This is a genomic window from Streptomyces sp. NPDC028289 (assembly GCF_055565975.1).
The window spans coordinates 1-113,113 of the sequence record NZ_JBVHTI010000008.1; the positions used below are offsets into that span (position 1 = coordinate 1).

Consider the following 113,113-nt stretch of genomic DNA (forward strand, 5'->3'; position numbering starts at 1 on the left):
AAACGCCCGGTTACATTCCGAACCCGGAAGCTAAGCCTCACAGCGCCGATGGTACTGCAGGGGGGACCCTGTGGGAGAGTAGGACACCGCCGAACTCCTTTTAGAGCTCTGGCTCTTGGGCGACAAGCCCAAGAGCCAGAGCTTTTTTGCGTTGAGGTAGGGTCAGGGAGCAAAGTTGGCTCGTTTCCCACCACAGGAGGCCCCCGGGTGGAGGTCCAGGAGACGCGTGTCCAGACGGATCGCGTCCTCACCATCCCGAACATCCTCAGCATGGCGCGCCTGGTCGGCGTACCCGTCTTCCTGTGGTTGATCCTCAGGCCCGAGTTCGGCGGGCCCAAGAGCGACGGCTGGGCCCTGCTGGTGCTGCTCTTCAGCGGCGTCAGCGACTACCTGGACGGCAAGCTCGCCCGGCGCTGGAACCAAATCAGCAGCCTCGGCCGGCTGCTGGACCCGGCCGCGGACCGGCTTTACGTCCTCTCGACGCTGCTGGGGCTCACCTGGCGCGAGATCCTGCCGCTCTGGCTGACGGCCGTGCTGCTGCTGCGTGAGCTGGTTCTGCTGGTGATGGTGGGGATCCTCCGCCGGCACGGCTATCCGCCACCCCAGGTGAACTTCCTGGGCAAGGCCGCGACCTTCAATCTGATGTACGCGTTCCCGCTCCTGCTGCTGAGTGACGGAAGCGGCTGGATCTCGTCACTCGCTGCTATTTTCGGATGGGCGTTCGCAGGGTGGGGTACAACGCTCTACTGGTGGGCAGGAGTGCTCTACGTGGTGCAAGTCCGCCGCCTCGTCCGCGCGGACGCCACAGCCGATTGAGCTCGGCGATTGTCCGGACTTAGTGGCCCCTCGATTGCTCTCGATGGCCCGCGGCGGAAAAGTGCGGGACAATCTGGACGGGTGAAGTCGGCTAGACCGTCATCTCTTAGAGGAGGACGCTTCCGACATGAAGGCCGTCGTGATGGCCGGTGGTGAAGGCACACGCCTTCGCCCCATGACCTCCAGCATGCCCAAGCCACTCCTTCCGGTCGTCAACCGGCCGATCATGGAGCATGTGCTACGGCTGCTCAAAAGGCATGGGCTCACCGAGACCGTCGTCACTGTGCAGTTCCTGGCATCGCTGGTCAAGAACTACTTCGGGGACGGCGAGGAGCTCGGTATGGAGCTCACCTATGCCAACGAGGAGAAGCCACTCGGTACCGCCGGAAGCGTCAAGAACGCCGAAGAGGCGTTGAAGGACGATGCTTTCCTCGTCATCTCCGGCGATGCGCTGACCGACTTCGACCTCACCGAACTGATCAACTTCCACAAGGCGAAGGGGGCGCTCGTCACGGTCTGTCTGACGCGTGTCCCCAATCCACTGGAATTCGGCATCACCATCGTCGACGAAGAGGGCAAGGTCGAGCGCTTCCTCGAGAAGCCGACCTGGGGCCAGGTCTTCTCCGACACGGTGAACACGGGCATCTACGTCATGGAGCCCGAGGTATTCGACTACGTCGAGGCCGACGTTCCCGTCGACTGGTCCGGCGATGTCTTCCCTCAGCTGATGAAGGAAGGCAAGCCGGTCTACGGCTATATCGCCGAGGGTTACTGGGAGGACGTCGGTACCCACGAGTCGTACGTGAAGGCGCAGGCCGATGTCCTGGAGGGCAAGGTCGACGTCGACATCGACGGCTTCGAGATATCCCCGGGCGTATGGGTCGCCGAGGGCGCCGAGGTGCACCCGGACGCCGAGCTGCGCGGGCCGCTGTACATCGGCGACTACGCCAAGGTCGAAGCCGGCGCGGAAATCCGCGAGCACACCGTCGTAGGGTCCAACGTCGTCGTGAAGAGCGGCGCCTTCCTGCATAGGGCCGTCGTCCACGACAACGTGTACGTCGGGCAGCACAGCAATCTGCGGGGCTGTGTCGTCGGGAAGAACACCGACATCATGCGGGCCGCGCGGATCGAGGACGGGGCGGTCATCGGTGACGAGTGCCTGATCGGTGAAGAATCGATCGTTCAGGGCAATGTCCGGGTCTATCCCTTCAAGACCATCGAGGCCGGCGCCTTCGTCAACACGTCGGTGATCTGGGAGTCCCGGGGACAGGCTCATCTGTTCGGTGCCCGGGGCGTTTCCGGGATCCTGAACGTCGAGATCACGCCGGAACTGGCCGTACGGCTGGCCGGTGCGTACGCGACCACCCTGAAGAAGGGGTCCACCGTCACCACGGCCCGCGACCACTCGCGTGGTGCCCGTGCGCTCAAGCGGGCGGTGATCTCCGCGCTCCAGGCCAGTGCCATCGACGTACGCGACCTGGAGAACGTGCCGTTGCCCGTGGCCCGGCAGCAGACCGGGCGGGGCAGCGCCGGCGGGATCATGATCCGGACCTCGCCCGGGGTGCCGGACTCCGTCGACATCATGTTCTTCGACGGGCAGGGCGCCGACCTCTCCCAGGCCAGCCAGCGCAAGCTGGACCGGATCTTCGCGCGGCAGGAGTACCGGCGCGCGTTCCCCGGTGAGATCGGCGACCTCTATTTCCCGGCCAGTGTCTTCGACTCGTACACCGGGTCGCTGCTGCGGAACGTCGACACGACCGGGGTCGCCGAATCGGGCCTCAAGGTCGTCGTGGACGCCTCCAACGGCAGTGCCGGGCTCGTGCTGCCGAGCCTGCTCGGCAAGCTCGGTGTGGACTCGCTGACCATCAACCCCGGCCTGAACGAGGCGAGGCCCACGGAGACCGCCGACCAGCGGCGGGCCGGGCTGGTGCGGCTCGGCGAGATCGTGGCGTCCTCCGGGGCCGCGTTCGGTGTGCGGTTCGACCCGGTCGGCGAGCGGCTGTCCCTGGTGGACGAGAAGGGCCGCATCATCGAGGACGACCGTGCGCTGCTGGTGATGCTCGACCTCGTCGCCGCCGAGCGGCGCAGCGGCCGGGTGGCACTTCCGGTCACCACGACCCGGATCGCCGAGCAGGTGGCCGCGTACCACGGCACCCAGGTCGAGTGGACGACCACCTCTCCCGACGACCTCACGCGTGTGGGGCGCGAGGAGGGCACCATCTTCGGCGGTGACGGCAAGGGCGGGTTCATCGTTCCGGAGTTCAGCAGCGTCTACGACGGCACGGCCGCGTTCGTACGCCTGATCGGCCTGGTGGCGCGGACGCAGCTCACGCTCAGCCAGATCGACGCCCGGATCCCCAAGGCGCACGTTCTCAAGCGGGACCTGGCCACACCGTGGGCTGTCAAGGGACTGGTCATGCGGCGTGTCGTCGAGGCGGCCGGTGATCGTTTCGTCGACACGACCGACGGGGTGCGGGTCGTCGAGACCGACGGGCGCTGGGTGATGGTGCTGCCCGACCCGGCGGAGGCGGTCACCCACCTGTGGGCCGAAGGGCCCGACGACGCGTCCGCGCAGGCTCTGTTGGACGAGTGGTCGGCGACGGTGGACAGCGCCGGACGGTAAAACCGCTGCACGCGTGCGTGCCGGACAGGTGTCCCCACGGGGGCCGGTCCGGCACGCCGGTGGGGCCGTTCGGAGGTACTGGTCGCGACGTGCGACGATGTGCGGCATGCCGCAGCAACCCCCCGTTCGGAGCAGCGCCGCCCGGCCGTCGCGCCCGGACGCCTCCATGTCGTTGATCACCAATGTCATGGACCACAGCCTCGACGACGGGTACGCCGAGGCGGCCGCGCGGAAGCGGGCTCAGGGGGAGAGCGGCGGCATGCCGAAAACCCTCCGGGCCAGGCTGGGGCTCGCCGGCGGTCTGGTGCTGGCGGCCCTCGTGGTGACCGTGGGAGCGGCGCAGGCGCGCGTGACGGCGCCGGTGGTGGCCAAGGAGCGCCAGGAGCTCATCGACAGGGTCGACCGGGAGACGGCGGCCGCCGACAAGCTGGAGACCAGTGTCGACAAGCTGCGGGACGACGTCAGCGCCCGCCAGCGTGCCGCGCTGCAGGAGAGCGGCGGCAGCGGGCAGGCGGACCTGGTGGACGTCCTGTCGGGCGCCACGGCGGTGCACGGCCCCGGCGTGAAGCTGGTGGTGAACGACGCCAAGGAGGCCTCCTCGGGCGGCGACGCCGGCAATCCCCGGGAGACCTCCGGTTTCTCCGACACCGGCCGGGTACGGGACCATGACATGCAGCGCGTCGTGAACGGGCTGTGGGCCGCGGGTGCCGAGGCGGTCTCGATCAACGGGCAGCGGCTGACGGCCCTGTCCGCGATCAGGGCCGCGGGGGACGCGATACTTGTCGACAACAGGCCGCTGGTACCGCCGTACACGGTGCTGGCGGTGGGGGACGGGGAGAAACTCGGCTCCAGGTTCCAGGACAGCCCCGACGGGCTGTACCTGCATGCCCTGGAGGAGAACTTCGACATCCGGGCGGCCCTCTCCACGGAGAGTGACGTCCGGTTGCCCGCCGCGCCCAGTGTGATCGTACGTACAGCACAGCCGTACACCGAGAAGACGGAGAAGGGCACATCGTGATCGCCGTACTTGGCCTCGTCGTGGGCGTCGTGGCCGGACTGTTGGTCCGGCCTGAGGTTCCGGCGGTCGTCGAGCCGTATCTGCCGATCGCCGTCGTCGCGGCGCTCGACGCCGTCTTCGGTGGTCTGCGGGCCATGCTCGACGGGATCTTCGACGACAAGGTCTTCGTGGTGTCGTTCCTGTCCAACGTGGTGGTGGCCGCGCTGATCGTCTTCCTCGGCGACAAGTTGGGTGTGGGCTCGCAGCTGTCCACGGGGGTCGTGGTGGTCCTCGGTATCCGCATCTTCTCCAACGCCGCGGCGATCCGGCGGCACGTCTTCCGGGCGTGAGCGGCATGGGCGAGCACGAGAAGGAGCCGGAGCACCGGCTGCGCAGAGAACTCCCGGCCGAGGTGCCCGCCACGGCGCCGGAGGCAGGGTCCGCCGCCGAGCCGAAGCCGGAGGCCAAGCTGACCGGCCGCGAGAGGCTGGTCCAGGGGCTGTGGCCGCCGCGGGTGAGCCGGGCCCAACTGATCGTCGCCGTGCTGCTGTTCGGGCTCGGGTTCGGGCTCGCCGTGCAGGTGGCGTCGAACAGCGACAGCGACAGCGCGCTGCGCGGGGCCCGTCAGGAAGATCTTGTCCGCATCCTCGATGAACTGGACGACCGTACTCAGCGTCTTGAGGACGAGAAGACAGGACTCGAGAAGCAGCGCCAGGAGTTGCAGAGCAGCTCCGACCAGGCGGCGGAGGCCCGCAGGCAGACGGCCGAGAAGGAGCGGCAACTCGGTATCCTCGCGGGCACCGTGGCGGCGCAGGGTCCTGGCATCACGATGACGGTCGACGACCCGAAGGGGACGGTGCAGGCGGACATGCTGCTCGACGCGATCCAGGAGTTGCGCGCGGCCGGCGCGGAGGCGATCCAGGTCGACGGGGTCCGGGTGATCGCCGGCACCTACCTCACCGACTCCGGGAAGAGTGTGAGCGTCGACGGGAACAAGATCACCCAGCCCTACGTTTTCAAGGTGATCGGCAAGCCGCAGGACCTCGAACCGGCCCTCAACATCCCCGGAGGCGTGGTGCAGACCCTCGAGAAGGAACAGGCGACTGTGACCGTCGAGCGATCGGCCAAGATCGTCGTGGATGCCTTGCGACCGGCGAAGCAGCCTGACTACGCTCGGTCGTCCTCACAGTGAACCGGTGGTGCATGGGGGACGTCCGGCGAGGGCATGAGGATGCGGGGGGTCGGCGCACCGGGGAACCGGAGCGTGGTGGAAACTGTCTGGTGGATACGGACGTTGTGTGGTTGTCCGGGTCTGCCGGTTTATTCAGTCAGGGTTCGTCCTGCCCCACGGGCGGGTCTGTTTCGGTCAAGGGGAATCGCCCGTGAAGTTGTTTGCGAAGTTGTTCGGCAAGAGCGCGCGAGAGGGTAGCGACAACGCGACCGCGCGCCATCGGGCACAGCCCGACGCGGAGGGCCAGCGCCCGCTGTTCCGGGACCAGGTGGCTGGTCCGGGGGGTGACATTTCGGGAGGTCAGGGCGCGCCGTCAGTTGACCCGTCCCAGTCCGGCGGCATAGGTTTCCGGCAACCGTCAACCTCAGGTACGGGTGGAGGGTTCGCCTCCGGCCCGTACGCGTCCAACGCCCCGGCGGGGCAGCCGCGGCAGGAGGATCCGTCCATGTCGGCCCTGGTTTGTACGAGGTGCGGTAACCGCAACGCGGAGAACGCCCGCTTCTGTTCCAACTGCGGAGCCCCGTTGCGCGCGGGCGCCGTCCCCGAGCGTGCGTCGGAGACGACGTCCACGATCTCGATCTCCGGCCTTGAGGCCTACGACGCCGAGGTCACTGGCCAGACCCAGATGCCGTCGCTCTCTCCGGAGGCGCAGGCGGCGGTCGACGCGCTGCCGCTCGGCTCCGCGCTGCTGGTCGTGCGCCGGGGCCCGAACTCGGGCAGCCGGTTCCTGCTGGACAGCGACCTGACCACGGCCGGCCGCCACCCGCAGAGCGACATCTTCCTGGACGACGTGACGGTCTCGCGTCGGCACGTGGAGTTCCGCCGTCAGCCGGACGGCTCTTTCACGGTGGCCGACGTCGGCAGCCTCAACGGCACGTACGTCAACCGGGAGCGCATCGACCAGGTTGCTCTGTCGAACGGTGACGAGGTCCAGATCGGCAAGTACCGGCTGGTCTTCTATGCGAGCCGGCAGGGCATCTGACCCTCCGGAGCTCGCCTGGAGGACCCAGGGAAGAAGGTCCATGCTGCACACACCGAGCGGCGGTACCGGTCACGGCACCGCCGCCACGGAACCCGGGCTGATGAGCATCGGCACGGTGCTGAACGTGCTGCGCGACGAGTTCCCCGAAGTCACCATCTCCAAGATCCGTTTTCTGGAGTCGGAGGGGCTCATCGAGCCGCGCCGTACTCCTTCCGGGTACCGGAAGTTCAGTGCCGGGGACGTGGAGCGTCTCGGGCACGTCCTGCGGATGCAGCGGGACCACTATCTGCCGCTCAAGGTCATCCGGGAGTACCTGGAGGCCATGGAGCGCGGCGAGGCGGTACAGCCGCCCGTGCTGGGGCGGCAGCGGGACGGTGAGGCCGTGCCGGTGGTCTCCGAGGCGCCCACGGTGGCGCGGATCGGCCGGGACGAGCTGCTCGCGGCCGCCGACATCGACGAGAACTGCCTCGCGGAGTGGGAGTCGTACGGGCTGATCGCTCCGCTGGAGGACGGCGTGTACGACGCCGAAACGGTCACTGTGGCCTCTCTCGTGGCCGAGCTGGGCCGGTTCGGGATCGAGCCACGCCATCTGCGGGCGATGAAGGCCGCCGCCGACCGGGAGGCGGGCCTGGTGGACCAGGTGGTGGCGCCGCTCAAGCGCCACCGCAACCCGCAGACCAGGGCCCATGCGGAGGCCCGTACGAAGGAGCTGGCGGCGCTCACGGTGAAACTGCATGCCGCGCTGATGCAGACGGCGCTGGGGGTGCGGCTGCCGTGAGTACCACGACAGGACCCGGGCGGAGGCCGGATCGGGCGCGCGTTCCCGGCCCGACTACCCAAACGTCCCGGGCACGGCCTAGGGTTGCTGTGTGAACGAGCTCGATGTCGTAGGTGTCCGGGTGGAAATGCCCTCCAACCAACCGATCGTGCTCCTGCGCGAAGTGGGAGGCGACCGTTACCTCCCCATCTGGATCGGGCCGGGGGAGGCAACGGCGATCGCGTTCGCCCAGCAGGGCATGGCGCCTGCCAGGCCGCTGACGCACGACCTGTTCAAGGACGTGCTGGAGGCCGTCGGCCAGGAGCTCACCGAAGTGCGCATCACGGACCTGCGTGAGGGCGTCTTCTACGCGGAGCTGGTCTTCGCCAGCGGGGTCGAGGTGAGCGCCCGTCCGTCCGACGCCATAGCGCTGGCGCTGCGCACCGGAACGCCGATCTACGGCAGTGACACGGTGCTGGACGACGCGGGCATCGCGATCCCGGACGAGCAGGAGGACGAGGTGGAGAAGTTCCGCGAGTTCCTCGACCAGATCTCGCCCGAGGACTTCGGCACCAGCAGCCAGTGAGGGACCGGATCGGCCCGTCATCCACCAGGAGGTCGGTGACCGGGCCGGTTCGTGACAGAAGGCCCGTGACGGGCCGGTTCGGGGCTGGTCACAGCCGAAACTCATGGGCAATTGCCAGCGGCCATTGAGAGCGTCCTACGGCCTCCCGCCAGAGCATTCGGCTAGCCTTTCCCCGCGGTGGGGCACGGGAAACCACTCCTAGGGTGATTATCACTCGGCGTGCCGAGTGTGGCGATCGTTGACGCACCCCTGGTGACTGCCTACCGTCGAGAAGGCAGGTCAAGGACGGAGGTCGGCGTGAGAAGCAGCGGCGACGGTATGGCTGGGGGTGCCCCCGGACGCGGTTTCGGGGAGAGCGGTCCGTCCCCGCTTCACAGCAGCATTGCCGGTCACGCCCCGCAGCGGCCGACCGCAGTGCCGAGCGGCGGAGGGGCGGCGTCCATGGCCACCGAGGAGATCGGCTACCGCGGGCCCACGGCCTGCGCGGCGGCCGGCATCACCTACCGGCAGCTCGACTACTGGGCCCGCACCGGCCTGGTCGAGCCCAGCGTGCGGCCCGCCTACGGGTCGGGCACCCAGCGTCTCTACAGCTTCCGGGACGTCGTCGTCCTGAAGATCGTCAAGCGGTTCCTGGACACCGGGGTCTCACTCCAGAACATCCGCACCGCCGTCCAGCACCTGAGGGAACGCGGTTTCCGCGATCTGGAGCGCATGACCCTGATGAGCGACGGTGCCACGGTCTACGAGTGCACCTCGCCCGACGAGGTGCACGCCCTGCTCCAGGGCGGTCAGGGCATCTTCGGGATCGCGGTCGGCGTGGTGTGGCGGGACGTGGAAAGCGCTCTCTCCCAGCTGCACGGCGAGCGCGTCGACACCGGGGAGACGCTCGTCGGCCACAACCCGGCCGACGAACTGGCGCGGCGGCGCAACCGCGCGGTCTGAAGGCCTCATGTGACGCCCCGGCACGGGAAACCGTGCCGGGGCATTGTCAGTGGTGTGGTGCAGCATCGGAGATGTGAGAAACGCGCCCACGATCCTGCATCTCGACATGGATGCCTTCTTCGCCTCGGTGGAGCAGGCGTCCAAGCCGAGCCTGCGCGGGAAGGCCGTGGTCGTGGGCGGGCTCGGACCGCGCGGTGTGGTGGCCACCGCGTCGTACGAGGCCCGGGTCTTCGGGGTGCACTCCGCGATGCCGATGGGGCAGGCGCGGCGGCTGGCGCCGAACGCCGCGTATCTGGTGCCGCGCTTCGGGCTGTACCGGTCGATCAGCGAGCAGGTGATGGGGCTGCTGCGGGGGCTCTCCCCGCTGGTGGAGCCGCTCAGCCTGGACGAGGCCTTCGTGGATCTGGAGGCCGGTGGGGTGGCCTGGGACGCCACGTCGGCGCGGCTGGTCGGGGAGAGGCTGCGCGCCGACATACGGGCCGCCACGGGGCTCTCCGGGTCCGTCGGGCTCGCCGCCTCCAAGATGCTCGCGAAGATCGCCTCCGAACAGGCCAAGCCGGACGGACTGGTGCTGATCGAGCCGGGCACGGAGCGGGCGATGCTCGGGCCGATGACGGTGCGGACCCTGCCGGGGGTGGGGCCGGCGACGGGGGACCATCTGCGGCGGGCCGGGATCACCACGGTCGACGAGATCGCCGAGGCGGGGGAGGACGAGCTGGTACGGCTGCTCGGCAAGGCGCACGGGCACGCGCTGTACGCGATGGCGCTCGCGCACGACGAGCGGCCCGTGGTGGCCGAACGGGAGACGAAGTCGGTGTCGGTCGAGGACACCTACGACGTGGACATCCACGACCGGCTGCGGGTGGGCCTGGAGGTGCAGCGGCTGGCCGACCGGTGCGTGCGGCGGCTGCGGGGGGCCGGGCTGTCCGGGCGGACCATCGTGCTGAAGGTGCGGCGGTACGACTTCTCGACGCTCACCCGGTCCGAGACGCTCAGAGGGCCGACCGACGACCCGACGGTGGTGCGGGAGGCGGCCGCGCGGTTGCTGGACTCGGTGGACACGACGGGGGGCGTGCGGTTGCTGGGGGTGGGGGTGTCGGGGCTGGCCGACTACACGCAGGAGGACCTGTTCGCGCAGGCGGCGGCAGGGGAGGGGGCGGCGGAGTTCGCGGCGGAGGAGGACGTGGCGGAGCCGGTCGCTGAGGAGCAGGTGGTTGCCGAGCGGCGGTGGCCCGCGGGGCACGACGTGCGGCATGCCGAGTACGGGCACGGATGGGTGCAGGGGAGCGGGCTCGGGCGGGTGACGGTGCGGTTCGAGACGCCGGGGTCCATGGGGCCGGGGAGAGTGCGGACGTTCCGGGTCGAGGACCCTGAGCTGGAGCCGGCGGAGCCGCTGCCGTTGGCACCGGGGGTTTCGGCGGACGGCGTGCGTACGTGACCGTGGGTCGGCGCTGGGGGGCTCACCGGCGCTGGCAGGGTGGCGCTGCGCCCACCCGTGCCGCCCCAGCGGCACGACTGCCCGCGGCTGAAGAAACCTGAAGGGGCGCGGGGAACTGCGCGATCAGCCCTCACCGGCCCGCGGCCAAACCACGACCGTACCCGGCGTCGGCGTCACGCCCCCGCGTCCTCCGTCCCCGCCAGCTTGCCGAAGTCGTGGTCCGGATGGTCGTGGGGCGGGGGAGCCGTGTCCAGGCCGTAGTGGTGGTAGAGCTGGAGTTCCTGTTCCGGGGAGAGGTGGCGGCCCACGCCGAAGTCGGGGGCGTCTTTGATCAGGGCGCGGTCGAAGGGGACCTGCAGGGTGCCCTCGACCAGTTCGCTGGGCTCCAGGGGCACGAAGGCGTCCCGGGAGAACAGGCCGGTGCGTATGGCCGCCCACTCCGGCACGCCCGTCGCGTCGTCGAGGTACACCTCGTCGATCGTGCCGATCTTCGTGCCGTTGCGGTCGAACGCCTTGCGGCCGATCAGGTTGCGCGGATCGATGTCGGTCTGCACGGGCCCTCCACTTGGTCGCAACTCATCCGTAAGCACTACAAAAGAGCACATTGAAGGAGGCGGCCACTCGAAGACTCCGGTGTTGCCCCCGCTGGTAGGCTGGCAGGCGGCTGCTGACCCCGTGCGGGAGAGTCCTCCGGGAAACCGGAGGCGCCGAAGGAGCAAATCCTCCCCGGAATCTCTCAGGCTCACGTACCGCACGGACGAGGTCACTCTGGAAAGCAGGGCGGATGCCGACGGTGTCCGCTCTCACCGACGGTGAAAGCCGGTGGTCCACAAGGGCGCACCGGCGAAGCTCTCAGGTCAGATGACAGAGGGGGAGGCCGTCGGGGTACCCGTGCCGGGGTACCCCTCGAAGGTCGCGTCAGACCAGGAGGCCTCCGCAATGACCGCCCAGCGCATTCCGCTCTCCGAGCTTGAGCAGGGTATTCCCTTCGAGCAGCGCCATATCGGCCCCGACCACGAGGCTCGGGCCAAGATGCTCGCCCAGGTCGGGTACGGCTCGCTCGACGACCTGACCGCGGCCGCCGTGCCGGACGTGATCAAGAACGCCGACCGGCTCGAGCTGCCGGCCGCCCGGACCGAGGCCGAGGTGCTGGCCGAGCTGCGGTCGCTGGCCGACCGTAACCAGGTGCTCGACTCGATGATCGGCCTGGGGTACTACGGGACCTTCACGCCGCCCGTGATCCTGCGCAACGTGATGGAGAACCCCGCCTGGTACACGGCCTACACGCCGTACCAGCCGGAGATCTCCCAGGGCCGGCTGGAAGCGCTGCTGAACTTCCAGACCGTGGTCGCCGACCTCACCGGGCTGCCCACCTCCGGTGCCTCGCTGCTCGACGAGGGCACGGCCGCCGCCGAGGCCATGGCCCTGTCGCTGCGCATGGGCAAGAACAAGAAGGGCGTCTTCGTCGTCGACGCGGACGCGCTGCCGCAGACCATCGCCGTGATCCGGACCCGGGCCGAGCCGACGGGCGTGGAGGTCGTGGTCGCCGACCTCCACGACGGTATTCCGGCTGACCTCGCCGGGCGTGAGATCAACGGGGTCCTCGTCCAGTACCCCGGTGCCTCCGGTGCCGTACGCGACATCAAGGCCGTCGTCGAGCAGGCGCACGCAGTGGGCGCGCTCGTCACCGTCGCCGCCGACCTGCTCGCGCTGACCCTGCTGACCTCGCCGGGCGAGCTCGGGGCCGACATCGCCGTCGGCACCACCCAGCGGTTCGGTGTGCCGATGGGCTTCGGCGGGCCGCACGCCGGTTACATGGCGGTCCGGGAGAAGTTCGCGCGCAGCCTGCCCGGACGGCTCGTGGGCGTCTCCGTGGACGCCGACGGGAACAAGGCTTACCGGCTGGCGCTGCAGACCCGCGAGCAGCACATCCGGCGGGAGAAGGCCACCAGCAACATCTGCACCGCGCAGGTGCTGCTCGCCGTGATGGCCGGTATGTACGCCGTCTACCACGGTTCCGAGGGGCTCAAGGCCATCGCGCAGCGGACGCACCGCTACGCCACGATCCTCGCCGCGGGACTCACGGCCGGCGGTGTCGAGATCGTGCACGGCGCCTACTTCGACACCCTCACCGCGCGCGTGCCCGGCAAGGCCGCCGAGATCGTCGCCGCCGCCCGCCAGGGCGGTGTCAACCTGCGGCTCGTCGACTCCGACCACGTCTCCATGGCCTGCGACGAGACCACCACCCGCGCCCAGCTGGGCGCCGTGTGGACGGCCTTCGGCGTCGAGGGCGACGTCGAGGCGCTGGACGCCGTCACTGAGGACACGCTGCCCGAGGCGCTGCTGCGCACCGACGGCTACCTCGCCCACCCCGTCTTCCGGCAGCACCGCTCCGAGACCGCGATGCTCCGCTACCTGCGCAGGCTCGCCGACCGGGACTACGCGCTGGACCGCGGCATGATCCCGCTGGGCTCCTGCACCATGAAGCTCAACGCGACCACCGAGATGGAACCGGTCACCTGGTCCGAGTTCGGCCAGCTGCACCCGTTCGCGCCCGCCGAGCAGGCGCAGGGCTACCTGACCCTCATCCGGGAGCTGGAGGAGCGGCTCGCCGAGGTCACCGGGTACGACAAGGTGTCGCTGCAGCCCAACGCCGGATCGCAGGGCGAGTTCGCCGGGCTGCTCGCCGTACGCGCGTACCACCGCGCCAACGGCGACGCACAGCGGACCGTCTGCCTGATCCCGTCCTCCGCGCACGGCACCAACGCCGCCAGCGCCGTCATGGCGGGCATGAAGGTCGTCGTCGTGAAGACCGCCGAGGACGGCGAGATCGACGTCGAGGACCTGCGGGCGAAGATCGAACAGCACCGTGACGAGCTCGCGGTCCTGATGATCACCTATCCCTCCACGCACGGGGTGTTCGAGGAGCACGTCGCGGACATCTGCGCGCAGGTGCACGAGGCCGGCGGACAGGTGTACGTCGACGGCGCCAACCTCAACGCCCTGGTCGGACTGGCCAAGCCCGGGCACTTCGGCGGGGACGTCTCCCACCTCAACCTGCACAAGACCTTCTGCATCCCGCACGGCGGCGGCGGTCCGGGCGTCGGTCCGGTGGCCGTACGGGCCCACCTGGCGCCGTACCTGCCGAACCACCCGCTCCAGCCCGCCGCCGGGCCGGAGACCGGCGTCGGGCCGATCTCGGCCGCGCCGTGGGGATCCGCGGGGATCCTGCCGATCTCGTGGGCGTACGTCCGGCTCATGGGCGGCGAGGGGCTGAAGCGGGCCACGCAGGTGGCCGTGCTCAGCGCCAACTACGTCGCCAAGCGGCTGGAGCCGCACTACCCCGTGCTCTACACCGGGCCCGGCGGGCTGGTCGCGCACGAGTGCATCATCGACCTGCGGCCGCTGACCAAGGCGACCGGAGTGAGCGTCGACGACGTCGCGAAGCGGCTCATCGACTACGGCTTCCACGCGCCGACGATGTCCTTCCCGGTGGCCGGCACGCTGATGATCGAGCCGACCGAGTCCGAGGACCTCGGTGAGCTGGACCGGTTCTGCGAGGCGATGATCGCCATCCGGGCGGAGATCGACAAGGTCGGGGCGGGGGAGTGGCCCGCCGAGGACAACCCGCTGCGCGGGGCTCCGCACACCGCGGCCGCGCTCGGTGGGGAGTGGAAGCACGAGTACAGCCGCACGGAGGCCGTCTTCCCAGGCGGCGTGTCCGCCGCCGACAAGTACTGGCCGCCGGTGCGCCGGATCGACCAGGCCTTCGGCGACCGGAACCTGGTGTGCTCGTGTCCGCCGCTGGACGCGTACGAGGACTGACGCACAGGGTGTGAGGGAGGCCCCGCTTCGGCGGGGCCTCCCGCTTTCACGCCGGGTAGGCGTGTGTCTGGGTCGCCTTCACCGTCGCCCAGACCGTGGCGCCCGGGTGCAGGTCCAGTTCCGCGGCGGCGACCGTGGTGAGGTCGGCGGCGAGGGCGAGTTCCCCGGTCAGGTCGGCGCGGATCTGGTCGCCGTGGGTCTCCAGGCCGGCGACCTCGCAGCGCCAGAGGTTGCGGGCGCTGGCGCCCGTGGGGCGGTCCCGGAAGAGGGTGACTGCGCTCGGCGGGAACGCGACGAAGACGTCACCGGCGAGGACTTCGGTGGTGGTGATGGTGGTGCTGTTCGAGGGTGCCGTGTCCAGTTCGACCGTGTGACCCTCGGCCCGGCCCCGGTAGAGGTTGAGGCCGACCAGGTGGGCGATGTAGTCCGTGCGCGGGTGGCGGGCGATGTCGGCGGGCGTGCCCTCCTGGACGACCCGGCCGTGTTCGATGACGACCAGGCGGTCGGCCAGCACCATGGCGTCCAGCGGGTCGTGCGTGACCAGGACCGCGACCGCCTCGAACTCGGCCAGATGACGGCGGAGTTGAGAACGCACGTCGAGGCGGGTGCGGGCGTCCAGGGCGGCGAGGGGTTCGTCGAGGAGGAGGAGACGGGGGCGGGTGGCCAGCGCGCGGGCCAGTGCGACGCGCTGGGCCTGACCGCCGGAGAGTCGGCGGGGTTTGACGCCGGCGTGCGCGGTGAGGCCCATGCGGTCCAGCCAGGCGGTCGCCTGGGCGCGGGCCTCGGCCTTTGTCGCGCCCTGGCAGCGGGGGCCGAAGGCGACGTTGTCGAGGGCCGTGAGGTGGGGGAAGAGGAGGTAGTCCTGGAAGACGACGCCCACCGGGCGGGATTCGGGGGGCGTGCGGTCCAACTCCGTGCCGTCCAGGTGGAGATGGCCGGCGGTGAGGGGGGTGAGGCCGGCCAGGGCGCGGAGGGCGGTGGTCTTGCCCGCGCCGTTGGGGCCGAGGAGGGCGACGACCTCGCCGGGGGCGGCGGTGAGGGTGATGTCGAGGTGGAAGGTGGGGCGGGTGACGACGAGGTGGGCGTGGAGGCCGGGCGTCGCCGGGTGCAGGTGGGTGGGGGGTGCCGCCCGGCCTTCGGCCGGGATGGGGTTCCCACCCGCACCACTCGTGTGGGTATCAGTGTCGGGTGCGGATGGCCCCTGCGGGGGCTGAGCGCCGTCGGCGGCCGCGGGGTGTCGGTGTGTCATCGGGGCGTCGTCCACCAGGTCGTCCTCAAGATGCCGTCATCCAACGATCGCGCAGTGCCGCCAGTACCGCGATCGACACCGTCAGCAGCACCAGGCTGAGGGCGATCGCCGCGTCAGGGTCGTTCTGCAGGGCCAGGTAGACGGCGAGCGGCATGGTCTGGGTGCGGCCGGGGAAGTTGCCGGCGAAGGTGATCGTCGCTCCGAACTCGCCCAGTGCACGGGCCCAGGCCAGGACCGCGCCGGCCGCGATGCCGGGGGCGATGAGGGGGAGCGTGACCCGGCGGAACGCGGTGAAACGGGAGGCGCCCAGGGTGGTGGCGGCCTCCTCGTAGCGGGGGTCGGCGGCCCGCAGCGTGCCCTCGACGCTGATCACCAGGAACGGCATGGCCACGAAGGACTCGGCGACCACCACACCGGCCGTGGTGAACGGGAGCGTGATGCCGAACCAGGCGTCCAGCCACTGGCCCACCACTCCGTTGCGGCCGAGGGCCAGGAGCAGGGCCACACCGCCCACCACCGGGGGGAGGACGAGGGGAAGGGTGACCAGCGCCCGTACGAAGCCCCGGCCGGGGAACTCCGTGCGGGCCAGCAGCCAGGCCAGCGGTACGCCCAGGACCAGGCTCACGGCCGTCGCCGCCGTCGCGCAGACCAGGGAGAGCTGGAGGGCCTGCCACACCTCGGTACTGGTCAGCAGCGACGGCAGGCTGCGCCAGGGGGCCCGCACCAGCAGGGCGACCAACGGCAGGAGCAGGAAGACCAGAGCTACCGCTCCGGGGAGGAGGAGCGGTAGCGGCACGGCCGACCGGACGCGCCGGCGCCGCGGACCGCCCGTGAGGGTGCCGGCCGCGGCGCCGGACTCGTCGGCCTTCGTCACGGCTTGAGGAACCCGGCGTCGTTCAGCACCTTCTGGCCCTCGGCGGACTGCACCAGGGCGATGAACGCCTTGGCCACCGTCGGGTTCGGGGCGTTCTTCAGGAGGGCGATCGGGTAGTCGTTGATCGCGTTTGCGGACTCGGGGAACTCCACGCCCTCGACCTTGCTGCCGGCGGCCTTGACGTCGGTCTTGTAGACGACCGCCGCGTCGGCCTCCTTCAGCACCACCTTGTTGAGGGCGGACTTCACGTCCTCCTCGTAGGAGACGGGGGTGAGCTTCAGCTTGCCGGCGTCCAGGGCCTTCTGCGCGGCGGCACCGCACGGCACCGTCTTGTCGCAGAGGACGACCTTGAGCGAGGGCTTGGTGAGGTCCTTCAGGGAGGAGATCTTGTCGGGGTTGCCCGGCAGGGTGGCGATCTCCAGCTGGTTGCGGACGAAGGTGGCCGGCGTGGTGGCGGTGTCCTTCTTGTCCGTCACGATCGCCATGGTCTTGGCGCTCGCGGCGGCGAAGACGTCGGCCGGCGCACCGCTCGTGATCTGCGCGGCGAGGGTGTCACTGCCGCCGAAGCTGAAGTTGACCTTGGTGCCCGGGTGGGCCTTCTCGAAGTCGGCCTTCAGGGTCGTGAAGCTCTCCTGGAGCGAGGCCGCCGCGAACACGGTGATCGAGCCCGACAGTTTGGGCGTCGCCGCCGCCGACGTGTCCGACTTCGTCGTCGCGGACGAGTCGTCGTCGGAGGAGGAGGAGGAACAGGCGCTCAGGGCCAGCAGGGCCGCGACCGAGGCACCGGCCACCTGGAGCGTCCGCCGGGTCCGGCGAACGGAACGGGTCATCACGAGTGAACTCCTCTGGATTCCATGAACAATCTGTCGCGCCCTGCCGCGAACCGTCTATCGGCCGCCTGGCGATGATACTGCCGCAATTGCCAGGCGTAAGTCTTCTGTCACATCGCATGAGCTGCATACATGGCGATTGAAGCTGGCATGTGCGTTTGTACGGTGACGCGCTGCGGGTACCGTCATCCGGGAGGTGGCCGCACATGACGCTCGCCGAATTCGTCCTCACCGGAGACCTCGCACGACCGGCCCGGCTGACCGTGCCCGACCTCCTGCGCTGGCCCCAGCACCGGGTGCGGGTCAGCTTCGAGTGCGCCACCAGCGGCATCCAGCACCACGGCTTCACCGGACCGCGGCTGTACGACGTCCTCACCGCGGCCGGACCCGAATTCGACCCCGGCCGCCGCAAGGACCGGCTGCGCTTCCTCATCGCGGTCTCCGGCGCCGACGGGCACCACGCGCTGCTCTCCTGGACCGAGATCGACCCCGACTTCGCCCACGCCCCGGTTCTGCTCGGCGTCAGCATCGACGACAGCCCGCTGGACGGGGCGGGACCCCAACTGGTGCTGCCCCAGGACCGTTGCGGGGCCAGGCACATCAGCGGCATCAGGGGGATCCGGGTGGACGGGGGGTACGGCGGCTGGCATCCAGAGTCCGCCACACCCGGTCGCGTGTCAGCGGCGACTTCGTGAACCGCACGCCCGTCGCGTCCCGCACCGCGTTGGCCAGGGCGGGGGCGACCGGGTTGAACGGGCTGTCCCGGTTGGGCGACCGGCTGGACCTGTGGGCCGCCCTGCTGTGCAGGTGAACGGGCGAACGTAGGGCGGTACGGCCGTACCGGCCGGGTGAGCCGTCAGACGCGGTCGATGTGCACGTTCGTGGACTTCACCCGGGCGGTGGCCTCCATGCCGACCTCCAGGCCGAGTTCCTCGACCGCCTCCCGGGTCAGGAGGGAGACCAGCCGGTGCGGGCCGGCCTGGATCTCGACCTGGGCGGCGACGTCGCCGAGTTTGATCGCGGTGACGATGCCGGGGAAGGCGTTGCGGACCGAGGTGTAGGAGGCGTCCTCCTCGGCGGTGCCGGCCTTGGCCAGTTCGACGGAGAACGCCGCGAGGTCCGTGCCGTCGATGAGCCGCCGGCCGCCCTCGTCCCGGTGGGTGGCCATCCGGCCCGCGTCGGCCCAGCGGCGGGCGGTGTCCGGGCTGACGCCGAGCAGCCGTGCCGCCTGGCCGATCGTGTAGGAGGGCATGCGCTCACCATAGGGCCGGGTGGCGGGGTGCGCGGACGTGGGGTCGCCGGTCAGGTGAGGCCGGACGCCTCGAGAACCGCGCGTGCGTTCGTGTCGTCGATCTCGTGGCCGAGCCGTGCCAGCACCTCGGTGCCCCGGCGCAGGGTGCCGCGTTCCAGGGAGCGGCGGACGCCGGTGTCCAGTTCGTGCCAGAGCAGGGGGTTGGCGTGCAGGACACCCGGGTCGAGCTCCAGCCGGTTGCCCCGGGTGTCGCGCAGGACCAGATGCGCGGCGACGTCCCCGTACTGGCCGACGTACACGAGGGAGTCGGTGCGGACGGTACGGCGGCGGAGCGGGCCATGGACGGCCAGCCAGCCGGGGCCCGCCGTGACGCGGGCCGGCAGCAGCATGAGGAGGATCGCGGCCGACAGGAGCACCCAGAGCAGGGCGCGGGCCGGGGTGAGCGTGCCGGCGTCCCAGTCCACCGCGAACGTCAGCCCCCCGAAGCCGAGGGCAGAGCCGACGGCCAGACGCGCGCTGCCGCGCCAGGTTCGGTCACCGGCCGCCCGGCCCCCGGGTCTTCTGTCCTCCATGAGGCCGACGGTAGGGGGTCGGTGGCCGCGGGGGAGTGACCGCTGACAGGGTTCTTATGCGGACCGAGCGGTTCTTGACGGGATTCTTACGGCCTGTGCCCCCTGTGCCCTGTGCCCGTGCCCCGTGTGCCCCCGTGTGCCCCCGTGTCCGGCCTGCGGCCCTCAGCCCGTGTGGACGCGCGGCCGCCGGGCGCGGTCCGGCTCAGCCTCGCGCAGCACCTCGCGGGTGACCGGGGCGACCTCGCCCTGGCCGAAGAGGAAGAAGCGCAGGAAGTTGGCGAACGGGCTGCCCTCGGTCCACTCGAAGTAGATGTGCGGGATGCAGCCGGTCTCGTCCCGGACGTGCAGCAACAGCGCGGCCAGGGCGTTGGGGATGGAGGCCGACTCCAGGGTCAGCACGCGGTAGCGGTTGTGCAGGACCTCGCCGCGGACGGTCAGACCCGCCTCGAACTCGGAGGGGTCGGTGACCGTCACCTCGACGAAGACGAAGTCCTCCTGCTCGGGCATCTCGTTGTCGGCCCGGATCTGCTCGATCTTGTCGCGGTACTCGGCCTTGTCGCGCCGGTCCGGCTCGTTGGCGATGAACCGCATCTTGCGGCTGGCCATATCGCGGATGAATCGTTCCGCCATGTCGTCGAGGGCCACGCTCGTCACGCGCAGCTCGAAGGCGCGGGCGAGGCGGGAGAGCAGCGAGACCAGGATGATGCCGACGATGAAGCAGGCACCGATCTTCACACCGTCGGGCCGCTCGATGACGTTCACGACGGTCGTGTAGAGGAAGACCGCCGAGATGACCCCGAACCCGATCGTCCACTTGCGCTGCCCGGCCTTGCGGGCGGCGATGGTCACCGCGACCGCCGCGGAGCTGATCAGCACCAGCACACCGGTGGCGTAGGCGCCGCCCTGCGCGTCGACGGAGGCGTCGAAGATCCAGGTGACCAGGAAGGCGATCAGGGTGAAGACGATGACCATCGGGCGGACGGCGCGGGCCCAGTGCGGGGCCATGCCGTAGCGGGGCAGGTAGCGGGGCATGAGGTTGAGCAGGCCGGCCATCGCGGAGGCGCCGGCGAACCACAGGATGGCGATGGTCGAGACGTCGTAGACCGTGCCGAAGGCGTTGCCGAGGTACTCGTGCGCCAGGTAGGCGAGGGCGCGGCCGTTGGCGTCGCCGCCGGGCTTGAACTCGTTCTCCGGGATCAGCAGCGTGGTGATGAAGCTGGTCGCGATCAGGAAGCAGCTCATGATCAGGGCGGCCGTGGTGAGGAGCTTCTTGGTGTCCCGGATCCGCCCGGTGGGTTGCTGCTCGGTGTCGCCCGGCTCGCCCTTGACGTGCGGCATGACGGCGACGCCGGTCTCGAAGCCGGACAAACCCAGGGCGAGTTTCGGGAAGACGATCAGGGCGACGCCGATCATGACGAATACGTTGCCGTGTTCCGCTGTGAGGCCGCTGGTCCAGTCGGTGACGACGTGCTCGGCGGTGATGACGTGGTAGAAGCCGACGATCACGACGACGACGTTCAGTGCGAGGTAGATGCCGACCAGGGCGACCGCGACGCCGATCGCCTCCAGGAAGCCCTTGAGGAAGACCGCGCCCAGCAGAGCCACCAGGAACAGCGTGATGATCATCTGCTTGCCGTGCAGGAAGTCGGTCAGGTGCGGGTTCTCCACCAGGTGGGTGGAGGCGTCCGCGGCCGACAGGGTGATGGTGATCAGGAAGTCGGTGGCGGCGAAGCCGAGCAGGGTCAGCACGAAGAGCTTGCCCTGCCAGAAGGAGAGCAGCCGCTCCAGCATGGCGATGGAGCCCTCGCCGTGCGGGCTCTCCTCGGCGACGCGGCGGTAGACCGGCAGGGCGCCGGCCAGGGTGACTATGACGAGCACGATGGTCGCGATCGGCGACAGCAGACCGGCCGCCAGGGCGGCGATGCCGGGCTGGTAGCCGAGGGTGGAGAAGTAGTCGACACCGGTCAGGCACATCACCCGCCACCAGCGCTGGCCCTGGTGCGCGGGTTCGGGCTGCGCGTGGGGACCGGTGTGCCCGCCGCCCTTGCCCATGTCGGACAGCCCCTCCAGCATCCAGGCGCGCAGGCGACTGGGAGGGGGGTGTTCGGTCGTGGCCATGGGGTCGGCTCCTGGTGTCCGGCGCGGTGTGGTGGGGCGCAGTTCGATTCCGGCCATCACGCGGACGGCGGCACCAGCGTAAGCAGAGAGTGACGCGTGGGCCCACGGATCGGAGGGCGCTGGGCGTCAAGCTTGCGTTAAGAATGCCCTGACAGGCGGTGGTCGGCCATCAGGAAAGGGTGGCTCGGAGGCCGCGGAGGGACGTTGGGCTGTACGGGGGACGGCGGGTGGGCGCCGGGTTCCGGACACCGAGCGTTATCCCGTACGCCGGCTTGCGGGCGCGGGACCGGGGACACGGAGGAGCACTTCACTCGGCGAGTGAGCGCGTCGGAGCCGATGCCCGACCGGAGGAGGGCGGCTGCGGGGCCTCGTGACACGCCCGGCAAGGGTGCGTCACGATGATCACCATGACCGACGGAATCGCATGGCTTGCTGCTCCCCAGTCGATCGCCTTCGGCGGCTACAGCGTCGTGCTCGCCCGGGGGCTGGACGCCGAGGAGCTGGTATCGCGGCTGACCGCCACGGTGTTCGGGCCGAGACGCACGGCGCGTGGTCTGGGCCGCCTCACCGGCAAGGACCTGATCGATGTCGTGGAGGGCGGTCCCTGGGAGCCCCATCCCCCGATAGGTCTGCGTTACGGGGAGACCGGCGAATGGGCCTTCGTGGTCAAGTACGGCGGCTGGCAGGCGGAGTTCGGCCCGGAGCCGCCTGTGTCCCGGGGTGGTGCACACGTCTTCCAGCTGGAATTCGAAGAGGAGAACGGCAAGCCGGTACCACCTCAGTTCTCCTACCTCCATGACGAGCGTCTCGTGTGTGCGTTCAATCTCCACCTGGACGGTTCATGGGGATACGACGGCGTGAGTGGTGACCGCGAGGTGGCGGTACGCGTCGAGGAGATGCTGGCTGCCGCCGGGCTGCCGGACCCCGACGTGCCTCGCCGTGAAGTGCACCGCACCGCACTGGAGATCATCGAACGGCATTTCGGGCTCTCGCTGCCACGCAGGCAGGTCCTGGAGGCCGCGCTTCCCGCCGTGATCCTGGAGATCGCGTCGCCGGCGGATCCCCCCGCCTGAAGCGGTTGGTCGCATCGAGCTGGTCACCTCGCTGAACGTGCCTGCTCGGCCCGGAGCCGAACCCGCCTGGAGGGGCGTCAGGAGCGCATCAAGACCGATCGTTCATGGCCGGACGCGGTCGCAGGCTGACCGGTACGGGGGCGGGCGACCGTCCGTGGCGGGTACCTGGGAGGGGACCGTGACCATCACGGCCGGCACAGCGCACAGACCTCCGGCGGAGGCTGTCGAGGAGTCACGGCCGGTCACGGTGGCAGCGCCGCCGCCCGTACCCGCCCCGGGGCCGCGCGAGGCGCGCCCGGGGGAGCGGACCGTGGCCGCGCGGGCCGCTCCGCGTCGCCGTCTCCGCTCGACCGGCCCGGCTGCGTCTCCTGCGCGCGGCCACGGTCCTGCTCGCCGTCGCCCTGGGGATGCGTGGGCTGGGCGGCGGGCACGCCGAACGCGCACTTCGGCGCGTGGACGGCCGATCTGGACCAGGTGACGGGCATCAACCGCACCCGCCTCGACGAGTCGGTGGCCGCGGGCGTGGCGAGCTGACCGGCCACCTGTCATGGGCCTGCGGGATGGTGCTGCTCGCCATGGCGCTGACCGGGCTGGGGCTCAGGCCCCGGCCCCGGCCGGCGGAGTTCCGCTGAGAAGCCGGGAAACGGCTCCTGCCGCGGCGCGCTACGCGTCCGCCAGCCTCGCCTCCTCCAGGTCCAGCGACCGCTGGAGCCGCCTTCGTGTCGTGTCGCTGATCGTGTGCTCGTCGTACAGCCGCCGCAGCTCCGCCGCCTCCACCGCTATCAGGTCGCGGCGCAGCTGGCGGTAGACCAGGTCGGCCGACTCTGCCGTGCTGTCGGCGAGGCGGTCGCGGGCGTCGTCGAGGCGCGCGTGGAGGCCGCGCCGGAGCCGGTCGAGGACCACGTCCGGTACGGCCTCCAGCTCGGACAGCTCCTCCAGCCGCCGGATGCCCGCGTCGGCCAGCCGGCAGCGGGCGGCGGCCTCCTCGCGCTCGGTGTGGTCCGGTTCCAGGGCGATGCCGGACCGGCGCACCACCGAGGCCAGGGAGAAGCCCTGTACGACCAGGGTGACGACCACGACCGACGTGGTGAGGACCAGTACCAGCGGGCGTTCGGTCAGCGCCGAGCCGTCCTTCGCCGTCACCGGGATCGACAGCGCGGCTGCGAGTGGCACCACACCCCGGGTGCCGGCCCAGGTCAGCACCACCGGCACCCGCCAGTTCGGCCGCTGTATGCCGCCCTTGCGCTGCACCACCGCCGACAGCGGCGCCAGCCACAGCAGCCGTACCGCGATCAGGGTGCCGGCCACCGCCAGCGCGTACAGCGGCCAGGCCCGGTCGCCGTCGGACAGGGCCCGTACCTGGGCGGGCAGCGCGAGCCCTATCAGGCTGAAGACCACGCTCTCCAGCAGGAAGACCACCGTGCCGTAGACGGCGTGCAGCTGGAGCCTTATCCGGGCGTTGGTGAGCCGGTCGCCGCGACCGCCCAGGACCACGCCCGCCACGACCACCGACGTGACCCCGGAGGTGTGGGCCGCCTCCGCGAGGACGTACGCCGCGTACGGGGTGACCAGGGAGATCACCGTCTCCAGGACCGGGTCCTCGGTGCGTCGCCTGATCACCGTGACGACCGCGGCGACCAGCGCTCCGATCAGCGTGCCGCCGCCCGCGAGCAGCAGGAACTCGCCGCCCGCCGCCCCCCAGTCCGCCGCCGCCGAGGCCACCGCGACGCTCACCGCGACCCGGTAGAGGACCAGGGAGGTCGCGTCGTTGAAGAGGCTCTCGGCCTGGACCAGCATCTGCACTCTGGGCGGCAGGGCGAGCCGGCGGCCGAGCGCGGTCACCGCGACCGGGTCGGTGCTGGCCAGGATCGCGCCGAGCACCAGCGCCATCTGCCAGGACAGCGGGGTGACCAGGGAGGCGACCGCGCCGACGGCCGCGGCGGAGGCCAGTACCAGGCCGACCGCGAGCACGCTCACCGGCTTCCACACCACGCGCAGCTCGCGCCAGGAGAGTTCCTCCGCGCTGGCGTAGAGCAGCGGCGGGAGGACGACGAGGCCGATGACCTCCGGGCTGACCCGGATCGTCGGGGTGCCCGGCAGCAGGGCCACGGCGAGGCCCGCGACGACGAGGAGGGAGGGGGCGGGAATCCGCCACCGGCGGGCGAAGGTCGCCACCACCGTGGCCAGTACCACGAGTGCGAGAACCGTACCCACGCCGCGCATGCCGTCCCCCTGGGGCCCATCGGAAGCCACGGTGACTCCCGGCCGACCAGACTTCCCGGCACACCGCCTTCACCCTATCCGGCCAGGGGCCGTCAAGACAGTGTCAACGTCCTCGTCAGCGGCGCCAGAGACGCGTCAAGAGGCCGGACCCGGGGCCCCGCGGCGCGCTTGTCTTCGAGGTGATGAACGACGTACCGCGCGGACGACTGAAGGTCTACCTCGGGGCCGCCCCAGGGGTCGGCAAGACCTACCGCATGCTCGACGAGGCCCGGCGCCGTGCGTCCCGGGGCGCGGACGTGGTGGTGGGGTTCGTGGAGTGCCACGGGCGGCCCCTGACCGAGGCGATGACCGAGGGCCTGGAGGTCGTGGCACGGCTGCGCTGCGGATACCGGGGCGGCGAGTTCGAGGAGACGGACGTCGCCGCCGTGCTGGCGCGCCGCCCTGAGGTCGCGATCGTCGACGAGTTCGCGCACACCAACATCCCCGGCGACGGCCGGCGGCCCAAGCGCTGGCAGGACGTCGAGGTCCTGCTCGCGGCCGGCATCGACGTGATCACCGCCGTCAACATCCAGCACCTCGAGTCACTCAAGGACGTCGTCGAGAAGATCACCGGGGTGCCGCAGCACGAGACGGTGCCCGACGACGTGGTCCGCAAGGCGGAGCAGATCGAGTTCGTCGACATCCCGCCCGAGGGCCTGCGCCGCCGGATGGCGCACGGCAACATCTACGCCCCGGAGAAGATCGACGCGGCCCTCGCCAACTACTTCCGCCCCGGCAACCTCACCGCGCTGCGCCAGCTGGCCCTGCTCTGGGTCGCCGACCGGGTCGACGAGGCCCTCCAGTCCTACCGCGCCGAGCACGCCATCGGCGGGGTGTGGGAGACCCGCGAGCGGGTGGTGGTCGCGCTGACCGGCGGCCCGGAGGGCGACACCCTGGTACGACGGGCCGCACGCATCGCCGACCGGTCCTCGGGCGGCGACCTGCTCGCCGTGCACGTGGCCCGCAGCGACGGCCTGGCCGCCGGCGTCTCGCACGCCTCGCTGGCCCGGCAGCGCCGGCTGGTCGAGGACCTCGGCGGCAGCTACCACTCGGTGGTCGGCGACGACGTGGCCACCGCCCTGGTGGACTTCGCGCGGGCCGAGAACGCCACCCAGCTGGTCCTCGGCACCAGCCGCCGGGGTCGCCTGGAACGCTTCCTCACCGGACCGGGCACGGGGGAGACCGTCACCGCGCTCTCCGGTGACATCGACGTCCACCGGGTCACCCACGAGCGCGCCGGCCGCGGCACCCTGCTGCCCTCCCGCCGCCGCACCCTCTCCACCGGCCGCCTGATCGCCGGGCCGGTCGCCGGGCTGGTGCTCCCGGTCCTGCTGACCGTCGCCCTCGCCCAGGTGCGCGGCACCGTCAACCTCACCAGCGAGGCCCTGCTCTTCCTGCTCGCGGTGGTCGGCGTGGCCTGCATAGGCGGGGTGACCTCCGCAGTGATCGCCTCCGTCACCGCGTCCCTGCTGCTGAACTACTGGTTCATCCCGCCCATCGGCCGGTTCACCCTCGACGACCCCAACGCCCTGCTGGCACTGGGGGTGTTCGCGGTCGTGGCCGCCACCGTCGCCGCGGTCGTCGACCGCTCGCTGCGGCTGTCGAGGCGCGCGGCGCGGGCCACCGCCGAGGCGGAGACCATGTCGTCGCTGGCCGGCAGCATCGTGCGCGGCGGCCAGACCATCCCGGCGCTCCTGGAACGCACCCGCGAGACCTTCGGCATGGACTCCGCCGCACTCGTCGACGAGCCGCCGGACGGCGCCGACGTCACCGCCGTTCCCGCGGGTCCCGGCAACTACCTGGTCCTGCGCGGCCGTACGCCCTCCTCGTCCGAGCGGCGGGTGCTCGCCGCGTTCGCCGCGCACGTCGGGTCGGCGGTGGAGCGGGCCCGGCTCGCCCAGGCCGCCGCCGAGGTCGAACCGGTGCGCGCCGCCGACCGGATGCGCACCGCGCTGCTGCGGGCCGTCGGCCACGACCTGCGCACCCCGCTCGCGGCCGGCTGGGCGGCGGTCACCTCGCTGCGCAGCCGGGAGGTGGAGTTCTCCCCGGAGGACCGCGACGAACTCCTCGCCGCCGCCGAGGAGTCCATGGCCCGGCTCAGCCGCCTCGTCGACAACCTCCTCGACCTCAGCCGTCTGGAGGCCGGCGTCCTCACCCTCAACCTGCGGGCCACCGCCCTGGAGGAGGTGCTCCCGACGGCCCTGGCGGACACTCCGACGGCCGAGGTGCACGGCGAACCGGAGAACATGCCCCCGCTGCTGGCCGACCCGCCGCTGCTGGAGCGCGTGATCGCCAACCTGGTCGGCAACGCGGCCCGCTACAGCCCGCCCGGCAAGCGGGTGCTGGTGACGGCGAGCGCGCTGGCCGGGCGCGCCGAACTCCGGATCATCGACCGGGGCCCCGGTCTGCCCGCGGGCGGCCGCGACCGTCTCTTCGAGCCCTTCCAGCGGCTCGGCGACACCGACAACACCACCGGCCTCGGCCTCGGACTCGCCCTCGCCCGCGGGCTCACCGAGGCGATGGACGGCACCCTGACCCCCGAGGACACCCCGGGCGGCGGACTGACCATGGTCGTCTCGCTGCCCCTGGCCGACCGGGCCCAGCCCTTCCGCGCACCACAGGGCATCGGAGGTGCCGCCGCGGGACCGACGGGCGCGGGCTGACCCGTGGGCCGGCGGTCGGCCCACCGTCCCGCGCCCGCTCCCGCTTCTTGACATGTTCTTGGCGGAGTTTTGAACGGCGGGCGGCGGTCCGGCCGGAACCGGTGTCACGGCCGGTGCCGTTCAGGCTGATGTGACGTCAACTGTGCTCGTACCAGCGGCATCCGGAGAGAGAACCGGCCACATGGTGATCTGCGGCGACGACGGCCTCGCGCACCGGCTCGCCGTCGAACTGGACGCCGTGTGCGGCGAGGTCGTCACCGTGGTCCTGCCGTCCGCCGACGACGAGCACGGTGCCCGGGTCGCCGCCCTGCACCGCGACCCGGCGTCCGCCGTCCACCTGCACATCTCCGCCCGCCCGGACGAGGCCACCCTGCGCGCGGCCGGCGTGGCCCGGGCCGCCGCGCTCGCCCTGACCTACCGCGACGACCAGGTCAACGTCACCGCGGCCCTGCTCGCCCGCGCCGTCAACCCCTCCGTGCGGCTGGTCGTGCGGATGTTCAACCGGGAGCGCGGCAGCCACCTGGAACGGCTGCTCGACCGGGCGGCGGGCCTGTGCGACGCCCCCGCACCGGACGCCTCCACCACCGTGCTGTCCGATGCCGACACCGCCGTACCGGAACTGGTCGCGGCGGCCGCCCTGGGGCACGGGCACACCCTCCAGGTCGAGGGCAAGGTCTTCCGCGGTGTCGTACGGCCCGCGGGCACCCCGACGCACGCCACCGACCTGGCCACCCTCGCCGTGCTCTCCGGCGCGCACGAGGACGACCCGGCCAGCCAGGACAGCGCCGAGACGGCCGGCGAGGACGGCACCCTGCTGCTGCCGGACGACCGGACGGCGTACCACCGGCAGTTCACGCACGGGCGGCTGACGCTGGAGGAGGTCGTCCACCTCGACACGGCCGAACCGGCCCGCCGCGCCTGGCGGTTCCGGCCGGTGCACTGGCTGCGGGCCCGGTTCGCCCACCTGCCGTGGCGGGTCTTCCGCTCCCGGCAACTGGCGGCCGTCTACGGCTCGTTGGCTGCGGTTGTGGTCGCGCTGTCCACCGCCACCGCGCTGTTCGCGGACGAGCACCCCTGGTGGAAGAACTTCTACCTGCCCCTGCTGGACATCTTCACGATGGGGGATCCGGCGACCGAGGAGTCGCCCGCCCGCCGCATACTCCAGCTCCTCGCCGGCTTCGTCGGGCTGGCGGTGCTGCCGCTCGTGGTCGCCGCGACCATGAACGCGACCGAGGCGTTCCGCACCGCTTCCGTGAACCATCCGCCCGACGACGACGTCGGCGGCCACATCGTCCTGGTCGGCCTCGGGATGGTCGGCACCCGGGTGCTGGACCGGCTGCGCAGCACCGGCCACCAGGTCGTGGCCATCGAGCGCGACCCGCGTGCGAGGGGGGTCGCGCTCGCCCGGGAACTCGGCGTCCCGCTGGTCCTGGAGGACGCCACCGCCCCCGGCGTCCTCGACCTCGCCCGGGTTCGCCAGTGCGGCTCCCTGCTCGTGCTCACCCGCGACGACGGACAGAACCTCGACATCGTCATGGCCGTCCGGGAGGCCAACCCCGCGGTACGGGTGGTCACACGGCTGTACGACGACGCCTTCGCCGCGACCGTCCAGCGCACGCTGCGGGCGTCCTACCCGGATGCGCTCACCCGGAGCAGAAGCGTTTCGGCGCTGGCCGCGCCGTCGTTCGCCGCCGCGATGATGGGGCGCCATGTGCTGGGGGTGATGCCTGTGGAGCGGGGGTCGCTGCTGTTCACCTGCGTGGACGTGGCCGGGCATCCGGAGCTGGAGGGACGCTCGGTGCACCAGGCGTTCCGGCGACGGGAGTGGCGGGTGCTGGCGGTGGGGCCGGCCGGTGGGGGTGCCCCGGGACAGCCCGCCTTCGACTGGCGGCCGGCGCAGGGGCGGGTGCTGGAGGCGGGGGACCGGGTGGTGATGGCCACGACGCGGCGGGGCCTCGACGTGCTGATGACGGGGGTGGGTGCCAATGGCGCTAATCCAGGCCCGACGCCTTGAAGACGCCCAACGCGTTCTCGCGCTCGACCTGTTCAGCGAGGCGGCTCAGGGCGATCGAGCCGCAGCGCAGGGTGCCGGCCTCGACGGCCTTGCGGGCGCCCGCGTCGACGCGCAGCCACAGGTCGGGGTTGTCGACGAGGACCCGGGGGTCGATCTCCAGCCGGTCGCCGAAGGCGTCGCGGAGCAGCAGGCGGGGGGAGATGCCGTCCAGGCGGCGGACCGAGACCAGGCGGTCGGTGCGGACCCTGCGGGTGCGCAGCAGCCGGCGTGAGGTGAGCCAGCCGTCGCCGGCGCGGACCCTGGCGGGGCACAGGACGCCGAAGAGGAGCAGGGCGAGGGTGGTCCAGAGGGTGCCGCGCCACCAGGTGAACGTCCCTGATCCCCAGTCGACCAGGAGGAGCAGGGCGAGGAGGGCGCCTGCGCAACGGGCCGATGCGTAGACGTCTTTGGACCAGCGGTGGTCCTCGGAGTGTGGCATGGGGTGAAGGTAGGGAGTGGTGGGGCGCGGCGTCTGCAGGTGGGGCATGTCTTTGATGGGACTCTGACGGTTGTGGGTCCGCGCGGGCCGGTGGGGGCCGAGCGTGCAGTTCCCCGCGCCCCTGCGGTGCGCTGCGGTCACCCCCGTCAAGAAGTCATCAAAGTCGGACCCCCTCGCGCGAAGAACGCGCAATGGGTTGTCGGAGGTGGCCGGGGCGGGACAGAACCTGGTCGGATCGCGCGCGGTACTCCGTGCGCGAGACGTATGTCCCGTTCGTCAAGGAGCACCCTCCCATGTCCGTACTGACCGTCGAACCGGGGGCCGTGCCCGCCGGTGAGGAGCCGCCCGATACCGGGGAACGGCATCGCCTCACCGCGGTGACCGGCCTCGCCGCGCTGTCGCTGGACGCGATGGCGTCGGTGGCGTACGGGCCGGAGGCCATCGTGCTGGTGCTGGCCGGCCGCCGGCGCGCACGGGCTCGGCTGCACGCTGCCCGTCACGCTCGCCATCGCGGCCCTGCTGGCGGTGCTCGTCGCCTCGTACCGGCAGGTCATCGCGGCCTTCCCGGACGGCGGCGGCTCCTACGCCGTGGCCCGGACCCACCTCGGGGTGCGGGCCAGCCTGGTCGCCGCCGCCTCCCTGGTCCTCGACTACGTGCTGAACGTCGCCGTCGCCGTCACCGCCGGGGTCGCCGCCCTCACCTCCGCCTTCCCGGCGCTGTACCCGCACCGGCTGGTGCTGTGCCCGGCCGTGCTGGTGCTGGTCACCGGGGTGAACCTGCGGGGGATCGCGGAGTCGGCGAAGGCGTTCATCGTGCCGACGGTGGTGTTCGTCGGGTCGATCTTCGTGCTGATCGTGGTGGGGCTCTTCCGGTCCTCGCCGGCCAGCACGGTCACCGCCGCCGGTCATGCCTCCGTGCTCGCCGACAACGCCTCCGGCGTGGGCGCCCTGCTCCTGCTGAAAGCCTTCGCCTCCGGCTGTGCCGCCCTCACCGGCGTCGAGGCGATCGCCAACGCCGTGCCCTCCTTCCGGGTGCCCCGCGTCAGGCGGGCCCAGCACGCCGAGGTGGCTCTGGGGGCGGTGCTGGGCGCGATGCTGATCGGGCTCTCGGTGCTGATCTCCCGGTTCCATCTGCAGCCGGTCGCGGGCGTGACCGTCCTGGCCCAGCTCGCCGACGCCTCCCTCGGCCACAACGGGTGCTTCTACGTCGTCCAGTTCGCCACGATGATCCTGCTGGCGCTGTCCGCGAACACCAGCTTCGGCGGGCTGCCGGTGCTGCTGAAACTGCTCGCCCGGGACAACTACCTGCCGCACGTCTTCGCGCTGAAGGCCGACCGGCAGGTGCACCGGCACGGTGTGCTCGCCCTGGCCGTGGTCTCGGCCGCGCTGCTGGTGTTCTCCGGCGGCGACACCAACACGCTGGTGCCGATGTTCGCCATCGGGGTCTTCGTCGGCTTCACCGTCGCCCAGGTGGGGATGGTGAAGCACTGGCTGCTGGAGCGGGGGACCGGCTGGCGGGGGAAGGCGCTGCTCAACGGGTTCGGGGCGGTCCTGACCGGCGTCGCGACCGTCGTGGTGACAGCGAGCAGGTTCACCGAGGGCGCCTGGCTGGTCGTGGTCGTGCTGCCGCTGCTCGTCGCCGCCTTCGTCGCCGTGCACCGTGCCTACGGGCGGATCGGGGAGCGGCTCGGGCTCGGGCGGGTCCCGGAGCCGCCGCACCGGGAGCGGTCGGTCGTGATCGTGCCGGTGTCGTCGCTGTCCCGGCTCACCTCCCAGGCGCTGTCGGCGGCCGCCTCCCTGGGCGACGAGGTGCGGGCCGTCACCGTCTGCCACCCCGACCCCGAGGACCGGGCCCAGCTGCACGCCCTGGAGCGCGCATGGGCGGAGTGGGACCCCGGGGTGCCACTGGTCCGGCTGAGCTGCGAGCGGCGCACCCTGGGCCGTCCCGTCGCCGCCTACGTCCGTGAGGTGACCGCGGCCGAGCCGGCCACCCGGGTGACCGTGCTGATCCCGGAGACCGAACCGGAGCGGCTCTGGCTGGGGTCCCCCGCGCGGAGCGTGGGGGAGACTGCTCCAGAACCAGCGCGGTGCCGTCGTCGCCCATGCCGTGCGCAAGGAGACCGACGCGGTGATCTGCCGGCTCCGGTTCCGCCTGTCCTGACCGGCCCGATGCGCCTGAGGCCGACGTTTCCCCAGTTCAGCAGGGTTTCCGCCGCCGAACGGCGGCCTCCGGTCGCGGGTCCGCCGGGGCCGCGTAAGAGTCCCGTCAAAGGCGTGAACACCGCCGTAAGGGACCCGTCAACGGCGGCTGAATCCGACTGGAAAGGCGCTTTCCTCTAACAGTCCAAGTCCGTCCCGAACCTCATCCAGGAGTTCACGATGGCCGATCTGGCCTTCGTCGTCACCGTGCTCGCGGGTTTCGCGCTGGTGGCCCTCGTCGCCAAGGGGGTGACCAAGCTGTGACCGCCGAGAACATCGTCGGCCTCGTCGTGGCCGTCGCCCTGCTGGGCTATCTCGTCCTCGCCCTGATCTTCCCGGAGAGGTTCTGAGACACCCATGGGTCCCGTAACCGCCGCCGTGCTCCAGCTCGTCGCGCTCATAGGCGCGCTGGCGCTCTGCTACCTCCCCTTCGGCAACTACATGGCCAAGGTCTACACCTCCGACCAGCACTGGCGGGTCGAGAAGTGGATCTACAAGGGCATCGGCGCCAACCCCGACACCGAGATGCGCTGGCCCGCCTATCTGCGCGGGGTCCTCGCCTTCTCCCTGGTCGGCGTCCTCTTCCTCTACCTGCTGCAGCGGCTGCAGGGCATCCTCCCCGGCTCGCTCGGCTTCTCCTCGGTCAACCCGGCACAGTCGTTCAACACGGCCGTCTCCTTCGTGACCAACACGAACTGGCAGTCGTACTACGGCGAGCAGACCATGGGCCACGTCGTGCAGACCGCCGGTCTGGCCGTGCAGAACTTCGTCTCCGCCGCCGTCGGCATCGCCGTCGCCGTGGCGCTGGTGCGCGGGTTCGCGCGCTCGCGCACCGGTGAGATCGGCAACTTCTGGGCCGACCTGGTGCGGGGCGTCATCCGCATCCTGGTGCCGTTCGCCGCTCTGGCGGCGGTCGTCCTGGTCGCCTGCGGTGCCATCCAGAACTTCTCCGGCATTCATGAAGTCGGCCAGTTCATGGGCGGTTCGCAGCAGTGGAACGGCGGGGCCGTCGCCTCGCAGGAGGCCATCAAGGAGCTGGGCACGAACGGTGGCGGCTACTTCAACGCCAACTCCGCCCACCCCTTCGAGAACCCGACGCCCTTCACCAACCTCTTCGAGATCTTCCTGATCCTGATCATCCCGTTCGCGCTGACCCGCACCTTCGGTGTGATGGTCGGTTCGGTGAAGCAGGGTTACGCGATCCTCGCCACGATGTTCACCATCTGGCTGGGCTTCGTCGCCCTGATGATGTGGACCGAGTTCGCCCACCACGAGGGCGCGCTGCAGATCGCGGGCGGCGCGACGGAGGGCAAGGAGGTCCGCTTCGGGGTCGGCTCCTCGTCGATCTTCGCGGTGTCGACCACGCTCACCTCGACCGGTGCGGTGGACTCCTTCCACTCCTCCTTCACCGGCCTCGGTGGCGGCATCACCATGCTCAGCATGATGCTGGGCGAGATCGCGCCCGGCGGCACCGGCTCCGGCCTCTACGGCATCCTGATCATGGCGGTCATCGCGGTGTTCATCGCCGGTCTGATGGTCGGCCGTACGCCCGAGTACCTGGGCAAGAAGATCGGCGCCCGCGAGATCAAGCTGTCGGCGATCTACATCCTGATCACCCCGGCGCTCGCGCTCGTCTTCACCGCGGCCTCCATGGCCCTGCCGACCCCGCCGCACTCCATGCTCAACCCGGGTGCGCACGGGTTCTCCGAGGTGCTGTACGCCTTCACCTCGGCGGCCAACAACAACGGCTCGGCCTTCGCCGGCCTGAACGCGAACACCGACTGGTACAACACCATGACCGGACTCGCGATGCTGTTCGGCCGCTTCCTGCCGATGGTGTTCGTGCTGGCCCTGGCCGGCTCGCTCGCCGAGCAGAAGCCCGTCCCGGCCACGGCCGGCACCCTGCGCACCGAGAAGCCGCTCTTCACCGGCCTGCTCGTCGGCGCGATCCTGATCATCACCGGTCTGACCTACTTCCCGGCCCTGGCGCTGGGTCCGCTGGCCGAGGGGCTGGCGTCGTGACCACCCGAACGGAAGCCCACGAGGACACCATGTCCACTCCCACCCTCGCGCCCCACCAGGACGCGCCCACCGGGCACAAGCCCGCCGAAGGACGTGTCGGCGCGGGCCTGTTCGACCCCAAGCAGCTGATCAGGTCCCTCCCCGAGGCCTGCCGCAAGCTCGACCCGCGGGTGATGGTCAAGTCGCCCGTGATGTTCGTGGTGTGGGTGGGCTCGATCCTGACCACCGTCTTCTCCTTCAAGGACCCGGGCGACTGGTTCGGCTGGACCATCAGCGCCTGGCTGTGGCTGACCGTGATCTTCGCCAACCTCGCGGAGGCGGTCGCCGAGGGCCGCGGCAAGGCCCAGGCCGACACCCTGCGCAAGGCCAAGACCGACACCGTCGCCCGGCGGCTGACCGGCTCCACCGAGGAGCAGGTGCCCGGCACCGAGCTGAGGATCGGCGACCTGGTCGTCTGCGAGGCCGGCGACATCATCCCCGGTGACGGTGACGTCATCGAGGGCGTCGCCTCCGTCGACGAGTCGGCGATCACCGGCGAGTCGGCCCCGGTCATCCGCGAGTCCGGCGGCGACCGCAGCGCGGTGACCGGCGGTACGAAGGTGCTGTCCGACCGGATCGTCATCAAGATCACGACGAAGCCGGGCGAGACCTTCATCGACCGGATGATCAGCCTCGTCGAGGGCGCGGCCCGGCAGAAGACGCCGAACGAGATCGCGCTGAACATCCTGCTCGCCTCGCTGACCATCGTCTTCCTGCTGGCCGTCGCCACCCTGCCGCCGTTCGCGGACTACGCGGGCACCCACCTGACGATGGTCGTGCTGGTCGCCCTGCTGGTCTGTCTGATCCCGACCACCATCGGCGCGCTGCTCTCCGCGATCGGCATCGCCGGCATGGACCGCCTGGTGCAGCGCAACGTGCTCGCCATGTCCGGCCGCGCGGTCGAGGCCGCCGGTGACGTCTCCACCCTGCTGCTCGACAAGACCGGCACCATCACGCTCGGCAACCGCCAGGCCTCCGAGTTCGTGCCGGTGGGCGGGGTCACCGAGGCCGAGGTCGCCGACGCGGCCCAGCTGTCGTCGCTGGCCGACGAGACCCCCGAGGGCCGCTCCATCGTCGTCCTGGCGAAGGAGAAGTACGGGCTGCGCGAGCGGCACCAGGGCGAGCTGGCGCACGCCGAGTGGATCGCCTTCACCGCCCAGACCCGCATGTCGGGTGTGGACGTGGACGGCCGGAAGATCCGCAAGGGCGCGGCCGGTTCGGTCATCGCCTGGGTCCGCGAGCAGGGCGGCACCGTCGCCGAGGACGCGGACACCCTCGCCGACACCATCTCCGAGTCCGGCGGCACCCCGCTGCTCGTCGCGGTCGACGACGCCGGGGGCGCCCGGGTCCTGGGCGTCATCCACCTCAAGGACGTCGTCAAGGAGGGCATGCGCGAGCGGTTCGAGGAACTGCGCCGCATGGGCATCAAGACCGTCATGATCACGGGTGACAACCCGCTGACCGCTCGCGCCATCGCCGAGGAGGCGGGCGTCGACGACTTCCTCGCCGAGGCCACCCCCGAGGACAAGATGGCCCTCATCAAGCGGGAGCAGGCCGGCGGCAAGCTGGTCGCGATGACCGGTGACGGCACGAACGACGCGCCGGCGCTCGCGCAGGCCGACGTCGGCGTGGCGATGAACACCGGTACGTCGGCCGCCAAGGAGGCCGGCAACATGGTCGACCTCGATTCCAACCCGACCAAGCTCATCGAGATCGTCGAGATCGGCAAGCAGCTGCTGATCACGCGCGGTGCGCTGACCACGTTCTCCATCGCCAACGACGTCGCGAAGTACTTCGCGATCATCCCGGCCATGTTCGCCGTGGTCTACCCGGGCCTGGACAAGCTCAACATCATGCACCTGTCCTCGCCCAGCTCCGCGATCCTCTCAGCGGTCGTCTTCAACGCGCTGATCATCATCGCCCTGGTGCCGCTCTCCCTGAAGGGCGTCCAGTACCGGCCGGTGAGCGCGGACAGGATGCTCCGCCGCAACCTCGGGATCTACGGGCTCGGCGGCCTGATCGCGCCCTTCATCGGCATCAAGATCATCGACCTGCTCATCTCCCTCATCCCCGGAATCGGCTGAAGGCCATGAACAACTCCGTTACGAACACCGCCCGGTTGCTCTGGGCGGGCCTGCGGGCCCTCCTGGTGCTGACCCTGGTGACGGGTGTCATCTACCCGCTGGTGGTCACCGGCATCGCCCAGGCCGCGTTCCACGACAAGGCGAACGGCTCCGAGATCAGGTCGGACGGCAAGGTCGTCGGCTCGTCCCTGATCGGGCAGTCGTACAACCTGCCGCTGAAGAAGGGCCAGGAGACCCCGGACGCCGCCCTGCGGTGGTTCCAGGGCCGCCCGGCCAACGGCCTCGGCAGCAACAGCATCAACACCCAGTACAAGTTGATCCTTTCGGGTGCGACCAACCTCGCCGCCGACAACAAGGTGCTGATCCAGCAGGTGAAGGACGCCAAGGCCGCCGTCGTCAAGGACAACTCGGTGCCCGGCTACACCGTCACGCCCGCCCAGGTACCGGCCGACGCCGTCACCTCCTCGGGCTCCGGCCTGGACCCGGACATCTCCCCGGCCTACGCCGAGCTCCAGGTCCACCGGGTCGCCGAGAAGAACGGCCTCTCCGTCACCCAGGTGGAGAAGCTGGTCAAGGACCACACCACGGGCCGCACGCTCGGCTTCATCGGTGAGCCCCGGGTGAACGTCCTCGAACTCAACATCGCGCTGAAGGAACTGACCAAGGGCAGTTGAGGGAACCGATGACCCGAGTGCTGGTCGTGGAAGACGACCCCCAGCTCGTACGGGCACTCGTGATCAACATGCAGGCACGCCAGTACGGAGTGGACGCGGCGCCCGACGGCGCCACGGCCCTCCGGCTGGCGGCCGCGCGTCAGCCGGACGTGGTGATGCTCGACCTCGAACTGCCCGACATGGACGGGGTCGACGTCATCAAGGCGCTGCGCGGCTGGACCCGCGTACCGATCCTGGTGCTGTCCGCGCGGCAGGCCTCCGACGAGAAGGTCGCCGCGCTGGACGCGGGCGCCGACGACTACATCACCAAGCCGTTCAGCATGGACGAACTCCTCGCACGGCTGCGGGCCGCGGTCCGCCGCACCGAGGACGTGCCGCTCGCCCCCGAGACCACCCGGGTGGAGACGGCCGACTTCACCATCGACCTGCTCGCCAAGAAGGCGGTGCGGGCCGGTCACGACGTCCGGCTCACCCCCACCGAGTGGCATCTGCTGGAGATACTGGTCACCAACCCCGGCCGGCTCGTCACGCAGAAGCACCTGCTGCGCGAGGTGTGGGGAGTCACCCAGAGCAGCAAGACCAACTACCTGCGGGTCTACATGGCCCAGCTCCGCCGCAAGCTGGAGGCGGACCCCTCGCACCCCCGGTACCTGATCACCGAGCCCGGCATGGGCTACCGCTTCGAAGGATGACATGGCACGCGGCAGGCTTCGGATCTACCTCGGCGCGGCTCCCGGCGTGGGCAAGACCTACGCCATGCTCTCCGAGGCCCACCGCCGGATCGAACGCGGCACGGACTGTGTCGTCGCGTTCGTCGAGCACCACGACCGGCCGCGCACCGAGGTGATGCTGCACGGCCTGGAGGAGGTCCCGCGCCGCGAACTGGAGTACCGGGGCGCGGTGTTCACCGAGATGGACGTCGACGCCGTCCTCGCCCGCCACCCCCAGGTCGCCCTCGTCGACGAACTCCCGCACACCAACATCCCGGGCTCCCGCAACGCCAAGCGCTGGCAGGACGTGGAGGAGTTGCTGGCCGCCGGGATCGATGTCGTCTCCACCGTCAACATCCAGCATCTGGAGTCGCTCGGTGACGTCGTGGAGTCCATCACCGGGGTACGTCAGCAGGAGACCGTGCCCGACGAAGTGGTCCGGCGCGCCGACCAGATCGAGCTGGTCGACATGTCCCCGCAGGCGCTGCGCCGCCGCATGGCGCACGGCAACATCTACCAGCCGGACAAGGTCGACGCGGCCCTCTCCAACTACTTCCGGCCCGGCAACCTCACAGCCCTGCGCGAACTCGCCCTGCTCTGGGTCGCGGACCGGGTCGACGAGTACCTGAACGAGTACCGCAGCGAACACCGGGTCTCGAAGATCTGGGGTTCGCGGGAGCGGATCGTGGTCGGCCTGACCGGCGGACCGGAGGGACGCACGCTCATCCGGCGGGCGGCGCGGCTGGCCGAGAAGGGCGCGGGCGGCGAGGTGCTCGCCGTCTACATAGCGCGCAGCGACGGCCTCAACTCCGCCTCCCCGAAGGAACTCGCCGTCCAGCGCACCCTCGTCGAGGACCTCGGCGGCACCTACCACCATGTCGTCGGCGACGACGTCCCGGCCGCGTTGCTCGACTTCGCGCGCGGGGTCAACGCCACCCAGATCGTCCTCGGCGTCTCCCGGCGCAGAAGCTGGCAGTACGTCTTCGGGCCGGGCGTCGGCGCCACGGTCGCCCGGGACTCGGGACCCGACCTCGACGTGCACCTCATCACCCACGACGAGGCCGGCAAGGGGCGGCTCCCGCTGGGCCGTTCGGCACGGCTCGGCCGGTCCCGGCTCATCTGGGGCTGGCTGACCGGCGTCCTCGGGCCGGTGCTGCTCACCTGGCTGCTGACCTCCGCCGCACCGGAAGTGGGCCTCGCCAACGACATGCTGCTCTACCTCGCCCTGACGGTCGCCGCGGCCCTGCTCGGCGGCCTCCTCCCGGCGCTCACCTCGGCGGTGGTCGGCTCCTTGCTGCTCAACTGGTTCTTCACCCCGCCCGTCCACACTCTCACCATCGCCGACCCGAAGAACATCGTCGCCATCGCGATCTTCGTCGGGGTCGCGGTGTCGGTGGCCTCGGTGGTGGACCTGGCGGCCCGGCGCACCCAGCAGGCGACCCGGCTGCGCGCCGAGTCGGAGATCCTGTCCTTCCTCGCGGGCAGCGTGCTGCGCGGCGAGACCAGCCTGGAGGCGCTCCTGGAACGGGTGCGGGAGACCTTCGGCATGGAGTCGGTCGCGCTCCTGGAGCGCGCGGACGACGTGGCGCCGTGGACCTGCGCGGGCAGCGTCGGACCGCGGCCCTGCCAGTCACCGGAGCGGGCGGACGTCGACGTGCCGGTCGGCGACCACATGACCCTCGCCCTGTCCGGGCGGGTGCTGCCGGCCTCCGACCGTCGGGTGCTGGCCGCGTTCGCCGCGCAGGCGGCCGTCGTGCTCGACCGGCAGCGGCTCCAGCAGGAGGCTGACCAGGCGAAGGAGCTGGCGGAGGGCAACCGCATCCGTACGGCCCTGCTGGCCGCCGTCAGCCACGACCTGCGCACCCCGCTGGCCGGCATAAAGGCCTCGGTGTCCTCGCTGCGCTCGGACGACGTCGAGTGGTCCGAGCAGGACCGGGCGGAGCTCCTGGAGGCCATAGAGGCGGGCGCCGACCGCCTCGACCACCTCGTCGGCAACCTCCTCGACATGTCCCGCCTGCAGACCGGCACGGTCACGCCCATCGTCCGCGAGGCCGACCTGGACGAGGTGGTGCCGATGGCGCTCGGCGGCGTCCCCGAGGACAGCGTCGAGCTGGACATCCCGGAGACGCTGCCCATGGTCCACGTCGACAAGGGGCTCCTCGAGCGGGTCGTCGCCAACGTGGTCGAGAACGCCGTCAAGTACAGCTCCGCGGACACCCCCGTGCTGGTGAAGGCCAGCTCCATGGCCGACCGGGTGGAGGTGCGGGTGGTGGACCGCGGCCCCGGCGTCCCCGACGAGGCCAAGGAGCGCATCTTCGAGCCGTTCCAGCGGTACGGCGACTCACCGCGCGGTGCGGGGGTGGGGCTGGGCCTCGCCGTGGCCCGGGGCTTCGCCGAGGCGATGGGCGGCACGCTGACCGCCGAGGACACCCCGGGCGGCGGCCTCACCATGGTGCTGAGCCTGCCGACCGCACCGGGTCGCAGACCGGGACGGCCGGACCTGCCGGCGGCTGTCACTTCATAGGGCCTGCCGGTAGGGCTGCTACGACAACTGCCGTGAGTTCAGCGGCAGATGCCAGCTGTTGCGGCGGTGCGCGGAGGCCAGCGCCTCCTCCAGCGGGGAAGGCGGCACGGCCAGGACCGGGCAGTGCGCGTGGGACAGGCAGTAGCGGGCCACCCGGCCCGAGAAGGCCCGGTGCCAGCCGCGTCGGCCCGCACCGACGACCAGTACGTCGTCCTCCCGGTCCGCCACCTCCACCAGGGACAGTCCCGGGGTGCCGCGCACCACGAGTCCGTTCACCGGGGTGCCGGGCCCGGCGTCGCCGAAGACCTCCTCCAGCACGTCGAGCAGCCGCTGCCGGGCCATCCGCTGCCACTCGTCGACCAGCAGCACCGAGGCCGGCGAGCGCCGCATGGCCAGCTCACCGCCCGGCGGCTCCCACACGAGCACCGGCCACAGCTCCGCATCCCGGCGCCGGGCCTCCGCGGCGGCCCGGGACAGGGCCCTGACGCTGCCCAGCGAACCGCTCACGCCGACCACGACCCGGACGGGCGCGCAGGCGTCGTAACCGGACATGACTCCACCGTTCTTCCGTAGGTGTCCCGGAGCGTTCCCGGGCCGGACGGGTACCCCGATCCGGTTCCATGACACTGCGTCGAACGGGTGACGGCCAGGGGCCGGGGCACATCCTGGCGCGCCTCTGACGGCTGCTGTGACGGCCGCCACCGGCACTGACGGGTGCTACGTCAGCGCCCCGTCAACGTCGCCGCGATCACCGTCAGCGTCCCGTCAAGAGGCATCGGAGAGGTGCCCGCAGCGGGCATAGCGTCCTGGGCAAGCCCCGGCGGCCTCCCCGCCTCCGGGGCACCAGCTCCTTCCTGTGCCAGGAGGCATGCCATGCCAGAACTCTTGTGCGGTGACGACCCGGAGCCTTCCGATCGCTCCCCGGCCGGACTCCTGTTCGTACCGGTCCGGCCGGGACCCACGGGATGCGCGGCCCGGCTCTTCCGCACCCCGCTCGGCGAGCGCACCGCCGTCGGTTTCACCTCGGCCCGCGGACTCGCCGCCACCCTCGGCCCCGACCAGGCCTGGATCCGGCTCGCCGAACCCGCGCTGCGCGCCCTGGCCGCACCGCTCGGCGTCACCACCGTCACGGTCGACCCGCAGCTGTCGGCCCCGGCCCCCGCGCCGGTGGTGCCGCTCGCGCCCGCCGCCGTGTCCCCGCGGACCGTCCGAACCGCCTGAGCCGCGTGAACCGCCCGATTCGTCTGAGTCTGAGAGGGGAGCGGTCGATGACCGCCCTGCACGAACCCGTCGTCACCACCACGCCCGCCGATCTGTCGGTGTGGCCCGCCTCCACCACCGAGCCCCGGCCCGGCGGTCTCGCCGTCGGCGGGGTCCCGCTCGCCGAGGCCGCCGACCGCTTCGGTACCCCGGTGTACGTCCTCGACGAGAACGAGGTCCGCGAGCGCTGCCGCACCTACCGGCACGCCTTCCCCGACGCCGAAGTCCTCTACGCCGCCAAGGCGTTCCTGTGCCGGGCGATGGTCCACTGGACCGAGGAGGAGGGGCTCGGCCTGGACGTCTGCTCGGCCGGCGAGCTGGAGCTGGCGGTCACCACCGGGTTCCCGCCGGAGCGGATCGTGCTGCACGGCAACGCCAAGTCGCCGCGCGACCTGGAGACCGCGCTGCGGCTGGGCGTCGGACGGATCGTCATCGACAGCCCCTCCGAGATCGCCCGGCTCGCCGCCGCCGTCGGACCCGACGGACACCAGAAGGTCATGGTCCGCGTGGTGCCCGGGATCAGCGCGGGCGGCCACGAGAAGATCCGCACCGGAACGGACGACCAGAAATTCGGGCTGTCCTCCCCCACTCTCGGCTTCGCTCGAGCGGGAGGTGCCCCCATCGACGGCTACGCCCAGCACGCCATCGCCCGGATACTGGACCAGCCACAGCTCCGACTCACCGGCCTGCACTGCCACCTGGGCTCCCAGATCACCAGCGTCAAGCCGTACCTCGCCGCCGTGCGCCGGGTGGTCGGGCTCATGGCCCGGCTGTACGAGCAGCACGGACTGGTCCTGCCCGAGCTGGACCTCGGCGGCGGCCACGGCATCGCCTACCGGCCCGGCGAGGCGGCCCTCGACCTCACCGCCCTGGCCCGCAGGGTGCGCGCCGAACTGTCCGACGCGTGCGCGGCGGCCGGGCTGCCGGTGCCCCGCCTGATCATCGAGCCCGGGCGGGCGATCGTGGGCCCGGCCGGGATCGCCGTGTACCGCGTCCTCGCGGTCAAGAAGACCGGCGACCACACCTTCGTCGCCGTCGACGGCGGCATGAGCGACAACCCGCGGCCCGCCCTGTACGGCGTCCGGTACGCGCCCCGGCTCATCGGCCGGGCGAGCGCCGCGCCCACCGCCCCGGTCACCGTCGTCGGCCGGCACTGCGAGGCGGGCGACGTCCTGGCCGCCGACGTCGAACTCCCCTCCGACCTGCGCCCCGGCGACCTGCTCGCGGTCCCGGTGGCCGGCGCCTACCACCTCTCCATGGCCTCCGGCTACAACCTGGTCGGCCGCCCGCCGGTCACCGCCGTCCGCGACGGCCACGCCCGCCTGCTGGTCCGGCGCGAGTCCCTCGACGACATCCGCCGCCGGGACGTCGGGCTCTGACCGGGCCCTTCCCCGACCCACCTCCGGGCGAGCGGCGGCCCGGCCCCCGCCCGGAGGTGCTCCAAGTCCCCGCACGAAAACGGCACTCACGCCGGCCGGCCCGCCCGGGCCCGCCCACAGGCGCGCGAACCCTGCGCAGAGGACACTGTTGCCGACCCGTCCCACCGGTCGTGATGAGGTCCCGATGGCTGCGGGCCCGCACCGACGTCGTGGTCTGCATGCTGCCGTACCGGCTGAAGCTCTGACGGCCGCCTTGTCGGCCCCGTGAGCGGGCTCCTACAGTACGCCCCGTAATGTTCGCCGACCTCGCCGAAACTTTCGGTGCGGCCTGGGCGGGGGCTTTCCCGGCGTCCCGCTCTTCCACAGCCGGGACCTGGTGCACTGGCGACAGCTCGGCAGCGTCTGCGACCGGCCGGGGCAGTTGAGCCTGCCCGCCGACACCCCGGCCTCGGGCGGTGTGTACGCCCCGACGATCCGGCACCACGACGGACTCTTCCGCGTCGTCACCACCGACGTCAGCGGCGGGGGCAACCTCCTCGTCGCCGCCGAGCGGCCCGAGGGGCCCTGGTCCGACCCGGTGTGGATCGACGTCCCCGGCATCGACACCCGGACCGGGAAGGTGCTGGAGGGGCCGCTGCCGATGTGGTCCGGTACGGGACTGCGGGACCCGGAGGCGCCGCACCTCTACCGGGTCGGGGGGTGGTACCTGCTGGTCGCCGAGGGCGGCACCGCCCTCGGGCACGGTGTGTCCGGGGCCCGCGCCCGCTCGCCGCGCGGGCCCTGGGAAGCGGCGCCCGGCAATCCGCTGGTCTCCCATCGGGGCACCAGGGAGCCGATCCAGAGCACCGGGCACGCCGACCTCGTCCAGGCTGCCGACGGCAGTTGGTGGGCGGTGCTGTCGGCACCCGGCCGCGGGGCTGGTTCCCCGAGTTCCACGTGCAAGGCCGGGAGACCTTCCTGGCCCCGGTGGAGTGGGCGGACGGCCGGCCTCGCGTGGGGCGGGTACGGGAGCGGCACGAGGCTCCGGCAGCCCGGCACCCGGTCGAACAGCCGCCCGCACGGGACGATTCCACGGCGCCGGTCCTCGCACCGCACTGGATCTCCCCGCGCAGCCGGCCGGACGGGTCCTGGTCGCCGGGCGAACGGCCCGGCCGGCTGGCGCTCACGGCCACCGGGGACAGCCTCGACCGCGCCGGGCACACCTTCGTCGACCGGCGCCGGCGGCACGCCGCCTGCCGGGCCGCCGCCCTGCTCGAACCGGGCCCGGGGCGCGCGGGCCTGTCGGTCCGCATCGACGAGGCCCACCACTACGACCTGGAGGTGAGCGGGGGAGTGGTGAGCGCGGTCGTCCGATCGGGCCGGTGCGGCAGCGGGTCGCCGAACGCACGGTGCCGCCGGGCCCGACGCCGTGACCCTTTCGATCGAAACGTCCGACGGTGTCGTCCGACTGGCCGAACTCGCCGGCCGTTATCTCTCCACCGAGGTGGCGGGCGGGTTCACCGGCCGGGTCATCGGCATGTACGTCGCCGAGGGGCGGGCCGCCTTCGACTGGTTCGCATACATGCCGATGAGCTGATGCGCGACACCTTGACGCTCCTGATGCGCCTTTCTAGAGTCGCCGTTCTGAACGTTCGGTGAAAACCCCGAATGTTTCGAAAACGGCGACCCCAGAGCACCACCGAACCAGGACGGCGTCGGTCGTCCCGAACCCCAAGGAGCGCATCATGGGCGACCCGGCACTGTCCCGGCGCGGATTCCTGGCGGCCACCGCGGCCGCCGGACTGGGCATGACCGCCCTCAGCGGCTGCGGCTCGGGCGACGACGGGTCCTCGTCGTCGGGGAAGGTCACGGTCGAGTGGTGGAACATCTCCACCACCCAGCCGACCAAGAACGTCTGGGCGGGCCTGGCCAGGAAGTTCGAGGCTCAGAACCCGCACGTGAAGCTGAAGATCGTGCAGTTGGAGAACGACGCCTACAAATCCAAGATGACGGCGCTCATAGCCTCCGGCAAACTCCCGGACATCTTCCACACCTGGGGCGGCGGGGTCCTCAAGCAGCAGGTCGACGCCGGCCTCGTCGAGGATCTCACCGACGGCACCAAGCCCTGGGCGGACGGGATGCTGTCGGTCGCCAAGCAGCCGTACCTCATCGACCAGAAGCTGTACGGCATTCCGTTCGACATCGGCATGATCGGCTTCTGGTACAACAAGGCACATTTCAAGAAGGCGGGGATCAGCGAACCTCCCACCACGTGGAGCGGATTCCTCGACGCCGTGCGGAAGCTCAAGGCCGCCGGCATCACCCCGCTCGCCCTCGCGGGCAAGGAGAGCTGGACAGGTATGTACTACTGGGCGTACCTGGCGATGCGCACGGCCGGTCTCGACGCCCTCCAGAAGGCGGACGAGGACAAGGACTTCACCGGCACCGGGTTCGTCCAGGCCGGGCAGCACCTGAAGGACCTCGTCGATCTCCAGCCGTTCCAGAAGGGCTTCCTCGGCGCGGCCTACTCCGCGCCCACCGGTCAGGCGGCCGCCGTCGGGAACGGCAAGGCGGCCATGGAGCTGATGGGCCAGTGGGCCCCGGTGGTGGAGGCGGACGCGGGCAAGGGCCTCGGCTCGGACCTCGGCTTCTTCCCGTTCCCCGCGGTCGACGGCGGCAAGGGCGCCCTCACCGAGGTCTTCGGCGGTGGCGGCGGGCATGCCCTGCGCAAGGGTGCTCCGAAGGAAGCCGTCGACTTCCTGAAGTTCTTCGCCTCCGAGACCACCGACCTGGTGCTCGTCGAGAAGACCAACACCCTCCCCGTGGTCCCCGGCGCGGAGAAGGCGCTGAGCGACCCCAACACCAAGGCCGTACAGGCGCAGCTGAAGGCCGCTACCGGATTCCAGCTCTACCTCGACCAGGCGTACGCGCCCGCCGTCGGCCAGCAGATCAACGACAGCGTGGCCGGGCTGATCGCCGGCTCCAAGTCGCCGGAACAGGTCACACAGGCGATCACCAAGACCGCGAAGGAAGAGCAGTAGGCCGCCCGATGACCTCGACCTACCTGCCCGGCACCCGGTCGGGACCGGACGCCGCGCCCCGGCCGCGCCCGGCCGCGGGCCGGGCGCGCTCCCGGCGCCGGCTGCTGCACTGGCTCACCGCGATGGGCTTCCAGCTGCCCGCGCTGGTGCTGTTCGGCGTGCTCGTCCTGCTGCCGATCCTGTTCGCGCTGTACGCCTCGTTCTTCCGCTGGGGCGGCTTCGGCATGCCCTCCGACTACACCGGCACCGACAACTTCACCCGCCTCTTCCAGGACGATGTGTTCCTCGGCGACCTGTGGCGCTGCCTGGTCCTGGTCGTCCTGTCGCTGGCGCTGCAACTGCCGTTCGCGCTCGCCATGGCGGTCCTGCTCAACCAGCGGATCCGCGGCCGGGCCGTCTACCGGATGCTGTTCTTCGCGCCGTACGTGCTCTCCGAGGCGATCACCGGCGTGCTGTTCGGCATGATCTTCGCCCCCGACGACGGCCTCGCCGACCACCTCCTGAGCGACATCGGCCTCGGCGCGCTCGGCGGGAAGTGGTTCTCCGACCCCTCCACCGTCATGGCCACCCTCTTCCTGGTCATGACCTGGAAGTACTTCGGCTTCCACATGATGCTCTACCTGGCCGGACTCCAGTCCATCCCGGCCGAGTTGACGGAGGCCGCGACCGTCGACGGCGCCTCGCCCTGGCAGCGCTTCCGGCACGTCACCCTGCCGCTGCTCGCGCCCACCCTGCGGATCAGCGTCTTCCTGTCGGTGATCGGCTCCATCCAGCTCTTCGACCTGGTGTGGGTCATCACCGCGGGCGGCCCCGACCACCACTCGGAGACCATGGCCGTGACCATGTTCCAGTACGGCTTCAAGCGCTACCAGGTCGGCTACGCCAGCGCGATCAGCGTCGCCATGTTCGCCGTCAGCCTCGTCTTCGCCCTCGCCTACCAGCGGTTCGTGCTCCGCCGCGACCTGGAGGGCGCCACCACGAACATGAGGGGAGACGGCGCATGAGCGGCAGCCGCAGGACAGCCGTACGGAACCTGCCCCTGCACGTGATCCTCGTCGTGGTCGGCGCGGTGATGGCCGTACCCCTGCTGTACGCCCTGCTGTCCGGGTTCAAGACGACAAGTGAGCTGTCCCGCAACCCGGTCGGGCTGCCCGAGTCCTGGGTCACCTCCAACTACACCGGCATCCTCGGCTCCGGCGCGTTCTGGCGGCTCGTCGGCAACAGCACGTTGATCGCGATCGCCACCACCGTGCTCGTGGTCGCGGTGTCGGCGCTGGCCGCCTTCTCCTTCGCGCGGTTCGCGTTCCGCGGGCGGGAGGTCCTGTTCACCGTGTTCACGATGGGCCTGATGTTCCCGTTCGCGGTGGCCGCGCTGCCCCTCTTCCTGCTGCTGCGCTCGATGAACCTGCTGGACAACCCGCTCGGGGTGATCCTGCCGCAGGCCGCGTTCGGGCTGCCGATGACCATCATCATCCTGCGCGGCTTCTTCCGCGAGATCCCGGGGGAGCTGGAGGAGGCGGCCACCCTCGACGGCTGCGGGCCGTTCGGCTTCTTCTGGCGGATCCTGCTGCCCATGGCCCGGCCGGCGCTCGGTACGGTCTCCGTGCTCGCGGTCGTCACCAGCTGGAACAACTTCTTCCTGCCGCTGCTGGTCTTCACCGACTCCACCTGGTGGACCATCCCCATCGGCGTACAGCAGTTCCAGGGCCAGTACTCCGCCGACACCGCCCGGGTCTTCGCCTATCTGGTCCTCGCCATGGTCCCCGCCCTGGCCTTCTACTCGGTCGCCGAGCGCCAGCTCGTCGGCGGCCTCACCGCCGGCGCCACCAAGGGCTGAACGCCCCATCCACGGACAGGAGTCGCACGATGCCACGCACACGTCTCAGACTCGCCGGTGCCCTCGCGGCCGTACTCGTGGCCGCCGGGGTGGCCACCGGCCCCGCCGCCCAGGCCCACGACCGGCAGCCCACCCTCGCCGAACTGGCCCGGCGCCACGGCCGCTACTTCGGCAGCGCCACCGACAACCCCGAACTCTCCGACACCGCCTACACCAGGCTGCTCGGCAGCGAGTTCGACATGATCACGCCCGGCAACGGCATGAAGTGGTACGCCACCGAACCCCAGCAGAACGTCTTCGACTGGACCAACGGCGACCAGATCGTGAACCTCGCCCGCAAGAACCACCAGCGGGTCCGGGCCCACACCCTGGTCTGGCACAGCCAGCTCCCCGACTGGCTCACCTCGCGCGACTGGACGGCCACCGAACTGCGGGCGGTCCTGAGGAAGCACATCCAGACCGAGGTACGCCACTACAGGGGCAAGGTCTACTCCTGGGACGTCGTCAACGAGGCCTTCAACGAGGACGGCAGCTACCGCGAGACCCTCTGGTACAAGACGCTCGGCCCCGGCTACATCGCGGACGCGCTGCGCTGGGCCCACCAGGCCGACCCGCACGCCAGGCTCTACCTGAACGACTACAACATCGAGGGCCTCGGCGCGAAGAGCGACGCCTACTACGCGCTCGCCCAGCAGCTGCAGGCGCAGCACGTGCCGCTGGACGGCATCGGCTTCCAGGCCCACCTCGCCCTCCAGTACGGCTATCCGGCCACCCTGGAGGACAACCTCCGCCGCTTCTCCCGCCTCGGCCTGGACACCGCGCTCACCGAGGTGGACGTACGGATGCAGCTGCCGGCCACCGACGAGAAGCTGGCCGAGCAGGCGGCCTGGTACGCGGATCTGACCAAGGCGTGTCTCGCCGTGCGCAGGTGCGTGGGGATCACTGTCTGGGACTACACGGACAGGTATTCGTGGATCCCGGCGTTCTTCCCGGGCGAGGGCGCGGCCCTGCCCTGGGACGAGCAGCTCGCTCCCAAACCGGCCTACTTCGCGCTGCGCACAGCACTCGGCTACACCGGGTAACCGCCCCCGGATACACGTCGGGGCCGGTGCGCGTCATGTGTGTGCGTCCGGCCCCTGCTGGTCACCGGGCGGAGCGGCGGGGCCGCCCGGGTAGTGCGGTGGGTCTGTCAGGCGGCGGTCACCACGCGGCCGGCACCGAGCGGGCGGTGCGGCGCGATGATCTGGCCGTCGGGCAGGAGCTCACCGGTGTCCTCGAAGAGCAGGACGCCGTTGCACAGCAGGCTCCACCCCTGCTCCGGGTGGTGCGCCATGAGGCGGGCGGACTCCCGGTCGGCGGATTCGGCTGTCGGACACGGCGGCTGGTGCTGGCACATGGATAGGGTCTCTCGCTCGGTCGTGGTCATGTCGTCCCCCCGTGGTGATGTGTCGGTCGGAAACCAGTGTTGCCTTCCTGGCGTTGCTCCGCAGGGATTTCGCTGCACCGCTTCTCACAGGTTGGAGACGCGTCACCCGCGCGGACGGTTCATCTACACAGGGTTGCCAATTCGGATGGTTTCGCATGGCCGGATGGGGCTAGTCCGGACGGTGGGCCGGAACAGGGTGAGGGCCATTACGGCTCTTAGGAGCGGCGAATTGCTCGTACGAGCGGAAGGGAAAGGGAAGCGGCGATACCCCGCCACTCGTGCGGGAGCGGCGGGGCAGGGCGGCGGCGGGCTCAGGCGGGCGTGATGAGCAGGGGCGCCGAGGTGATCCGATGGGTCAGCACCGGGAGGAGTTCGGCGACCAGGTGCGGCCGGTGGGCCGCGATACCGGGTGGGGCGGGGGCCAGCGGCACGAGCAGGTCGGTGGCGGCCGGGTGCCCCTCGGCGCCGTCCGCCGTGCAGTCGCCGTGCAGCCACAGGGTGAGCATGTAGAGCCCCGGAAGGGACAACAGGCGTGGCTGGTACGTCTGTTGCAGGGCTTCGGCCTGGTGCAGGGCGCGCTCGGTGGAGGTGATGTAAGGGCCCTCGAAGAAGTGCGAGAAGGCCCAGCCGTCCGGGGTGAGCATCGTGTCGGCCGCGGCCACCGCCCGGTCGCCGCAGCGGATCAGGAAGCGCCAGCCGGCCAGCCGGGTGGCGGACACGCCCTCCGGGGTGATCCGGTCCATCACGTGCACGGGAAGGGGGAGTTCGGGGATCGCGGGTCCCTGGGCGGTGCGCAGGGAGGGGGTCCGGGCCTCGCGGACCGCGGTGGGGGAACCGAGGGCGGTGAGGACGGAACGCAGTGCGGGCGCGGGGGCAGGAGGGACTTGCAGCGGCATGGTGGGTCGCCTCTCATTCGACAGGCGCGGCGGCGCGAGGGCAGGGGCGGACGGCGCTGTCAGCTCACAGGAAGTCAGAGAGGCGGGGACCCGGTTCGGTGACGAGAGGTGCGGGCGTTGCCTGCCGCACGTCACTCAGGCGGCAGGAACCAGACCGTGGGCGCCAGCCTTCTGCCTTGTTCGCGGAGTTTATACGACGCCTGTTCAGGTGGTGTTTCACCGGGATGTTTCACAGAAGACAGCAAGGCGCAATTCGGCCGATGATTGGTGCGGAATCCTCCCGATTTCCGGCCCGTCGGAACCCCGCTGACCTCGGATTATGAGGCTGTCGCGGTCGGCCGGATGTCGTCGGCGTTTTTCACGAGGGGAACGGGGAACCCGAAGTTGCATGCGGCGTCATGCCTCGTGAATGTGCCGCGGGACACATTCCAACAGAGTAGCGGGTGCAGGTGCGGCGCGCGACGTTATCGATCGCCTCCGCTGGGCATCATCCCACCTGGACTCGGGACACCGGCGGCCGGAAGCCCGGCCCGCCCATTCGAGGAGGGACGCTTCGATGGGGGAGAAGGTCGTGGCGGGCCGGTTCGACCTGTCCGATCGCCGGCACTACCGCGAAAAGCTCCAGGACTGTCTGACGGGGCTGGAGCGGCTGCTGGTGGAGAAGCGGTTCGACCGCCCCAAGAACCTCATGGGAGTCGAGATCGAATTGAATCTGGCGGGCTCCGACGGCATGCCGAGAATGTTGAACGGACAGGTCCTGGAACGTATCGCGAGCCGTGATTTCCAAACAGAACTCGCCATGTTCAATCTGGAAGTGAACATAGCTCCACACCGGCTCGAAGGCCGGGTTTTCGACCGGCTCGCGGAGGAACTCCGCACCTCGCTGGCGTACGCCGACCGCAAGGCGGGCGAGGTGGACGCCGGGATCGTGATGACCGGGATCCTGCCCACCCTGGAGCGCGACGACCTGGTCTCCGCGAACCTCTCCGAGGTGGACCGGTACACCCTGCTCAACGACCAGATCGTGGCCGCCCGGGGCGAGGACTTCCTGCTCGACATCAAGGGCGTCGAGCACCTCGTGTGCACGTCGAAGTCGATCGTCCCGGAGGCCGCCTGCACCTCCGTGCAGCTGCACCTCCAGGTGACCCCGGCCCGCTTCGCCGACGTGTGGAACGCGGCGCAGGCGGCGGTCGCCGCGCAGATCGCCGTGGGCGCGAACTCCCCGTTCCTCTTCGGCCGCGAACTGTGGCGCGAGTCCCGCCCCCCGCTGTTCCTCCAGGCCACCGACACCCGCCCGCCCGAGCTCCAGGCACAGGGCGTCCGGCCGCGCACCTGGTTCGGCGAACGCTGGATCAGCTCGGCGTACGAGCTGTTCGAGGAGAACCTGCGCTTCTTCCCGGCCCTCCTCCCGATCTGCGACGAGGAGGACCCGCTGGCCGTCCTCGACGCGGGCGGGGTGCCGAAGCTCGCGGAACTCGTCCTGCACAACGGCACGGTGTACCGCTGGAACCGGCCGGTCTACGGCATCGCCGACGGCGTGCCCCACCTGCGCGTCGAGAACCGGGTGCTGCCGGCCGGGCCCACCGTCACCGACGTCGTCGCCAACGCGGCGTTCTACTACGGCCTGGTGCGCGCCCTCGCGGAGGAGTCCCGCCCGGTGTGGACACGGCTGCCGTTCGCCGCGGCCGAGGCGAACTTCGACGCGGCGTGCCGCGACGGCATCGACGCGCGTCTGGTCTGGCCGAGGCGGGCGCGGTACGGCGGCGGTACGGCGGAAGTGGACGCGGTCACCCTGGTCCGCGACGAGCTGCTGCCGCTGGCTCACGCGGGGCTGGACGCGTGGGGGGTGGAGCCCGCCGACCGGGACCTCTATCTCGGCGTGATCGAGGAGCGGTGCCGCAGGCGGGTCAACGGGGCGTCCTGGCAGGCGGCGACGTTCCACCGGGCACTGGAGCGGGGGCTGCCGAGGGATGCGGCGCTGGCGGCGATGACGCGGCGCTATGCGGAGCTCATGAATGAGGGGGATCCGGTGCACACCTGGCCGGTGGGGTTATTGGAGCCGGTGCCGTTGGGGTGAGGCCGACGGGGGTCGCGCCGTGAGGCGCGCGGTGGGTTGCCGGGTGCCGCGCCGTGGGGGGAGGGGGGGCTGGTCGCGCAGTTCCTCCCCCAGCCTTCGGCCGGGGGTACCCCCAGCGCCCCTTTCGGGGCGCTTCGGTCGGCCTTCGTCGTCCGGTCGTCGGGGTCGCGGCGGGGGTCGGTCGCGTCTGCTTCAGGTTGATCGGGCAAGCTGTGATGTCCCGTGGTGAAGACGACCGTGGGGCGTGGGTCTGCTCGGCTGGAGGCAGGGGTGCAGGTGGAGGCGGATCAGATGGCCGGGGGTTACCCACCGGAGCGGCCCTCGCAGCGGATGTTCCGGGACGAGACGCTGCTCGTGCTGGGGCTTTCGCTCGGGGCGAGCGGAGTGTCCGCCCTGATCAGCTTCATCGGATCGGTCACCAAACCGGGCGGCCTCAAGGACCAGGCCGCGACCCTCAACGCGTCGGCCGCGCCGGGCCGCCCCTGGCTCGATCTCGCCTGGCAGCTCTTCGGCATCGCGACCGCACTCGTCCCCGTACTCCTCGTCGCCCACCTCCTCCTGCGCGAGGGCGCGAGCCTGCGCACGCTCGGCTTCGACCGCACCCGTCCGTGGCCCGACCTCGGGCGCGGCGCGGCGGTCGCCGCGGTGATCGGCAGCACCGGGATCGCCTTCTACCTGGCCGCGCGCGGCCTCGGCTTCAACCTCACGGTGGTCCCCGAGGCGCTGCCCGGCGTGTGGTGGAAGTACCCCGTACTGATCCTCTCCGCGATGCAGAACGCGATCCTCGAAGAGGTCATCGTCGTCGGCTATCTGCTGCGCCGCCTCGACCAGTTGGGCTGGACCGCCGGCACGGCGCTGGTGGCCAGCTCCGTCCTGCGCGGCTCCTACCACCTCTACCAGGGGATCGGCGGCTTCGTCGGCAACATGGTGATGGGCGTGGTCTTCGTCTGCCTGTACCGGCGGTGGGGCCGGGTGGGTCCCCTGGTGGTGGCGCACAGCCTCCTCGACATCGGCGCGTTCGTCGGCTACGCGCTGCTCGCCGGCAAGGTGGGCTGGCTGCCTACGGCGTGAGCAGTTCGCCGTCGATGACGGTGACCGCGCGCCCGGTCAGCAGGGTGCGGTCACCGCGCAGCGAGGTACGGACGAGCCCGGTGCGCCGGGAGGCCTGCAGCCCCGTCAGGTCGTCCCTGCCGAGCCGCCCGGTCCAGTGCGGCGCGAGAGCGGTGTGGGCACTCCCGGTCACCGGGTCCTCGTCGATCCCGACGTTCGGGAAGAAGCAGCGGGAGACGTAGTCGTACCCCTTGGCCGGGTCCGCGGCGCGGGCGGTGGCGATGATCCCGCGCGTGGAGTAGGCGGCGAGGGCCTTGTGGTCGGGGGAGAGGCCGAGCACGGTCTTCTCGTCGGCGAGTTCGAGGAGCAGGTCGCCGACGTTCGGCCCGGTGTCGAAGGCGGCGACGGGTTCGGCGCCGAGCGCGCCGGCGACTCCGTCGGGCACGTCGACCCGGGTGAGCGGGGCGGTGGGAAAGTCGAGGGTGACCGACCCGTCCCCGCCCGGCGTCGCGACCAGCACCCCGCTCCGGCCGGCGAACCGCACGGGCCCGGTGTGCGCCCCCGTGGTGTGCAGTACATGCGCGGTGGCCAGCGTGGCGTGCCCGCACAGCGCGACCTCCGTGACGGGCGTGAACCACCGCAGCGCCCAGTCCGCGTCCCCGCCCTCGGGCAGAGGGTGCGCGAACGCGGTCTCGGCGTGGTTCACCTCCATGGCCACGCTCTGCATCCACGCGTCACCAGGAAAGGAATCAAGCAGCACGACCCCGGCCGGGTTCCCGGAGAACGCCCGCTCGGTAAAGGCATCGACGATTCGAATCCGCATGAACCAGACGCTAGGGCTTCCGCAACAGGGCCGACCAAGGCCAATCCCGAGACCCTGGCCCCATTTCCACCAGGCCGGTGTGCCCACCCGTGCCGCCCTGCGGCACGCCTGCCCGCAGCTAGGTAGCTGACGCGACTTGCAGCGCCCCGTCAGGGGGCGCGGGGGACTGCGCGAGCAACCAACGACGGCGCCGCACCGGCAACCGAAGCGGCCCGCCACCGCGCGCCCCTCAGGGCGCGGGGAACTGCGCGAATACGCACGACGGCGCCGCACCGGCCACTCGGCCGGTCGTCCCACGGCGCCGACGCCCAACCGCCCCCCGGCAAGACGAAAGGGCCGACCCGTCACCAGGTCGGCCCTCCTGAGCGGAACGCTCAGTCCGTGCCGAGTTCCATCGCCGCCCGGTCCAGCAGCTCGTCCGCGTCCGGCGCGGCCTCCCCGCGGGACGCGATCGCCTCGGCGCCGCCCTCCGGCATGCTGCCGATCAGACCGGTCGCCGCCGCCTGCGCCGCCCCGATCGCCGGGTTGGCGGAGCCGATGAGGCCCAGCCCGGCGTACTGCTCCAGCTTCGCGCGGGAGTCGGCGATGTCGAGGTTGCGCATCGTGAGCTGGCCGATCCGGTCCACCGGACCGAACGCCGCGTCCTCGGTGCGCTCCATCGACAGCTTGTCGGGGTGGTAGCTGAAGGCAGGCCCCGTCGTGTCGAGGATCGAGTAGTCCTCGCCGCGCCGCAGCCGCAGCGTCACCTCACCGGTGACCGCCGCGCCGACCCACCGCTGCAGCGACTCCCGGATCATCAGCGCCTGCGGGTCCAGCCACCGGCCCTCGTACATGAGCCGGCCGAGCCGCCGCCCCTCGTTGTGGTACTGCGCGACCGTGTCCTCGTTGTGGATCGCGTTGACCAGCCGCTCGTACGCGGCGTGCAGCAGCGCCATGCCCGGCGCCTCGTAGATGCCCCGGCTCTTCGCCTCGATGATCCGGTTCTCGATCTGGTCGGACATGCCGAGCCCGTGCCGGCCGCCGATCGCGTTGGCCTCCATGACCAGCTCGACGGCGGTACCGAACTCCTTGCCGTTGACGGTCACCGGCCGGCCCTGGTCGAAGCCGATCGTCACGTCCTCGGGAAGGATCTCGACCTCGGGGTCCCAGAACCGCACGCCCATGATCGGCTCGACGGTCTCGATGCCGTTGTCCAGGTGCTCCAGGGTCTTCGCCTCGTGCGTGGCGCCCCAGATGTTGGCGTCGGTGGAGTACGCCTTCTCGGTGCTGTCCCGGTACGGGAGGCCGTGGGCCACCAGCCACTCGGACATCTCCTTGCGGCCGCCGAGCTCGGTCACGAAGTCCGCGTCCAGCCAGGGCTTGTAGATCCGCAGGTGCGGGTTGGCGAGCAGCCCGTACCGGTAGAACCGCTCGATGTCGTTGCCCTTGAAGGTCGACCCGTCGCCCCAGATCTGGACGTCGTCCTCCAGCATGGCCCGCACCAGCAGCGTGCCGGTGACGGCACGGCCGAGCGGGGTGGTGTTGAAGTACGCCCGCCCGCCCGAGCGGATGTGGAACGCACCGCAGGTGAGCGCCGCGAGGCCCTCCTCGACCAGCGCGGCCCGGCAGTCGACCAGGCGCGCGATCTCGGCGCCGTAGGTGTGCGCACGGCCGGGCACCGAGGCGATGTCGGGCTCGTCGTACTGGCCGATGTCGGCGGTGTAGGTGCACGGGACGGCGCCCTTGTCGCGCATCCACGCGACCGCGACCGAGGTGTCGAGCCCGCCGGAGAAGGCGATGCCGACGCGCTCGCCGGCGGGAAGGGAGGTGAGGACCTTGGACATAGGAAGATTATGCATGAGACCGCATGGTCATGCAACGCCCCTGTTGGGACCGTCGCAGTCCGGCTCGGCCGACGGGTGCCGTGGTAAGGATCCAGCGACTGAAGGCCGCGTACCGCTCCGCGAACTCCTCGGCGTCGGCGGCCCGCTCGACCGCGTCCGCGTGCGCGCTGACCTCCTGGAGGCGGGCGGTGCGCTCGGCCTCGTACCGCACGAGCGCCTTCGCGGTGCTGCTCACCCGCCCGGAGAAGGACGAGGCTTGCCATGCGAACACTTCCGATATATCGTTGAGCCATCGCGAATGGTACGCGACAGATCAACGATGGAATGGAGTGATTCCCATGCGTTCCCACGGATTCGAGCGTGGACATGGACAGGACGGCCCCCGGGCGAAGGGTGGCCGCGGTGGTTTCGGCGGACGTGACGGTCGCCGTGCGGCGTTCGGGCCCTTCGGTCCGGGTGGCCCCGGCTTCGGGCCCGGCGGCCCCGGTTTCGGACCGGGCCCCTGGGGGCCGCGAGGGCGCGGTGGTCCCAGGGGGAGGGCGCGCCGTGGTGACGTGCGGGCCTCGATCCTGGCCCTGCTGAAGGACCGCCCGATGCATGGTTACGAGATGATCCAGGAGATCGCCGAGCGCAGCGGCGGCGCGTGGAAGCCCAGCCCCGGCTCGGTGTACCCCACCCTCCAGCTGCTGGAGGACGAGGGTCTGATCACCAGCGAGAGCGAGGGCGGCAAGAAGCTGTTCTCCCTCACCGGCAGCGGCCGCACCGCCGCCGACGAGGGTCCGGACGCTCCTTGGGAAGAGGCTTCCCGCGGGGTCGACTTCGAGGCCCTGAGCGAGATCCGCCAGGCCGGCTTCGGTCTGATGGAGGCCTTCGGGCAGGTCTGGAAGACCGGCAGCAAGGAACAGCGCGAGAAGGCGCTGGCCGTCATCAACGAGACCCGCAAGAAGCTGTACCTCATCCTCGCCGACGAGGACTGACCCACGGCGCGCAGGGCGCCCCTCGGATCACTCCGGGGGGCGCCTTTCCGCGTGCGGAGGAACAGGCTCAGGCCACCAGCCCGCCCAGCTTGCGCAGCGACTCGTTGAGGGCCGCCGTCGCCGAGTCCTTGAGCTTGCCCGCCATCAGCGACACGGCCGCGCCCGTGAACTCCCCGTCGATCCGCACCGCCGTCGCGTCCCCGTCCGGGGTCAGCGTGTAGCGCGTGGCCACGGTCACCGCCATCGGGCCCTTGCCGCGGATCGCCAGTACCCGCGCCGGCTCCAGTTCCTCGATGGTCCACTCGACCTCTGCCGGGAAGCCCATCAGCTTCATGTTCTCCTGGAAGGTGCCGCCCACCGCCAGGGTCTCGGGGCCGCCCTTGGGAAAGTTGGTGTGGGTCGCGTTCCACTCGCCGTACGCCGACCAGTCGGTGAGCTGTGCCCACACCTTCTCGGCCGGTGCCTGGATGCGTGCCTCCGCGCTGACTTCGGCCATCGGGCCACCCCTTCGTGTCGGGCTACGGTGTCGCGGAACGTAGCCGCAGGGCCTCGAACATTCAATACTGATGAACCGTCAGGAAATGTGCGGATCCGGGAGCCGCCCCCTCGGCGGCCGGTCCCGCCCGGCCGCTCAGCCGACCCGCCGTATCAGCGCCGCGTCGAACACGTCCCACGCGCGCGGCAGCGCGCTCTCGTCGTGGCAGTGCCAGGCGTCCCAGAACAGGTCCGCGAGCAGCGCGTCCGCCGGGGCGTAGACCCGGTACACGTACTGCCTGCCGTCGACCGCCGGCAGGGCGACCAGCCAGCAACAGCACCCGCTCTCCATGTCAGGGGGAGACGTACGGCGGGTGCGCGACGGTTGCCTACGGGGCGCGCGCGGCAAGGCGGCGCGCGCCCCGGTGGCCGGAATCAGCCTGATCTCATCCGCAAGGAGGAGATTCCTGCCCTCCGCGTCCACTCTGCGTGGGACGCGAAGATGCTTCCCCCCGCCGATGACTCAGACCCCCGGGATTGATGAGGTAAGGGGTGTGCAACCCCGTATTCCCCGCCAGCCCGCCCAGGACCAGGGCGGTATCCACGCGGACGACGATGCCGGGCTCGGTGCCGAGCTGGCAGCGGTGGTCGCCGGTGCCCGCCGCCGGGCCGTGCGGGACGGGGACCGCCAGGTCGACACCGCCCATCTGCTGCACTCGCTGATCGAGTACGACACCGAGGCGCGCGCCGCCGTCGGCGACGCCCCGCAACTCGCCCGCCTGCTCGGCTACCTCGTGCAGCGCAGCATCGGCTACGGCCTGCGCTGGCAGAGCGGGGTCGAGGACTCCGGCGTGCTGCCCGCCCTTCCGCACGCCGGGGGAAGGGCCGAGGGCAAGGGCGACGGCGCCTGGTCGCCGGTGGCCGCGGCCGCCCTGGAGTACGCCCGCAGCCGCGCCCGGCGCCGCGGCGCGGCCCATTCCGACGGCATCGACCTGCTCGCGGGCCTGGTCCTCGACCCGGAGTCCAGGGCCGTGGAGGTGCTGGCGCGGGCCGGGGTGGCCGTCCGTGGGCTGGCCGTGCGGATAGACGGTGACGGGGCGGTCGGGGCGGCCGGTGCCGCCGGCGCGGTCCGGGACGCCGAGGCGGAGCGCCGTACGTCCGGCCGTTGAGACAGGTGTCATGGGGGATGACGCTCATGTCGCCCGCTGGCATCATGTGCCGGTGCACACCACTGACAGCAGCCATGGAAAGGGCCTCGGGCTCTCCCTCGCCGTCGGGTCGGCGCTCGCCTTCGGCGGCTCCGGCGTCGCGGCCAAGCCCCTGATCGAGGCCGGACTCGCGCCGCTGCACGTGGTGTGGCTGCGGGTGGCGGGCGCCGCCCTGGTGATGCTTCCGCTCGCCGTCCGCCACCGCGACCTGCCGCGGCGCAGGCCCGCGCTGCTCGCCGGGTTCGGTCTGCTCGCCGTGGCCGGCGTCCAGGCCTGCTACTTCGCCGCGATCTCCCGGATACCGGTGGGAGTCGCGCTGCTCGTGGAGTACCTCGCTCCCGCGCTGGTGCTCGGCTGGGTCCGGTTCGTGCAGCGACGGCCGGTCACCCGCGCCGCCGCGCTCGGTGTCGTCCTGGCGGCGGGCGGCCTCGCGTGTGTGGTGGAGGTGTGGTCGGGGCTGCGGTTCGACGCGCTGGGGCTGGTGCTGGCGCTGGCGGCGGCATGCTGTCAGGTGGGGTACTTCGTGCTCGCCGACCACGGCGCGGGCGAGGGGGCGGATCCACTGGGGGTGATCGCCTACGGGCTGCTGGTCGGGGCGGGCCTGCTCACCGTGGTGGCCCGGCCGTGGGAGATGGACTGGTCGGTGCTGGGCGGCTCCGCGCGGATGAACGGGGGCGCGGTGCCGGCGGCGGCGTTGCTGGCCTGGATCGTGCTGGTGGCAACCGTCATCGCCTACATCACCGGTGTGCTGTCGGTACGCCGGTTGTCTCCGCAGGTGGCGGGGGTGGTGGCCTGCCTGGAGGCGGTGGTGGCGACGGTGCTGGCCTGGGTGCTGCTGGGGGAGCATCTGTCGGCACCGCAGATGGTGGGCGGGGCGGTCGTGCTGGCCGGGGCGTTCATCGCGCAGTCCTCGACTCCGGTGAAGGAGTCGGTGGTGGGTCGGAGCACGGTGGGGGAGAAGGTCACCTCGGCGTCTCGCGGGTGATCGGTGCGGGTGCGTGGGGACTGGTCGCCCGGCGCCTCCCCCCGCGCCCCCCTTTCGGGGCGCCTCCCCTGCCGGAACGTCGGATCAGACGCTCTTCAGGTACGGAGGCAGCACAACGTCCGCCGCCAGGTCGTCGTTCGCGACCGGGGGCTCGTACCCCCTCCGCAGTGGCAGTACGCCCGCCCAGTACGGGAGGCCCATGTCCTCGGGCTCGTCGTTCGCGCCGCCCGTGCGGGTCTTGGCGGAGACCGCGTTCAGGTCGAGGCGGATCACCGCGGTCGCGGCCAGTTCCTTCTTGTTGGCGGGGCGGGAGTCGGCGGCCCGGCCCGGCAGCACGTGGTCGACCAGGGCGTCCAGCGCACGGCTCTTCTCCTCGGGGTCGGTGACCTGCCGGGCGATGCCGTGCACCACCACGGACCGGTAGTTGACCGAGTGGTGGAAGGCCGAGCGGGCCAGCACGAGGCCGTCGACATGGGTGACCGTCACGCACACCGCGAGTCCGGGGTCGGCCTGTCCGGTCATCCGCAGCGGACGCGAGCCCGTCGAGCCGTGCAGGTACAGGACCTCGCCCACCCGGCCGTACAGCGTCGGCAGCACCACCGGTGCGCCGTCCCGCACGAAGCCGAGGTGGCAGAGCGAGCCCTCGTCGAGGATCGCGTGCACCAGCTCCCTGTCGTACGACGCCCGCTCGGCGGAACGGGTGGGAACGGTGCGGTCGGTCTTCGGGTAGGCGGCGGGCTGGGCCGGTACGGTCCCCGGCGCGGCTGTCTCCATTGCGCATCTCCATTGCACTAGTGCATAATCTACTTTGTGCTAGGAGAATATCGGATCGAAGGGCGCGGCGCAGCAGAGATTGCGGCCAGCGTCGAGAGCGCGGTGGGCTCCGGGGAGCTGGAGCCGGGTCAACTGCTGCCTCCGATGCGGGAGTTGGCGAGCAGGCTCGGGGTGAATCCCAATACGGTCGCGGCCGCGTACCGGACCCTGCGCGAGCGCGGGGTGATCGAGACCGCCGGCCGGCGGGGCAGCCGGGTCCGGCCGAAGCCGGCCACCACCGGACGGGACCAGCTCCCCGACGTCCCGGCCGGGGTGCGCGACCTGTCCTCCGGCAACCCCGATCCCGCACTGCTCCCCGCCCTCGCGCCGGTCCTGGCGGCGGTGGCGGCCGAGTGCGACCGCGCCCCGGTCCTCTACGGCGTCGACCCCGTCGAGCCCGAGCTGGAGCGGATGGCGCGCACCGAGCTGGCCGCGGACGGCGTGCCCGACGGGCCGCTCACCGTCACCTCGGGCTCCCTGGACGCCGCCGAACGCGTCCTGCTGGCGCACCTCAGGCCCGGCGACCCGGTCGCCGTCGAGGACCCCGGCTGGGGCCGCACCCTCGACCTGATCCCCGCGCTGGGGCTGCGCACCGTCCCGGTGGCCGTCGACGACGAGGGGCCGCGTGCCGACGCCCTGCGCCGGGCCCTGGAGTCCGGGGCGCGCGCCCTGATCGTCACCGCCCGGGCGCACAACCCCACCGGCGCCGCGGTGAGCGCCGCACGCGCGCGTGCCCTGCGGGCCGTCCTGGGCGTACATCCGCACACCCTGCTGATCGAGGACGACCACGGCCACGGCATCGTCGACCTCCCCCTGCACCCCCTGGCGGGCGCCACCCACCACTGGGCCTTCATCCGCTCGGTCGCCAAGGCCTACGGCCCCGACCTGCGGCTGGCCACCCTGACCGGCGACGAGGTGACCGTCGACCGGGTGCGGGGTCGCCAGCGCCTGGGCCCGGGCTGGGTGAGCCGTCTGCTGCAGCGCACGGTGGTCCGGATGTGGGCCGACGGCGCGGTGAACGGCCCGGAGGTGGCGGCCGCCTATCGGGCCCGTCGTGAACTCCTGATCGGCGCGCTGGCGGACCACGGCGTCGAGGCACACGGCCGCAGCGGCATGAACGTCTGGGTCCCGGTTCCGGACGAGACGGCCGCGGTCTCCCGCCTGCTGCACGAGGGATGGGCGGTGGCGCCGGGGGCACGCTATCGGTTGTCGACCCCGCCGGGTGTCCGCATCACCGTCTCGACGTTGGCACCCGAGGAGGCTGGTTCGCTTGCGGCGGCGGTGGCGAGAGCGGTGACACCGGCGAAGGGGGGCCGGATCCAGGCCTGAGCGCTTCGCTGGAGGTGCCGCGATGTTCCGTCTGCGGCGCCGTCGTGGCTGGTCGCGCAGTTCCTCCCCCAGCCTTCGGCTGGGGGTAACCCCCAGCGCCCCTGAAGGGGCGCCTGGTCCGACACCCCTGAAAGCCTCAGGAGGCACTCCCCTTGGGCCTCATCTGTGTGAGCGCGGCCCCCGCGATGACGATCACGGCACCCACCGGCGTGCTCCACCGCAGCGACTCGCCCAGCACCGCGACCCCCGCCGCGGCGGCGATGACCGGGATGAAGTAGGTGACCATCTGGGCGGTGGTCGGCCCCACCTCCGCCACCAGCCCGTACTGGACGAGCACCGCCAGTCCCGTCCCCAGCGCGCCGAGCGCGGCGATCGCCAGCAGCGGGGCCAGGGCGAAGTGCGCCGGGAAGGACGTGAACAACGGTGTCACCACGGCCAGTTGCACCGTCGCCACCAGCAGCTGCGCTCCGGTCATCGCCAGATGCGAGTCGCCCCTCCCGGCCAGCGTCCGCCGGACGTGGATCCACCCGATCGGATAGCTCAGCGACGCCAGAAGCGCCATGACGGTCCCCGTGACGTCCAGGCCGTGGAAGCCCTCCCAGGCCCCCAGCACCGTCAGCACGCCGACGAAACCCAGGCCGAGTCCGGCGAACCGGACCCTCGTCGGCCGGTCCTCCGACAGGGCCACCAGCGACAGCACCATCCCCCACAGCGGCGAGGTCGCGTTGCAGATCCCGGCCAGCGTGGACGGGATCGTCAGCTCCGCGTAGGCGAAGAGGGAGAACGGCAGCGCGTTGAGCAGGAACGCGGCGACCGCCAGATGTCCCCAGGTACGGGCCCCGCGGGGCAGCCGCTGCCGCTTCACCGCCATCGCCGCCGCAAGGACCGCCGTACCGAACACCAGCCTGCCGAGGGTGACCTGGAAGGGTGCGTAGCCCTCCGTCCCCACCTTGATGAAGAGGAAGCTGAAGCCCCAGATCAGCGACAGGGCGCCGAAGCGCAGACGCCAGTCGAGGCGGGGGCGGGAGGGACCGGCGGCAAGCGCGGGCTCGCTGGTCACGGCGGTGGTCACGGTGCTCATGGCCTCCACGATGCGGAAAGCAACCTCGTAGCACAATCGAGACTTCTCACCGGGTACCTCTTAGAATCGCTTACATGTTGAACGTGGAGCGCCTGCGCACCCTGGACGCCCTCGCCCGGCACGGCTCCGTCAGCGGCGCCGCCGAGGCCCTGCACGTCACGACGTCGGCGGTGTCGCAGCAGATGGGCAAGCTGGAGCGCGAGGTGGACCAGCAGCTCCTCGCGAAGAACGGCCGGGGCATCCGGCTCACCGACGCCGGGCGGCTGCTCGCCGAGCACGCGGCCCGGATCCTCTCCCAGGTCGAGCTGGCCCAGTCCGACCTGGAGGCGCACCGGGGCCAGGTCGTCGGCGAGCTCCGGCTGTCCGCGTTCCCGACGGCCGCCCGCGGCCTGTTCCCGGGCGCACTGGCCGCCCTGCGCGCCCGGCACCCCGCGCTGCGCGTCCGCTCCAGCGAACTGGAACCGGAGGCCGGCATCGCCGGGGTCGTCCGCGGCGACCTCGACCTCGCGGTCGTCCTGGACTGGTACAACAAGCCGATGCCGCTGCCCGACGGCCTGGTCAAGGCGCCCCTGCTGGACGACCCCGCCGAGGTGGCCCTGCCGGTGGGGCACCGGCTCGCCGACCGCGAGGAGGTGGACCTGGGGGAGTTCGCCGAGGACGAGTGGATCACCTGGGGCGAGGGCGAGTTCTGCCACGAATGGCTGATGTTCACGCTGCGCTCGCGCGGCATCGAGCCCATCGTCGGGCACCGCGCGGCCGAGACCCACACGCAACTCAACCTGGTGGCCGCCGGGTTGGGCGTCTGCATCGCCCCGCTGCTGGGCCGTCACCCGGTACCGGAGGGCGTCCTCATGGTGCCGCTGAAGCAGCGGGTGCGCCGCCATGTGTACGTCGTCTGGCGGGCCGACGCCGACCGCCGCCCCTCGATCCGGGCGGCGGTGCAGGCGCTGCGCGGCGCGGCCGAGGCGATCGCCTGAGCCCGCTGCCCGCCTGTGGGGCTTCCCTGCCCGTGAACTTCCTTACGCAGAGCCCAGCTTGCGGAAGTCCCAAGAGGCGGTCTTCGTCGGGGTGAGCCGCGCCCAGGCGTGCCGGCCGTCGTGCGGCATCTCGTCCAGGCCGAAGTTCTTGCGGGCGAACACCGTCTCGATGTAGTCGAGTTCGGCGACCAGCTCGCCGGTGCGCGGGACCTCGCCCACGAACTCGACGGTCCCTCTCAGCTCGACGCCGCGCAGCTGGTCGTACTCCTCCCCGGAGTCGACGACGACCGCCACCCGCGGATCGCGGCTGAGGTCCTTCCAGCGCTGGCTGCGCACCACCGAGTAGAGCCACAGGGACGTGCCGTCCCAGGCGAACCACAGGGCGCTGACGTGCGGGGCGCCGGACGCCGAGACGGTCGCGACCCGGCAGGTGCGCTGCGTGGTGAGGAAATCGTCCAGCTCACCGGGCGTCATCATGATCTTCCGGCCCCGGCGCTGAGTGACGGTCATGCGGCCCCCTCGTCTCTTCTTCCGTTCCCGCGCGATGGCGGTTAGTGTCACCCGCCCCGCACCAAGGTGGAAGGGGGCGTCATGCCGTCGTCGTACGAACGGCTCGCGGAACTCCTCGACCCGGTGAGCACCGTGCTGCTCACCGTCGAGTGCCAGCAGGGCGTGCTGGGCCCGGACAGCGCGCTGCCCGAACTCGCCCGTGAGGCACGGACGTCGGGGGCTCTCAACAACATCGCCCGCCTGGTCGCCGCCGCGCACGACACCGGTGTCCAGGTGATTCACGCGATCGCCGAACGCCGCCCGGACGGCCGCGGCGCGAACCGCAACGCCCGCCTGTTCCGCGCCGCCGAACGGCTGCCCGTCCAGCAGCTCTCCGGCACCACGGCGGTCCGCGTCGCGCCCCCCATCGAGGTCTCGGAGGAGGACCTCGTCGTACGACGGCTGCACGGCCTGTCGCCGATCCAGGGCACCGACGTCGACCCGCTGCTGCGCAACCTCGGCTGCCGCACCCTGATCGTCACCGGTGTCTCGGCCAACGTGGCCGTTCCGAACGCCGTGTTCGACGCGGTCAACCGGGGCTACACGGTCGTCGTCCCGGCCGACGCCGTCGCGGGAGTGCCCTCCGACTACACCCCCGCGATGGTCCGCAACACCCTCGCGTTGGTCGCCACGGTCGCGACCACGGACGAGGTGCTCGGCTGCCTCAAACAACCGCGCCGGCGGTCCTGAGGGTCAGGCCAGCGAGATCTGGTCGCCGGAGACCGTGATGTTGGCCGCCGTCAGACCCGTGGTCGCCGGGCCCTGCTTCACGCTGCCGTCGGCTATGGCGAACTTGCTGCCGTGACAGGGGCAGACGATCTCGCCGTTGGCGATGCTGGTCACCGCGCAGCCGGCGTGCGGGCACTTCGTCGAGAACGCCTTGTACGTGCCCGACGTCGGCTGCGTGACGACCACGGCCTGGTCCTTGTAGATCGTGCCGCCGCCCTCGGGGATGTCCGTGGTCTTGGCGAGCGCGGTGCCACCGGCCGCAGCCGTGGAGCCGCCGGCCGAGCCGTTGCTGTCCTGGGTGGTGGAGCCACCGCCCGCGTTGCCGTTCGTGGTGGTAGAGCTCGACGAGTCGTCGTCCGACGACCCGCAGGCGGTCAGCGCGGCGGCGAGCCCTGCGGCTCCGGCCGCCACCATCACGGTGCGGCGAGCCGGGGTGGCCGAGGGGTTGAGCGGTGCGCTGGTCATGTGAGGGGTTCCCTTCCGCGGAGCTTCTCGTTGATCCGTCCAGGGGTACGGTCTTCGGGCACCACCTGTTCAGACGGCATCCAGATAGTGACCACCTGGACATGAGGCTTCGGTAAAACAGCGCTGTCGGTACGCTGTCGGTCTTGACCGGGCGAGGACGCGGGCGGGATTCCGCTAGTCGCAGCCGTTCTCCCGGGCGGGCAGGAAGACCATGAGTGACAGCTTTTCGTCATGGGCGTCCGCCAGTTCCAGACAGTCCAGGTCGACACGTCCGAGCCGTGGGTGCCGTAGCTCCTTCCGGGCGGAGGTGAACCCGCTGACGTTCCGCTCGTCCCACAGCGCGCGGAACGTCTCGGAGGAGTAGAGCAGCGATTCCAGCAGCGCGGGGCCGCGCGGATCGTCGGGATACCGGGCGAGGGCCACGCGCAACTGGCCGGCGAGGGAGCGTGCCTCGCCAGGCCAGTCGACGAACAGTCCCGGACCCCGCGACTCCGTGAAGACGATCCAGAGGATGTTGCGCTCGTCCGCCGAGCGCCGGTCGAGACCACCGAGCAGTTCGGCGTACGCGTCGTTGTACGCCAGCGGGTCCCACCACGGGTTCATCACGTAAGCGGGGTTGGGGGAGAGCTCCCGCACCAGCCGTGCCAGCAGGGGGTCGACCTTCACCGGCCCCGGACCCGCGGGCGGCGGTACCAGGGCGGCCAGGGTGAACAGGTGCGCGCGCTGCGGCCCGGAGAGCCGCAGCGCGCGGGCCAGGCTTTCGACGACCTGCCGGTTCACGCTGATGTCGCGGCCCTGTTCGAGCCACGTGTACCAGGTGACGCTGACCCCGGCGAGCTGCGCAAGTTCCTCGCGGCGCAGCCCCGGGGTGCGGCGCCGCGGCCCGGACCGGAAGCCTGCCGCCGCCGGGTCGGTCGCCTCCCGCCGGGCGCGGAGAAAGGCGCCGAGTTCGTCGCGCCGGACCAGGTCTGTCATGGACCGAACTCCTCTTGGACGGTGGCTCCGCCCCTCACCGTAGGAGTCTCCGTGACCATGACGCCAACGAGACTTGGGAACATGTGGTATGCGCTGAAGTCATGGATCTCAGGTGAACGCCACCGCCCCCCGCGCGTCCGCTGTCACGCTCGGTTACTATGCTCACTTCGCGCCGGAGGTCACCCCGGTCGTCGACTGCATGGTTGAGAAGCTGGATGGCCAGGGAAAATGCTGCGACAAGTCACCGCGACCCGCTACATCACGCCCCTGCGGGAGGGCGGCTCGCTGCCCGGGCTCGTCGAGGGCGACGACTTCGGGACGTACGTCATGAAGTTCACCGGCGCGGGGCAGGGCCGCAAGACGCTGGTCGCCGAGGTCGTCTGCGGTGAACTCGCGCGCCGGCTCGGGTTCCGGATGCCCCGGCTGGTCACGGTCGAACTGGATCCGGTGCTGGGACTCGGCGAACCCGAGCAGCAGGTGCAGGACCTGCTGCGGGGCAGCGGCGGCACCAATCTCGGCATGGACTTCCTGTCCGGTGCCCTCGGCTTCGACCCGCTCGCCTTCGCGGTGAGCCCCGAGGAGGCCGGGCGGATCGTATGGTTCGACGCGCTGGTCAACAACGTCGACCGCTCCTGGCGCAACCCCAACCTGCTGGTCCACCAGGGCGACCTGTGGCTCATCGACCACGGCGCCACCATGATCTGGCAGCACAACTGGCCGTCGGCCGAGGCCTCCGCCGCCCGCCCGTACGATGCCGCCGACCACGCGCTGAGCGGGTTCGGCCCGGATGTCCGGGCGGCCGCCGCGGACTTGGCGCCCCGGGTCACCGAGGACCTGCTCGCCGAGGTCACCGCCGAGATCCCCGACGTCTGGCTCGCCGCCGAGCCCGGCTTCGACACCCCCGACGACCTGCGGCGCACCTACGCGCGGCCGCTGCTCGCCCGGGCCGCCGTCATCCACGAGCGCATCACCGGCATGGAGGGGGCCAAGTGAGCGAGACCCACATCAACGTGGCCGGACATATGACCGAGCGCCACATCACCCGCACCGGCCAGGGCGGCGACCGGGACGTCTTCGAGTACGCCCTGCTGCGCGTCGTACCCCGCGTGGAGCGCGGCGAGTGCATCAACGCCGGCGTGCTCGTGTACTGCCGGGCCAAGGGCTACGTCGGCGCCCGTACCCATCTGGACGAGGCCCGGCTGCTGGCCCTGGACCCGGACGCGGACGTCGCCGGGGTGCGGGCCGCGCTCGGGGCGGTGGAGGGTGTCTGCGCGGGCGGCGCGGCGGCGGGGCACGCGGCCGGCGACGACCCGGGGCGGCGCTTCCGCTGGCTGGTCGCGCCCCGCTCCACCGTCGTCCAGCCGGGACCCGTGCACACCGGGCTCACCCGTGACCCGGCGGCCGAGACGGAGCGGTTGCTGGACCTCCTGGTGAGGTAATGGATCACACTGCGCGGCGTGACGTTGACACCGCGTGCCAGGGCTTCTAGCGTCACGTCTGTCGAAGGTACTAAGCGGTCGCTCACCATCCGGCCGGGTTCTCGATCAGGTGTTCTCAAGGGCGAGGAGAAACAGCAATGTCCAGCACTGAGCAGCGGGTGGCCGTCGTCACCGGTGCAGCACGTGGCATCGGCGCCGCCACCGCCGTACGACTGGCCGCCGAGGGCCGCGCGGTCGCCGTGATCGACCTCGACGAAGCCGCCTGCAAGGACACCGTCGAGAAGATCACCGCGGCCGGCGGCAAGGCGATCGCGGTCGGCGCCGACGTCTCCGACGAGGCCCAGGTCGCCGCCGCGATCGCGCGCGTCGTCGAGGAGCTGGGCGCCCCGACCATCCTGGTCAACAACGCCGGCGTGCTCCGCGACAACCTGCTGTTCAAGATGTCCGCGTCCGACTGGGACACGGTCCTCAACGTGCACCTGCGCGGCTCCTTCCTGATGACCAAGGCCGTCCAGCAGCACATGGTCGAGGCCGGCTGGGGCCGGGTCGTCAACCTGTCCTCCTCCTCGGCGCTCGGCAACCGCGGCCAGGCCAACTACTCCGCCGCCAAGGCCGGTCTGCAGGGCTTCACGAAGACCCTCGCCATCGAGCTCGGCAAGTTCGGCATCACCGCCAACGCCGTCGCCCCCGGCTTCATCGCCACCGAGATGACCAAGGCCACCGCCGAGCGCGTGAAGATGGGCTTCGAGGAGTTCAAGGCCGCCGCGGCCACCCAGATCCCCGTGCAGCGCGTCGGCGAGCCCGAGGACATCGCCAACGCCATCGCCTTCTTCACGAACGAGGCCGCCGGCTTCGTCTCCGGCCAGGTGCTGTACGTGGCCGGCGGACCGCTCGACTAGAAGTACACCGGGGAACCTGGGGAACACTGACATGACTGAACTGCCCGAGCTGTCCGGCAAGGTCGCCATCATCACCGGCGCGAGCCGCGGCATCGGCTACGGCGTCGCCGAAGCGCTGATCGCCCGCGGCGACCGCGTCGCCATCACCGGCCGCAACGAGGACGCCCTCAAGGAGGCCGTCGAGAGCCTCGGCTCCGAGCGCGTCATCGGCATCGCCGGCAAGGCGCACGACCTGGCCCACCAGAGCGAGGTCGTCGAGCGCACCATGGCGGCCTTCGGCCGCGTCGACTACCTGGTCAACAACGCGGGAACCAACCCGGTGTTCGGCCCGATCGCCGACGTCGACCTGGACGTGGCCCGCAAGGTGTTCGAGACCAACGTGGTCTCCGCCCTCGGCTTCGCCCAGAAGACCTGGCACGCCTGGCAGAAGGAGAACGGCGGCGCCATCGTCAACATCGCCTCCGTCGCCGGCCTCTCGGCCTCGCCGTTCATCGGCGTGTACGGCATCAGCAAGGCCGCGATGATCAACCTGACCCAGCAGCTGGCGCACGAGTACGCCCCCGGCGTCCGGGTCAACGCGATCGCCCCCGCGGTCGTCAAGACCAAGTTCGCGGAAGCGCTGTACGAGGGCCGCGAGGCGGAGGCCGCCGCGGGCTACCCGCTCAAGCGGCTCGGCGTGCCCTCCGACATCGGCGGCGCCGCCGCGTTCCTCACCTCGGAGCAGTCCGACTGGGTCACCGGCCAGACGCTCGTCGTCGACGGCGGCATCTTCCTCAACGCCGGCGTGGCCTGACGGATCGCCGGGCGTCGTTTTCATCACAGATATTTGCCGCATGTGTGAGGAAAACGGCGCCCACGCCGTCGTACAAGATCCGCACGGCCGGATGACAACGTCGTCATAGCACACTCGATCAACGCCCGTGTTTCCGGGGTGCTTCAAGGCGCGCAACGCTGCGGTATGGTCTGCCGCCGACCCCTGGTACGGCGGATCGAGGAGCGTGCGCGTGTTCAACCGGAACCGAGGTCTGCGAAGAGTCGCCGCGCTCGCGTCCCTGACCCTGGTGGCCGGGTGCGGGGTGCTCTCCGGCAGCAGTGCGGACAACAGCGGGCCCATCGTCGTCGGCACGACCAGCGCCCCCAGCACCCTTGACCCGGCGGGATCGTGGGACGGCTCCTGGGAGCTGTTCCGGAACGTCTACCAGACACTGCTCGCCTACCCCGACGGCGCCACCACCCCGCAGCCCGACGCCGCGCAGAAGTGCGCCTTCACGGACTCCGGCTCCCGCACCTACCGCTGCGAACTGCGCTCCGGCCTGAAGTTCGCCGACGGCGACAAGCTCGACGCCGAGAGCGTCAAGTACTCCATAGACCGGATCCGGAGCATCAACGCGCCCAGCGGCCCGGCCGGACTGCTCGGCAGCCTCGACCGGGTGCAGGCGACCGGCGACCGCGAGGTGGTCTTCCACCTCAACAAGCCCGACGCCACCTTCCCGTTCGTGCTCGCCACCCCGGCCATGTCGATCGTCGATCCCGACGACTATCCGGCCCACTCGCTGCGCAAGGACGCCTCCGTGCACGGCTCCGGGCCGTACGCCCTCAAGTCCTACGAGGACGGCAAGCGGGCCGAACTGGTCCGCAACGACAACTACCAGGGCTTCGCCGACCGGCAGAACGACGCCGTGACCATCCGCTACTTCCAGGACTCGGCCACCATGGTCAAGGCCCTCAGGTCCGGGGACATCGACGTCACCTACCGCGGTCTCGCCGCCTCCGACATCGTGGCCCTGGAGGCGCACGGCAGCACCGACCTGCAGCTGATCGACGGCAGCGGCACGGACATCAGCTACCTGGTGTTCAACCCCGCGGACCCGTGGGCCAAGCTGCCCGCCGTGCGCAAGGCCGTCGCCCAGCTCGTCGACCGCGCCGCGATCGCCCACACCGTCTACAAGGACACCGTCGACCCGCTGTACTCCATGGTCCCGGCGGGCCTGACCGGCCACACCACCGGCTTCTTCGACGACTTCGGCGACCCCAGCACCTCCAAGGCCCGCAAGATCCTCGCCGACGCCGGCATCACCCAGCGCGTCCCGCTCACCTTCTGGTACACCACCGACCGCTACGGCTCCGAGACCGGACAGATGTTCCAGGAGCTCAAGCAGCAGCTCGACGACTCCGGGCTGTTCACCATCACCCTGAAGAGCCGGCCCTGGAAGACCTACGTCGTCGGCTACCAGAAGGGCGAGTACCCGGTGTTCGGCCGCGGCTGGTTCCCGGACTTCCCCGACGCCGACAACTTCATCGCGCCCTTCGTCGGTGAGCAGAATGCCCTCGGCACGCCCTACCCGTCCCCCGTGATCACCGGCAAGCTGCTGCCGCAGTCCCGCAGCGAGAGCGACCGCGCCGAGGTCGTCAAGGACTTCGAGGAGGCCCAGCAGATCCTCGTCAACGACGCGCGGCTGATCCCGCTGTGGCAGGGGCGGCAGTACGTCGCGGCCAGCGACGACATCTCCGGCGGCGAAAAGGCGCTCGACCCGTCGACGATCATGATGATGTGGGAGCTGCACCGCAAGACCAGCTGGTGAAACGGCCGTCCGGCCCCGGTTGTCAGTGGTCGCCTGTAGGTTTTTCGGTACCGGCAGGATCTGCAAGTGACCGCAATTCGTGAGGACGTTGACGTGACCGACATCGCCATGCTGCCCGAGTCCTGGCGCGGGGTTCTGGGTGACGAGCTGCAGCAGCCCTACTTCAAGGAGCTGACCGAGTTCGTCGAGGAGGAGCGGGCGAAGGGTCCCGTCTACCCGCCGCGCGAGGAGGTCTTCGCCGCGCTGGAGGCGACGCCGTTCGACCAGGTCAAGGTCTTCGTCCTCGGGCAGGACCCCTACCACGGCGAGGGCCAGGGGCACGGCCTGTGCTTCTCCGTCCGCCCCGGGGTGCGGATCCCGCCGTCCCTGCGGAACATCTACAAGGAGATGCGGGAGGAGCTGGGCTGGGAGTCCGTGCCGGACAACGGCTATCTGATGCCGTGGGCCCAGCAGGGCGTGCTGCTGCTCAACGCGGTCCTCACGGTCCGCGCCGGTGAGGCCAACTCGCACAAGAACAAGGGCTGGGAGAAGTTCACCGACGCGGTGATCCGAGCGGTCGCCGAGCGGCCCGACCCGGCCGTCTTCGTCCTCTGGGGCGGCTACGCGCAGAAGAAGCTCCGGCTGATCGACGAGACCCGGCACGTGGTGATCCAGGGTGCGCACCCGTCCCCGCTCTCCGCGAAGAAGTTCTTCGGCTCCCGTCCCTTCACCCACATCAACGAGGCGGTGGCGGCCCAGGGCCACGAGGCGATCGACTGGCGGATCCCGGACCTGGGCTGAGCACCCACAGAGGGCGCCTCGAAGCCGACCGGGAGCAACGCGCCCCGCCAGGGGCGCTGGGGGTACCCCCAGCCGGAGGCTGGGGGAGGAACTGCGCGATCAGCCACCGCCGGCCTGCGGTCCACCGCCGGCCCGCGGTCCCACGGCGCCGCCTGACGAGGAAATCCGGCGGCGCCGTCTAGCGTCGGCAGCACACAACGGCTTACAGCCCGGAGGGCCCCGTGGCGGAGCGACAGGAGCGTACGGCAGCCGACGCCGTGCTGACGCGGATCGGGCAGGTCGTGATACTGCACCACGCCGGGGACCGTGAGGAGGCCCGCCGGCGCCTGCTCGACCTGTGGGCGGAGCTCGGCGAGCACGGCGAGCCGGTGCACCGCTGCACCCTGGCCCACTACCTGGCCGACACCCAGGACGACCCGTCCGACGAACTCGCCTGGGACCTCAGGGCGTTGTCGGCGGCGGAGGAGGCGGAGGAGGCGGACGAGGCGGAGGGAGCCGCGGGGCTGCGCGGCTTCTACCCCTCCCTGCACCTGAACCTCGCCGCCGACTATGTGAAGCTCGGCCGTACCGACGCCGCCCGCAGCCACCTGGACCGGGCCCGCGGCACGGCCGCCGCACTCGGCGACGATGGGTACGGCAACGGGGTCCGGGCCGCGATCAGCCGCCTGGAACTACGGCTCGCGGATGACGGCGACCCGGGCGCCGACTCCTGGGGCCCACCGCGGCAGCGGCCGAAGTAGGGTCGCGCCGGCGTCTCAACGTCCGTACGTCTGCTCGCAGATCCGTGCCTGCGGACTGTCCGCGTCCCAGCCGCCGTACTGCTTGCCGAGGGCACACACGTCGGGCGCCTTCGGGACGGAGGGGGAGAGGCCGGGGAGGTCGGCCTGCGGGCTGTGCGACCGGGGCGCGCCGTGGGGGTGCGCAGTGGCGGCGCGCGGGGCCGCCGGGGCGCGGTGGGGGGTCGGGGGAGCGGGCGCGGGGGCGTGCGAGGCGGCCGGTGTGACGCGGCGGGCCGGGCGGGACGGGCCGACCATCTCCAGGGCCTCCTTGACCGGCGCCTGCACCACCCTCGGCTCGGCACTGCCGTCCGGGCGGGGCACCGACGGCAGCGAGGGCGCCGTACCCGGAGGCGGGCCGGGTGCCGCCGGGTGCTGGACCGTCACACAGCCGGAGAGGGCCGAGAAGGCTACGGTGACCAGGAGCGCTGCGGTGGTCGTCGTTCGATGCACCCGCGCAACTCTGCTGGGTCGGCGCGGAGGTTGACACCGTCGACAAGACTTTGGTGCCCCGCACGGGTGATCTCGCGCCCCGTACGGGGGACGGACGGGTGCCAGACTGACGTCAGTCGCCGGTCACGCCGTCGATCCGCTCCCGGATCAGGTCGGCATGGCCGTTGTGCCGGGCGTACTCCTCGATCATGTGGGTGTGGATCCAGCGCAGGCTGATCTGCTGCCCGGTGCGGCGGTGGCGGCCCTTTGAGAGGTCGTCCAGATCGAAGCCGGCCGCGGCCTGCCGGGCGGCCCCGATCTCGGCCTGCCAGGTCGCGTACGCCTCCTGCCAGGTGTCCGCCTCGGTGAGGTGGAACTCGGCGTCGGGGTCCTCGTCGCTGAAGTACAGCGGCGGCGCCTCCTCCCCGGCGAGGACCCTGCGGTACCAGGACCGCTCCACGTCGGCCATGTGCCGCACCAGCCCCATCAGGGACAGCGGGGACGGCTCCGCGGAGGCGGTCCGGAGCTGGGCGTCGGTCAGGCCCTCGCACTTCACCGCGAGGGTCTGCCGGTGGAACTCCAGCCAGCCCTCCAGCATGGTGCGGTCGTCGGCGTCCACGGCGGGCATACGGCGTTCGGTCGTCATGCCCGGCATCCTGGCCCACCGCGGGCCCCTCCCACCACGGATTATCGGCCCGTATGCTTCCCTTCAGGCAGGCGCGGGCAACCGCGGGCAACCACGTGGGGAGCGTCAGTGAAGGTCGGCTGCATCGGACTCGGCGACATCGCGCAGAAGGCGTACCTGCCGGTGCTGGCCGTGCAGCCGGGGCTCGAACTCCACGTCCAGACCCGCACCCCCGCCACCCTCGACCGGGTCGGCGACAGCCTCCACCTGCCCGCCGGCCGCCGGCACGCGACCCTGGACGACCTCCTCGCCCAGGACCTCGACGCCGCGTTCGTGCACGCGGCCACCGTCGCCCACCCCGAGATCGTCACCCGGCTGCTGGAGGCGGGCGTACCGACGTACGTCGACAAGCCCCTCGCCTACCGGCTCGCCGACTCCGAACGGCTCGTGGCGCTCGCCGAGGCGCGGAACGTGTCGCTGGCCGTCGGCTTCAACCGCCGCCACGCCCCCGGCTACGTGCAGTGCGCCGACCATCCGCGCGAGCTGATCCTGATGCAGAAGAACCGCGTCGGGCTGCCCGAGGAACCGCGGACGATGATCCTCGACGACTTCATCCACGTCGTCGACACCCTGCGCTTCCTCGCCCCCGGCCCGGTCGCGGACGTGACCGTCCGGGCCCGGGTCGCCGACGGCCTGCTGCACCACGTCGTCCTCCAGCTCGCCGGCGACGGCTTCACGGCGCTCGGCGTGATGAACAGGCTCAGCGGCTCGGCGGAGGAGATCCTGGAGGTGTCCGGCCAGGACACCAAGCGCCAGGTCCTCAACCTCGCCGAGGTGGTCGACCACAAGGGCCAGCCGACGGTCCGGCGGCGCGGCGACTGGGTGCCGGTCGCCCGGCAGCGCGGCATAGAACAGGCCGTGCTCGCCTTCCTGGACGCCGTCCGCGCCGGGAAGGTGCTCAGCGCCCGGGACGCACTGGCGACTCATGAGCTGTGCGAGCAGGTGGTACGAGAGGTTCGGCGGCGCTCCGGCGCAGCCTGACCGTCCGCACCCCCTCGGCCAGGCAGTACGCGGCCAGCACCAGCAGCGCGCCGTCCACCGGCCAGTCGCCGTACCGCACGAACGGGGTGACCCCGCGGGCGACCGGCACCTCGTAGACCCTGGCGGTGCTCGCGTCGGTGCCGAGCCACGGGCCGATCCGCTCGCCGCCCGGGCCGTAGACGGCGGAGACCCCGGTCAGCGTGGCGTGGACCATGGTGCGGCCGGTCTCGGCGGCCCGGAGCGCGGCCAGCGACGCGTGCTGCTCGGGGGCCCAGCTGTCCTGGAAGGAGGAGGTCGACGTCTGGCCGACCAGCACCTGCGCGCCGTCCTGGGCGAGATGCCGGCTCATGTCGGGGAACGCGGTCTCGAAGCAGATCATCGGGCCGATCCGCAGCCCGTGGCCGACGTCCATCACCACCTGCTCGGTGCCACGCCGCCGGTCCTCGCCGGCCGCCTTGCCGACCGAGGTGGCCCAGCCGAGCAGGGAGCGGGCCGGTATGTACTCGCCGAACGGAACAAGCCGCATCTTGTCGTACCGGTCCCCGGTCGGGCCGTCGGCGCCGACCAGCAGGGAGCTCTTGTAGATACCGGGCCGGTCGGAACGCCGGGCATCCACGTTGACCAGGATGTCCGCGCCGGTCTCGCGGGACAGCGCGGCGATCCGCCGAGCGAGGTCGGGCCGGTCCCCGAGGTCGTACCCGACGCTGCTCTCGCCCCAGACGATCAGATCGGGATGCTGCCCGGCCAGCTGCCGGGTCAGCTGCTCCTCCCGGTCGAACCGCCGGACGCCGCTGTCGGTGCCGTCGACGATGCCGGGCTGTACGACGGCGATCCGGACGTGCCCGTCGACATCCGGGCGCGGTGACCACGCCCAGGCGGCCGAGGTCGCGGCGGCCGTGGCCACCAGCGAGGCCACCGCCGGCAAGCGGGCCTCCCGCACGGATACCAGGACGGCGACCGCGACATTGACTGCCACCACCAGGAAGCTCAGCAGCCAGACCCCGCCGACCGAGGCCAGCCGCAGCGCCGGCGACACCTGCCACTGGGTCGCGCCGAGCATGCCCCACGGTCCGCCGAGCCCCTGCCAGGACCGCACCAGCTCCACCATCAGCCAGCCCGACGGCAGCACCAGCACCGCGGCCGCGGCCCGCCCCGGCGACGGCACCCCGCCCAGCAGCCGGCGCGTCACCCAGCCCCAGGGCGCCCAGAACACGCTCAGCAGACCGGCGATCAGGAAGATGAAGACGTGCAGGCTCGGCAGCAGCCAGTGGTGCACGGCGACCATGAACCCGAACCCGCCGCACCAGCCGTCGTACGCCGCCCGCCGCCCGGTCGGCGCCGAGCGCGCCAGCAGCAGCCACGGAACCAGCGCGACGTACGCGAACCACCACAGCGACGGCGCCGGAAAGGCCAGGACCGGCAGCGCGCCCGCGAGCGCCCCGACGCAGGAACGCCGCCACGGGGAGGTGAGCCAGCGCTCGACGGTCCTCATCCATCGCCTCCTGCCTGCGGGTCCTTCCAGTGTGCGGGACCCGCCGGGATCTCCGACAGGGGGCATGGGCGCGGGGTCAGTCGGACACGGCCACCGCACGCGGGTCGGGCAGCCTGCGCCACTTCTCCTCGACGACCACCTGACGCAGCCGCCAGCCGTCCGGGGTGCGCAGGAACGCGAAGGAGTAGCGGCCGCCGCACACGAAGTCCGGGGCGGTGGAGGCGCCGTCGCCGCCGGCGAAGCGCATGGGGTTGACGTAGTCGGCCTGCAGACGCGCGGTGTCGCCGGTGTCGTGGTCCAGGATCCCGAACCGCACCCGGCGGTTGACGATCAGATGCTGCCGCATCGAGAAGAGGGTCAGGTTCTCCGCGAGCCACCCGGCCACCTGCCCGGCATCGCCCTCTATCCCGCCGGCGGAGCGGTAGTCTGCCCGCCCGTCCGCCGTGAACAGCCTCCGGTACGCCGCCCAGTCCCCGTCGTCGACGGCCACCGCGTACTCGGTGACCATCTCGTCCACGGCCAGCCGGTCCATCACGGTCGCGAGCTCCACACGCTGCGTCATCGGCTCAGTGTTGGGCACGGGGCGGGCGGAGCCAAGGGGCCCGGGCGATATTCGGTGATGTTCGAACCGGACCGCCCTCCGGCCCCGGCCCGGGAACGGCCGGGGCATCGAACGGGAATCCGGGTTCCGTATCCGTGCCCGGCACGCGGACTCCACGTCACCGAGGAGGACCGGGGCGGGCGCATTCGACCTCGCGCATGCGCCCGAAGAAGTCGGCGAGCACTGTCCGGGGGCGACCAACTCCCGCGCGCCGCCGTCATAAGATCGTCGTCCGGTCGGTCCGAGGAGGTTTTCGATGGTGCGTCCCGTCACGGTGGTCACCGGTGGCAGCCGGGGTATCGGCGCCGCGACCTGTCTGCGGCTCGCGGCCGACGGGCACGATGTGGTGATCGGTTACGTCCGGGACGAGGACGCCGCCGAGGCGGTCGCGGAGGGGGTACGCAAGGGCGGGGCGCGCTGTGCCGTCGTCCGGGTGGACACGTCCGTGGAGGCCGATGTGGAGGGGCTGTTCGACACGGCGGAGCGGGAACTGGGGGCCGTCACCGGGCTGGTGAACAACGCCGCCGTGACCGGGCCGTTCGGGCGGCTGGCCGACGCGGAGACCTCGGATCTCCGCCGGGTGGTCGAGGTCAACCTGCTGGGCACGCTGCTGTGTTCGCGCCGTGCGGCCCGGTTGATGGCGGCCCGGGGGAGCGGCGCGATCGTGAACGTGTCCTCGGCGGCGGCCACCCTCGGCAGCCCCGGCGAATACGTCCACTACGCGGCGACCAAGGCGGCCGTCGACGCCCTCACCGTGGGCCTCGCGAAGGAACTCGGCCCCGACGGCGTGCGGGTCAACGCGGTGGCACCCGGTGTGATCGACACGGAGATCCACGCGGCGATGGGCGACCCCGGCCGAGCCGAACGGGTCGGTCACACCACGCCGTTGGGCCGCGCCGGCCGGCCCGAGGAGATCGCCGCCGCGATCGCCTGGCTGCTGTCCCCCGAGGCCTCCTACACGACCGGCACGGTGCTGCGCGTCTCCGGCGGCCGCTGACCCCTCAGCCGGTCAGGCCGCCTCGATGATCTGCTCGCGGATCGCCGCGGCCCACTCGACCACCAGCAGCTCGTACTCCGTCCGCTCCTGGGCCGACAGCGTTCCGCCCGCACGCAGCCACAGCGCCCGGATGTGCTCGTTGACCTCGGCAGCAGACCGCACGGAACCAGGGGTTCGGGAATCGGGGGACATACGAAACAGCGTAGGGGCAGGAACTGACCGTGCGCTACCGGGCCACTACGCAGACCGTATGGGGTTGGTCACGGGCGATACGGCGGGCGGGTGGCCGCGCCTTGGCTTTCGCCAGGCGGGTCGTCGGGGCTTCGGCCGGCCCTTGTGCCCCTGTGCGGGACTTCGCCCTTGCCGGAGCGGGTGCGGCGGCCCGAAACCCCAGGAAAGCAGCGGATGCCGGGGGTTGGCCGAGATGCGGCGCCCGGCCGTCGTCGCCTGATCGTTGCCCGGTCGTCCCTTCGTCGTCCCTTTGCGGTCCACCGACGCCAAGCCCGTCGTCACCCCGTCGGCAGCGCCGAGGCGAGCAGTGCGAGCTTCTCGGCGCTGCCGCTCCCCGGGTCCGGGTGGTAGACGACGAGCGTCTGGCCCGCCGCGCCGCTGACGTTCAGCCGCTCCCGGTTCAGTCGTAGCCGGCCGACCTGGGGGTGGTCGACGACCTTGGCCGCGCCCTCGCAGGACGCCACGTCGTGACGGGCCCAGAGACGGCTGAAGTGCGGGCTGGCGAGGGAGAGTTCGCCGACGAGCTCGATGACGCGCGGGTCGTCCGTGTCGGTCCCGACGGAGCGCCGGAAACCGGCGACCATGCCGGCACCGGCCTCCTCCCAGCCGGGGTGGAGGGCCTGCTCGGCGGGGTCGAGGAACATGTCCCGGAGCCGGTTGGCGCCGACCGAGAAACGCGGGGACAGCGCGGTCGCCAGGGCGTTGACGGCGAGGACGTCGAAGTAGCGGCCCTCGACCAGAGCGGGGAGCGGGAGAGCGGCGAGGAGCTGGGCGACGCCGGGCGGGACGGTCTCCTTCCGGGCGTGGCGCCGGCGCCGGCGGGGCCGCTCGGCGCCGAGGCGGAGCAGATACGCCGTCGCGTCCTCGTCGAGCCGCAGCACGCGCGCGAGGGACTCGAGGACCTGCACGGAGGGGTTGCGGTCGCGGCCCTGTTCCAGGCGCAGGTAGTAGTCGGCGCTGATGCCCGCCAGCATCGCGACCTCCTCCCGGCGCAGGCCCGGCACCCGCCGTACCCCCTGTACGGGGATGCCGACCTGCTCCGGCGTGACCAGCTCGCGGCGGGCGCGCACGTACGAGCCCAGCAGGTTCGGTTCGTCGGTCATCCCGCCACCGTAATGCGGCTACCGCGCTCGTGCCTGGTCCTGTCACCCCCAGGACCACCAGGGCTCTGCCCGCTCCGGGGCCGGGCCGCAAGCGTGGTGGGTGACGGCGACGAGCAAACCGAGGAGCACGATCATGTCGACGTATCTGCTGGTACACGGCGCCTGGCACAGCGGCGAGTGCTGGGAGCGGGTGGTCCCCCTGCTGGCGGCGGCGGGGCACCGGGTGTACGCGCCCTCCCTGACCGGCCATGGCGAGAAGGCCTCTCTGCTCGGCCCGGACGTCGGCCTCGACACCCACGTGGCCGACGTCGTCGGGCTGATCAGGGACGAGGACCTCACCGACGTCGTCCTCGTCGGACACAGCTACGCGGGGCTGGTCATCTCCTCCGCGGCCAACGAAGTCCCGGATCGCGTCGGGCACCTGGTCTATCTCGACGCGATGGTCCCGGAGCACGGCGAGACCGCGGCCGACGTCCAGCCCGCGACCCTGGGCCTGATCGAGAGGGCTCTTGCGTCCGGCAGCGGGTGGCGGGTTCCGCCGCTGCCCGAACTGCCGCCGCCCTACGGCCTGTTCGGGGTGACCGAGGCGGCGGACGTGGCGTGGCTGCGCGGCATGCTGTCCGACCAGGCGGTGCGCAGCATGCAGGAGCCGGTGCGGTTGGACGATCCCGCCGTCCGCACGATCCCCCGGACGCACATCCACTGCGTGGCGAACGTTCCGCAGGGCATCGTCCGCCGTCCGGTGCCCGCGACCGAGCAGGTGTGGGAACTGCCCACCGGCCACGACTGCATGATCACCATGCCGGCCGAACTCGCCGACCTCCTGCTCAAGCTGGGGTGATTGCGAGCGGATATTCGCTGGGCCCGGCAGCGGCGTGTCCGTAGGGTCGGCGTATGACGGACGACGAGAACCAGCGGGCCGTACTGGCGGCCGTCCACGCGGAATTGCGGCTCCTCGATCCCGAGGTGCGTGCCCGCCCGGACCTCGTCCTGGAGCTGCTCGACCCGGAGTTCACCGAGGTGGGGGTCTCCGGGCGGCGCTGGGACGCGACGTCGATCCTGACGGTGACCAGCGGCGGGTCGGTGTCCGCGGAGTCACCGGTCGAGGTGAGCGAGATGTCCGGGACCGTCCTGGCCCCGGGCATCGTGCACCTCACGTACTTCGCGGACAACCAGGGCCGCCGGGCGTGGCGCAGCTCCCTGTGGCGGCTGACGGAGACGGGCTGGCGCGTGTACTACCACCAGGGCACCCTGGCCGCCGCCCACGACTGAGCCCGGCTGAAGCCGTCGCGCCGGGTCGTCGGTCGTCCGCGGCAGTGTTGTGGCTGGTCGCGCAGTTCCTACCCCCAGCCTTCGGTCGGGGGTACCCCCAGCGCCCCTTTCGGGGCGTTGTCGGCTAGCTTGCCGACTCCGCCGCGTGTGGGCTCAGGACGTCCGCCGAGACCAGGGCGATGATGACGATGCCCAGGGCGATGCGGTACCAGACGAACGGCATGAAGCTCTTGTTGGAGATCCACTTCATGAACCAGGCGATCACCGCGTAGCCGGACGCGAACGCGATCACCGTGGCGAACAGGGTCGGGCCCCAGGCCACATGGCCCTCGCTCACCGAGTCCTTGACCTCGAAGGCGCCGGAGGCCAGCACCGCCGGGATGGCGAGGAGGAAGGAGTAGCGGGCCGCCGCCTCGCGCTTGTAGCCCATGAACAGGCCGCCGCTGATGGTGGCACCGGAGCGGGAGACGCCGGGGATCAGGGCGCAGGCCTGGCAGAGGCCGTAGATCAGGCCGTCCTTGACGCCGAGGTTCTCCAGCGTCTTGCGCTGCTTGGGGGCGCGGTGCCTGCCGCCCGTCTCGTCGCGGGCGGCGAGCCGGTCGGCGATGCCGATGACGACGCCGACGACGATGAGCATGGTCGCGGTGATGCGCAGGTCGCGGAACGGGCCCTCGATCTGGTCCTTCAACGTCACGCCCAGCAGACCGATGGGGATCGAGCCCACGATCACCAGCCAGCCCATCTGGGCGTCGTGGTTCCGCCGCATCGCCTTGTCGAACAGCGACCGGAACCAGGCCGAGACGATCCGCCCGATGTCCCTGCGGAAGTAGATCAGCACCGCGGTCTCCGTGCCGATCTGGGTGATCGCCGTGAAGGCGGCCCCCGGGTCCTTCCAGCCGGAGAAGGCCGCGGTCAGCCGCAGATGCGCGCTGGAGGAGACGGGCAGGAACTCGGTCAGCCCCTGGACGAGTCCGAGGACCAGCGATTCAAACCAAGACATGAAGGTACGGCGTCCCAGGGGTGAGGAAGGGGCTGGCGGTCGCGAGGGCGCAGGTGATCATTCGCGTGCAACCGCAGCGTAGCGGGCCGGGGTGACAGGGGGGACACAGGGGTTCGGCAGGCGGACCCGCGGCCACGGGGTGTTGACCGGCCAAGGTGCCGCCGCTTACGTTTCTGCAGGAGAAAGCGCTTGCTCCGCACATCGGGGTGCGGGTGCGGCGCACTCCGGGCGGGTTCGCCCATCGTCGGTTCACGCCCGAGGAGTGCTGATCACGTCCATGCCCCGCTCCCCCCGCTCCACGGCCCCCTTCGCCGGCCGCCGCATCCGGGCCGCCGTCGTCGGCGCCGGCGCCATCGGGCGCGGCTCCCATCTGCCCGCCCTCGCTCAGCTGGCCGCGGAGGGCGAGACCGAGGTCGTCGCCGCCGTCGACATCGATGCCACCGCCGTCGAGGCGATGTGCGCCGAGGCCGGCATCCCTCACGGCTACACCGACCTGGACCGGATGCTCGCCGAACAGCGGCCCGACCTGGTCACCATCGGCACCCCGCCGACCCTGCACCGGGACCAGACGGTGGCCGCGCTGCGGGCCGGCGCCTGGGTGTGGTGCGAGAAGCCGCCCGTGCCGAGCCTCGCCGACTTCGACGCGGTCGAGGCGGAGGAGGGGGCGGACGGCGGGCCGTACGCCTCGATCGTCTTCCAGCACCGCTTCGGCTCCGCGTCCACCCATGTACGGCGGCTGCTCGCCGAGGGGGCGCTGGGCCGCCCGCTGGTCGCCCACTGCCAGACCACCTGGTACCGGGACACCGCTTACTACGCGGTGCCCTGGCGGGGCCGCTGGGCGACCGAGGGCGGCGGCCCGGCGATGGGCCACGGCATCCACCAGATGGATCTGCTCCTCGACCTGCTCGGGCCGTGGAGCGAGGTGCGGGCGATGGCCGGCCGGCTGGTGCACGAGGTGGAGACCGAGGATGTCTCCACCGCCCTGGTCCGGTTCGCGAACGGCGCCCTGGCCACCGTCGTGAACAGCGTGCTCAGCCCCGACGAGGTGAGCCGCATCCGCATCGACTGCGAGCGCGCGACGGTCGAACTGACCCACCTGTACGGGCACGCCAACGACAACTGGCGCATCACCCCGGCCCCGGACGTCCCCGCCGACGAGGCGGCGGCCTGGCGGGACTTCGGCCCGGACGTGCCCAGCTCGCACCTGGCCCAGCTGCGCGAACTGATCGCCAGCATGCGGGCGGGGGAGCGGCCGCGCAGCAGCGGCGCGGACGGGCGTACCAGCCTGGAGCTGATCACCGCCCTGTACAAGGCGGCGTTCACCGACGTGACGGTCCGCGCGGGCGAGATCGGTCCGGGTGATCCTTATTACACGGCCCTGCACGGGAACGCCCCGGGCTGGGCGCCGGCCGCGCGCGAGGAGGTGTCCGCGTGAGCGGCGACCTGCGGATCACGCACACCCACGGCGACCGGGTCACCGTGACCGAGCCGGTCACCGGGGTGCAGCTCTTCTCGTACGTCTACCGGCCCGAGGCGGCCTGGGAGGCGCCGCGGCCCTACCTCCACCCGGTGCGCACCCTCGCCGGGGACGTCGTCACCGACTACCGCCCCAACGACCACCGCTGGCACAAGGGCATCTCCCTGACCGCCTCGCACCTGTCGGGCGCGAACCTGTGGGGCGGCAACTCCTATGTCCACGGCCAGGGTTACGTGGCCATCCCGGAGCGCGTCGGCTCGATGCGGCACGCGGGCTTCGACGAGCTGTCGTCGGCCGACGGCCGACTGGTCGTGGCGGAACGGCTGACCTGGCATCCGTACGACGGGACGCTGTGGGCGGAGGAGCGGCGCCGCATCGAGGTCCACGACGTGGACCCCGATGCGCGTTCCTGGGCGCTCACCTGGACCAGCGCGATCACCAACCGCCGTGCCGAACCGCTGCTGTTCGGCAGCCCGACCACGGCCGGGCGTGAACAGGCGGGCTACACCGGCCTGTTCTGGCGCGGCCCGCGCGCCTTCCGGGACGGCCGGATCGTCGGCCCGCAGGGGGAGGGGCCGGAGTCCATGGGCTCCCAGTCCCCCTGGCTTGCCCTGTCCGGCGAGCACGACGGCGCCGACGGCCATGCCACCGTCGTCTTCGAACACGCCCCGGAGAACGACCACTCGGGCGTCCACGGCAGCCACCCCGCCCACTGGTTCGTGCGCAACGACCCGTTCGCCGGCATCGCCCCTTCCTGGGCCTTCCACGACGAGCTGGAACTGGCCCCGGGCGACACCCTCCGGCGCCGCTACCGGGTCGTCGTCGCCGACGGCGCCTGGGAGCGCGCGGAGATCGCCAAGTACCTGGAGGCGCATCCCTGGTGAGGGCCGGGGAGTAGTACCGCTCAGGCGGCTTCCGGTCCGGTGACGGTCCAGCCCGGTGCCTGCGGGTGGGCCGTCGAGTCCCCGTGCCGCACCGGATCGCCGCAGGCCGCGCAGGTGACGACCGGGGTGAGGGTCTTCCCGCAGCCGTGCTCGATCACCATGGGGCGGTCGCCGTGCGGGTGGAGGTGGCGGTCGCCCCAGGCCATCAGGGTCAGCAGGACCGGCTCCAGTTCGAGCCCCGCCTGCGTGGCCAGGTACTCGAAGCGCTGCGGCCGCTCGCTGTAGACGCGTTTGGTGAGGATCCCCGCGTCGACGAGCCGGCGCAGCCGGGTGGCCAGGATGTCGCGGGGTGCGCCGATGTTGCGCACCAGCTGGTCGAAGCGGCCGTTGCCCAGGCACACCTCCCGCAGGACCAGCAGGGAGTACTTCTCGCCGACGAGTGCCAGGGCGTCGGCGATCGAACACGGGCGGGGGTCCTTGGGGGCGGCCATGAGGCCAGTCTAGTGGAGGGTTGGATTTCCAAACCCTCGGGGTTATGGTGGGTTCGGTTTTCCTACTCACCGGTAATCGAGACTGGCAATCGAGGTCCCCGAGATGCGTGACGCAGTCATCGTCGAAGCCGTGCGCACCCCCGTCGGCAAGGGCAAGCCGAACGGGTCCCTGGCGCACGTCCACCCCGTCGAACTCCTCGCCCACACCCTGCGCACCCTCGTCGAGCGCTCCGGCGTCGACCCCGCCCTCGTCGACGACGTGATCGGCGGCACCGTCGACCAGGTCGGCGAGCAGGCCATGAACACCACCCGGTACGCCCTTCTGTCCGCCGGTTTCCCCGAGACCGTCCCGGCGACCACCGTGGACCGCCAGTGCGGCTCCTCCCAGCAGGCCGTGCACTTCGCCGCGCAGGGCGTCATGTCCGGTGCCTACGACATCGTGATCGCCTGCGGCGTCGAGTCGATGAGCCGGGTGCCGATGTGGTCCAACGTGCCGGCCGGCAAGGACCCCTTCGGCCCCGGAGTCGCCGCGCGCTACCCGGAGGGCCTGGTCCCGCAGGGCATCAGCGCCGAGCTCATCGCCGCGAAGTGGTCGATCAGCCGCGCGGAGATGGACGCCTTCGCGGTCTCCTCGCACCAGAAGGCGGCGGCCGCGTGGGCGGCGGGACTGTTCGACGCGCAGGTGGCTCCGCTGGACGGTGTCGCCCGCGACGAGTCGGTACGGCCCGGCACCACCGCCGAGGTCCTCGCCGGGCTCAAGCCCGCCTACTACGACCCCGGCTTCGCCGAGCGGTTCCCGCAGATCGAGTGGAACGTCACCGCGGGCAACGCGAGCCCGGTCAACGACGGCGCGTCCGCGGTGCTCATCACCTCCGCGGAGACCGCGGCGAGGCTCGGGCTGCGGCCACTGGCCCGCCTGCACGAGTTCGCCGTCACCGGCTCCGACCCGTTGCTGATGCTGACCGGCGTGATCCCCGCGACGGAGAAGGTGCTGCGGCGGGCCGGGCTCGGCATCGGGGACATCGACCTGTTCGAGGTCAACGAGGCGTTCTCCAGCGTGGTGCTGGCCTGGCGGCAGGAGACCGGGGCCGATCTGGCGAAGGTGAACGTGAACGGCGGGGCCATTGCTCTGGGGCATCCGCTGGGGGCCAGTGGGACTCGGCTGACCACGACGCTGGTGCATGCGATGCGGGAACGCGGCGCTCGCTTCGGGCTTCAGACGATGTGTGAGGCGGGCGGGTTGGCCAACGCGATGATTCTGGAGGCTGTGAGGTAGGGGGGCGGGTGCCCAATGGGGTGCCGCGTGGTGTCGGTGGACGGCTGCCGCGCCGTCGGGGCTGGGCGCGCAGTTCCCCGCGCCCCTTACGGGGCGCTGCAGTTGCGGGGCGCTGTAGCTGTGGGGCGTTATCGCCTGGGGCGTAGGTGGTGGCGTTTTCTCCAGGCCACGACTGCTCCGGCCACCGCCGGGACGACGATCGCCGCCACCGAGATCAGGAACACCGGGGACGTCGGGGTCGAGGCGCGGGCGCCTGCCACTACGTAGGCGGCGACGTTCGGGATCGAGCCCAGGGCCGTGGCCACCAGGAACGGTGTGCAGCGCATGCGGGAGACGGCTGCCGCGTAGTTCGCGGCCCAGAACGGGACGCCTGGGAACAGGCGTACCGCCAGCATCGAGCGGAAGCCGTGCCTGCTGAACTGGTTGTCCGCCGCCTTCAGGAGCCGGCCGCGCAGCAGCGGGCGCAGGGCCTCCTGGCCGAGCATCCGGCCGAGCACGAAGGAGATCCACGCCCCGAGCACGGTGCCGGCCATGGCCGCGCCCATGCCCAGTGCCGAGCCGAACAGCGCGCCGGCCGCCAGGTTCAGGATCGGCCGGGGCACGAACGCCACCGTGATCAGGCCGTATGCCACCGCGAAGACCACCACCGCGGTGGTGCCCGCCACATGGGGCGGCCAGCCCTGCGTCATCAGCTTCTGGGGCTCGAAGAGCAGGACCGACGCCCCGGCCGCCGCCAGCAGCGCGACGAGCAGGGACAGCCGGGACCACGGCGACAGCAGCACGCGTGTGCAGCGTGCGCCGAAGCTGATCGGAGCGGGCACGGCGATGGTCAGCTCCTTGGCGGCGGCCCGGGGAGAGGCCGTGGCGGTGCCAGAGCGGTTGGCATCGAGCATTCGGTGACACTAACCGAAGCCGATGTGTGATCGCCGTATGGATCCTGTCCCTCGGGTGAACCGGAGCCGCGGAAAACCGTTCGACGTGGGGTGACGCGTCGGTCATGATCTGTGTCATGTTCCGGTTCGCCTTCCTCGTCGCAGCATCCGCAGTCGCGGATGCGCCGAAGGCTGCCGTTCCCGTTCTCGCGGCCGCTGTCGACGGCGCCCGAAGCTGACCCTCCCCGGAAAGTCCGGCGGACCCCGCAGGGGGAGGGTCGGCCAGTTCCTCGGGGTCCCCGCTCTTCCTTCGGACAAGCTTCGAGGTACAGCCATGCCCAAGACGGCATACGTCCGCACCAAACCGCATCTCAACATCGGCACGATGGGCCATGTCGACCACGGCAAGACCACCCTGACCGCCGCCATCACCAAGGTCCTCGCCGAGCGCGGCACCGGCACGTTCGTGCCGTTCGACCGCATCGACCGGGCCCCCGAGGAGGCCGCCCGCGGCATCACCATCAACATCGCGCACGTCGAGTACGAGACCGACACCCGGCATTACGCCCATGTGGACATGCCGGGCCATGCGGACTACGTCAAGAACATGGTCACCGGGGCCGCGCAGCTGGACGGCGCGATCCTCGTCGTCTCCGCGCTCGACGGGATCATGCCGCAGACCGCCGAACACGTGCTGCTCGCCCGGCAGGTGGGCGTCGACCACGTGGTGGTCGCGCTGAACAAGGCGGACTCGGCCGACGAGGAACTGGTCGAACTCGTCGAGCTGGAGGTCCGCGAGCTGCTCAGTTCGCACGGCTACGGCGGTGACTCCCTGCCCGTCGTACGGGTCTCCGGGCTCAAGGCGCTGGAGGGGGACCCGCGTTGGACGGCGTCGATCGAGGCGCTGCTCGACGCGGTGGACACCTACGTGCCGATGCCCGAGCGGTATCTGGACGCGCCGTTCCTGCTGCCGGTGGAGAACGTGCTCACCATCACCGGGCGCGGGACCGTCGTGACCGGTGCGATCGAGAGGGGGACCGTGCGGGTCGGGGACCGGGTCGAGGTGCTCGGCGCGGACGTCGAGACGGTCGTCACCGGCCTGGAGACCTTCGGGAAGCCGATGGACGAGGCGCAGGCCGGGGACAACGTGGCGCTGCTGTTGCGGGGCGTGCCCCGGGACGCGGTGCGGCGGGGGCATGTGGTCGCGGCGCCGGGGAGCGTGGTGCCGGCCCGGCGGTTCTCGGCGCGGGTGTACGTCCTGTCGGGGCGTGAAGGGGGTCGTACGACTCCCGTCTCGACGGGGTACCGGCCGCAGTTCTACATCCGTACGGCGGATGTGGTCGGGGACGTCGACCTCGGCGAGACGGCGGTCGCCCGGCCCGGGGACACGGTGGAGATGACCGTGGAGCTGGGGCGGGACGTGCCGCTGGAGGCGGGGCTGGGGTTCGCCATCCGTGAGGGCGGCCGGACCGTGGGGGCGGGGACCGTGACCTCCGTGGAGTGAGGGGGCCGTGACCTCCGTGGTGGGAGGTCGCTGTGTGTGGGGGACTGCGGGCCGGTGGGGGCCGGTCGCGCAGTTCCCCGCGCCCCTGCGGAGGCATCGGCGTCGCACAATGGAGAAGTGAACGAATCCATACCCGTCGTCCGGGTCACCGAGCACGGGACCGCCAAGCTGATGCCCGATGTCGATCGGGAGCGGGCCTGGTTGCTGACCGTCGACGGGGCGCCGCAGTCGTACGTGGATCTCGACGAGCCGACGCATCTCGAGTTCGAGTACGCCCGGCGGCTCGGGTATGTGCTGGACGCCGTGGCGGAGGCCGGTGTGCCTCTGGACGTGCTGCATCTCGGCGGCGGTGCCTGCACGCTTCCCCGGTACGTGGCGGCTACCCGGCCCGGGTCCCGGCAGGATGTCGTGGACGCCGACCGGGAGCTGCTGGACCTGGTCACCGAGCATCTGCCGCTGGTGGACGGCACCGGGATCGCCCTGCACGCCGCCGATGCGCGGGGCTGGCTGGAGGCGGCGCCCGGGGACTCGGCCGACGTGATCGTCGCCGACGTCTTCGGCGGGTCCCGGATCCCCGCGCATCTGACCTCGCTGGGGTACGCGAGGCAGGCGGAGCGGGTGCTGCGGGGCGACGGGGTCTACCTGGCCAACCTCGCGGACTCGGCCCCCTTCGGCTTCCTGCGCTCCCAACTCGCGACGTTCGCCGCCGTCTTCGAGGAGCTGGCGCTCATCGCCGAGCCCGGCGTGCTGCGCGGGCGGCGGTTCGGGAACGCGGTGCTCATCGCCTCGCACCGGCCGGTCGACGCGGGTGCGCTGGCCCGTCGTACGGCTGCCGACGCCTTCCCGGCGCGGGTCGAACACGGGCCCGCGCTGCGGGAGTTCGTCGGCGCTGCCCGGCCGGTCGGGGACGCGGACGCCGTACCGTCACCCGAGCCCCCCGGCGGAGCGTTCGGGATCGGGTGAGGCGGCCGACGGCCGGGTGGTGACGGGGACCGTGCGGCGGGTGAGGTCGCGGACGTCCGGGACGAGGAGCACCGCGGCCGTGACGGCGACGACCAGGCCGGCGCAGCCCCACAGGGCCGGGCCCCGGCCGAAGGCCTGCTCGGCGGGGCCGGCCAGCGCCATCGCCAGGGGCAGCAGGGAGACGGAGCCGAACCAGTCGTACGCCGAGACCCGGGAGAGCTTCTCCTCGGGGATCTCCTGGTGCAGCGCGGTCATCCAGGAGACGCCGAAGACCTCGACCGTCGTGCCCGCCACGAACATCACCGCACAGAGGACTCCCACGGGGGCCGGCACCGCGAGCGCCGCGGAGGGGAGCGCGAGCGGGAAGACGCAGAGGGTGCCGACGAACAGGAGCCGGCGGGGTTTCCAGCGGGTCATCAGGAGGGCGCCGGCCACCGTACCCGCGCCGAACGCGGCCAAGGCCAGGCCCCAGGGGCCGGCTCCGCCCAGGCTGTCGCGAGCCACCAGCGGGCCGTAGACCGCGTCGGCGGCGCCCACCACCGCGTTCGCGATCGAGAACTGCACGACGATCCCCCACAGCCAGGGACGGACCGTGAACTCCCGCCAGCCGTCCCGGAGATCGGCCAGCATCCCGTCGCCCGGTTCTCGCGGCGCGATGTGGCTGACGTCGAGGAACGAACGCAGCACACCGGCGACCGCGAACGCCGCCGCGTCCACCGCCAGCACCCAGCCGGGGCCCACCGCCGCCACCAGCGCGCCGCCCAGGGCCGCGCCCCCGAGGGCGGCGCTCTGCATCGCCATCCGGAACACGGCGAAGGCACGGCTCGCCTGTTCGCCGCTCACCGAGGACAGCAGCATGCCCTCCGCCGCCGGGCTGAAGAACGCCTGGCCGGTGCCGCCCAGCGCGGTGAGCAGCATCATCTGCCACAGGCGGGGGTCGCCGGTGAGTACGAGGACGGCGAAGGCGCCCTGCGAGAGGAAGTTGAGGGCGTTGGCCGCGACCATCACGCGGTGGCGGGGGAAACGATCCGCCACGGCGCCGCCGACGAGCAGGAACAGCACCAGCGGGAAGGTGCGGGCGGCGGCCACCAGACCGACGTCCCCGGCGTCGCCGCCCGCGTCCAGCACCGCGAACGCGGCGGCGATCAGGGAGCCGTTGGCACCCAGGCTCGTCACGATCGTCGCCGCGGTCAGCAGGCTGTAGTTGCGGCCCGCCCAGGCGGGTCTGCGCAGGCGGGAGGCGGTGCCGGGGGTGCTGGAGGGGCCGGGGAAGTCGGAGGCGGAGGTCACCGCCCGACTATCCCCGCCGGGAGCCCGCCCTGCCAACCCGATTCCCGGGCATCCCGTCCTCCGGCATCCGGGCCTCCGGCATCCGGGCCTCCGGTGTCCGGGCCTCCGGCATCCGGGCCTCCGGCATCCGGGCCTCCGGTGTCCGGGCCTCCGGCATCCGGGCCTCCGGCATCCGGGCCTCCGGCATCCGCCCTTCCAGTGTCCGGGCCCCGGCCGTGGTCAGCTCCCGGTCGGGGTGCCGTGCAGCCGGACCGTGCTGAGGATCTTCATGATCGTCGCCGTCGGGACCTCGCCGTTCACTCCCTCGGCGCCGTAGAAGTCCCACGACACCAGGTCGCCGGCCGAGTTCTCGAAGCCGAAGGTGATCGCCTTGCCGTCGCTCGCGCACTTGCCCTTCTGCGGGCTGTTCGTCGAACGCGCCCAGGCGTAGGCGCCCTTGAGACCCGACGCGGTGGTGTACGCGGTGGCCTTCTTGTCGTGGGTGATGGTCTTCTTGTCCGGGTACGTGTAACCGCCGTACACCCACCAGGGGACCTCCCGGACGGCCGCGTCGCCCGGGGTCTTCGCGCCGCTCTCGCCCTTGGTGCCCACCCCCGCCAGGGACGTGTCCTCGGTCCTGCCGTCCTTGTCGTCGTCGCTCGTGCACCACTTCGACTTGTACTGGGCGGGCGCCGACATCGTGATGATCGGCTTGCCGTCCCTGTCCTCGAAGCCGACGGACGTCCCCGGGGTGAGGACCTCCCAGTCGGCCGGCACGTCGAAGGCCGTGCCCCACTTGGGGTTCACGACGGTCTTCCAGCCCGCGATCGTCGGCTTCTCGGTCTCGTCGCCCCCGCGCGGATCGTCGTCGGCCGACGTGGAGGCCGAGGCGGAGGCGGTGACGGTGGGCGAATGGCTCACCTGCTGGTTCTTGCCGGAGTCCGCCTTGTCGTCCTTCTTGCCGCCGAGGACCAGGAAACCGGTCACGCCGGCCGCCACCACGACGGCCGTCGCCGCGATGATCGCGACCAGCTTCGTGCGGTCGCCGCCACCGCCCCCGCCCTGCGGCGGCTGCGGAGCGCCGACGGGCCCGGGCGGGCCCCACTGCGGCTGCTGCCCGTACCCGCCCTGCGGCGGATACTGCTGGTAGCCGGGCTGCTGGTACGGATTCGGCTGCTGGTAACCCGGTTGCTGATACGGGTTGTTCTGCGGGTACTGCTCGCCCCCTGGCGGCTGCTGTTCTGGCCACATGGCTCGTAACCCTAGTGCCGGCCGGTCCGGCCGAAGGCGCGGGCGGGGGCCTGGCCTATGACAACGGTCATAACACCGCTTCTGGTCAGGCTCTGCTACTCGCTAGTAACATGCCCGTCATGAGCACTGACCAGATGTCGATCGGCGAGATGCTCGCCGCCACGGTCCCGATGGTCCGGACCCTCAACCTGGAGTACCTGGAAACCACTCCGGAGCGGGCGGTGCTGTCCCTTCCGGACCAGGGCGACTTCCACAACCACATCGGCGGCCCGCACGCGGGCGCGATGTTCACCCTCGCCGAGTCCGCGAGCGGCGCGATCGTGCTGGCCGCCTTCGGCGACCAGCTCTCCCGGGCCGTGCCGCTCGCCGTCAGCGCCGAGATCGCCTACAAGAAGGTCGCCCTCGGCCCGGTCAAGGCCACCGCGACCCTGGGCCGCCCGATCGCCGACGTCGTCGCGGAGCTGGACGAGGGCAAGCGCCCCGAGTTCCCGGTCGCCGTCGCCATCACGCGCGAGGACGGCGCGGTCACCGGTGAGATGACCGTCGTCTGGACGCTGCGTCCCAACGGCTGACCGGCCGGCCCTGCGCCGACGGCAGTCGGCACCCGGCATTCGACACCTGGTGTTCGACCCCGGCAGCCGGGGCTCAACGGCGGTGTCGGATGCCGGACGGGGTGAGCGTCGTCGGACCCTCACCCCGTCGGCCGTCGAGGGGCGCTCAGGCGGCGCGGCTCTCCTCGCGCCCGGTCCCCGTCTCCTCCAGGCCTGCCACGAACTCCCTGAGCCAGGCCGTGAACTCCGGCCCCAGGTCCGGACGTTCGCAGGCGAGCCGGACCACCGTGCGCAGGTAGTCGGCCTTGTCGCCGGTGTCGTAGCGCAGCCCGTCGAAGACCACCCCGTGCACCGTGCCGGCCGCTGCCAGGTCCTGCAGTGCGTCCGTCAGCTGGATCTCGCCGCCGCGGCCGGGCGCGGTCCGCTCCAGGACGTCGAACACCTCGGGGTCGAGGACATAGCGGCCGATGACCGCGTAGTTGCTGGGTGCCTTCTCCGGGGACGGCTTCTCCACCAGGCCGGTCACCCGGACCACGCCGTCCTCGCCGGTCGGCTCGACGGCGGCACAGCCGTAGAGGTGGACCTGTGACGGGTCGACCTCCATCAGTGCGACGACACTGCCCTGGTGGCGGTCGCGGACGTCCAGCATCTGGCTGAGCAGGGTCTCGCGGGCGTCGATCAGGTCGTCGCCGAGGAGCACCGCGAAGGGCTGGTCGCCCACGTGGTGCCTGGCGCACAGGACCGCGTGGCCGAGGCCCAGCGGGTCGCCCTGGCGGATGTGGTGGATGTCGGCGAGCCGCGCGGGATCGCGTACGGCGTCCAGGCGCACGGTGTCGCCCTTGGCGGCCAGCGCCTGTTCCAGCTCGAAGGCGTGGTCGAAGTGGTCCTCGATGGCCCGCTTGTGCCGGCCGGTGACCATGAGGATGTCGTCGAGCCCGGCCTTGGCGGCCTCCTCGACGACGTACTGGATGGCCGGCTTGTCGACGACCGGCAGCATCTCCTTCGGCGTCGCCTTGGTGGCGGGCAGGAACCGGGTGCCGAGCCCGGCGGCCGGGACGACCGCCTTGCGGACCGACCGGGGGGACGAGGGGGCGGGGGAGGGGTGGGGGGCGATCATGCGGCACATGCTGGCCCACCGGGATGAGAGGGGGCCGGGAGAAACGTGGGAGGCGGCTGTGGAACCCGGCGTTCCGCCGCGGGTGACCCCGGCCGTCCGTGAGTTGAAGATTTCGTGTGCCACCGGGTCCCCGGCGCACACAAGTTGAACCTGTGCGACCGCTGAATCCGGACCGGATGCGGATACCGCCGGTAACTTATCTGAATACGCGGTTTTTTGAACCTGAGTCACCTCAACTTCTTGTTTCCTGCGAGACCTGTGTGCAAAGGTGAGCCACCCCGCGGGAGGGCCCACAGAACGGTACGGCCGTCAGACCGGCCGTTATGGACCCCAAAAGGTACGCACCAATCAGCACTGCATTCCGTCAGGGCGCCATTTCGCATGCCGTCCTGCGGCTCGGAAGGAAATGGTTCAGTGCAATCCCCCTACCCCCCACGCCCGCCCTACCCGCCTCGCCCCGGTTCGACCCCGGGGGAGTCCGACCGCAATCTCATCGCCCAGCTCACCGGCGCCCCCGCGGCCAGGCATCATGCCGTCGCCCTGCTGCTGGCCCGGCACTGGCGTGCCACCTGCGACTACGCCGTGGTCTGCCTCGCCGCCGCCACGCCCACCGCACAACTCGTCGCCAGTGCCGCCTTCGAGCGGGTCCTCGGCAGGCTGGCCGGCGGTGCGGTGGGCGGCGCCCTGCGTCCGCAGCTCCTCGTGGCGGTACGGGAGACCGTCCGCGCGTGGGCCGCCGACGAAGCCGTATCGGTGGTCGCGCCGGAACTGCGCAAGACCACCGGCGGCCGCGGACTCAGCGCCGCGAGACCCGGCACCCCCGAAAGACGGCAACTCGCCGAACGTGCTTTCCAGGCTCTTCCGGGAGCCTCGCAATGCCTCCTCTGGCACACCGAGGTCGAAGCCGAACCCATAAACATACCCGCTGGTCTGCTGGGCGTCGACACCGCTACCGCGACCGCCGCACTCGACGAGGCCCGCGAACAATTCAGGACGGGATTGGTGCGCGCCCACCGGGAACTCGCGCCCTCGAAGGAATGCCGCTTCTACAACCGGCTCCTCGACCTCCCCATTCGCCGGGGCGGCGCTCTGCTCCCGGATGTGCAACGGCATCTCACCGACTGCCGGTACTGCCGGCACGCCGCCGAACAACTCAGCCATTTCGACGGCGGCCTGGGGGTGCTGCTCGCCGAGACCGTGCTCGGCTGGGGCGCCCGCCGCTATCTCGACTCGCGGCCCGGACCCGGCGCGGTCGTCGAGGCCTGGCCCGCCGGAGGCGAGGCCGCGCGCGAGGCAGTGGTGCCCGGCGGACGGCACCGCATCGTGACCGGGAGCGGACGGCGCAAGGCCGTGCTGGCCGGTGCCGGCCTGGTCTCCCTGGCACTCCTCGCCACCGTACTCGTGGCCAAGGGCTGGTCCGACGACGGCGGTGTCCCGCGCCCCGGCACCACCTCCTGGGGAGCCCCCGGCGGCGGCACCACCCGGTCCGGCCCCGCCGTGAACCCGCCCTCCTCGACTTCCCCGTCCCCGGCCTCGGCGGGCGAGCCCGTCGAGATCGCCCACGGCAGGCTGCGCAGCCTCGACGCCGGGCGCTGCGTCGACGTGCGCGGGGGCAGGGTGCGGACCGGGGCCGAACTGCGGCTCGGCCCGTGTTCGGACGCCGGGTCGCAGCAGTGGTCGTACCAGGACGACGGCATGCTGCGCAGCGCGCTCGACCCCACCCTCTGCCTCGTCGCCGACCCCGGTGCGCACAGCGTCGTGGTCGCCGGCTGCCTGGTGCACGCGGGGGAGGTGTCGTACGACCTGACGGTGCGGGGCGAGCTCGTGCTCCGCTGGGACAAGGGCCTCGTGCTGGCAGCGGACGGCACGCGGGTGGTCGTGGCCGGGCGGAACGGGTCGGTGCGGCAGCGGTGGGAGATGGTGTCCGCGAGCGGCGGTGTGTCGGTGACGCCGAAGACCACGCCTCCCGCACCATCCGTGCCGGGCAGGACCGGGCCGACGGGGATCCTTGTGCCCCCGCCCGTTCCGGAGGAGCAGTCCGCCGAGCCGCAGGAGCCCTACGGCACCCGGGTCGCCCAGGCCGGGGACCGACACCCTCCCGCCGCCGTCAAACCGACCGTGCCCCACGAGCCCGAGAGCCCGGGCCCGGGTCCGGCCGACGAGGCCCTGGACTCTGTGCCGGCCACCGTGACGGACGTCCTGGACTCCGTTCCCGACGTCGCGAACGTAGCGGGCCGCCTGCTCGGCTGATGCCGGATGGGGCCGGTCGGTCGAGCGCCGCGGAGCGCCGGCGGTCGGTTGCGGCACAGCCGTTCGACCGCCCGGTCGGCGGCGACTGCCTGCCGCAGGCGGTCGACGACCGCGGGCAGGCGCGCGGCGGGCAGGCGCGCGGCGGGCAGGCCATCCACCCGAACCCGGCGCCGAGGGGGCGTACTGCAGCACCCCTTCGTCGTGGGGCCCCCAGCCAGGGTCCCGAAGTTCATTCGCCAGATGCGGCCGAGGGCCGAGGGCGACATCGGCACCGGGGGTGCTTGGTCAGCGGTGGCTCTGAGCGGGGGTGTGGGCTCGCAGAGAGTCACTTTCGACTCGCCGACCAGTCCGGTCAGGCGCGCGACCTCGGTATCGGTCAACTGCTCGGCAATCCGAGAAGCGCCGGAAGCGAAAGCGGAAGCATCCAAGCCCATATTTTCGCATCCCCCCGTTGCGGAGCCGCTCAGTCGTCGATGGCAAAGATCAACCTCCCATGACACAGGACACTCCTGGCACGGCTGCGTGACCGGCCGGCACCAAGGTCGGCCGGACAGTCACGCGAGCGATGGCCACCGGTCGGCGGCCCACTCCGGCCATCCTGACCACCCAGGAGGCGGACCTCCTAGCTCATGTCCGTCGAGCTCCGTGGCGTCGGGCTCCTCGAACACCGTCCTCCAGTGCAAGAGGTCCGCCTCGCTCATCACGAAGGTCTGGTCAGGGGTGGTCGACTGGCGATGGGCGATCCGAGCACGTTGGGTCTCATGGTCCACCGGCACGTACACGAGTTGACAGGACGCACCCGCAGACATCACCAACCAGTGGATCGCGGACCTCTCGTCACGAGACCAGCATCCGAAATCCAGGACCACGTTCGTTCCCAGCTTCAGCGCCTCCAGACCCAGCCAGAGCAGGCGTCCTTCCAGCACATCGCGCTTCCCGGCCGGCTGTGGATCGCCGAACAGCGGGAGCATCCACTCATCCGGCGTCAGCCGCAGCCCGTTGTGCTCCTCGGCCACCTGTCGAGCTCTCGTGGTCTTTCCGGCCCCGGGCAGGCCAACCGTCAGGAACAACGTCGTCACGCCGGGATCTTGTCACGAAGGCCAGGTGATCACGGCGTGAGCCAAAGGCGGATCGAAGCCACGGTGACGGTGCCGTGGAAGACACAGGCCCGCATGTCGAATCTCGTGGCCACGGCCCGGGACTTCTTGAGCGCGTTGATCGGCGGGAGGAGTACGCCTTGTCTCAGCCGAGATGGTCAGGCCGAGTCCGTGGACGCCCGCCGTCCAACACGGAGGCCGGACTTCGGCAGATGCGGCTTCAGCCGGACCCATCGTCTCTTGTGCGATCTCCCCGCCCCATGCGCATGCCAACGAACCAGGACCGAGACGGTCACGAGATCCGCCGGACAGGCCCTAGTCTGCTACTTGCGTCGCTGCCTGCGCCGCGTGGACACGTTCGACAGGACCAGGACAGGACCAGGACGGAACCATGCCGGGAGAGATGTCGCCCACCGGGAAGCAATCCGGCCCCGGCTCGCCGCCCGAGCTGCGGGCGTCGCACGCCGACCGGGACCGGGTGGTGGACGTGTTGCGTGTCGCGGCCGGGGACGGCCTGCTGACCGCGGAGGAGTTGGACGAGCGCCTGGAAGCCGCCCTGTCGGCGCGGACTCTGAGCGAACTGGCCACGCTCACTGCCGACTTGCCGCCCATATCGGCTGAGGTCGGGGTACTCGGGGCGGAAGTCAAGGACGTGGTGCGGATCGAGCAGGTCCACAGCGGCGCGGTCAAGCGCGTGGGGCGCTGGGTGGTACCGCGCAGGCTGGAGCTCGCGGTGACCTACTGCGAGGTCACGCTCGACTTCACGGATGCGGTGATCACGCACGACACCCTGCGGATCGACGTGGCCATGACGGGGAAGGCGCTGACGCTGATCACGAGGCCGGGCATCGTGGTCGATGCCGACGGTCTGCAACTGGTGCACACCAAGGTCAAGTACCGCCAGTCGCCGACGAGTCCGGCAACGCCGGTCACTCTGCGAGTAGAACTGGTCGGCCAGAAGGCCCACGGTCGCGTGGTGGTGCGGCCCCCGCGCCGGACGCTCGCGCAGTGGCTGCTGCGCAGGCCCGCATCCCGTCCCGTGGGCGCCTGACTCCGGCCGGGACGGCCCCGGCGGCAATCTCTTACTGCCCCGGCGACGGAGTCCGGCCCGGCGGCTTCGGTGCTGACCCTGCCCACCGCACTGCGGCTCGACGAGCGCGGGGTCGTCCACGCCGAGCCCCGCGGCACGGGCTGGCGGCAGGTGGCTTCGCTCGCCCTGACGGAGCTCTACCAAGCGCAGTGCACCGACACGCTGCGCCGCCTGAAGTCCTGCCGCAACCCCCGCTGTCTGACCGCCTTCTACGACCGCTCCCGCAACAACAGCGGCGTCTGGCACGACGTCCACGTCTGCGGCAACGCGGCCAACCTGCGCAACTACCGTGCGCGCAAGCGGGCGGGCGCGGACCGGGTCTGACGGGAGGCGGGCCCCGGCCCGCCCCGGCGGACCGCCGGCCGTCCCGGTCCCGGAGGGCCGGCCCTCCGTTTTCGGTTCTTGTCGGCGTCGGGCTCTTTTCTTGTTCAGATCGTTGACACGAGTCACCACCGGATCTAGGTTTCCGACGCGCCGGTGGTGCGACTGACGGTTCGTCAAGGTCCTGTGGGGGTTGATGCGTTCACAGGCCGAACGCGCTCGGGGGTTGCCTTCGGCGTCCTCGCGGTCCACATCGTCGTGCCCGCACACCGAAGGAGTGACGGCTCATGTCCGAAACCGTCTCCCGACGATCCGCCCTGCGCCTCACGGCCGGTGCCGTCGCCGTCGCCGCCGCGGCCACCGGCGGACTCATACCGCTCACGCCCGCCGCGGCGGACAGACCCGAGACCGGGGCAGGCCCCCGCGTGGAGAGGCTGCTCGCCAGACTCACACTCGACGAGAAGATCTCCCTGCTGCACGGGGCCGACGACCCCGACTCGCTCGGTCAGGCCGGCTACGTGCCCGGCGTCCCCCGGCTGAACATCCCGCCCCTCAGGCTCGCCGACGGGCCAGCCGGCGTCCGCATCACCGAACACGCCACCGCACTGCCCGCCCCGGTGCTGCTCGCCTCCGCCTTCGATCCCGAACTGGCCCGCCGCTACGGCCAGGTGATTGGCCGGGAGGGCCGCGCCCTCGGCCAGGACGTGCTGCTCTCCCCGATGGTCAACCTCATCCGCACCCCCTACGCGGGCCGCAATTTCGAGACGTTCAGCGAGGACCCGCTGCTCGCCTCCGACCTGGTCGCCGCCGAGATCCGGGGCATCCAGGGCGAGGGCCTGATCGCGACCGTCAAGCACTTCGCCCTCAACAACCAGGAGCGGGACCGCAACACGATCGACGTGCGCGCCGGTGAACAGACCATGCACGAACTCGAACTGCGCGGCTTCGAGGCAGCGGTGGACGCCGGCACCGGTGCGGTGATGGGCTCCTACAACCGGGTCAACTCCACCTTCGCCTGCGAGAACAGGACCCTCCTCACCGACATCCTCCGCGACCGGTGGGGCTTCGCGGGCTGGGTGATGACCGACTGGTTCGCCGCCCACAGCACCGTCGCCGCGATCACCGCCGGCCTCGACATGGAGATGCCCGACGGCACGTACTTCGGGACGGCCCTCAAGTCGGCGGTGCGGAACGGCAGCGTGCCCGAGCGGTACGTCGACCGGGCGGTACGGCGGATCCTCTCGGTGATGGACCGCTTCGGCCTCCTCGACGGCAGCGCCCCGCCCCGCCCCGGCCGCGACGCCACGGCGGGCGCCGCCGTGGCCCTGGCGGTCGCCAAGGCGGGCGCCACCCTGCTGCGCAACGAGCACGGCACCCTGCCCCTGGACGACGGCAGTGTCGCGGTGATCGGACCGACCGGCTCGCTGCCCTTCGTCAGCGGCGGCGGCAGCGCCCATGTCGTCCCCGACCACGCCGACAGCCCCCTCGACGCCGTCAAGGCCCGGACCCGCGGCCCGGTCACCTACGCCCTCGGCGAGGACCTGTTCGGCAAGGCCCTGCCGGCCGACGCCCTCAGCCCCGGCTTCACCGGCGAGGGACAGCGGGTGGGCGCCGGAGAGCAGTGGACGTACGACGGCACGCTCACCGTCGCCGAGGACGACGAGTGGACCATCGTGCTCCACTTCTCCTCCGCGGCCACCGCCCGCCCCAAGGTCCTGCTCGACGGCGAGGAGCTCTTCCCCCTCGCGGCCGGATACGGCGAGTACTTCTCCGGCGGCCTGGTCGCCGCGGCCCCCGACGGCCTGGGCGTCCGCCGCAGGACACTTCAACTGGCCCGCGGCACCCACACGTTGAAGATCACCGCGGACGGCGGCGACTCGGGTCTGCTGTTCCGGCTGCGCCGCATCACCGGCGCGACCCGCGCCCAGGACCTCGCCGACGCGGTCGGCGCCGCCCGAGCGGCCCGCCATGTCGTGCTGTTCGCCTACGAGGACGCCACCGAGGGCCTCGACCGCACCACCGTCGCCCTCCCCGGCCACCAGGAACAGCTGATCCGCGCGGTGACGGCGGCCAACCCGCGCACCACCGTCGTCCTCAACACCTCGTCGTGCACCTCGATGCCGTGGCTGGCGGGGACCGGAGCCGTGCTCCAGATGTACTACCCCGGCCAGGAGGGCGCGGCCGCCACCGCCGCCGTCCTCTTCGGCGACAGCGACCCGGGCGGACGTCTCACCCAGTCCTTCCCGGCCGACGACGACCACCATCCCGTCGCCGGCGACCCACGCCGCTACCCCGGCGTCGACGGGGTGGAGGAGTACTCGGAGGGCATCCACGCCGGCTACCGCTGGTACGACGCGCAGGGCGTGCGGCCCCTGTTCCCCTTCGGGCACGGGCTGTCGTACACCTCCTTCGCCTACTCCGACCCGCAGGCGCGGTGGGCGCGCGGCGGACTGGAGGTCACGTTCACCGTGCGCAACACCGGGCGCCGCGCCGGGATCGCGGTGCCGCAGGTGTACGTCGGGCCCTCCCCGGATCTCCGACTCGACCAGGCGGTACGGGTGTTGGGCGGCTACCGGCGACTGGAGCTGGGGGCCGGGGAGCGGCGGCGGGTGACCGTGCGGGTCGCCGCGCGCACCCTGTCGTCCTGGGACGCGCGGCACCATCGCTGGACGCTCGGCACCGGGCGGCGGACCGTCTGGGTCGGCGCCTCGTCGGGCGACCTGAGGCTGCGCACCGGCGTGCGGGTGGGTGGCGGGCACCGCTGAATTCCTGTCAATGAACGGCCGGAGAGCAGAGGCTCTCCGGCCGTTTACTTCAAGGGTTTACAAGAATTTTCCCCGCCGTGTGTTTCATTTGAAGTGACGTGGTTGACGGCAGGTTTTTGTCAGGATTGGGTGAGGGCCGGCGCAGGAGCGCTCCGTTCGGGTTTCCGGTGTGCCAGGATCGAGCCAGCGGGCCGAAGTCATCCCGAATTTACAGAGCTCGGCGCGGCCGCACGGCGCGTTGCGGTGTGGTGAGTGGCGGGTGAATGGCCAGTGCGCTTTGACGGGCTTGTGGCGGTGTGCCGCCAGTGATCCGGGTGCCGAACGGCCGCCGATCCGCAGTGGATTGCTCGGATTTTCGGCTCTTGCGGTGAATTCCTCCCGCTGGCCGAATCAATACTACCGGACGTGACGGGCCCCCTCCGTTATTGACCCGCGAGTAATGAACTCGCTAGTTTCCGGTGGCCTCACCACGAGTTTTCCGCCGCACACATCCCCCACCGTGCTGTCCTCCCGATTATTCGGAGTGTCATGACGTCCCCTGTGCGTGCCGTCGACCTGATCATGTGCATCACCCCTTTCGGAGAACCCGATGCCAGGCTCGCGACAGCGGTCTGTGCCGCCGGCGGACTCGGCGTCCTCGACCTGGGACGCGGCGACCGAAGAGCCCGGGAGGCACTGGCCCGCCTGAGACGGGCGGCACCGGGACCGTACGGCGTGCGGGTCGCCGCCGGCTGTACCCTCACCCCGGACGAGCTCGGCCCGGCGCCCGACACCGTGGTCCGGGCCGCCGACGCACCCTGGACCGTCGCCGAACTCGCCCCGCACGCACGCGTGCTGGCCGAGGTGACCGACCTGGCCGAAGCACGCGCGGCGGTCGCGGCCGGAGCGCACGGACTGATCGCCCGGGGCGCCGAGAGCGGCGGCCGGGTCGGCGAGCTGAGCACCTTCGTCCTCCTTCAACAGCTGCTCGGCACCACCGAGCTGGACGTGCCCGTCTGGGCCGCCGGCGGCATCGGACCGCACACGGCGGCGGCCGCGGTGGCCGGCGGCGCGGCCGGGGTGGTCCTCGACAGCCAACTGGCCCTGCTCGCCGAGTCCCGGCTCCCCGAGGCGACGGCGGCCGCACTGCGCTCCCTGGACGGCTCCGAGACGGCCGTCGTGGCCGGTCACCGGGTCCTGCACCGCCGCGGCCCGGACGCCGTGCGCCCGCCCGCCGACGATCCGGCCGCGGTCGCCGCGCTGCTCGGTGCCGAGGACCTGCGCAGTCAACTGCTCCCGGTGGGCCAGGACGGCTTCCTCGCCGCACGGTTCGCCGAGCGATGGGGCGATGTGCGGCGGACCGTAAGGGAGTTGACGGCGGCGATACGCGCGGACGCGGACGCCTGCGAGGCACTGCGTCCCGGAACCTCCGCCATGAGCCGTGCCCTCGGCACCCGGTTGCCCGTCGCGCAAGGCCCGATGACCCGGGTGAGCGACCGGGCCGCTTTCGCATCCGCCGTCGCCGACGACGGGGCGCTGCCCTTCCTGGCGCTGGCCCTCGCCGACGGCACCCGCACCCGGGAGATGCTGACCGAGGCCAAGGCCGCGCTCGACGGACGGCCCTGGGGCGTCGGCGTCCTGGGCTTCGCGCCCGAGGAACTGAGGAACGCCCAGCTCGAAGCGGTACGCGAGCTGCGGCCCAGCCACGCCATCGTCGCCGGCGGCCGGCCCGCGCAGGCCGAGGCGCTGGAGCGGGCCGGGATCAGCACCTTCCTGCACGTGCCCTCGCCCGGGCTGCTGCGGCAGTTCCTGGAGGCCGGGGCCCGGAAGTTCGTGTTCGAAGGCTCCGAGTGCGGCGGCCACGTCGGACCGCGCGCGAGCTTCCCGCTCTGGGAGGCCCAGCTCGCCGTCCTGGAGGACTTCGCGGACGCCGAGGGCCTGGAGGTGTTCTTCGCGGGCGGCATCCACGACGAACGCTCGGCGGCGATGGTCGCCGCGCTCGCCGCGCCGCTCACGGCCCGGGGCGCGGCCGTCGGCCTGCTCATGGGCACCGCCTACCTCTTCACCGAGGAGGCCGTGGACCGGGGCGCGATCCAGCCCCTGTTCCAGCGCCAGGTCATGACGGCCGCCACGACCGCCCTCCTGGAGACCGCGCCCGGCCACGCCACCCGCTGTGTGCCCAGCCCGTTCACCTTCAACTACCGCGAGCGCGAAGCGGAGTTGCGGGACAGCGGGGTGTCCGACAGGCGGGTGTGGGAGGAGCTGGAACGGCTCAACGTCGGCCGGCTGCGCATCGCCAGCAAGGGTGTCGACCGGTCGGCGGACGGCGAGTTGACGCCGGTGGACGAGCAACGCCAGTTCTCCGACGGAATGTTCATGGCCGGAGAGGTCGCCGTGCTGCGCTCGGCGACCACCACCGTGGCTGCCCTGCACCACGCCGTGACCGACGCAGCCGCCGACCTCCTGGCGCGGCGGACGACGGCGGTGGCACGGCCGGCCCAGCCTCCCGCCCCCGCCCCGCTCGACATCGCGATCGTCGGCATGGCCTGCATGTTCCCCGAGGCCCCCGACCTCGCCACCTTCTGGGCGAACGTGGTCGCCGGACACGACGCGGTGACCGAGGTGCCGGTGGAACGCTGGGACCCGGCCGTGCACCACGCCGACGGCTCCACCACCTCGAAGTGGGGCGGCTTCCTGCCACCCATCCCCTTCGACCCGCTGGGCTACGGCATCCCGCCCGCCTCGCTCGGCCACATCGAGCCCGTCCAGCTGCTCGCCCTGGAGGCCGCCCGGCGCGCCCTGGACGACGCCGGATACGGCACACAGGGACGGGAGTTCGACCGGTCGCGCACCTCCGTCGTCTTCGGCGCCGAGGCCGGCAGCGACCTCTCCAACGCGGCCACCCTGCGTGCCGTACTGCCCTCGTACTACGGCAAGGTCCCCGACGGCCTCGACGAGCAGCTGCCCCGGTTCACCGAGGACTCCTTCCCGGGCATGCTGGCCAACGTCATCTCGGGGCGGATCGCGAACCGCCTCGACCTGGGCGGCGCCAACTACACCGTGGACGCGGCCTGCGCCTCCTCGCTGGCCGCCGTCGACGTCGCCTGCAAGGAACTCACCGCCGGCACCAGCGACGTCGTGCTCTGCGGCGGCGCCGACCTGCACAACGGCATCAACGACTACGTCCTCTTCTCCTCGGTGCACGCCCTCTCCCCGACCGGCCGCTCCCGCGCCTTCGACGGCTCCGCCGACGGCATCGCACTGGGCGAGGGCGTGGCCTGCGTCGTCCTCAAGCGACTGGCCGACGCCGAGCGCGACGGCGACCGGATCTACGGCGTGGTCAAGGGGCTGGGCTCGTCCAGCGACGGCCGCTCCCTGGGCCTGACCGCGCCCCGGCCCGAAGGCCAGCGGGCCGCACTGCTGCGCGCCTACCGCAATGCCGGGATCTCCCCGGCCCAGGTCGGCCTGGTCGAGGCGCACGGCACCGGGACCGTCGTCGGTGACCGCACCGAACTCACCATCCTCAGTGAGGTGTTCACGGAAGCGGGCGCGGCTAACGGAGGTTGCGGGCTCGGGTCGGTCAAGTCCCAGATCGGGCACACCAAGTGTGCCGCAGGCCTCGCCGGGCTGATCAAGACCACCCTCGCCCTGCACACCGGCGTGAAGCCGCCCACCCTGCACCTCGACCGCCCCAACCCGGCCTGGAAGGAAGCGGACAGCCCGTTCGCCTTCCACACCGAGGCCCAGCCCTGGGCGGCACCGCCCGCCGAACGGGTCGCCGGGGTCAGCGCGTTCGGGTTCGGCGGCACCAACTTCCACGTGGTGCTGGGCGCCTACGACAGCGCCGTACCACCCGAGCAGGGGATGGACGCCTGGCCCGCCGAGCTCCTCGTGTTCCGGGGGCGGGACGACAAGGCCGCCCACCGGGGCGTCGAGGAGATCCTGCGGGCGGCCTCTACCGGCTCCTGGCGGCTGCGTGACCTGGCGCTCGCCGCGGCCCGCCGCGCGGACGCCTCCCACGAGCCGGTACGGGCCGCGGTGGTCGCGACCGACGTGCCCGGGCTGGCCGGGCAACTGCGCCGCGTCCTCGCGGGGGAGCACGACCCGGCCGCCGGCATCCACCTGACGGACCCGCAGCCCGACGCGGCCGCCGACGCCAAGGTCGCCTTCCTCTTCCCCGGTCAGGGCAGCCAGCGCCCCGGCATGCTCGCCGACGTCCTCATCGCCTTCCCCGAGCTGCAGCACTACCTCCAGCTCGGCCGCGCCCACGCCGACACCCTCTACCCGCCCGCCGCCTTCGACGACGACACCCGCGAGCGCCGCCGGGCCGCCCTCACCGACACCCGGGCCGCCCAGCCCGCCCTCGGCATCACCGGCCTCGCGGCCCACGCCTTCCTGACGGCGGCCGGCGTCCGCCCCGACATGGCCGCCGGACACAGCTACGGCGAACTCGTCGCCCTCAGCGCGGCCGGCGCCCTCACCCCCGAGACCCTCCTGGACCTGAGCGCCGAACGCGCGGCCGCGATCCTGGCCGCCGCGGGCGACGAACCCGGCACCATGGCCGCCGTGTCCGGCGCGGCGGACGACGTCGAGCGCGCGCTGCGCACGGTCGGCGCCCCGGCCTCCGTGGTCGTCGCCAACCACAACTCGCCCCGGCAGACCGTCATCTCCGGCCCGACCGACGAAGTGATCGAAGCCGTACGGCTGTTGCGCGCGGCCGGTCTCGGCGCCAAGCGGATCCCGGTGGCCTGCGCCTTCCACAGCCCGGTCGTCGCCGGGGCGGGCGACCGGTTCGCGGAAGTCCTCGCGGACACGGCCGTACGACCGCCCGAGTTCCCGGTGTGGTCCAACCGCACCGCGGCCCCCTACCGGCCCGACGCCGACGCCGTACGCGCCGAACTCGCCGCCCAGATCGGCTCACCCGTCGCCTTCGCCGCCCAGATCGAGGCGATGTACGAGGCCGGGGCCCGCGTCTTCGTGGAGGCCGGGCCCGGCACCGTCCTCACCCGGCTCGTCGGACAGATCCTCGGCGACCGTCCGCACACCACCGTGGCCTGCGAACCCCGTGCCGGCGGCGGACTGCGCGGCTGGCTCGACGCACTGGCCCAGCTGGCCGCGGCCGGCGCGCCGGTACGCACCGCCCGGCTGCTGCGCGGCCGGGACGCCGTGGACGCGGTCCGGGCCCCGGCGCCGAAACGGCCCGGCTGGACGGTCGACGGACAGCTCGTGCGCACCGCCGCCGGAGACCTCCTGCCCGGTGCCCTCGCACCGGCCCGACGAGTCGTGGAGACGACGACTGTGACGACGAACCAGCCGCACGGCGCCCCCGCCGACCGGGACGCGCTGATCTCCGAGTTCCTGCGCACCAGCCGGGAGATGATCGCCGCCCAGCGCGACGTCCTGCTCACCTACTTCGGCGCGGCCCAGGTGCAGGTGCCGGCCGCGCCGGTGCTCCAGCAGCTGCCGCCGGCCGAAGCGGCCGTAGCGCAGCCACCGTCGACGGAGCCCGTACCCGCCCTCGCACCCGCCCCCGCCCCCGCGGTCGAGCCCGAGGCGACGGCCGACGTCGAGCGGGTCGTCCTGGAGATCATCAGCGAGCGCACCGGCTACCCCGTGGACATGATCGAGCCCGACCTCGATCTGGAAGCCGACCTGAGCATCGACTCGATCAAGCGTGCCGAGATCGCCGGTGAGCTGGCCAAGCGGCTGGGCATCGCGGGCGGTGCGGAGACCCTCGACGACGCCGAACTGGAGGAGCTGGCCAAGGCACGCACGGCGGCGGCCGTCACCGGGTGGCTGAGGGCACGGGTCGGCACCGGTGCGGAGGCGACGGCCACGGCTGCGACCGGACCGGCCCCGGCCACCACCGTCGGGACGGCCGCCGCGCCCGAGCCGGTGAGGGCTGCCGCCGGGTCCGGTCCGGGCGCACCGGCACCGGAGCCCCACCCCGCCGCGGCCGCCGAGGTCCCCGCGGGCGAGGCGCCGAAGCGGTTCGAGATGCGGCCCGTGGCCCTGGCGCAGCCGGATGCCGTGGCCGACCCGGCCGCCGTGCTGTCCGGCAGGCGGTTCTTCGTCCTCGGGGGCGGCGCGCAGGTGGCGGCACGGCTCGCCGGGTACGGCGCCGAGGCCGTGACCGTGGACGCCGGCCACCTGCTGGGGGAGGCGGACGGAGCCGTGGACGGAGTGCTGTACCTGGGCGCGCTGCCCGGCAGCGACACCCCGGTGCTGCCCGACGCCTACCCGGTCCTGCGGGCGGCCCTGGCCAGGAGCCCGCGCTGGCTGCTGGCCGCCCGCCCCGCCGGCGGCACGGACGCGGCGCGCTCGGCCGGACTGCACGGGCTCTTCCGCACCGTGGCCCGGGAGTACCCCGACACCGTCGCCCGGGTCGTGACCCTGGGGGACACCGCACCGGAGGCGGTCGCCGACGCGCTGCTCGACGAACTGCTCGCACCGGAACCCGCACCCGTCGTGCTGCGCACGGCCACCGGCCGGCAGGGCCTCGAACTGGTCGAGGTCGCGCCTGGCACGCTCGGCGGCACCGGGGCGGGTCCCGCCGGGGCCGGGGCCGCCGAGGCCGCCGCGCTCGGCCTCGACCGGGACTCGGTGGTCCTGCTGGTCGGCGGCGCCCGGGGCATCACCGCGAAGTTCGCGGCCACCCTCGCCGCCGCCTGCCGCTGCCGGATCGAACTGCTCGGCCGGACACCCGCGCCGAGCGGTCCCGAGACCCCGGACACCGCCGCCGTCCGCACCCCCGCCGAACTCCGCGCCGTCCTCGCCGCCCGCGGTGGCCTGAAGCCCGCCGAGATCAACCGCGAGGCCGAACTGATCCTGGCCCAGCGGGAGATCACCGCCACCCTCGGCGAACTCGCCGCGCTCGGCAGCGAGGCCCGCTACCGTGCCGTCGACTTCCGCGACCGCGACGCCGCCCTCCAGGCCGTCAAGGAGATCCACGCCGACCACGGCCGCCTGGACGGGGTCGTCTTCGCGGCCGGGGTGATCGAGGACCGGCTGATCGCCGAGAAGACCCCGGAGTCCTTCCAGCGGGTCTACGGCACGAAGACGACCGGCGCGGCCACCCTGCTCGCCGCCCTGGAAGAACTGCCCGACCGCCCCGGTTTCGCCGTCCTGTTCGGCAGCATCTCGGCCGTCCTCGGCAACCGCGGGCAGGCCGACTACGCCGCCGCCAACGACGCCCTGGAGAGCCTCGGCGCCGGCTGGGCGGAGCGCACCGGCAACCGCGCGCTGACCGTGCACTGGGGGCCGTGGGCGCCCGTCGGCGGACACACCGGCATGGTCAGCCCGGAACTCGGACGCGAGTACGCGCGCCGCGGCATCAGGCTGATCGACCCCGACGAGGGCACCGCCGCGCTGCTGCGGGAGCTCGCCTGGGGCGAGGAGTCCGTACGGGCCGTCGTCTACACCGCCTCGGGCTGGTGACATGACCGACGACCGCCGGACACCGGTCGCGATCGTGGGCATGGCGGTGCTGCTGCCCGGCGCCGCAGGCCTCGACGCGTATTGGCAGAACCTGCTGAACGGCACGGATGCCATAACAGACGTGCCGGACGGGCGCTGGGACGCGGAGTACTACCGGCCCGGCTCGGCGACCGGGCCCGCCGTCCCCGACCAGGTGTACTGCCGGCGCGGCGGCTTCGTGGACGGGCTGGCCGAGGTGGAGGTCACCCGGTACGGGATCATGCCGAACTCCGTCCCCGGCACCGAACCCGACCAGCTGATCGCCCTGGACGTGGCCGCAGCGGCGATCGCCGACGCGGGCGGCGCGGACCGGCTGCCCGACCGGCACCGGATCGGCGTGGTGCTGGGCCGGGGCGGCTATCTCACCCCCGGCCTGGTCCGGCTCGACCAGAGGGTCCGGACGGCGGGGCAACTCGTTCGCACCCTGGGCGAGTTGGTGCCCGACCTCACGCCCGGCCAACTGGCCCGGGTGCGCGAGGCGTTCACCGAGCGGCTCGGCCCCGCCAGCCCCGAGTCCGCGATCGGCCTGGTGCCCAACCTCGCCGCCTCCCGGATCGCCAACCGCCTCGACCTGCGCGGCCCCGCCTACACCGTGGACGCGGCCTGCGCCTCCTCGCTGGTCGCCGTCGACCAGGCCGTCACCGAACTCACCGCGGGGCGCTGCGACGTGATGCTCGCCGGGGGAGTGCACCACTGCCACGACATCACCCTGTGGAGCGTCTTCTCCCAGCTGCGCGCGCTCTCCCCGAGCCAGCGCATCCGCCCCTTCCACCGCGACGCCGACGGCATCCTCATCGGCGAGGGCACCGGGGTCGTCGTCCTCAAGCGCCTCGCCGACGCCGAACGCGACGGCGACCGCGTCTACGCGGTGATCCGCGGCACCGGGGTGGCCAGCGACGGCCGTACCGCCGGACTCGTCAACCCCGACCCCGGTGGCCAGACCCACGCCGTACGCCAGGCCTGGCGGGCCGCGGGCCTCGACCCCACCGCCCCGCACTCGCTCGGCCTCCTGGAGGCGCACGGCACCGCCACCCCGGCCGGTGACACGGCCGAACTGACCACGCTGGCCGAGGTGTTCGGGCCGGGTGCCGAGGGCGAACGGGCCGTGCTGGGCTCGGTGAAGTCGATGATCGGCCACACCATGCCGGCCGCCGGGGTCGCCGGGCTGGTCAAGGCCGCCCTCGCGCTCCACCACGCCACCCTGCTGCCCACCCTGCACTGCGAGGACCCGCACCCGGCCCTCGCCGCCACCCGCTTCCGCACGCTGGACCGGGCCCGGCCCTGGGAGACCGGTCCCGGACAGCCGGTCCGCAGAGCCGCGGTGAACGCCTTCGGGTTCGGCGGGATCAACGCCCACGTGGTGCTGGAGGAGGCTCCCGGCCGCCGCGCGGCCGCCGTCGTCCGCGGCACGGGAGGCACGGGGCCCCGCGTCGGGGAAGTCACCGAACCCCGCAGCACCGAGGCCACCGAGCCCCGCGTCGCAGAGGTCACCGAACCCGAGCGCATCCTCCTGCTCGCGGCCGACACCCCCGACCGGCTGACCGCGATCCTCGCCGCCGACGACTCCGCCGTCCTCGCCGCCGGTCTCGCCCCGGAAGAGACCCATCCCCAGGCGGGCCCGGTCCGCCTGGGCATCGTCGACCCCACCGCCAGACGGCTCGCACTCGCCCGGCGCGCGGTCGGCAAGGGCCGTGCCTGGCAGGGCCGCAACGACGTGTGGTTCCGGCCCGCCCGGCTGCTCGGCGGCGAGACCCACGGTGGACTGGCCTTCGTCTTCCCGGGGCTGGAAGGCGAGTTCGCTCCCCGCGTCGACGACATCGCCGCGCATTTCGGCCTCCCCACCGTCACCGGCCCTGCCACGGACGCCGTGCGGGTCGGGGACGTAGGCCGTCATGGGTTCGGTGTCGTCGGCGTGGGGCGGCTGCTGGACTCGGCGCTGCGCCGGATGGGCGTGGTGCCGGACGCGGTCGCCGGGCACAGCGTCGGCGAGTGGACGGCGATGGTGGCCGCCGGGCTCTACGCGGGTGACCAAGTGGATGCCTTCATGGCCGAGTTCGACCCCGACGCGGTCACCGTCCCGGGCCTCGCCTTCGCCGCCGTCGGCGCCCCTGCCGACCGCGTCCTCGCCGCACTCCACGCGGACTGGACGGACGCCGGGATCGTCCTCTCCCACGACAACGCGCCGAACCAGTCGATGGTCTGCGGCCCGGACCGGGCCGTGGCGGACTTCGTCCGCGCCTTCCGGGCCGACGGCGTGCTGTGCCAGGTGCTGCCGTTCCGGTCCGGCTTCCACACCCCGATGCTGGAGCCGTACCTGACCCCCATCAGGGAGGCCGCCGAGCGCTTCAGGCTGCACCGGCCGACGGTGCCGGTCTGGTCCGGCACCACCGCGGCCCCCTTCCCGGCGGCCGAGGCGGAGGTACGCGAACTCTTCGTCCGGCACCTGCTGGAGCCGGTCCGGTTCCGGCAACTGGTCGAGGCCCTGTACGCCGCCGGGCACCGGGTCTTCGTCCAGACCGGCCCGGGTCAGCTGGCCTCCCTGATCGGCGACACCCTCGGCGACCGCGACCACCTCGCCGTCGCCGCCAACTCGCCGCACCGCTCCGGCCTGGCGCAACTCCGGCGCGTGGCAACGGCGTTGTGGACCGCGGGCGCCGTCGTCGCACCGGCGGTCCCGAAGACGGGCAGCGCGGTCACGCCGTCACGGCAGCGGCCGCCCGTCCGGCTCGACCTGGGCGGCGCGCTGGTGTCCCTGGACGGCCCGGAACTGCACGAACTCCGCACGGCGCTGGGCAGCCGACGGACCCCCGCCGGACCGTCCCCGCTGGACGACCTCGCCACCCGTATCCCGGCCGCCGCCGAACTCGACGCGTTGCTGCGGGAGACGGCCGACACGGCAGCGGTCGTCCTCACCACGATCGGCGCCTCGTCCGCCACCGCGGCCCCCACGGCCGCCCGTGCCCTGCCTCGCGTCCCGGTCCCCGCAGTGCCTCCGCCCACCGGACCTCAGCCGCCCCCCACCTCCCGCACCACCACCCTCCGGGTGTCCCCCGAGGCGATGCCCCACCTCCTCGACCACTGCTTCTTCCCGCAACGCCCCGACTGGCCCGACACCGAGGACCGCTGGCCGGTGGTCCCCGCCACCACGATCGTCCGGCACATGACGGACGCGGCCGAGGAGGCCACCGGACTGCGGGCGGTCGCCGTGCACGGAGCCCGCTTCGACCGCTGGCTCACCGCCACACCCGCCGTCGACGTCCCGGTCACCGTCACCCCCGAGGGGCCCGGCCGCGTCGCGGTCACCTTCGGCCCCACCGCCCGCGCGGTCGTGGAGGTGGCCCCGGATTATGTCCCGCCGCCCGCCGGTCCCGCCTGGCCCCCGGCCGCCGAGCGCACCCCCGACCACACCGCCGCCGAACTGTACGCCGAGCGCTGGATGTTCCACGGCCCGGCGTTCCAGGGCGTCACCGCGCTCACCGCGATCGGTGACCGGCACGTCCGCGGGGTGATCACCACGCCCACCGCCCCGGGCGCCCTGCTCGACAACGTCGGCCAGATCCTCGGCTACTGGATCATGGCCACCCGCACCGAGCGGACCGTCGTCTTCCCGGTGCAGCTGCGGGAGACGCGCTTCCACGGCCCGCACCCCGCCCCCGGCACCGAGGTCGGCTGCCTGGTGCGGATCACCTCGCTCACCGACACCGTCCTGGAGGCGGACGTGGAGCTCACCGTCGGCGACCGGGTCTGGGCCCGGATCGACGGCTGGCAGGACCGGCGCTTCGACAACGACCCGCACACCCGCCCCGTCGAGCGCTTCCCGGAACGCAACACCCTCTCCGAGGCCCGGCCCGGCGGCTGGACCTTACTTCACGAGCGCTGGCCGGACCTGGCCTCCCGCGAGCTGATCATGCGCAACTCCCTCGGCGGGACGGAGCGTTCGGAGTACGCCGCGCACCCGCCCCGCGGCCGCCGGCAGTGGCTGCTGGGCCGGATCGCCGCCAAGGACGCGGTACGGCAGTGGCTCTGGCAGCACGGCGAGGGCCCGGTCTTCCCGGCCGAACTCCGGGTCCGCAACGATGCGTTGGGCCGCCCGTACGTGGTGGGCGTGCACGGCCGCACCCTGCCCGCGCTGGACGTCTCGCTCGCCCACCGGGCCGAGGCGGCGGTGGCGATCGTACGCCCGCACACCCCCGGACCCGGTCCGGGCATCGACCTCGAAGAGGTCACCGAACGCGATCCGGCGGCCATGGAGGTCGCGCTCGGCGCGGACGAACTCCGGCTGCTGCAGACCCTTTCCGCAGGCGACTCGACGGCTCTGTGGTTCACGCGGTTCTGGGCCGCCAAGGAGGCCGTCGCCAAGGCGGAGGGCACCGGATTCGACGGCAGGCCGAGGGACTTCACCGTCCTGGAGGCGGCCCCGGACGGCAGCCTGCTGCTGGTCTCGGGCCGGCTGGAACGCGCCTACCCGGTGCACTGCGCGCCGGTCCGCAATCCCCCCGCACTGCCGGACCGCGACTACGTCGTGGCCTGGACCCCCGGACCGGCAGCCGCAGACCCCGAGGAGGACCCGCGATGAATCCCACCGAGCCCGAGATCCGCGCCGACGAGGAGGCCGTGCTCGCCGACCTCGCGCGGATGCTCCGCACCCTCCTGGAGGAGTACGGCGACGACGACGCCGAGATCGGCATGAGCACCACCTTCAACCGCGACCTGGAGCTGGAGAGCATCGACCTGGTCACCCTGGCCGGGCTCCTGGAGGAGCGGTACGGGAAGCGGGTCAACTTCGCCGAGTTCCTGGCCGGGATGGAGTTCGACGAGATCATCGAGCTGACCGTCGGCCGGCTCGTCGAGTACGTGGTGTGGAGCCTGAAGGCCACGGAGGCGGGCTGAGCCATGGCGATCGTCGACACCGGGGACATCCGGCTGCACGTACAGAGAATGGGCCCGGGGGAGGGCCGGATCCCGGTCGCCACCGTGGTCCTCGTCCACGGGCTGCTCACCGACAGTCTGGCCAGTTACTACTTCACCGTGGCCCCCGCCTTCGCCGTCTCCGGCCTCGACGTGGTCATGTACGACCTGCGCGGCCACGGCCGCAGCGGCCGCCCGTCGGGCGGTTACACCCTCGACCACAACATCGACGACCTGGAGGCCCTGCTCGACCACCTGTCGATCACCGGCCCGGTCCACCTCGTCGGCAACTCCTACGGCGGCACCATCGCCTTC

The 113,113-nt window shown here is 71.8% G+C and carries 97 protein-coding genes, 1 rRNA gene, 4 pseudogenes and 1 riboswitch (1 of these 103 cut by a window edge); of the genes and pseudogenes, 66 read left to right on the plus strand and 36 right to left on the minus strand.

Annotation, left to right across the window (positions count from 1 at the left end):
- From rrf to ACZ4UV_RS36700, 11 genes are all read left to right on the plus strand, one after another.
- Nucleotides 1–95: ribosomal RNA gene (rrf, locus tag ACZ4UV_RS36650) — 5S ribosomal RNA — on the plus strand; the annotation flags it as partial.
- A gap of 112 nt (nt 96–207) precedes the next feature.
- On the plus strand, nt 208–816 hold the full coding sequence (locus tag ACZ4UV_RS36655) for a CDP-alcohol phosphatidyltransferase family protein (protein WP_351494627.1): 609 nt from the start codon (nt 208–210) through the stop codon (nt 814–816).
- 127 nt (nt 817–943) lie between these two features.
- On the plus strand, nt 944–3,439 hold the full coding sequence (locus ACZ4UV_RS36660) for a sugar phosphate nucleotidyltransferase (protein ID WP_451021678.1): 2,496 nt from the start codon (nt 944–946) through the stop codon (nt 3,437–3,439).
- Between the two features lie 106 nt (nt 3,440–3,545).
- Nucleotides 3,546–4,457 (plus strand): DUF881 domain-containing protein, encoded by a 912-nt coding sequence (locus ACZ4UV_RS36665; protein WP_451021677.1) that lies wholly within the window; start codon nt 3,546–3,548, stop codon nt 4,455–4,457.
- Complete coding sequence (locus tag ACZ4UV_RS36670; RefSeq protein WP_046727248.1) at nt 4,454–4,786, plus strand: small basic family protein; 333 nt, start codon at nt 4,454–4,456, stop codon at nt 4,784–4,786. Before ACZ4UV_RS36665 ends, ACZ4UV_RS36670 begins: the two co-directional genes overlap by 4 nt.
- 5 nt (nt 4,787–4,791) lie before the next feature.
- On the plus strand, nt 4,792–5,628 hold the full coding sequence (locus ACZ4UV_RS36675) for a DUF881 domain-containing protein (RefSeq protein ID WP_467844781.1): 837 nt from the start codon (nt 4,792–4,794) through the stop codon (nt 5,626–5,628).
- 190 nt (nt 5,629–5,818) lie between these two features.
- On the plus strand, nt 5,819–6,649 hold the full coding sequence (locus tag ACZ4UV_RS36680) for an FHA domain-containing protein (RefSeq protein WP_451021676.1): 831 nt from the start codon (nt 5,819–5,821) through the stop codon (nt 6,647–6,649).
- A 40-nt stretch (nt 6,650–6,689) separates the two neighbouring features.
- Nucleotides 6,690–7,427 carry a transcriptional regulator FtsR gene (ftsR, locus tag ACZ4UV_RS36685; protein ID WP_451021675.1) on the plus strand — a complete coding sequence of 246 codons (738 nt, stop codon included), beginning with the start codon at nt 6,690–6,692 and terminating at the stop codon, nt 7,425–7,427.
- A 91-nt stretch (nt 7,428–7,518) separates the two neighbouring features.
- Nucleotides 7,519–7,992, plus strand: coding sequence for a bifunctional nuclease family protein (locus tag ACZ4UV_RS36690; RefSeq protein ID WP_026253112.1), 474 nt, complete (start codon nt 7,519–7,521; stop codon nt 7,990–7,992).
- A gap of 297 nt (nt 7,993–8,289) precedes the next feature.
- The gene (locus ACZ4UV_RS36695; protein WP_294008998.1) at nt 8,290–8,934 is read left to right on the plus strand and encodes a MerR family transcriptional regulator; all 645 of its coding nucleotides are present in this window, start codon (nt 8,290–8,292) and stop codon (nt 8,932–8,934) included.
- 73 nt (nt 8,935–9,007) lie between these two features.
- A complete protein-coding gene (locus ACZ4UV_RS36700; protein WP_451021674.1) occupies nt 9,008–10,372 on the plus strand; it encodes a DNA polymerase IV in 1,365 nt (454 codons plus the stop codon).
- Between the two features lie 173 nt (nt 10,373–10,545).
- On the opposite strand, the gene ACZ4UV_RS36705 is transcribed toward ACZ4UV_RS36700, so the two are convergent.
- Nucleotides 10,546–10,926, minus strand: coding sequence for a PRC-barrel domain-containing protein (locus ACZ4UV_RS36705; protein ID WP_451021673.1), 381 nt, complete (start codon nt 10,924–10,926; stop codon nt 10,546–10,548).
- 114 nt (nt 10,927–11,040) lie between these two features.
- A riboswitch (glycine riboswitch) is annotated at nt 11,041–11,134 on the plus strand.
- Between the two features lie 177 nt (nt 11,135–11,311).
- Between ACZ4UV_RS36705 and gcvP the strand changes: the two genes are divergently transcribed.
- Nucleotides 11,312–14,197: an aminomethyl-transferring glycine dehydrogenase gene (gene gcvP / locus ACZ4UV_RS36710; RefSeq protein ID WP_467843943.1), complete on the plus strand. Its 2,886-nt coding sequence runs from the start codon at nt 11,312–11,314 to the stop codon at nt 14,195–14,197.
- 46 nt (nt 14,198–14,243) lie between these two features.
- Here the strand turns inward: gcvP and ACZ4UV_RS36715 are convergent, their stop codons facing one another.
- The 3 genes from ACZ4UV_RS36715 to modA are packed head-to-tail and all read right to left on the minus strand — an operon-like array spanning nt 14,244 to nt 17,150.
- Nucleotides 14,244–15,446: an ABC transporter ATP-binding protein gene (locus ACZ4UV_RS36715; RefSeq protein ID WP_451022631.1), complete on the minus strand. Its 1,203-nt coding sequence runs from the start codon at nt 15,444–15,446 to the stop codon at nt 14,244–14,246.
- A gap of 25 nt (nt 15,447–15,471) precedes the next feature.
- Nucleotides 15,472–16,320, minus strand: coding sequence for a molybdate ABC transporter permease subunit (gene modB, locus ACZ4UV_RS36720; RefSeq protein ID WP_451022632.1), 849 nt, complete (start codon nt 16,318–16,320; stop codon nt 15,472–15,474).
- Nucleotides 16,317–17,150 carry a molybdate ABC transporter substrate-binding protein gene (gene modA / locus ACZ4UV_RS36725; RefSeq protein ID WP_467843948.1) on the minus strand — a complete coding sequence of 278 codons (834 nt, stop codon included), beginning with the start codon at nt 17,148–17,150 and terminating at the stop codon, nt 16,317–16,319. The genes modB and modA overlap by 4 nt, the downstream gene beginning before the upstream one ends.
- Nucleotides 17,151–17,356: 206 nt before the next feature.
- Here modA and ACZ4UV_RS36730 point away from each other — a divergent pair, with 206 nt between their 5' ends.
- A complete protein-coding gene (locus ACZ4UV_RS36730) occupies nt 17,357–17,845 on the plus strand; it encodes a molybdopterin-dependent oxidoreductase (protein WP_467843951.1) in 489 nt (162 codons plus the stop codon).
- Between the two features lie 161 nt (nt 17,846–18,006).
- Here the strand turns inward: ACZ4UV_RS36730 and ACZ4UV_RS36735 are convergent, their stop codons facing one another.
- The 3 genes from ACZ4UV_RS36735 to ACZ4UV_RS36745 form a co-directional block, all read right to left on the minus strand.
- Nucleotides 18,007–18,402: a TOBE domain-containing protein gene (locus tag ACZ4UV_RS36735; RefSeq protein WP_351494654.1), complete on the minus strand. Its 396-nt coding sequence runs from the start codon at nt 18,400–18,402 to the stop codon at nt 18,007–18,009.
- A 50-nt stretch (nt 18,403–18,452) separates the two neighbouring features.
- Nucleotides 18,453–18,974 carry a hypothetical protein gene (locus ACZ4UV_RS36740; RefSeq protein WP_451022635.1) on the minus strand — a complete coding sequence of 174 codons (522 nt, stop codon included), beginning with the start codon at nt 18,972–18,974 and terminating at the stop codon, nt 18,453–18,455.
- Nucleotides 18,975–19,136: 162 nt separating this feature from the next.
- Complete coding sequence (locus ACZ4UV_RS36745) at nt 19,137–21,092, minus strand: APC family permease (RefSeq protein WP_451023116.1); 1,956 nt, start codon at nt 21,090–21,092, stop codon at nt 19,137–19,139.
- 407 nt (nt 21,093–21,499) lie between these two features.
- On the opposite strand from ACZ4UV_RS36745, the gene ACZ4UV_RS36750 reads away from it, so the two are divergent.
- Nucleotides 21,500–22,165, plus strand: coding sequence for a hypothetical protein (locus ACZ4UV_RS36750; protein WP_467843956.1), 666 nt, complete (start codon nt 21,500–21,502; stop codon nt 22,163–22,165).
- 411 nt (nt 22,166–22,576) lie between these two features.
- A complete protein-coding gene (locus ACZ4UV_RS36755; RefSeq protein WP_451019999.1) occupies nt 22,577–22,699 on the plus strand; it encodes a hypothetical protein in 123 nt (40 codons plus the stop codon).
- Between the two features lie 129 nt (nt 22,700–22,828).
- On the opposite strand, the gene ACZ4UV_RS36760 is transcribed toward ACZ4UV_RS36755, so the two are convergent.
- Nucleotides 22,829–24,388, minus strand: a complete 1,560-nt coding sequence (locus tag ACZ4UV_RS36760; protein ID WP_467844783.1) for a Na+/H+ antiporter — start codon at nt 24,386–24,388, stop codon at nt 22,829–22,831.
- A gap of 182 nt (nt 24,389–24,570) precedes the next feature.
- On the opposite strand from ACZ4UV_RS36760, the gene ACZ4UV_RS36765 reads away from it, so the two are divergent.
- On the plus strand, nt 24,571–27,090 hold the full coding sequence (locus ACZ4UV_RS36765) for an ATP-binding protein (RefSeq protein WP_451019998.1): 2,520 nt from the start codon (nt 24,571–24,573) through the stop codon (nt 27,088–27,090).
- A 181-nt stretch (nt 27,091–27,271) separates the two neighbouring features.
- Nucleotides 27,272–29,104: a potassium channel family protein gene (locus ACZ4UV_RS36770; RefSeq protein WP_467843961.1), complete on the plus strand. Its 1,833-nt coding sequence runs from the start codon at nt 27,272–27,274 to the stop codon at nt 29,102–29,104.
- Here ACZ4UV_RS36770 and ACZ4UV_RS36775 read toward each other — a convergent pair.
- On the minus strand, nt 29,082–29,582 hold the full coding sequence (locus tag ACZ4UV_RS36775; RefSeq protein ID WP_451019996.1) for a hypothetical protein: 501 nt from the start codon (nt 29,580–29,582) through the stop codon (nt 29,082–29,084). The genes ACZ4UV_RS36770 and ACZ4UV_RS36775 overlap by 23 nt on opposite strands.
- 293 nt (nt 29,583–29,875) lie before the next feature.
- On the opposite strand from ACZ4UV_RS36775, the pseudogene ACZ4UV_RS36780 reads away from it, so the two are divergent.
- The 7 genes and pseudogenes from ACZ4UV_RS36780 to ACZ4UV_RS36810 all read left to right on the plus strand — a co-directional run bounded on the left by ACZ4UV_RS36780 (nt 29,876) and on the right by ACZ4UV_RS36810 (nt 39,834).
- Nucleotides 29,876–31,743 (plus strand): annotated as a pseudogene (locus ACZ4UV_RS36780) (APC family permease).
- A 298-nt stretch (nt 31,744–32,041) separates the two neighbouring features.
- Nucleotides 32,042–32,131, plus strand: coding sequence for a K(+)-transporting ATPase subunit F (gene kdpF / locus ACZ4UV_RS36785; protein ID WP_016434100.1), 90 nt, complete (start codon nt 32,042–32,044; stop codon nt 32,129–32,131).
- Nucleotides 32,132–32,138: 7 nt separating this feature from the next.
- Nucleotides 32,139–33,803: a potassium-transporting ATPase subunit KdpA gene (gene kdpA, locus ACZ4UV_RS36790; protein ID WP_451019995.1), complete on the plus strand. Its 1,665-nt coding sequence runs from the start codon at nt 32,139–32,141 to the stop codon at nt 33,801–33,803.
- Between the two features lie 29 nt (nt 33,804–33,832).
- Entirely contained in the window at nt 33,833–35,926 is a 2,094-nt protein-coding gene (gene kdpB, locus ACZ4UV_RS36795) for a potassium-transporting ATPase subunit KdpB (RefSeq protein WP_467844785.1), read from the plus strand.
- A gap of 5 nt (nt 35,927–35,931) precedes the next feature.
- Nucleotides 35,932–36,600, plus strand: a complete 669-nt coding sequence (locus ACZ4UV_RS36800) for a potassium-transporting ATPase subunit C (RefSeq protein ID WP_467843966.1) — start codon at nt 35,932–35,934, stop codon at nt 36,598–36,600.
- 8 nt (nt 36,601–36,608) lie between these two features.
- Nucleotides 36,609–37,292 carry a response regulator gene (locus ACZ4UV_RS36805; RefSeq protein WP_451019993.1) on the plus strand — a complete coding sequence of 228 codons (684 nt, stop codon included), beginning with the start codon at nt 36,609–36,611 and terminating at the stop codon, nt 37,290–37,292.
- 1 nt (nt 37,293) lies between these two features.
- On the plus strand, nt 37,294–39,834 hold the full coding sequence (locus ACZ4UV_RS36810) for a sensor histidine kinase (protein WP_451019992.1): 2,541 nt from the start codon (nt 37,294–37,296) through the stop codon (nt 39,832–39,834).
- Between the two features lie 18 nt (nt 39,835–39,852).
- Here ACZ4UV_RS36810 and ACZ4UV_RS36815 read toward each other — a convergent pair whose 3' ends face one another.
- The gene (locus ACZ4UV_RS36815) at nt 39,853–40,386 is read right to left on the minus strand and encodes a universal stress protein (RefSeq protein WP_467843970.1); all 534 of its coding nucleotides are present in this window, start codon (nt 40,384–40,386) and stop codon (nt 39,853–39,855) included.
- Nucleotides 40,387–40,707: 321 nt separating this feature from the next.
- Here ACZ4UV_RS36815 and ACZ4UV_RS36820 point away from each other — a divergent pair, with 321 nt between their 5' ends.
- From ACZ4UV_RS36820 to ACZ4UV_RS36860, 9 genes and pseudogenes are all read left to right on the plus strand, one after another.
- Nucleotides 40,708–41,055 carry an SAV_915 family protein gene (locus tag ACZ4UV_RS36820; RefSeq protein WP_467843973.1) on the plus strand — a complete coding sequence of 116 codons (348 nt, stop codon included), beginning with the start codon at nt 40,708–40,710 and terminating at the stop codon, nt 41,053–41,055.
- 47 nt (nt 41,056–41,102) lie between these two features.
- Complete coding sequence (gene lysA, locus ACZ4UV_RS36825) at nt 41,103–42,473, plus strand: diaminopimelate decarboxylase (RefSeq protein ID WP_467843976.1); 1,371 nt, start codon at nt 41,103–41,105, stop codon at nt 42,471–42,473.
- A gap of 328 nt (nt 42,474–42,801) precedes the next feature.
- Nucleotides 42,802–43,374: pseudogene (locus tag ACZ4UV_RS36830) on the plus strand (family 43 glycosylhydrolase); the annotation flags it as partial.
- A 92-nt stretch (nt 43,375–43,466) separates the two neighbouring features.
- Nucleotides 43,467–43,763 (plus strand): annotated as a pseudogene (locus ACZ4UV_RS36835) (beta-xylosidase family glycoside hydrolase); the annotation flags it as partial.
- Nucleotides 43,764–43,881: 118 nt separating this feature from the next.
- On the plus strand, nt 43,882–44,049 hold the full coding sequence (locus tag ACZ4UV_RS36840; protein WP_451022223.1) for a beta-xylosidase family glycoside hydrolase: 168 nt from the start codon (nt 43,882–43,884) through the stop codon (nt 44,047–44,049).
- Nucleotides 44,050–44,197: 148 nt separating this feature from the next.
- Entirely contained in the window at nt 44,198–45,493 is a 1,296-nt protein-coding gene (locus tag ACZ4UV_RS36845; RefSeq protein WP_451022224.1) for an extracellular solute-binding protein, read from the plus strand.
- Between the two features lie 8 nt (nt 45,494–45,501).
- Nucleotides 45,502–46,497 (plus strand): carbohydrate ABC transporter permease, encoded by a 996-nt coding sequence (locus tag ACZ4UV_RS36850; protein WP_390047428.1) that lies wholly within the window; start codon nt 45,502–45,504, stop codon nt 46,495–46,497.
- A complete protein-coding gene (locus tag ACZ4UV_RS36855; protein ID WP_451022225.1) occupies nt 46,494–47,330 on the plus strand; it encodes a carbohydrate ABC transporter permease in 837 nt (278 codons plus the stop codon). The genes ACZ4UV_RS36850 and ACZ4UV_RS36855 overlap by 4 nt, the downstream gene beginning before the upstream one ends.
- Nucleotides 47,331–47,359: 29 nt before the next feature.
- On the plus strand, nt 47,360–48,412 hold the full coding sequence (locus tag ACZ4UV_RS36860) for an endo-1,4-beta-xylanase (RefSeq protein WP_467843981.1): 1,053 nt from the start codon (nt 47,360–47,362) through the stop codon (nt 48,410–48,412).
- A 107-nt stretch (nt 48,413–48,519) separates the two neighbouring features.
- On the opposite strand, the gene ACZ4UV_RS36865 is transcribed toward ACZ4UV_RS36860, so the two are convergent.
- Both ACZ4UV_RS36865 and ACZ4UV_RS36870 read right to left on the minus strand, forming a co-directional pair.
- Complete coding sequence (locus ACZ4UV_RS36865; protein WP_181807334.1) at nt 48,520–48,726, minus strand: DUF5999 family protein; 207 nt, start codon at nt 48,724–48,726, stop codon at nt 48,520–48,522.
- A gap of 341 nt (nt 48,727–49,067) precedes the next feature.
- On the minus strand, nt 49,068–49,652 hold the full coding sequence (locus ACZ4UV_RS36870; RefSeq protein WP_390047422.1) for a hypothetical protein: 585 nt from the start codon (nt 49,650–49,652) through the stop codon (nt 49,068–49,070).
- A gap of 556 nt (nt 49,653–50,208) precedes the next feature.
- Here ACZ4UV_RS36870 and ACZ4UV_RS36875 point away from each other — a divergent pair.
- Nucleotides 50,209–51,729, plus strand: a complete 1,521-nt coding sequence (locus ACZ4UV_RS36875) for a glutamate-cysteine ligase family protein (RefSeq protein WP_467843985.1) — start codon at nt 50,209–50,211, stop codon at nt 51,727–51,729.
- A 291-nt stretch (nt 51,730–52,020) separates the two neighbouring features.
- A complete protein-coding gene (locus ACZ4UV_RS36880; protein ID WP_390047418.1) occupies nt 52,021–52,800 on the plus strand; it encodes a CPBP family intramembrane glutamic endopeptidase in 780 nt (259 codons plus the stop codon).
- Here the strand turns inward: ACZ4UV_RS36880 and ACZ4UV_RS36885 are convergent.
- The 3 genes from ACZ4UV_RS36885 to ACZ4UV_RS36895 all read right to left on the minus strand — a co-directional run bounded on the left by ACZ4UV_RS36885 (nt 52,790) and on the right by ACZ4UV_RS36895 (nt 55,660).
- On the minus strand, nt 52,790–53,602 hold the full coding sequence (locus tag ACZ4UV_RS36885) for a PhzF family phenazine biosynthesis protein (protein WP_451022074.1): 813 nt from the start codon (nt 53,600–53,602) through the stop codon (nt 52,790–52,792). The two genes, ACZ4UV_RS36880 and ACZ4UV_RS36885, sit on opposite strands and share 11 nt — an antisense overlap.
- A 374-nt stretch (nt 53,603–53,976) precedes the next feature.
- On the minus strand, nt 53,977–55,425 hold the full coding sequence (gene argG, locus ACZ4UV_RS36890) for an argininosuccinate synthase (RefSeq protein ID WP_181803151.1): 1,449 nt from the start codon (nt 55,423–55,425) through the stop codon (nt 53,977–53,979).
- Nucleotides 55,426–55,432: 7 nt separating this feature from the next.
- Nucleotides 55,433–55,660, minus strand: coding sequence for a hypothetical protein (locus ACZ4UV_RS36895; RefSeq protein WP_467843990.1), 228 nt, complete (start codon nt 55,658–55,660; stop codon nt 55,433–55,435).
- A gap of 103 nt (nt 55,661–55,763) precedes the next feature.
- On the opposite strand from ACZ4UV_RS36895, the gene ACZ4UV_RS36900 reads away from it, so the two are divergent.
- Nucleotides 55,764–56,402, plus strand: a complete 639-nt coding sequence (locus tag ACZ4UV_RS36900; protein WP_451022076.1) for a PadR family transcriptional regulator — start codon at nt 55,764–55,766, stop codon at nt 56,400–56,402.
- Between the two features lie 67 nt (nt 56,403–56,469).
- On the opposite strand, the gene ACZ4UV_RS36905 is transcribed toward ACZ4UV_RS36900, so the two are convergent.
- Together ACZ4UV_RS36905 and ACZ4UV_RS36910 are read right to left on the minus strand one after the other, a co-directional pair.
- On the minus strand, nt 56,470–56,898 hold the full coding sequence (locus ACZ4UV_RS36905) for a type II toxin-antitoxin system Rv0910 family toxin (protein WP_294010626.1): 429 nt from the start codon (nt 56,896–56,898) through the stop codon (nt 56,470–56,472).
- 135 nt (nt 56,899–57,033) lie between these two features.
- Entirely contained in the window at nt 57,034–57,228 is a 195-nt protein-coding gene (locus tag ACZ4UV_RS36910; RefSeq protein ID WP_451022077.1) for a hypothetical protein, read from the minus strand.
- A 202-nt stretch (nt 57,229–57,430) separates the two neighbouring features.
- Between ACZ4UV_RS36910 and ACZ4UV_RS36915 the strand changes: the two genes are divergently transcribed.
- Both ACZ4UV_RS36915 and ACZ4UV_RS36920 read left to right on the plus strand, forming a co-directional pair.
- Nucleotides 57,431–58,045, plus strand: coding sequence for a Clp protease N-terminal domain-containing protein (locus ACZ4UV_RS36915; protein WP_451022078.1), 615 nt, complete (start codon nt 57,431–57,433; stop codon nt 58,043–58,045).
- Nucleotides 58,046–58,091: 46 nt separating this feature from the next.
- Nucleotides 58,092–59,069 carry an EamA family transporter gene (locus tag ACZ4UV_RS36920; protein ID WP_451022081.1) on the plus strand — a complete coding sequence of 326 codons (978 nt, stop codon included), beginning with the start codon at nt 58,092–58,094 and terminating at the stop codon, nt 59,067–59,069.
- A gap of 84 nt (nt 59,070–59,153) precedes the next feature.
- Here the strand turns inward: ACZ4UV_RS36920 and ACZ4UV_RS36925 are convergent, their stop codons facing one another.
- Nucleotides 59,154–59,843 (minus strand): pyridoxamine 5'-phosphate oxidase family protein, encoded by a 690-nt coding sequence (locus ACZ4UV_RS36925; RefSeq protein WP_451022079.1) that lies wholly within the window; start codon nt 59,841–59,843, stop codon nt 59,154–59,156.
- Nucleotides 59,844–59,879: 36 nt separating this feature from the next.
- On the opposite strand from ACZ4UV_RS36925, the gene ACZ4UV_RS36930 reads away from it, so the two are divergent.
- A complete protein-coding gene (locus ACZ4UV_RS36930) occupies nt 59,880–61,211 on the plus strand; it encodes an aminotransferase class I/II-fold pyridoxal phosphate-dependent enzyme (RefSeq protein ID WP_467843996.1) in 1,332 nt (443 codons plus the stop codon).
- 136 nt (nt 61,212–61,347) lie between these two features.
- Here the strand turns inward: ACZ4UV_RS36930 and ACZ4UV_RS36935 are convergent, their stop codons facing one another.
- Complete coding sequence (locus ACZ4UV_RS36935; RefSeq protein ID WP_467843999.1) at nt 61,348–62,292, minus strand: DMT family transporter; 945 nt, start codon at nt 62,290–62,292, stop codon at nt 61,348–61,350.
- A gap of 74 nt (nt 62,293–62,366) precedes the next feature.
- On the opposite strand from ACZ4UV_RS36935, the gene ACZ4UV_RS36940 reads away from it, so the two are divergent.
- Nucleotides 62,367–63,269: a LysR family transcriptional regulator gene (locus ACZ4UV_RS36940; RefSeq protein WP_451021448.1), complete on the plus strand. Its 903-nt coding sequence runs from the start codon at nt 62,367–62,369 to the stop codon at nt 63,267–63,269.
- Between the two features lie 42 nt (nt 63,270–63,311).
- On the opposite strand, the gene ACZ4UV_RS36945 is transcribed toward ACZ4UV_RS36940, so the two are convergent.
- Complete coding sequence (locus tag ACZ4UV_RS36945) at nt 63,312–63,779, minus strand: pyridoxamine 5'-phosphate oxidase family protein (protein ID WP_351502852.1); 468 nt, start codon at nt 63,777–63,779, stop codon at nt 63,312–63,314.
- 81 nt (nt 63,780–63,860) lie between these two features.
- On the opposite strand from ACZ4UV_RS36945, the gene ACZ4UV_RS36950 reads away from it, so the two are divergent.
- Nucleotides 63,861–64,508: a cysteine hydrolase family protein gene (locus ACZ4UV_RS36950; protein WP_451021447.1), complete on the plus strand. Its 648-nt coding sequence runs from the start codon at nt 63,861–63,863 to the stop codon at nt 64,506–64,508.
- Between the two features lie 3 nt (nt 64,509–64,511).
- Here ACZ4UV_RS36950 and ACZ4UV_RS36955 read toward each other — a convergent pair whose 3' ends face one another.
- Together ACZ4UV_RS36955 and ACZ4UV_RS36960 are read right to left on the minus strand one after the other, a co-directional pair.
- The gene (locus ACZ4UV_RS36955; protein WP_293994625.1) at nt 64,512–65,012 is read right to left on the minus strand and encodes a Rieske (2Fe-2S) protein; all 501 of its coding nucleotides are present in this window, start codon (nt 65,010–65,012) and stop codon (nt 64,512–64,514) included.
- Nucleotides 65,013–65,186: 174 nt separating this feature from the next.
- Nucleotides 65,187–65,987, minus strand: a complete 801-nt coding sequence (locus tag ACZ4UV_RS36960; RefSeq protein ID WP_467844005.1) for a helix-turn-helix transcriptional regulator — start codon at nt 65,985–65,987, stop codon at nt 65,187–65,189.
- A gap of 228 nt (nt 65,988–66,215) precedes the next feature.
- Here ACZ4UV_RS36960 and ACZ4UV_RS36965 point away from each other — a divergent pair, with 228 nt between their 5' ends.
- From ACZ4UV_RS36965 to ACZ4UV_RS36995, 7 genes are all read left to right on the plus strand, one after another.
- Nucleotides 66,216–66,980: a HipA family kinase gene (locus ACZ4UV_RS36965; RefSeq protein ID WP_467844008.1), complete on the plus strand. Its 765-nt coding sequence runs from the start codon at nt 66,216–66,218 to the stop codon at nt 66,978–66,980.
- A gap of 29 nt (nt 66,981–67,009) precedes the next feature.
- Entirely contained in the window at nt 67,010–67,426 is a 417-nt protein-coding gene (locus ACZ4UV_RS36970) for a DUF3037 domain-containing protein (RefSeq protein ID WP_351501647.1), read from the plus strand.
- Between the two features lie 137 nt (nt 67,427–67,563).
- Nucleotides 67,564–68,325, plus strand: coding sequence for a 3-oxoacyl-ACP reductase FabG (gene fabG / locus ACZ4UV_RS36975; RefSeq protein WP_089105586.1), 762 nt, complete (start codon nt 67,564–67,566; stop codon nt 68,323–68,325).
- Between the two features lie 31 nt (nt 68,326–68,356).
- Nucleotides 68,357–69,118: an SDR family oxidoreductase gene (locus ACZ4UV_RS36980; protein ID WP_351501619.1), complete on the plus strand. Its 762-nt coding sequence runs from the start codon at nt 68,357–68,359 to the stop codon at nt 69,116–69,118.
- A 211-nt stretch (nt 69,119–69,329) separates the two neighbouring features.
- The gene (locus tag ACZ4UV_RS36985; protein WP_451020263.1) at nt 69,330–70,907 is read left to right on the plus strand and encodes an ABC transporter substrate-binding protein; all 1,578 of its coding nucleotides are present in this window, start codon (nt 69,330–69,332) and stop codon (nt 70,905–70,907) included.
- A gap of 93 nt (nt 70,908–71,000) precedes the next feature.
- The gene (ung, locus tag ACZ4UV_RS36990) at nt 71,001–71,687 is read left to right on the plus strand and encodes a uracil-DNA glycosylase (RefSeq protein ID WP_390047483.1); all 687 of its coding nucleotides are present in this window, start codon (nt 71,001–71,003) and stop codon (nt 71,685–71,687) included.
- 221 nt (nt 71,688–71,908) lie between these two features.
- Nucleotides 71,909–72,427, plus strand: coding sequence for a hypothetical protein (locus ACZ4UV_RS36995; protein WP_351501626.1), 519 nt, complete (start codon nt 71,909–71,911; stop codon nt 72,425–72,427).
- 15 nt (nt 72,428–72,442) lie between these two features.
- On the opposite strand, the gene ACZ4UV_RS37000 is transcribed toward ACZ4UV_RS36995, so the two are convergent.
- Nucleotides 72,443–72,916 carry a hypothetical protein gene (locus ACZ4UV_RS37000; protein WP_467844014.1) on the minus strand — a complete coding sequence of 158 codons (474 nt, stop codon included), beginning with the start codon at nt 72,914–72,916 and terminating at the stop codon, nt 72,443–72,445.
- A gap of 112 nt (nt 72,917–73,028) precedes the next feature.
- Nucleotides 73,029–73,541, minus strand: a complete 513-nt coding sequence (locus tag ACZ4UV_RS37005; protein ID WP_451020641.1) for a DinB family protein — start codon at nt 73,539–73,541, stop codon at nt 73,029–73,031.
- A 108-nt stretch (nt 73,542–73,649) separates the two neighbouring features.
- Between ACZ4UV_RS37005 and ACZ4UV_RS37010 the strand changes: the two genes are divergently transcribed.
- Nucleotides 73,650–74,561: a Gfo/Idh/MocA family protein gene (locus tag ACZ4UV_RS37010; RefSeq protein ID WP_390047387.1), complete on the plus strand. Its 912-nt coding sequence runs from the start codon at nt 73,650–73,652 to the stop codon at nt 74,559–74,561.
- Here ACZ4UV_RS37010 and lnt read toward each other — a convergent pair.
- Both lnt and ACZ4UV_RS37020 read right to left on the minus strand, forming a co-directional pair.
- The gene (lnt, locus tag ACZ4UV_RS37015) at nt 74,479–76,053 is read right to left on the minus strand and encodes an apolipoprotein N-acyltransferase (protein WP_390047385.1); all 1,575 of its coding nucleotides are present in this window, start codon (nt 76,051–76,053) and stop codon (nt 74,479–74,481) included. The genes ACZ4UV_RS37010 and lnt overlap by 83 nt on opposite strands.
- A 76-nt stretch (nt 76,054–76,129) precedes the next feature.
- A complete protein-coding gene (locus tag ACZ4UV_RS37020; RefSeq protein WP_351501637.1) occupies nt 76,130–76,615 on the minus strand; it encodes a nuclear transport factor 2 family protein in 486 nt (161 codons plus the stop codon).
- Nucleotides 76,616–76,910: 295 nt separating this feature from the next.
- Between ACZ4UV_RS37020 and ACZ4UV_RS37025 the strand changes: the two genes are divergently transcribed.
- Entirely contained in the window at nt 76,911–77,651 is a 741-nt protein-coding gene (locus tag ACZ4UV_RS37025) for an SDR family oxidoreductase (RefSeq protein WP_390047382.1), read from the plus strand.
- Between the two features lie 12 nt (nt 77,652–77,663).
- Here ACZ4UV_RS37025 and ACZ4UV_RS37030 read toward each other — a convergent pair whose 3' ends face one another.
- A complete protein-coding gene (locus ACZ4UV_RS37030; RefSeq protein WP_089105573.1) occupies nt 77,664–77,843 on the minus strand; it encodes a hypothetical protein in 180 nt (59 codons plus the stop codon).
- Nucleotides 77,844–78,160: 317 nt separating this feature from the next.
- On the minus strand, nt 78,161–78,985 hold the full coding sequence (locus ACZ4UV_RS37035) for a helix-turn-helix domain-containing protein (protein ID WP_390047380.1): 825 nt from the start codon (nt 78,983–78,985) through the stop codon (nt 78,161–78,163).
- 133 nt (nt 78,986–79,118) lie between these two features.
- On the opposite strand from ACZ4UV_RS37035, the gene ACZ4UV_RS37040 reads away from it, so the two are divergent.
- Entirely contained in the window at nt 79,119–79,826 is a 708-nt protein-coding gene (locus ACZ4UV_RS37040; RefSeq protein WP_451020643.1) for an alpha/beta hydrolase, read from the plus strand.
- A gap of 53 nt (nt 79,827–79,879) precedes the next feature.
- Nucleotides 79,880–80,257, plus strand: a complete 378-nt coding sequence (locus tag ACZ4UV_RS37045) for a nuclear transport factor 2 family protein (RefSeq protein WP_467844024.1) — start codon at nt 79,880–79,882, stop codon at nt 80,255–80,257.
- Between the two features lie 124 nt (nt 80,258–80,381).
- Here the strand turns inward: ACZ4UV_RS37045 and ACZ4UV_RS37050 are convergent, their stop codons facing one another.
- Nucleotides 80,382–81,257 (minus strand): undecaprenyl-diphosphate phosphatase, encoded by an 876-nt coding sequence (locus ACZ4UV_RS37050; RefSeq protein ID WP_451020645.1) that lies wholly within the window; start codon nt 81,255–81,257, stop codon nt 80,382–80,384.
- Nucleotides 81,258–81,534: 277 nt separating this feature from the next.
- Between ACZ4UV_RS37050 and ACZ4UV_RS37055 the strand changes: the two genes are divergently transcribed.
- Both ACZ4UV_RS37055 and ACZ4UV_RS37060 read left to right on the plus strand, forming a co-directional pair.
- On the plus strand, nt 81,535–82,692 hold the full coding sequence (locus ACZ4UV_RS37055) for a Gfo/Idh/MocA family protein (protein ID WP_451020646.1): 1,158 nt from the start codon (nt 81,535–81,537) through the stop codon (nt 82,690–82,692).
- On the plus strand, nt 82,689–83,618 hold the full coding sequence (locus ACZ4UV_RS37060) for a DUF6807 domain-containing protein (protein WP_390047371.1): 930 nt from the start codon (nt 82,689–82,691) through the stop codon (nt 83,616–83,618). Before ACZ4UV_RS37055 ends, ACZ4UV_RS37060 begins: the two co-directional genes overlap by 4 nt.
- Nucleotides 83,619–83,638: 20 nt before the next feature.
- Here the strand turns inward: ACZ4UV_RS37060 and ACZ4UV_RS37065 are convergent, their stop codons facing one another.
- Nucleotides 83,639–84,109, minus strand: coding sequence for a winged helix-turn-helix transcriptional regulator (locus ACZ4UV_RS37065; RefSeq protein WP_451020647.1), 471 nt, complete (start codon nt 84,107–84,109; stop codon nt 83,639–83,641).
- 103 nt (nt 84,110–84,212) lie between these two features.
- Between ACZ4UV_RS37065 and ACZ4UV_RS37070 the strand changes: the two genes are divergently transcribed.
- Nucleotides 84,213–85,385, plus strand: coding sequence for a thiolase family protein (locus ACZ4UV_RS37070; protein WP_351494549.1), 1,173 nt, complete (start codon nt 84,213–84,215; stop codon nt 85,383–85,385).
- Nucleotides 85,386–85,513: 128 nt separating this feature from the next.
- On the opposite strand, the gene ACZ4UV_RS37075 is transcribed toward ACZ4UV_RS37070, so the two are convergent.
- Nucleotides 85,514–86,278 (minus strand): TVP38/TMEM64 family protein, encoded by a 765-nt coding sequence (locus tag ACZ4UV_RS37075; protein ID WP_467844031.1) that lies wholly within the window; start codon nt 86,276–86,278, stop codon nt 85,514–85,516.
- A 313-nt stretch (nt 86,279–86,591) separates the two neighbouring features.
- Here ACZ4UV_RS37075 and tuf point away from each other — a divergent pair, with 313 nt between their 5' ends.
- Both tuf and ACZ4UV_RS37085 read left to right on the plus strand, forming a co-directional pair.
- Entirely contained in the window at nt 86,592–87,761 is a 1,170-nt protein-coding gene (gene tuf, locus ACZ4UV_RS37080; protein ID WP_467844033.1) for an elongation factor Tu, read from the plus strand.
- A gap of 117 nt (nt 87,762–87,878) precedes the next feature.
- Nucleotides 87,879–88,724, plus strand: a complete 846-nt coding sequence (locus ACZ4UV_RS37085) for a spermidine synthase (RefSeq protein ID WP_451019132.1) — start codon at nt 87,879–87,881, stop codon at nt 88,722–88,724.
- Here the strand turns inward: ACZ4UV_RS37085 and ACZ4UV_RS37090 are convergent.
- Complete coding sequence (locus tag ACZ4UV_RS37090) at nt 88,686–90,014, minus strand: MFS transporter (protein ID WP_467844037.1); 1,329 nt, start codon at nt 90,012–90,014, stop codon at nt 88,686–88,688. The two genes, ACZ4UV_RS37085 and ACZ4UV_RS37090, sit on opposite strands and share 39 nt — an antisense overlap.
- 219 nt (nt 90,015–90,233) lie before the next feature.
- Complete coding sequence (locus ACZ4UV_RS37095) at nt 90,234–91,244, minus strand: DUF8017 domain-containing protein (protein WP_467844040.1); 1,011 nt, start codon at nt 91,242–91,244, stop codon at nt 90,234–90,236.
- Nucleotides 91,245–91,378: 134 nt separating this feature from the next.
- Between ACZ4UV_RS37095 and ACZ4UV_RS37100 the strand changes: the two genes are divergently transcribed.
- Complete coding sequence (locus tag ACZ4UV_RS37100; RefSeq protein ID WP_089105668.1) at nt 91,379–91,816, plus strand: DUF4442 domain-containing protein; 438 nt, start codon at nt 91,379–91,381, stop codon at nt 91,814–91,816.
- Between the two features lie 145 nt (nt 91,817–91,961).
- Here the strand turns inward: ACZ4UV_RS37100 and galU are convergent, their stop codons facing one another.
- A complete protein-coding gene (galU, locus tag ACZ4UV_RS37105; RefSeq protein WP_451019128.1) occupies nt 91,962–92,912 on the minus strand; it encodes a UTP--glucose-1-phosphate uridylyltransferase GalU in 951 nt (316 codons plus the stop codon).
- A 414-nt stretch (nt 92,913–93,326) separates the two neighbouring features.
- Here galU and ACZ4UV_RS37110 point away from each other — a divergent pair, with 414 nt between their 5' ends.
- Nucleotides 93,327–95,162 carry an RICIN domain-containing protein gene (locus ACZ4UV_RS37110; RefSeq protein ID WP_467844044.1) on the plus strand — a complete coding sequence of 612 codons (1,836 nt, stop codon included), beginning with the start codon at nt 93,327–93,329 and terminating at the stop codon, nt 95,160–95,162.
- Between the two features lie 554 nt (nt 95,163–95,716).
- Here ACZ4UV_RS37110 and ACZ4UV_RS37115 read toward each other — a convergent pair.
- Entirely contained in the window at nt 95,717–96,241 is a 525-nt protein-coding gene (locus tag ACZ4UV_RS37115; protein WP_467844047.1) for a P-loop nucleotide/nucleoside kinase family protein, read from the minus strand.
- Nucleotides 96,242–96,270: 29 nt separating this feature from the next.
- Nucleotides 96,271–96,378, minus strand: a pseudogene (locus ACZ4UV_RS37120) (IS5/IS1182 family transposase); the annotation flags it as partial.
- 272 nt (nt 96,379–96,650) lie between these two features.
- Between ACZ4UV_RS37120 and ACZ4UV_RS37125 the strand changes: the two are divergent.
- The 7 genes from ACZ4UV_RS37125 to ACZ4UV_RS37155 form a co-directional block, all read left to right on the plus strand.
- Complete coding sequence (locus tag ACZ4UV_RS37125) at nt 96,651–97,310, plus strand: DUF1707 SHOCT-like domain-containing protein (protein ID WP_467844050.1); 660 nt, start codon at nt 96,651–96,653, stop codon at nt 97,308–97,310.
- A 69-nt stretch (nt 97,311–97,379) separates the two neighbouring features.
- Nucleotides 97,380–97,673, plus strand: coding sequence for a CGNR zinc finger domain-containing protein (locus tag ACZ4UV_RS37130; RefSeq protein ID WP_467844053.1), 294 nt, complete (start codon nt 97,380–97,382; stop codon nt 97,671–97,673).
- 284 nt (nt 97,674–97,957) lie between these two features.
- Nucleotides 97,958–100,435: a beta-glucosidase gene (locus tag ACZ4UV_RS37135; protein ID WP_467844056.1), complete on the plus strand. Its 2,478-nt coding sequence runs from the start codon at nt 97,958–97,960 to the stop codon at nt 100,433–100,435.
- Between the two features lie 528 nt (nt 100,436–100,963).
- Nucleotides 100,964–107,851: an SDR family NAD(P)-dependent oxidoreductase gene (locus ACZ4UV_RS37140; RefSeq protein ID WP_467844059.1), complete on the plus strand. Its 6,888-nt coding sequence runs from the start codon at nt 100,964–100,966 to the stop codon at nt 107,849–107,851.
- Nucleotide 107,852: 1 nt separating this feature from the next.
- Nucleotides 107,853–112,466 (plus strand): beta-ketoacyl synthase N-terminal-like domain-containing protein, encoded by a 4,614-nt coding sequence (locus ACZ4UV_RS37145; protein ID WP_467844062.1) that lies wholly within the window; start codon nt 107,853–107,855, stop codon nt 112,464–112,466.
- Nucleotides 112,463–112,780 carry an acyl carrier protein gene (locus tag ACZ4UV_RS37150; protein ID WP_089105552.1) on the plus strand — a complete coding sequence of 106 codons (318 nt, stop codon included), beginning with the start codon at nt 112,463–112,465 and terminating at the stop codon, nt 112,778–112,780. Before ACZ4UV_RS37145 ends, ACZ4UV_RS37150 begins: the two co-directional genes overlap by 4 nt.
- 3 nt (nt 112,781–112,783) lie before the next feature.
- Nucleotides 112,784–113,113, plus strand: partial view of an alpha/beta fold hydrolase gene (locus ACZ4UV_RS37155; protein ID WP_351494576.1) — the start only. 486 nt of this gene lie beyond the right edge of the window; only the first 330 of its 816 coding nucleotides appear in the window; its start codon is at nt 112,784–112,786; its stop codon lies beyond the right edge, outside the window.

Bases quoted from the DNA above. Each gene is read 5' to 3' on its own strand.
- ACZ4UV_RS36660 (WP_451021678.1), top strand. From the start codon at position 944: ATGAAGGCCGTCGTGATGGCCGGTGGTGAAGGCACACGCCTTCGCCCC.
- ACZ4UV_RS37035 (WP_390047380.1), bottom strand. From the start codon at position 78,985: ATGACCGACGAACCGAACCTGCTGGGCTCGTACGTGCGCGCCCGCCGC.
- ACZ4UV_RS37025 (WP_390047382.1), top strand. From the start codon at position 76,911: ATGGTGCGTCCCGTCACGGTGGTCACCGGTGGCAGCCGGGGTATCGGC.
- ACZ4UV_RS37070 (WP_351494549.1), top strand. From the start codon at position 84,213: ATGCGTGACGCAGTCATCGTCGAAGCCGTGCGCACCCCCGTCGGCAAG.
- ACZ4UV_RS36980 (WP_351501619.1), top strand. From the start codon at position 68,357: ATGACTGAACTGCCCGAGCTGTCCGGCAAGGTCGCCATCATCACCGGC.
- ACZ4UV_RS36885 (WP_451022074.1), bottom strand. From the start codon at position 53,602: ATGCGGATTCGAATCGTCGATGCCTTTACCGAGCGGGCGTTCTCCGGG.
- ACZ4UV_RS37005 (WP_451020641.1), bottom strand. From the start codon at position 73,541: ATGACGACCGAACGCCGTATGCCCGCCGTGGACGCCGACGACCGCACC.
- fabG (WP_089105586.1), top strand. From the start codon at position 67,564: ATGTCCAGCACTGAGCAGCGGGTGGCCGTCGTCACCGGTGCAGCACGT.
- ACZ4UV_RS36905 (WP_294010626.1), bottom strand. From the start codon at position 56,898: ATGGCCGAAGTCAGCGCGGAGGCACGCATCCAGGCACCGGCCGAGAAG.
- ACZ4UV_RS36950 (WP_451021447.1), top strand. From the start codon at position 63,861: ATGCCGTCGTCGTACGAACGGCTCGCGGAACTCCTCGACCCGGTGAGC.
- ACZ4UV_RS37140 (WP_467844059.1), top strand. From the start codon at position 100,964: ATGACGTCCCCTGTGCGTGCCGTCGACCTGATCATGTGCATCACCCCT.
- ACZ4UV_RS37065 (WP_451020647.1), bottom strand. From the start codon at position 84,109: ATGGCCGCCCCCAAGGACCCCCGCCCGTGTTCGATCGCCGACGCCCTG.
- ACZ4UV_RS36865 (WP_181807334.1), bottom strand. From the start codon at position 48,726: ATGTGCCAGCACCAGCCGCCGTGTCCGACAGCCGAATCCGCCGACCGG.
- ACZ4UV_RS37100 (WP_089105668.1), top strand. From the start codon at position 91,379: ATGTCGATCGGCGAGATGCTCGCCGCCACGGTCCCGATGGTCCGGACC.
- ftsR (WP_451021675.1), top strand. From the start codon at position 6,690: ATGCTGCACACACCGAGCGGCGGTACCGGTCACGGCACCGCCGCCACG.
- ACZ4UV_RS36770 (WP_467843961.1), top strand. From the start codon at position 27,272: ATGGTGATCTGCGGCGACGACGGCCTCGCGCACCGGCTCGCCGTCGAA.
- ACZ4UV_RS36820 (WP_467843973.1), top strand. From the start codon at position 40,708: ATGCCAGAACTCTTGTGCGGTGACGACCCGGAGCCTTCCGATCGCTCC.
- ACZ4UV_RS36850 (WP_390047428.1), top strand. From the start codon at position 45,502: ATGACCTCGACCTACCTGCCCGGCACCCGGTCGGGACCGGACGCCGCG.
- ACZ4UV_RS36860 (WP_467843981.1), top strand. From the start codon at position 47,360: ATGCCACGCACACGTCTCAGACTCGCCGGTGCCCTCGCGGCCGTACTC.
- ACZ4UV_RS36750 (WP_467843956.1), top strand. From the start codon at position 21,500: ATGACCGACGGAATCGCATGGCTTGCTGCTCCCCAGTCGATCGCCTTC.
- ACZ4UV_RS36855 (WP_451022225.1), top strand. From the start codon at position 46,494: ATGAGCGGCAGCCGCAGGACAGCCGTACGGAACCTGCCCCTGCACGTG.
- kdpA (WP_451019995.1), top strand. From the start codon at position 32,139: ATGGGTCCCGTAACCGCCGCCGTGCTCCAGCTCGTCGCGCTCATAGGC.
- ACZ4UV_RS37125 (WP_467844050.1), top strand. From the start codon at position 96,651: ATGCCGGGAGAGATGTCGCCCACCGGGAAGCAATCCGGCCCCGGCTCG.
- modA (WP_467843948.1), bottom strand. From the start codon at position 17,150: ATGACCCGTTCCGTTCGCCGGACCCGGCGGACGCTCCAGGTGGCCGGT.
- tuf (WP_467844033.1), top strand. From the start codon at position 86,592: ATGCCCAAGACGGCATACGTCCGCACCAAACCGCATCTCAACATCGGC.
- ACZ4UV_RS37050 (WP_451020645.1), bottom strand. From the start codon at position 81,257: ATGTCTTGGTTTGAATCGCTGGTCCTCGGACTCGTCCAGGGGCTGACC.
- ACZ4UV_RS36955 (WP_293994625.1), bottom strand. From the start codon at position 65,012: ATGACCAGCGCACCGCTCAACCCCTCGGCCACCCCGGCTCGCCGCACC.
- ACZ4UV_RS37040 (WP_451020643.1), top strand. From the start codon at position 79,119: ATGTCGACGTATCTGCTGGTACACGGCGCCTGGCACAGCGGCGAGTGC.
- ACZ4UV_RS37030 (WP_089105573.1), bottom strand. From the start codon at position 77,843: ATGTCCCCCGATTCCCGAACCCCTGGTTCCGTGCGGTCTGCTGCCGAG.
- ACZ4UV_RS36760 (WP_467844783.1), bottom strand. From the start codon at position 24,388: ATGCGCGGCGTGGGTACGGTTCTCGCACTCGTGGTACTGGCCACGGTG.
- ACZ4UV_RS36675 (WP_467844781.1), top strand. From the start codon at position 4,792: ATGGGCGAGCACGAGAAGGAGCCGGAGCACCGGCTGCGCAGAGAACTC.
- ACZ4UV_RS36745 (WP_451023116.1), bottom strand. From the start codon at position 21,092: ATGGCCACGACCGAACACCCCCCTCCCAGTCGCCTGCGCGCCTGGATG.
- ACZ4UV_RS36935 (WP_467843999.1), bottom strand. From the start codon at position 62,292: ATGAGCACCGTGACCACCGCCGTGACCAGCGAGCCCGCGCTTGCCGCC.
- ACZ4UV_RS37145 (WP_467844062.1), top strand. From the start codon at position 107,853: ATGACCGACGACCGCCGGACACCGGTCGCGATCGTGGGCATGGCGGTG.
- ACZ4UV_RS37045 (WP_467844024.1), top strand. From the start codon at position 79,880: ATGACGGACGACGAGAACCAGCGGGCCGTACTGGCGGCCGTCCACGCG.
- ACZ4UV_RS36880 (WP_390047418.1), top strand. From the start codon at position 52,021: ATGGCCGGGGGTTACCCACCGGAGCGGCCCTCGCAGCGGATGTTCCGG.
- ACZ4UV_RS36805 (WP_451019993.1), top strand. From the start codon at position 36,609: ATGACCCGAGTGCTGGTCGTGGAAGACGACCCCCAGCTCGTACGGGCA.
- ACZ4UV_RS36735 (WP_351494654.1), bottom strand. From the start codon at position 18,402: ATGCCCTCCTACACGATCGGCCAGGCGGCACGGCTGCTCGGCGTCAGC.
- ACZ4UV_RS36925 (WP_451022079.1), bottom strand. From the start codon at position 59,843: ATGGAGACAGCCGCGCCGGGGACCGTACCGGCCCAGCCCGCCGCCTAC.
- ACZ4UV_RS37075 (WP_467844031.1), bottom strand. From the start codon at position 86,278: ATGCTCGATGCCAACCGCTCTGGCACCGCCACGGCCTCTCCCCGGGCC.
- ACZ4UV_RS36815 (WP_467843970.1), bottom strand. From the start codon at position 40,386: ATGTCCGGTTACGACGCCTGCGCGCCCGTCCGGGTCGTGGTCGGCGTG.
- ACZ4UV_RS36940 (WP_451021448.1), top strand. From the start codon at position 62,367: ATGTTGAACGTGGAGCGCCTGCGCACCCTGGACGCCCTCGCCCGGCAC.
- ACZ4UV_RS37150 (WP_089105552.1), top strand. From the start codon at position 112,463: ATGAATCCCACCGAGCCCGAGATCCGCGCCGACGAGGAGGCCGTGCTC.
- ACZ4UV_RS36800 (WP_467843966.1), top strand. From the start codon at position 35,932: ATGAACAACTCCGTTACGAACACCGCCCGGTTGCTCTGGGCGGGCCTG.
- ACZ4UV_RS37095 (WP_467844040.1), bottom strand. From the start codon at position 91,244: ATGTGGCCAGAACAGCAGCCGCCAGGGGGCGAGCAGTACCCGCAGAAC.
- ACZ4UV_RS36970 (WP_351501647.1), top strand. From the start codon at position 67,010: ATGACCGAGCGCCACATCACCCGCACCGGCCAGGGCGGCGACCGGGAC.
- ACZ4UV_RS36665 (WP_451021677.1), top strand. From the start codon at position 3,546: ATGCCGCAGCAACCCCCCGTTCGGAGCAGCGCCGCCCGGCCGTCGCGC.
- galU (WP_451019128.1), bottom strand. From the start codon at position 92,912: ATGATCGCCCCCCACCCCTCCCCCGCCCCCTCGTCCCCCCGGTCGGTC.
- ACZ4UV_RS36900 (WP_451022076.1), top strand. From the start codon at position 55,764: ATGCGTTCCCACGGATTCGAGCGTGGACATGGACAGGACGGCCCCCGG.
- argG (WP_181803151.1), bottom strand. From the start codon at position 55,425: ATGTCCAAGGTCCTCACCTCCCTTCCCGCCGGCGAGCGCGTCGGCATC.
- ACZ4UV_RS37055 (WP_451020646.1), top strand. From the start codon at position 81,535: ATGCCCCGCTCCCCCCGCTCCACGGCCCCCTTCGCCGGCCGCCGCATC.
- ACZ4UV_RS36730 (WP_467843951.1), top strand. From the start codon at position 17,357: ATGACGCTCGCCGAATTCGTCCTCACCGGAGACCTCGCACGACCGGCC.
- ACZ4UV_RS36875 (WP_467843985.1), top strand. From the start codon at position 50,209: ATGGGGGAGAAGGTCGTGGCGGGCCGGTTCGACCTGTCCGATCGCCGG.
- ACZ4UV_RS37020 (WP_351501637.1), bottom strand. From the start codon at position 76,615: ATGACGCAGCGTGTGGAGCTCGCGACCGTGATGGACCGGCTGGCCGTG.
- ACZ4UV_RS37135 (WP_467844056.1), top strand. From the start codon at position 97,958: ATGTCCGAAACCGTCTCCCGACGATCCGCCCTGCGCCTCACGGCCGGT.
- ACZ4UV_RS36715 (WP_451022631.1), bottom strand. From the start codon at position 15,446: ATGACACACCGACACCCCGCGGCCGCCGACGGCGCTCAGCCCCCGCAG.
- kdpB (WP_467844785.1), top strand. From the start codon at position 33,833: ATGTCCACTCCCACCCTCGCGCCCCACCAGGACGCGCCCACCGGGCAC.
- ACZ4UV_RS36810 (WP_451019992.1), top strand. From the start codon at position 37,294: ATGGCACGCGGCAGGCTTCGGATCTACCTCGGCGCGGCTCCCGGCGTG.
- lnt (WP_390047385.1), bottom strand. From the start codon at position 76,053: ATGAGGACCGTCGAGCGCTGGCTCACCTCCCCGTGGCGGCGTTCCTGC.
- ACZ4UV_RS36945 (WP_351502852.1), bottom strand. From the start codon at position 63,779: ATGACCGTCACTCAGCGCCGGGGCCGGAAGATCATGATGACGCCCGGT.
- ACZ4UV_RS36965 (WP_467844008.1), top strand. From the start codon at position 66,216: ATGCTGCGACAAGTCACCGCGACCCGCTACATCACGCCCCTGCGGGAG.
- lysA (WP_467843976.1), top strand. From the start codon at position 41,103: ATGACCGCCCTGCACGAACCCGTCGTCACCACCACGCCCGCCGATCTG.
- ACZ4UV_RS36740 (WP_451022635.1), bottom strand. From the start codon at position 18,974: ATGGAGGACAGAAGACCCGGGGGCCGGGCGGCCGGTGACCGAACCTGG.
- ACZ4UV_RS36960 (WP_467844005.1), bottom strand. From the start codon at position 65,987: ATGACAGACCTGGTCCGGCGCGACGAACTCGGCGCCTTTCTCCGCGCC.
- ACZ4UV_RS36845 (WP_451022224.1), top strand. From the start codon at position 44,198: ATGGGCGACCCGGCACTGTCCCGGCGCGGATTCCTGGCGGCCACCGCG.
- gcvP (WP_467843943.1), top strand. From the start codon at position 11,312: ATGACCGCCCAGCGCATTCCGCTCTCCGAGCTTGAGCAGGGTATTCCC.
- ACZ4UV_RS36765 (WP_451019998.1), top strand. From the start codon at position 24,571: ATGAACGACGTACCGCGCGGACGACTGAAGGTCTACCTCGGGGCCGCC.
- ACZ4UV_RS36910 (WP_451022077.1), bottom strand. From the start codon at position 57,228: ATGGAGAGCGGGTGCTGTTGCTGGCTGGTCGCCCTGCCGGCGGTCGAC.
- ACZ4UV_RS36775 (WP_451019996.1), bottom strand. From the start codon at position 29,582: ATGCCACACTCCGAGGACCACCGCTGGTCCAAAGACGTCTACGCATCG.
- ACZ4UV_RS36870 (WP_390047422.1), bottom strand. From the start codon at position 49,652: ATGCCGCTGCAAGTCCCTCCTGCCCCCGCGCCCGCACTGCGTTCCGTC.